Origin of the sequence: Caryophanon tenue (genome assembly GCF_001700315.1) — a bacterium.
GTDB classification, from domain to species: Bacteria; Bacillota; Bacilli; order Bacillales_A; family Planococcaceae; genus Caryophanon; species Caryophanon tenue.
Map to the genome: position 1 here is coordinate 288,358 of NZ_MASJ01000001.1, position 115,343 is coordinate 403,700.

At 39.7% G+C, this 115,343-nt stretch carries 115 protein-coding genes, 2 pseudogenes, 2 riboswitches and 1 other annotated feature (1 of these 120 running past the window's edge); of the genes and pseudogenes, 95 read left to right on the forward strand and 22 right to left on the reverse strand.

Annotated features, from left to right (window positions below; genetic code table 11):
- Nucleotides 1-341: 341 nt before the first annotated feature.
- The gene (gene lepA, locus A6M13_RS01310; protein ID WP_066542306.1) at nt 342-2,168 is read left to right on the forward strand and encodes a translation elongation factor 4; all 1,827 of its coding nucleotides are present in this window, start codon (nt 342-344) and stop codon (nt 2,166-2,168) included.
- A gap of 41 nt (nt 2,169-2,209) precedes the next feature.
- Here the strand turns inward: lepA and A6M13_RS01315 are convergent, their stop codons facing one another.
- Nucleotides 2,210-3,646, reverse strand: a complete 1,437-nt coding sequence (locus tag A6M13_RS01315) for a tetratricopeptide repeat-containing diguanylate cyclase (RefSeq protein WP_066542307.1) — start codon at nt 3,644-3,646, stop codon at nt 2,210-2,212.
- A gap of 288 nt (nt 3,647-3,934) precedes the next feature.
- On the opposite strand from A6M13_RS01315, the gene hemW reads away from it, so the two are divergent.
- From hemW to A6M13_RS01445, 27 genes and pseudogenes are all read left to right on the forward strand, one after another.
- Nucleotides 3,935-5,074 carry a radical SAM family heme chaperone HemW gene (gene hemW / locus A6M13_RS01320; RefSeq protein WP_066542639.1) on the forward strand — a complete coding sequence of 380 codons (1,140 nt, stop codon included), beginning with the start codon at nt 3,935-3,937 and terminating at the stop codon, nt 5,072-5,074.
- 97 nt (nt 5,075-5,171) lie between these two features.
- Nucleotides 5,172-6,197: a heat-inducible transcriptional repressor HrcA gene (hrcA, locus tag A6M13_RS01325; protein WP_066542308.1), complete on the forward strand. Its 1,026-nt coding sequence runs from the start codon at nt 5,172-5,174 to the stop codon at nt 6,195-6,197.
- Nucleotides 6,198-6,223: 26 nt separating this feature from the next.
- Nucleotides 6,224-6,793: a nucleotide exchange factor GrpE gene (gene grpE / locus A6M13_RS01330; protein WP_066542640.1), complete on the forward strand. Its 570-nt coding sequence runs from the start codon at nt 6,224-6,226 to the stop codon at nt 6,791-6,793.
- Nucleotides 6,794-6,826: 33 nt separating this feature from the next.
- On the forward strand, nt 6,827-8,671 hold the full coding sequence (gene dnaK, locus A6M13_RS01335) for a molecular chaperone DnaK (protein WP_066542309.1): 1,845 nt from the start codon (nt 6,827-6,829) through the stop codon (nt 8,669-8,671).
- Nucleotides 8,672-8,827: 156 nt separating this feature from the next.
- The gene (gene dnaJ, locus A6M13_RS01340) at nt 8,828-9,934 is read left to right on the forward strand and encodes a molecular chaperone DnaJ (protein ID WP_066542310.1); all 1,107 of its coding nucleotides are present in this window, start codon (nt 8,828-8,830) and stop codon (nt 9,932-9,934) included.
- Nucleotides 9,935-10,004: 70 nt separating this feature from the next.
- Nucleotides 10,005-10,418, forward strand: a pseudogene (locus A6M13_RS16685) (DnaJ domain-containing protein); the annotation flags it as partial.
- A 3-nt stretch (nt 10,419-10,421) separates the two neighbouring features.
- A pseudogene (locus A6M13_RS16690) lies at nt 10,422-10,901 on the forward strand (J domain-containing protein); the annotation flags it as partial.
- Nucleotides 10,902-10,929: 28 nt separating this feature from the next.
- Nucleotides 10,930-11,871 (forward strand): 50S ribosomal protein L11 methyltransferase, encoded by a 942-nt coding sequence (gene prmA / locus A6M13_RS01350; RefSeq protein ID WP_066542312.1) that lies wholly within the window; start codon nt 10,930-10,932, stop codon nt 11,869-11,871.
- An 89-nt stretch (nt 11,872-11,960) separates the two neighbouring features.
- Nucleotides 11,961-12,701 (forward strand): 16S rRNA (uracil(1498)-N(3))-methyltransferase, encoded by a 741-nt coding sequence (locus tag A6M13_RS01355; protein ID WP_066542313.1) that lies wholly within the window; start codon nt 11,961-11,963, stop codon nt 12,699-12,701.
- Between the two features lie 16 nt (nt 12,702-12,717).
- On the forward strand, nt 12,718-14,070 hold the full coding sequence (gene mtaB, locus A6M13_RS01360) for a tRNA (N(6)-L-threonylcarbamoyladenosine(37)-C(2))-methylthiotransferase MtaB (protein ID WP_066542314.1): 1,353 nt from the start codon (nt 12,718-12,720) through the stop codon (nt 14,068-14,070).
- A 349-nt stretch (nt 14,071-14,419) separates the two neighbouring features.
- On the forward strand, nt 14,420-15,085 hold the full coding sequence (gene deoC / locus A6M13_RS01365; RefSeq protein WP_066542315.1) for a deoxyribose-phosphate aldolase: 666 nt from the start codon (nt 14,420-14,422) through the stop codon (nt 15,083-15,085).
- 116 nt (nt 15,086-15,201) lie between these two features.
- Complete coding sequence (gene rpsU, locus A6M13_RS01370) at nt 15,202-15,375, forward strand: 30S ribosomal protein S21 (RefSeq protein ID WP_004227078.1); 174 nt, start codon at nt 15,202-15,204, stop codon at nt 15,373-15,375.
- A gap of 218 nt (nt 15,376-15,593) precedes the next feature.
- Nucleotides 15,594-16,754, forward strand: a complete 1,161-nt coding sequence (trpB, locus tag A6M13_RS01375) for a tryptophan synthase subunit beta (protein ID WP_066542316.1) — start codon at nt 15,594-15,596, stop codon at nt 16,752-16,754.
- A 203-nt stretch (nt 16,755-16,957) separates the two neighbouring features.
- A complete protein-coding gene (locus tag A6M13_RS01380; RefSeq protein ID WP_066542317.1) occupies nt 16,958-18,280 on the forward strand; it encodes an NfeD family protein in 1,323 nt (440 codons plus the stop codon).
- A gap of 12 nt (nt 18,281-18,292) precedes the next feature.
- Nucleotides 18,293-19,276, forward strand: coding sequence for a flotillin-like protein FloA (floA, locus tag A6M13_RS01385; RefSeq protein ID WP_169817406.1), 984 nt, complete (start codon nt 18,293-18,295; stop codon nt 19,274-19,276).
- A 30-nt stretch (nt 19,277-19,306) separates the two neighbouring features.
- Nucleotides 19,307-19,798 (forward strand): hypothetical protein, encoded by a 492-nt coding sequence (locus A6M13_RS01390; RefSeq protein WP_066542319.1) that lies wholly within the window; start codon nt 19,307-19,309, stop codon nt 19,796-19,798.
- A gap of 283 nt (nt 19,799-20,081) precedes the next feature.
- A complete protein-coding gene (locus A6M13_RS01395; protein WP_066542320.1) occupies nt 20,082-21,041 on the forward strand; it encodes a PhoH family protein in 960 nt (319 codons plus the stop codon).
- Between the two features lie 283 nt (nt 21,042-21,324).
- Nucleotides 21,325-23,427, forward strand: coding sequence for an HD family phosphohydrolase (locus A6M13_RS01400; RefSeq protein ID WP_066542321.1), 2,103 nt, complete (start codon nt 21,325-21,327; stop codon nt 23,425-23,427).
- A 14-nt stretch (nt 23,428-23,441) separates the two neighbouring features.
- The gene (ybeY, locus tag A6M13_RS01405) at nt 23,442-23,927 is read left to right on the forward strand and encodes an rRNA maturation RNase YbeY (RefSeq protein WP_066542322.1); all 486 of its coding nucleotides are present in this window, start codon (nt 23,442-23,444) and stop codon (nt 23,925-23,927) included.
- On the forward strand, nt 23,914-24,258 hold the full coding sequence (locus A6M13_RS01410; RefSeq protein ID WP_066542323.1) for a diacylglycerol kinase family protein: 345 nt from the start codon (nt 23,914-23,916) through the stop codon (nt 24,256-24,258). Before ybeY ends, A6M13_RS01410 begins: the two co-directional genes overlap by 14 nt.
- 30 nt (nt 24,259-24,288) lie before the next feature.
- Complete coding sequence (locus tag A6M13_RS01415) at nt 24,289-24,684, forward strand: cytidine deaminase (RefSeq protein WP_066542324.1); 396 nt, start codon at nt 24,289-24,291, stop codon at nt 24,682-24,684.
- Nucleotides 24,684-25,601 carry a GTPase Era gene (gene era / locus A6M13_RS01420; RefSeq protein ID WP_066542325.1) on the forward strand — a complete coding sequence of 306 codons (918 nt, stop codon included), beginning with the start codon at nt 24,684-24,686 and terminating at the stop codon, nt 25,599-25,601. Before A6M13_RS01415 ends, era begins: the two co-directional genes overlap by 1 nt.
- An 86-nt stretch (nt 25,602-25,687) precedes the next feature.
- Entirely contained in the window at nt 25,688-26,473 is a 786-nt protein-coding gene (recO, locus tag A6M13_RS01425; RefSeq protein WP_066542326.1) for a DNA repair protein RecO, read from the forward strand.
- A 169-nt stretch (nt 26,474-26,642) separates the two neighbouring features.
- Entirely contained in the window at nt 26,643-28,037 is a 1,395-nt protein-coding gene (locus A6M13_RS01430) for a CAP domain-containing protein (protein ID WP_066542327.1), read from the forward strand.
- Between the two features lie 54 nt (nt 28,038-28,091).
- Nucleotides 28,092-28,295 (forward strand) — a binding site (T-box leader).
- A 66-nt stretch (nt 28,296-28,361) separates the two neighbouring features.
- A complete protein-coding gene (gene trpE, locus A6M13_RS01435; protein ID WP_066542328.1) occupies nt 28,362-29,744 on the forward strand; it encodes an anthranilate synthase component I in 1,383 nt (460 codons plus the stop codon).
- A complete protein-coding gene (locus tag A6M13_RS01440; RefSeq protein WP_066542329.1) occupies nt 29,741-30,340 on the forward strand; it encodes an anthranilate synthase component II in 600 nt (199 codons plus the stop codon). The genes trpE and A6M13_RS01440 overlap by 4 nt, the downstream gene beginning before the upstream one ends.
- A gap of 363 nt (nt 30,341-30,703) precedes the next feature.
- Nucleotides 30,704-31,474 (forward strand): IclR family transcriptional regulator, encoded by a 771-nt coding sequence (locus tag A6M13_RS01445; RefSeq protein WP_066542330.1) that lies wholly within the window; start codon nt 30,704-30,706, stop codon nt 31,472-31,474.
- 241 nt (nt 31,475-31,715) lie between these two features.
- On the opposite strand, the gene A6M13_RS01450 is transcribed toward A6M13_RS01445, so the two are convergent.
- Nucleotides 31,716-32,060, reverse strand: a complete 345-nt coding sequence (locus A6M13_RS01450; protein ID WP_066542331.1) for a P-loop NTPase family protein — start codon at nt 32,058-32,060, stop codon at nt 31,716-31,718.
- 161 nt (nt 32,061-32,221) lie between these two features.
- Between A6M13_RS01450 and A6M13_RS01455 the strand changes: the two genes are divergently transcribed.
- Nucleotides 32,222-34,267 (forward strand): choice-of-anchor I family protein, encoded by a 2,046-nt coding sequence (locus A6M13_RS01455; RefSeq protein WP_066542332.1) that lies wholly within the window; start codon nt 32,222-32,224, stop codon nt 34,265-34,267.
- Between the two features lie 107 nt (nt 34,268-34,374).
- Complete coding sequence (gene trhO / locus A6M13_RS01460) at nt 34,375-35,334, forward strand: oxygen-dependent tRNA uridine(34) hydroxylase TrhO (RefSeq protein ID WP_066542333.1); 960 nt, start codon at nt 34,375-34,377, stop codon at nt 35,332-35,334.
- A gap of 155 nt (nt 35,335-35,489) precedes the next feature.
- Here trhO and A6M13_RS01465 read toward each other — a convergent pair whose 3' ends face one another.
- The gene (locus tag A6M13_RS01465) at nt 35,490-36,875 is read right to left on the reverse strand and encodes a glycine--tRNA ligase (RefSeq protein WP_066542334.1); all 1,386 of its coding nucleotides are present in this window, start codon (nt 36,873-36,875) and stop codon (nt 35,490-35,492) included.
- Between the two features lie 428 nt (nt 36,876-37,303).
- On the opposite strand from A6M13_RS01465, the gene ccpN reads away from it, so the two are divergent.
- The 8 genes from ccpN to A6M13_RS01505 all read left to right on the forward strand — a co-directional run bounded on the left by ccpN (nt 37,304) and on the right by A6M13_RS01505 (nt 45,387).
- Nucleotides 37,304-37,942, forward strand: a complete 639-nt coding sequence (gene ccpN, locus A6M13_RS01470; RefSeq protein WP_066542335.1) for a transcriptional regulator CcpN — start codon at nt 37,304-37,306, stop codon at nt 37,940-37,942.
- A 12-nt stretch (nt 37,943-37,954) separates the two neighbouring features.
- Nucleotides 37,955-38,767 (forward strand): pyruvate, water dikinase regulatory protein, encoded by an 813-nt coding sequence (locus A6M13_RS01475; protein WP_066542336.1) that lies wholly within the window; start codon nt 37,955-37,957, stop codon nt 38,765-38,767.
- 319 nt (nt 38,768-39,086) lie between these two features.
- The gene (dnaG, locus tag A6M13_RS01480; protein WP_245669188.1) at nt 39,087-40,937 is read left to right on the forward strand and encodes a DNA primase; all 1,851 of its coding nucleotides are present in this window, start codon (nt 39,087-39,089) and stop codon (nt 40,935-40,937) included.
- A 30-nt stretch (nt 40,938-40,967) separates the two neighbouring features.
- Nucleotides 40,968-42,095, forward strand: a complete 1,128-nt coding sequence (rpoD, locus tag A6M13_RS01485) for an RNA polymerase sigma factor RpoD (RefSeq protein ID WP_066542337.1) — start codon at nt 40,968-40,970, stop codon at nt 42,093-42,095.
- A 192-nt stretch (nt 42,096-42,287) separates the two neighbouring features.
- Entirely contained in the window at nt 42,288-42,842 is a 555-nt protein-coding gene (locus tag A6M13_RS01490; protein WP_066542338.1) for a hypothetical protein, read from the forward strand.
- Nucleotides 42,843-42,998: 156 nt separating this feature from the next.
- Nucleotides 42,999-43,352, forward strand: a complete 354-nt coding sequence (gene cccA / locus A6M13_RS01495; protein ID WP_066542339.1) for a cytochrome c550 — start codon at nt 42,999-43,001, stop codon at nt 43,350-43,352.
- A 225-nt stretch (nt 43,353-43,577) separates the two neighbouring features.
- The gene (locus A6M13_RS01500; protein ID WP_066542340.1) at nt 43,578-44,273 is read left to right on the forward strand and encodes a tRNA (adenine(22)-N(1))-methyltransferase; all 696 of its coding nucleotides are present in this window, start codon (nt 43,578-43,580) and stop codon (nt 44,271-44,273) included.
- Between the two features lies 1 nt (nt 44,274).
- A complete protein-coding gene (locus tag A6M13_RS01505; RefSeq protein ID WP_066542341.1) occupies nt 44,275-45,387 on the forward strand; it encodes a Nif3-like dinuclear metal center hexameric protein in 1,113 nt (370 codons plus the stop codon).
- A gap of 190 nt (nt 45,388-45,577) precedes the next feature.
- Here A6M13_RS01505 and dctA read toward each other — a convergent pair whose 3' ends face one another.
- Together dctA and A6M13_RS01515 are read right to left on the reverse strand one after the other, a co-directional pair.
- Nucleotides 45,578-46,837 carry a C4-dicarboxylate transporter DctA gene (dctA, locus tag A6M13_RS01510; RefSeq protein ID WP_066542342.1) on the reverse strand — a complete coding sequence of 420 codons (1,260 nt, stop codon included), beginning with the start codon at nt 46,835-46,837 and terminating at the stop codon, nt 45,578-45,580.
- A 245-nt stretch (nt 46,838-47,082) separates the two neighbouring features.
- Nucleotides 47,083-48,099, reverse strand: a complete 1,017-nt coding sequence (locus A6M13_RS01515) for a DctP family TRAP transporter solute-binding subunit (protein ID WP_083998150.1) — start codon at nt 48,097-48,099, stop codon at nt 47,083-47,085.
- Nucleotides 48,100-48,162: 63 nt separating this feature from the next.
- Here A6M13_RS01515 and A6M13_RS01520 point away from each other — a divergent pair, with 63 nt between their 5' ends.
- Nucleotides 48,163-49,743: an ATP-binding protein gene (locus A6M13_RS01520; protein WP_066542343.1), complete on the forward strand. Its 1,581-nt coding sequence runs from the start codon at nt 48,163-48,165 to the stop codon at nt 49,741-49,743.
- Nucleotides 49,744-49,756: 13 nt separating this feature from the next.
- Nucleotides 49,757-50,461 (forward strand): response regulator, encoded by a 705-nt coding sequence (locus A6M13_RS01525; protein ID WP_066542344.1) that lies wholly within the window; start codon nt 49,757-49,759, stop codon nt 50,459-50,461.
- Nucleotides 50,462-50,468: 7 nt separating this feature from the next.
- On the opposite strand, the gene A6M13_RS01530 is transcribed toward A6M13_RS01525, so the two are convergent.
- Nucleotides 50,469-51,620 (reverse strand): GGDEF domain-containing protein, encoded by a 1,152-nt coding sequence (locus A6M13_RS01530; protein ID WP_066542345.1) that lies wholly within the window; start codon nt 51,618-51,620, stop codon nt 50,469-50,471.
- A gap of 95 nt (nt 51,621-51,715) precedes the next feature.
- On the opposite strand from A6M13_RS01530, the gene A6M13_RS01535 reads away from it, so the two are divergent.
- Entirely contained in the window at nt 51,716-52,036 is a 321-nt protein-coding gene (locus tag A6M13_RS01535; RefSeq protein ID WP_066542346.1) for a hypothetical protein, read from the forward strand.
- Nucleotides 52,037-52,067: 31 nt separating this feature from the next.
- On the opposite strand, the gene A6M13_RS01540 is transcribed toward A6M13_RS01535, so the two are convergent.
- Nucleotides 52,068-53,039 (reverse strand): 4-hydroxy-3-methylbut-2-enyl diphosphate reductase, encoded by a 972-nt coding sequence (locus A6M13_RS01540; RefSeq protein WP_066542347.1) that lies wholly within the window; start codon nt 53,037-53,039, stop codon nt 52,068-52,070.
- 336 nt (nt 53,040-53,375) lie between these two features.
- Here A6M13_RS01540 and A6M13_RS01545 point away from each other — a divergent pair, with 336 nt between their 5' ends.
- From A6M13_RS01545 to A6M13_RS01615, 15 genes are all read left to right on the forward strand, one after another.
- Entirely contained in the window at nt 53,376-54,701 is a 1,326-nt protein-coding gene (locus A6M13_RS01545; protein ID WP_066542348.1) for a DEAD/DEAH box helicase, read from the forward strand.
- A gap of 13 nt (nt 54,702-54,714) precedes the next feature.
- Nucleotides 54,715-55,599 carry a deoxyribonuclease IV gene (locus A6M13_RS01550; protein WP_066542349.1) on the forward strand — a complete coding sequence of 295 codons (885 nt, stop codon included), beginning with the start codon at nt 54,715-54,717 and terminating at the stop codon, nt 55,597-55,599.
- A gap of 276 nt (nt 55,600-55,875) precedes the next feature.
- Complete coding sequence (locus tag A6M13_RS01555) at nt 55,876-56,622, forward strand: metal ABC transporter ATP-binding protein (protein WP_066542350.1); 747 nt, start codon at nt 55,876-55,878, stop codon at nt 56,620-56,622.
- A gap of 9 nt (nt 56,623-56,631) precedes the next feature.
- Nucleotides 56,632-57,492 carry a metal ABC transporter permease gene (locus A6M13_RS01560; protein WP_066542351.1) on the forward strand — a complete coding sequence of 287 codons (861 nt, stop codon included), beginning with the start codon at nt 56,632-56,634 and terminating at the stop codon, nt 57,490-57,492.
- Nucleotides 57,489-57,905 (forward strand): Fur family transcriptional regulator, encoded by a 417-nt coding sequence (locus A6M13_RS01565; protein WP_066542352.1) that lies wholly within the window; start codon nt 57,489-57,491, stop codon nt 57,903-57,905. The genes A6M13_RS01560 and A6M13_RS01565 overlap by 4 nt, the downstream gene beginning before the upstream one ends.
- Nucleotides 57,906-58,342: 437 nt before the next feature.
- Entirely contained in the window at nt 58,343-59,236 is an 894-nt protein-coding gene (gene isdE / locus A6M13_RS01570; RefSeq protein ID WP_066542353.1) for a heme ABC transporter substrate-binding protein IsdE, read from the forward strand.
- 3 nt (nt 59,237-59,239) lie between these two features.
- The gene (locus A6M13_RS01575) at nt 59,240-60,208 is read left to right on the forward strand and encodes a FecCD family ABC transporter permease (protein WP_066542354.1); all 969 of its coding nucleotides are present in this window, start codon (nt 59,240-59,242) and stop codon (nt 60,206-60,208) included.
- Between the two features lies 1 nt (nt 60,209).
- Nucleotides 60,210-60,980: an ABC transporter ATP-binding protein gene (locus tag A6M13_RS01580; RefSeq protein ID WP_066542355.1), complete on the forward strand. Its 771-nt coding sequence runs from the start codon at nt 60,210-60,212 to the stop codon at nt 60,978-60,980.
- 235 nt (nt 60,981-61,215) lie between these two features.
- On the forward strand, nt 61,216-62,676 hold the full coding sequence (cls, locus tag A6M13_RS01585) for a cardiolipin synthase (RefSeq protein WP_066542356.1): 1,461 nt from the start codon (nt 61,216-61,218) through the stop codon (nt 62,674-62,676).
- Between the two features lie 557 nt (nt 62,677-63,233).
- Nucleotides 63,234-63,446, forward strand: coding sequence for a hypothetical protein (locus A6M13_RS01590; protein WP_066542357.1), 213 nt, complete (start codon nt 63,234-63,236; stop codon nt 63,444-63,446).
- Between the two features lie 19 nt (nt 63,447-63,465).
- Nucleotides 63,466-64,158 carry an O-linked GlcNAc transferase gene (locus A6M13_RS01595; protein WP_245669189.1) on the forward strand — a complete coding sequence of 231 codons (693 nt, stop codon included), beginning with the start codon at nt 63,466-63,468 and terminating at the stop codon, nt 64,156-64,158.
- Between the two features lie 131 nt (nt 64,159-64,289).
- On the forward strand, nt 64,290-64,853 hold the full coding sequence (locus tag A6M13_RS01600) for a hypothetical protein (protein ID WP_066542359.1): 564 nt from the start codon (nt 64,290-64,292) through the stop codon (nt 64,851-64,853).
- 98 nt (nt 64,854-64,951) lie between these two features.
- Nucleotides 64,952-65,587, forward strand: coding sequence for an alpha/beta hydrolase (locus A6M13_RS01605; protein WP_066542360.1), 636 nt, complete (start codon nt 64,952-64,954; stop codon nt 65,585-65,587).
- A 16-nt stretch (nt 65,588-65,603) separates the two neighbouring features.
- Nucleotides 65,604-66,134: a hypothetical protein gene (locus A6M13_RS01610; protein WP_066542361.1), complete on the forward strand. Its 531-nt coding sequence runs from the start codon at nt 65,604-65,606 to the stop codon at nt 66,132-66,134.
- Nucleotides 66,135-66,265: 131 nt separating this feature from the next.
- A complete protein-coding gene (locus A6M13_RS01615; protein ID WP_066542362.1) occupies nt 66,266-66,487 on the forward strand; it encodes a phosphate-starvation-inducible protein PsiE in 222 nt (73 codons plus the stop codon).
- A 54-nt stretch (nt 66,488-66,541) separates the two neighbouring features.
- On the opposite strand, the gene A6M13_RS01620 is transcribed toward A6M13_RS01615, so the two are convergent.
- On the reverse strand, nt 66,542-67,507 hold the full coding sequence (locus A6M13_RS01620) for a YdcF family protein (RefSeq protein ID WP_169817407.1): 966 nt from the start codon (nt 67,505-67,507) through the stop codon (nt 66,542-66,544).
- 152 nt (nt 67,508-67,659) lie between these two features.
- On the reverse strand, nt 67,660-67,965 hold the full coding sequence (locus tag A6M13_RS01625) for a hypothetical protein (RefSeq protein WP_066542364.1): 306 nt from the start codon (nt 67,963-67,965) through the stop codon (nt 67,660-67,662).
- 233 nt (nt 67,966-68,198) lie between these two features.
- Here A6M13_RS01625 and A6M13_RS16205 point away from each other — a divergent pair, with 233 nt between their 5' ends.
- A complete protein-coding gene (locus tag A6M13_RS16205) occupies nt 68,199-68,342 on the forward strand; it encodes a hypothetical protein (RefSeq protein WP_169817397.1) in 144 nt (47 codons plus the stop codon).
- A 436-nt stretch (nt 68,343-68,778) separates the two neighbouring features.
- On the opposite strand, the gene A6M13_RS01630 is transcribed toward A6M13_RS16205, so the two are convergent.
- The 3 genes from A6M13_RS01630 to A6M13_RS01640 form a co-directional block, all read right to left on the reverse strand.
- A complete protein-coding gene (locus A6M13_RS01630; RefSeq protein WP_066542365.1) occupies nt 68,779-69,354 on the reverse strand; it encodes a hypothetical protein in 576 nt (191 codons plus the stop codon).
- Nucleotides 69,347-70,459, reverse strand: coding sequence for a flavodoxin-dependent (E)-4-hydroxy-3-methylbut-2-enyl-diphosphate synthase (gene ispG / locus A6M13_RS01635; RefSeq protein WP_066542366.1), 1,113 nt, complete (start codon nt 70,457-70,459; stop codon nt 69,347-69,349). The genes A6M13_RS01630 and ispG overlap by 8 nt, the downstream gene beginning before the upstream one ends.
- Before the next feature lie 183 nt (nt 70,460-70,642).
- Nucleotides 70,643-71,191 carry a DUF1189 family protein gene (locus A6M13_RS01640; RefSeq protein ID WP_066542367.1) on the reverse strand — a complete coding sequence of 183 codons (549 nt, stop codon included), beginning with the start codon at nt 71,189-71,191 and terminating at the stop codon, nt 70,643-70,645.
- A 193-nt stretch (nt 71,192-71,384) separates the two neighbouring features.
- On the opposite strand from A6M13_RS01640, the gene A6M13_RS01645 reads away from it, so the two are divergent.
- The 10 genes from A6M13_RS01645 (at nt 71,385) to phoU (ending at nt 82,018) form a co-directional block, all read left to right on the forward strand.
- Nucleotides 71,385-73,010 (forward strand): Na/Pi cotransporter family protein, encoded by a 1,626-nt coding sequence (locus A6M13_RS01645; RefSeq protein WP_066542368.1) that lies wholly within the window; start codon nt 71,385-71,387, stop codon nt 73,008-73,010.
- A 65-nt stretch (nt 73,011-73,075) separates the two neighbouring features.
- Nucleotides 73,076-73,561, forward strand: coding sequence for a DUF456 domain-containing protein (locus tag A6M13_RS01650; RefSeq protein ID WP_066542369.1), 486 nt, complete (start codon nt 73,076-73,078; stop codon nt 73,559-73,561).
- A 213-nt stretch (nt 73,562-73,774) separates the two neighbouring features.
- Nucleotides 73,775-74,380, forward strand: coding sequence for a superoxide dismutase (locus tag A6M13_RS01655; RefSeq protein ID WP_066542370.1), 606 nt, complete (start codon nt 73,775-73,777; stop codon nt 74,378-74,380).
- 188 nt (nt 74,381-74,568) lie between these two features.
- Nucleotides 74,569-76,782 carry a penicillin-binding transpeptidase domain-containing protein gene (locus A6M13_RS01660; protein WP_066542371.1) on the forward strand — a complete coding sequence of 738 codons (2,214 nt, stop codon included), beginning with the start codon at nt 74,569-74,571 and terminating at the stop codon, nt 76,780-76,782.
- Between the two features lie 282 nt (nt 76,783-77,064).
- Entirely contained in the window at nt 77,065-77,412 is a 348-nt protein-coding gene (locus tag A6M13_RS01665; protein ID WP_066542372.1) for a hypothetical protein, read from the forward strand.
- Nucleotides 77,413-77,648: 236 nt separating this feature from the next.
- A complete protein-coding gene (locus tag A6M13_RS01670) occupies nt 77,649-78,617 on the forward strand; it encodes a PstS family phosphate ABC transporter substrate-binding protein (RefSeq protein ID WP_066542373.1) in 969 nt (322 codons plus the stop codon).
- 68 nt (nt 78,618-78,685) lie between these two features.
- Complete coding sequence (pstC, locus tag A6M13_RS01675; protein ID WP_066542374.1) at nt 78,686-79,621, forward strand: phosphate ABC transporter permease subunit PstC; 936 nt, start codon at nt 78,686-78,688, stop codon at nt 79,619-79,621.
- 1 nt (nt 79,622) lies between these two features.
- The gene (pstA, locus tag A6M13_RS01680) at nt 79,623-80,501 is read left to right on the forward strand and encodes a phosphate ABC transporter permease PstA (RefSeq protein ID WP_066542375.1); all 879 of its coding nucleotides are present in this window, start codon (nt 79,623-79,625) and stop codon (nt 80,499-80,501) included.
- Nucleotides 80,502-80,514: 13 nt separating this feature from the next.
- Nucleotides 80,515-81,345, forward strand: coding sequence for a phosphate ABC transporter ATP-binding protein PstB (gene pstB / locus A6M13_RS01685; protein ID WP_083998152.1), 831 nt, complete (start codon nt 80,515-80,517; stop codon nt 81,343-81,345).
- Between the two features lie 13 nt (nt 81,346-81,358).
- Nucleotides 81,359-82,018, forward strand: coding sequence for a phosphate signaling complex protein PhoU (phoU, locus tag A6M13_RS01690; protein ID WP_066542376.1), 660 nt, complete (start codon nt 81,359-81,361; stop codon nt 82,016-82,018).
- Nucleotides 82,019-82,057: 39 nt separating this feature from the next.
- Here phoU and hmpA read toward each other — a convergent pair whose 3' ends face one another.
- Nucleotides 82,058-83,203 carry an NO-inducible flavohemoprotein gene (gene hmpA / locus A6M13_RS01695; RefSeq protein WP_066542377.1) on the reverse strand — a complete coding sequence of 382 codons (1,146 nt, stop codon included), beginning with the start codon at nt 83,201-83,203 and terminating at the stop codon, nt 82,058-82,060.
- A 280-nt stretch (nt 83,204-83,483) separates the two neighbouring features.
- Between hmpA and A6M13_RS01700 the strand changes: the two genes are divergently transcribed.
- A complete protein-coding gene (locus A6M13_RS01700) occupies nt 83,484-84,542 on the forward strand; it encodes an S-layer homology domain-containing protein (protein ID WP_066542378.1) in 1,059 nt (352 codons plus the stop codon).
- Between the two features lie 359 nt (nt 84,543-84,901).
- A complete protein-coding gene (locus A6M13_RS01705) occupies nt 84,902-86,149 on the forward strand; it encodes a VWA domain-containing protein (protein WP_141680883.1) in 1,248 nt (415 codons plus the stop codon).
- A gap of 41 nt (nt 86,150-86,190) precedes the next feature.
- Here the strand turns inward: A6M13_RS01705 and A6M13_RS01710 are convergent, their stop codons facing one another.
- Both A6M13_RS01710 and A6M13_RS01715 read right to left on the reverse strand, forming a co-directional pair.
- Nucleotides 86,191-86,658, reverse strand: a complete 468-nt coding sequence (locus A6M13_RS01710; protein ID WP_066542380.1) for a hypothetical protein — start codon at nt 86,656-86,658, stop codon at nt 86,191-86,193.
- Nucleotides 86,655-87,053 (reverse strand): hypothetical protein, encoded by a 399-nt coding sequence (locus A6M13_RS01715; protein ID WP_066542381.1) that lies wholly within the window; start codon nt 87,051-87,053, stop codon nt 86,655-86,657. Before A6M13_RS01715 ends, A6M13_RS01710 begins: the two co-directional genes overlap by 4 nt.
- A 200-nt stretch (nt 87,054-87,253) precedes the next feature.
- On the opposite strand from A6M13_RS01715, the gene rpmG reads away from it, so the two are divergent.
- The 5 genes from rpmG (at nt 87,254) to A6M13_RS01735 (ending at nt 91,480) form a co-directional block, all read left to right on the forward strand.
- The gene (gene rpmG / locus A6M13_RS15955) at nt 87,254-87,403 is read left to right on the forward strand and encodes a 50S ribosomal protein L33 (RefSeq protein WP_083998154.1); all 150 of its coding nucleotides are present in this window, start codon (nt 87,254-87,256) and stop codon (nt 87,401-87,403) included.
- A gap of 67 nt (nt 87,404-87,470) precedes the next feature.
- The gene (locus A6M13_RS01720) at nt 87,471-88,034 is read left to right on the forward strand and encodes a 5-formyltetrahydrofolate cyclo-ligase (RefSeq protein ID WP_066542382.1); all 564 of its coding nucleotides are present in this window, start codon (nt 87,471-87,473) and stop codon (nt 88,032-88,034) included.
- Nucleotides 88,035-88,048: 14 nt separating this feature from the next.
- Nucleotides 88,049-88,252 (forward strand): YqgQ family protein, encoded by a 204-nt coding sequence (locus A6M13_RS01725; protein WP_066542383.1) that lies wholly within the window; start codon nt 88,049-88,051, stop codon nt 88,250-88,252.
- Nucleotides 88,253-88,494: 242 nt separating this feature from the next.
- A complete protein-coding gene (locus A6M13_RS01730) occupies nt 88,495-90,405 on the forward strand; it encodes an LTA synthase family protein (RefSeq protein WP_066542384.1) in 1,911 nt (636 codons plus the stop codon).
- Between the two features lie 124 nt (nt 90,406-90,529).
- Nucleotides 90,530-91,480: a YqgU-like beta propeller domain-containing protein gene (locus A6M13_RS01735; protein WP_066542385.1), complete on the forward strand. Its 951-nt coding sequence runs from the start codon at nt 90,530-90,532 to the stop codon at nt 91,478-91,480.
- A 132-nt stretch (nt 91,481-91,612) separates the two neighbouring features.
- On the opposite strand, the gene A6M13_RS01740 is transcribed toward A6M13_RS01735, so the two are convergent.
- Nucleotides 91,613-91,792, reverse strand: coding sequence for a DUF2759 domain-containing protein (locus A6M13_RS01740; RefSeq protein WP_066542386.1), 180 nt, complete (start codon nt 91,790-91,792; stop codon nt 91,613-91,615).
- Nucleotides 91,793-91,983: 191 nt separating this feature from the next.
- Here A6M13_RS01740 and A6M13_RS01745 point away from each other — a divergent pair, with 191 nt between their 5' ends.
- A complete protein-coding gene (locus A6M13_RS01745) occupies nt 91,984-92,628 on the forward strand; it encodes an MBL fold metallo-hydrolase (protein ID WP_066542387.1) in 645 nt (214 codons plus the stop codon).
- Between the two features lie 173 nt (nt 92,629-92,801).
- On the opposite strand, the gene A6M13_RS01750 is transcribed toward A6M13_RS01745, so the two are convergent.
- Together A6M13_RS01750 and A6M13_RS01755 are read right to left on the reverse strand one after the other, a co-directional pair.
- Nucleotides 92,802-93,044, reverse strand: a complete 243-nt coding sequence (locus A6M13_RS01750; protein WP_066542388.1) for a DUF2626 domain-containing protein — start codon at nt 93,042-93,044, stop codon at nt 92,802-92,804.
- Nucleotides 93,045-93,121: 77 nt separating this feature from the next.
- Nucleotides 93,122-93,817 (reverse strand): helix-turn-helix transcriptional regulator, encoded by a 696-nt coding sequence (locus tag A6M13_RS01755; protein WP_245669190.1) that lies wholly within the window; start codon nt 93,815-93,817, stop codon nt 93,122-93,124.
- A gap of 239 nt (nt 93,818-94,056) precedes the next feature.
- Between A6M13_RS01755 and comGA the strand changes: the two genes are divergently transcribed.
- From comGA to gcvPB, 10 genes are all read left to right on the forward strand, one after another.
- A complete protein-coding gene (comGA, locus tag A6M13_RS01760; protein ID WP_066542389.1) occupies nt 94,057-95,085 on the forward strand; it encodes a competence type IV pilus ATPase ComGA in 1,029 nt (342 codons plus the stop codon).
- A complete protein-coding gene (comGB, locus tag A6M13_RS01765; RefSeq protein WP_066542390.1) occupies nt 95,042-96,073 on the forward strand; it encodes a competence type IV pilus assembly protein ComGB in 1,032 nt (343 codons plus the stop codon). The genes comGA and comGB overlap by 44 nt, the downstream gene beginning before the upstream one ends.
- A gap of 15 nt (nt 96,074-96,088) precedes the next feature.
- A complete protein-coding gene (gene comGC, locus A6M13_RS01770; RefSeq protein WP_066542391.1) occupies nt 96,089-96,442 on the forward strand; it encodes a competence type IV pilus major pilin ComGC in 354 nt (117 codons plus the stop codon).
- Nucleotides 96,439-96,855, forward strand: coding sequence for a type II secretion system protein (locus A6M13_RS01775; protein WP_066542392.1), 417 nt, complete (start codon nt 96,439-96,441; stop codon nt 96,853-96,855). Before comGC ends, A6M13_RS01775 begins: the two co-directional genes overlap by 4 nt.
- A complete protein-coding gene (locus tag A6M13_RS01780; protein WP_066542393.1) occupies nt 96,848-97,171 on the forward strand; it encodes a hypothetical protein in 324 nt (107 codons plus the stop codon). The genes A6M13_RS01775 and A6M13_RS01780 overlap by 8 nt, the downstream gene beginning before the upstream one ends.
- The gene (gene comGF / locus A6M13_RS01785; RefSeq protein ID WP_066542394.1) at nt 97,135-97,578 is read left to right on the forward strand and encodes a competence type IV pilus minor pilin ComGF; all 444 of its coding nucleotides are present in this window, start codon (nt 97,135-97,137) and stop codon (nt 97,576-97,578) included. The genes A6M13_RS01780 and comGF overlap by 37 nt, the downstream gene beginning before the upstream one ends.
- 197 nt (nt 97,579-97,775) lie before the next feature.
- On the forward strand, nt 97,776-98,300 hold the full coding sequence (locus tag A6M13_RS01790; RefSeq protein WP_066542395.1) for a shikimate kinase: 525 nt from the start codon (nt 97,776-97,778) through the stop codon (nt 98,298-98,300).
- Between the two features lie 106 nt (nt 98,301-98,406).
- Nucleotides 98,407-98,500, forward strand: a riboswitch (glycine riboswitch).
- A gap of 3 nt (nt 98,501-98,503) precedes the next feature.
- A riboswitch (glycine riboswitch) is annotated at nt 98,504-98,597 on the forward strand.
- A 119-nt stretch (nt 98,598-98,716) separates the two neighbouring features.
- A complete protein-coding gene (gene gcvT, locus A6M13_RS01795) occupies nt 98,717-99,811 on the forward strand; it encodes a glycine cleavage system aminomethyltransferase GcvT (RefSeq protein ID WP_066542396.1) in 1,095 nt (364 codons plus the stop codon).
- Between the two features lie 28 nt (nt 99,812-99,839).
- The gene (gcvPA, locus tag A6M13_RS01800) at nt 99,840-101,183 is read left to right on the forward strand and encodes an aminomethyl-transferring glycine dehydrogenase subunit GcvPA (RefSeq protein ID WP_066542397.1); all 1,344 of its coding nucleotides are present in this window, start codon (nt 99,840-99,842) and stop codon (nt 101,181-101,183) included.
- The gene (gcvPB, locus tag A6M13_RS01805; RefSeq protein WP_066542398.1) at nt 101,176-102,660 is read left to right on the forward strand and encodes an aminomethyl-transferring glycine dehydrogenase subunit GcvPB; all 1,485 of its coding nucleotides are present in this window, start codon (nt 101,176-101,178) and stop codon (nt 102,658-102,660) included. The genes gcvPA and gcvPB overlap by 8 nt, the downstream gene beginning before the upstream one ends.
- A gap of 45 nt (nt 102,661-102,705) precedes the next feature.
- On the opposite strand, the gene A6M13_RS01810 is transcribed toward gcvPB, so the two are convergent.
- Nucleotides 102,706-103,068 carry a rhodanese-like domain-containing protein gene (locus tag A6M13_RS01810; protein ID WP_425393901.1) on the reverse strand — a complete coding sequence of 121 codons (363 nt, stop codon included), beginning with the start codon at nt 103,066-103,068 and terminating at the stop codon, nt 102,706-102,708.
- Between the two features lie 184 nt (nt 103,069-103,252).
- On the opposite strand from A6M13_RS01810, the gene A6M13_RS01815 reads away from it, so the two are divergent.
- Nucleotides 103,253-104,083, forward strand: coding sequence for a lipoate--protein ligase family protein (locus A6M13_RS01815; protein ID WP_066542400.1), 831 nt, complete (start codon nt 103,253-103,255; stop codon nt 104,081-104,083).
- A gap of 78 nt (nt 104,084-104,161) precedes the next feature.
- Nucleotides 104,162-104,536 (forward strand): hypothetical protein, encoded by a 375-nt coding sequence (locus tag A6M13_RS01820; RefSeq protein WP_066542401.1) that lies wholly within the window; start codon nt 104,162-104,164, stop codon nt 104,534-104,536.
- A gap of 47 nt (nt 104,537-104,583) precedes the next feature.
- Here the strand turns inward: A6M13_RS01820 and A6M13_RS01825 are convergent, their stop codons facing one another.
- Nucleotides 104,584-105,468, reverse strand: a complete 885-nt coding sequence (locus A6M13_RS01825) for a DUF1385 domain-containing protein (protein ID WP_425393902.1) — start codon at nt 105,466-105,468, stop codon at nt 104,584-104,586.
- A gap of 252 nt (nt 105,469-105,720) precedes the next feature.
- Here A6M13_RS01825 and aroQ point away from each other — a divergent pair, with 252 nt between their 5' ends.
- The 4 genes from aroQ (at nt 105,721) to A6M13_RS01845 (ending at nt 108,977) form a co-directional block, all read left to right on the forward strand.
- Complete coding sequence (gene aroQ, locus A6M13_RS01830; protein WP_066542403.1) at nt 105,721-106,149, forward strand: type II 3-dehydroquinate dehydratase; 429 nt, start codon at nt 105,721-105,723, stop codon at nt 106,147-106,149.
- A gap of 13 nt (nt 106,150-106,162) precedes the next feature.
- On the forward strand, nt 106,163-107,224 hold the full coding sequence (locus A6M13_RS01835; protein ID WP_066542649.1) for a M24 family metallopeptidase: 1,062 nt from the start codon (nt 106,163-106,165) through the stop codon (nt 107,222-107,224).
- A gap of 21 nt (nt 107,225-107,245) precedes the next feature.
- A complete protein-coding gene (gene efp / locus A6M13_RS01840) occupies nt 107,246-107,803 on the forward strand; it encodes an elongation factor P (RefSeq protein ID WP_066542404.1) in 558 nt (185 codons plus the stop codon).
- Between the two features lie 181 nt (nt 107,804-107,984).
- Complete coding sequence (locus A6M13_RS01845) at nt 107,985-108,977, forward strand: NAD(P)H-dependent flavin oxidoreductase (RefSeq protein WP_083998156.1); 993 nt, start codon at nt 107,985-107,987, stop codon at nt 108,975-108,977.
- 45 nt (nt 108,978-109,022) lie between these two features.
- Here A6M13_RS01845 and A6M13_RS01850 read toward each other — a convergent pair whose 3' ends face one another.
- Nucleotides 109,023-109,469, reverse strand: a complete 447-nt coding sequence (locus tag A6M13_RS01850; RefSeq protein WP_066542406.1) for a hypothetical protein — start codon at nt 109,467-109,469, stop codon at nt 109,023-109,025.
- A gap of 402 nt (nt 109,470-109,871) precedes the next feature.
- Here A6M13_RS01850 and accB point away from each other — a divergent pair, with 402 nt between their 5' ends.
- Nucleotides 109,872-110,372 carry an acetyl-CoA carboxylase biotin carboxyl carrier protein gene (gene accB, locus A6M13_RS01855; protein WP_066542407.1) on the forward strand — a complete coding sequence of 167 codons (501 nt, stop codon included), beginning with the start codon at nt 109,872-109,874 and terminating at the stop codon, nt 110,370-110,372.
- A 19-nt stretch (nt 110,373-110,391) separates the two neighbouring features.
- Nucleotides 110,392-111,762 (forward strand): acetyl-CoA carboxylase biotin carboxylase subunit, encoded by a 1,371-nt coding sequence (accC, locus tag A6M13_RS01860; RefSeq protein WP_066542408.1) that lies wholly within the window; start codon nt 110,392-110,394, stop codon nt 111,760-111,762.
- A 282-nt stretch (nt 111,763-112,044) separates the two neighbouring features.
- Here accC and A6M13_RS01865 read toward each other — a convergent pair whose 3' ends face one another.
- Nucleotides 112,045-113,202 (reverse strand): S8 family peptidase, encoded by a 1,158-nt coding sequence (locus A6M13_RS01865; RefSeq protein WP_083998158.1) that lies wholly within the window; start codon nt 113,200-113,202, stop codon nt 112,045-112,047.
- A gap of 132 nt (nt 113,203-113,334) precedes the next feature.
- Here A6M13_RS01865 and A6M13_RS01870 point away from each other — a divergent pair, with 132 nt between their 5' ends.
- On the forward strand, nt 113,335-113,736 hold the full coding sequence (locus tag A6M13_RS01870) for an Asp23/Gls24 family envelope stress response protein (RefSeq protein ID WP_066542410.1): 402 nt from the start codon (nt 113,335-113,337) through the stop codon (nt 113,734-113,736).
- A gap of 110 nt (nt 113,737-113,846) precedes the next feature.
- Nucleotides 113,847-115,343: the 5' portion of a glycerol-3-phosphate dehydrogenase/oxidase gene (locus tag A6M13_RS01875; protein ID WP_066542411.1), read on the forward strand. The gene runs 123 nt beyond the window's last position; the window shows 1,497 of its 1,620 coding nt (coding positions 1-1,497); its start codon is at nt 113,847-113,849; its stop codon lies beyond the right edge, outside the window.

Consider the following 115,343-nt stretch of genomic DNA (forward strand, 5'->3'; position numbering starts at 1 on the left):
TCATTCTACCAAACGTAGAAGGGAATTGCAATAGATAAATGCAAAGAATATTTACTTGACACGTAGAACGCCGTAAAACGAACGGATATCGCTTATTTCATAGGCTGAATTCCATTTTAACAAGAAACAGAAGTATTAGGCTATATAATTTTTTCAGAAATGCTATTGTTTTATATATGGGAATTTTCTTTCTATTTCAGCGTTTGCAGAAATGTGTCACTAAATCACGGCATTTGCCATAGCTTTTCAGCATATTTCAACATTTATGTACATCGCTTGTTGTCGTTTGAGCAAATTTCATAGTATAATTCAGTATAGTTTAGAGCAGGAGTGAAAAATAAATGAATCGACAAGATCGCTTAAAGCGCCAAGAGAACATCCGTAACTTCTCTATTATCGCGCATATTGACCACGGAAAGTCGACATTAGCTGACCGTATTTTAGAAAGAACGCAAACAGTTACGCAGCGTGAAATGAAGTCACAGTTACTAGATTCAATGGATTTAGAACGTGAGCGCGGCATTACGATTAAATTAAATGCTGTACAATTGAAATATGTAGCAAAAGATGGCGAAACATATACATTACATTTAATCGACACACCAGGACACGTCGATTTCACGTATGAAGTATCTCGTTCATTAGCTGCATGTGAAGGTGCAATTTTAGTTGTCGATGCAGCACAAGGTATCGAAGCCCAAACGTTAGCAAACGTTTATTTAGCATTAGATAATGATTTAGAAATTTTACCGGTTATTAATAAAATTGATTTACCAGCAGCAGATCCAGAGCGCGTACGTGGAGAAGTGGAAGATGTTATCGGTTTAGATGCATCAGAAGCAGTACTTGCGTCTGCGAAAGCAGGTATCGGTATTGAAGATATTTTAGAACAAATCGTTGAAAAAGTGCCAGCACCACAAGGCGATCCAGATGCGCCATTACAAGCGTTAATTTTTGACTCTGTCTATGATGCCTATAAAGGGGTTATTATTTCAATTCGTATTATGGAAGGTACTGTAAAAGCTGGCGACAAAATTCGCATGATGGCAACAGGTGCTGAATTTGAAGTAATCGAAGTAGGGATTCACACGCCAAAAGCAGTGCCACAATCGGAGTTAACAGTAGGGGATGTTGGTTACTTAACAGCATCTATTAAAAACGTTGGTGATACACGCGTTGGTGATACAGTAACATCTGTCAATAATCCCGCAGAAGCACCATTAGACGGTTACCGTAAATTAAATCCAATGGTATATTGCGGTCTGTATCCAATTGATACATCAAAATATAATGACTTACGTGAAGCGTTAGAAAAGTTAGAGTTAAATGACTCTGCTCTTCAATACGAAGCAGAAACGTCTCAAGCACTTGGTTTCGGTTTCCGTTGTGGTTTCTTAGGTTTATTACACATGGAAATTATTCAAGAACGTATTGAGCGTGAGTTTAATATCGATTTAATTACAACAGCACCATCTGTAATTTACAAAGTAACGCAAACAGACGGCACAGAGTTAAACGTCGACAACCCGTCGATGATGCCAGATCCACAAAAAATCGAGAAAATCGAAGAGCCATATGTAAAAGCAACAATTATGGTACCGAACGATTATGTAGGTGCGGTAATGGAGCTTTGCCAAAAGAAACGCGGTAACTTCGTTGGGATGGATTACATCGATGAAACACGTGTGAAAATTGTATACGATATGCCATTAGCAGAAATCGTGTATGATTTCTTCGACTTCTTAAAGTCAAATACAAAAGGTTATGCATCATTTGACTATGAGTTAAATGGTTACCAACCATCTAAATTAAACAAGATGGATATTTTATTAAATGGCGAGCAAGTCGATGCACTAAGCTTTATCGTACACCGTGATTTCGCATATGAGCGCGGAAAAGTAATCGTTGAGAAATTAAAAGAATTAATTCCACGTCAACAATTCGAAGTGCCTGTTCAAGCGGCAATCGGTCAAAAAATTGTGGCACGTTCAACAATTAAATCAATGGGTAAAAACGTACTTGCAAAATGTTACGGTGGTGACATTTCTCGTAAGCGTAAGTTACTTGATAAGCAAAAAGCAGGTAAGAAACGTATGAAGCAAGTTGGTTCTGTAGAAGTGCCACAAGAAGCATTCATGGCTGTACTAAAAATGGACGACACAAAATAAAGAGCATGAAAAAAGGTGAAGCGTTAATCGCTTCACCTTTTTTATGTGGCTACTGTTAAGCGACCACGTCCATTTTCTTTTGACGCATAAAGCGCATTGTCCGCTTGTTCAAAAATATGTTTAAAGCTAGTTGCGGTATCCGTCGTATGGGCAACCCCCATACTAATTGAAATATCGATAACAATATCTTGGTATGTCACTTGTAATCCACAGAGTTGTTGAAACAATATTTGTGCCTGTTCAACAGCTTCATCCGGTGTACGGCGCTGAAAAACAACGACAAATTCATCTCCGCCGTAGCGCGCGACAAGCGTTGTTTCCGCAATGACGTTTTGGCTACATTTTTTCGCGAGTGCTTGAATAGTCGCATCGCCGGCTAAATGTCCATACGTGTCGTTAATCCTTTTAAACTTATCAATATCAAACACCGCCACCGTAATCGTCTTGTTGCTGTTGACAGCTTGCTGTGCCCACTGTTCCGCCACCTCTTCTAAATAGCGTCGATTGTACACACCCGTTAAATAATCACGTTCTGCTTGTTGTTTAATTTCCGCCATTTGTTGTGTTGCGGTTGCACGTGCAAATTCTTCATTTGCATTATAGTCGAGCAGCGCCTGCAATGTACTCACATATTCTTCATAGGTCGCTAAAATTTTAGTCGGCTGTGCGAGCTTTTTGGCGAGCTGAAGCTGATGTTCGAGTAAATTTGCAGCAAACTCATAATCTTTCATATGGCTTTCACGCACTAAGCGCACCGCTTGTTTTTGCATGCGAAATGCTTGCTCATATTCTTTTAGCTGTTCGTAATACATACTATACAAATTATACGTAATCGCAAGTTGCTTCGTCGCTGAGTGATAAAAGTCGCGTCCGTTAATCGATTCGAAAATTGTTTTGGCATTTGCAAGTGCACCTTGTGCTAAATATGCGCGAATTTTAATGTTTTTGGCACTACATAAATCGACCGGTAATGACACTGGGCAACGTTTACTGCATTCAATCGCTAAATCGGTTGCAGCGAGTGTTTCGTGAAATTGTTCATCAGCGAGTGATAAATCGGCGTATAAATTTAAACAGTACGCGGCGGTTGCGTAGTCATATTGCTTGAGTGCCAATAAATACGCTTCACGGAAATAATTTTTCGCCTTTTTAAAATCTTGGCGATGTCTATATAGCAAGCCGAGCATTGGAAAAAGTTTTGTTAAGTCTGGATTGACTTGATGTCTCGTACAAAGTGATTCGTATTCATTTACAAGTTGAAATGCAGTTTTTAAGTCACCAATATTAAAGAAATCTTTCGCTAATAAAATGTGGCTGTTCAGCATGGCGTCATATGCGCCTAAATTATGAAAATCATTTTTCGCAATACGCAACATCGTAATGCTTTCTTCATATCGGCCCTCTGTTGAGCGTAAGTATGCTTCGTGCACAAGTTCCTGGGCTTGTTGATAATGAATTGAATGTGAATATTTTTCCATGTCACACCTCCAAATGAAAATAGCGAAATTCGTGAAAGAAATGATATATACGCTGTCTTATATTGTATCTAAAGTATCACTTTTTCGTGAATCATTCGATAGTATAAAGCTTTTTCGTTATGAAATAGGTATTAAGTCTTTTATTTTGCGGAGGTGAATAGTATAGAAAAATGTTTATAGCATGTTAAAATGAATAACATATTTCATAAATGAAGCATTGTTATATGTATCATATCGCAAGAAGCGCATAAGATGAAAGTAAGTTACTTAGAGAAAGTAGGGAACATTATGATACGTGGCGTCTATATCCACATACCGTTTTGTCATCAAATTTGCAATTACTGCGATTTTAATAAAGTTTTTTTCAAAAACCAGCCGGTAGATGAATACATCGAGAGCGTAGGCGAAGAGTTGCGCATGTACGCTGCTGAGCAACCAGGTCGCTTTGATGCGGTGGAAACGATTTTTTTAGGTGGGGGTACACCAACGGCATTAAGCGCTTCGCAAATTACGCGCTTGCTGGAATTGATTCGTATGTACATTCCACAGCAGCAAGTCGTTGAATTTACATCTGAAGCCAATCCTGACGAACTATCGCGTGAAAAATTAGAAGCGCTTTTAGCAGGAGGCGTTAATCGTTTAAGTATGGGTGTTCAATCATTTGACCAAGGCTTGCTGCAAAAAATCGGCCGTACACATAGTAATGAGCATGTGTATGACACGGTGCGCCTAGCAAAGGAAGTAGGCTTTACAAACATTAGTATTGATTTAATGTACGGCTTACCTGGGCAAACGATGGCACAGTGGGAAGATACGTTGGAAAAAGCATTTGCACTTAACTTGCCACATGTGTCGGCGTACTCGTTAATTGTTGAGCCGAAAACGATTTTTTATATTCAATACAATAAAGGAAAGTTACATTTGCCAACAGAAGATTTGGAGGCAGACATGTACGGACGCTTAATGGATGAAATGGAACGTCATGGACTGCATCAATATGAGATTAGTAATTTCGCTCAACCAGGTTATGATTCGATTCATAATAAAATTTATTGGGATAACGATGAATACGCTGGTTTTGGTGCAGGCGCGCACGGCTATGTCGATGGCGTACGTTATTCAAATCACGGGCCGATTAAAAAATATATGGAAGCAGTCGCAGCTGGTGAGAAGCCACTTGTGCATGAGCATACTGTCACGCGTGAGGAACGTATCGAGGAGCAAATGTTTTTAGGACTGCGTAAAACAGCTGGTGTCACACATACAGAATTTACGCGTAAATTTAACGAGCCGATGAGCGAGTTGTTTGCCGATATCATCGCAGAAGAAGTGAAAAATGGACGTTTAGAAGCGGATGCAGATGGTGTTCGATTAACGCGTAGAGGACGCTTTGTTGGTAATGAAGTATTTCAGCAATTTTTATTCTAGAATTTCGAGCGATATCGTTGACAGGTTTCGCTCCCTTTGGTAAATTAATAACAGTATTAGCACTCTTCTTCAATGAGTGCTAACAGAGGTGATGAACATGCTATCAAATCGACAGTTACAAATTTTACGAGTAATTGTAGATGATTTTATTACGTCAGCTCAGCCAGTTGGTTCTCGACAAATTTCGAAGCGCGAGGATATTTCATTTAGCCCCGCAACAATTCGAAATGAAATGGCAGACTTAGAAGAGCTTGGTTTTTTAGAAAAAACGCATACCTCTTCAGGTCGTGTCCCTTCTCAAAAAGGGTATCGTTTTTATGTCGACCATCTGCTTAAGCCTCAAGTAATTACAGCAGAAGATATTCGCCAAATCCAATCCGTCTTTTCAGACCAGATTATGGAGATGGAGCAGGTCATTCGAAAAACTGCCACGATTCTATCGGAGTTGACGTCGTATACATCGATATTGCTTGGCCCGTCTAGTAGTTCGCATAAGGTGAAGAAATTTTCACTTGTGCCTTTAACTGAAGGCAATGCGGTAGCTATTATTGTGACGGACAACGGTCATGTTGAAAATCGACTTGTTTCTGTACCCGCGCATTTAGCGCCACAGGAAATGGAGAAGATGGTCAATATTTTAAATGATCGTCTCGTAGGTGTTTCACTTGCAGATGTGCATTTGAAAATTGAATCAGAAGTCATTCAGTTAATGCATCGTCATGTTGGGCAAGTGGATGAATTTATTCGTGGGTTCTTTAACGTGCCGGATGATACAACTAATGGTAAAGTAGTATATGGTGGAAAGTTAAACATTTTAAATCAGCCTGAGTTTCATAATTTGGATAAAATCCGTTCGTTAATGGACATGATGGATGAAACGAACAATAAAGTAACATCTATTATTCGTCCAGCTAATCGGAATATTGAAATTCGTATCGGTACTGAAAATAACCATTTTGCGATGGAAGATTGCAGTATCATTACCGCTTCATTTACAACGAATGAACAGGATGAAGGGGCGATTGCGATTATCGGTCCAACGCGTATGGATTACCAGCGTGTTGTGGCATTACTTGATTTCATGAGGCAAGAATTGTCTCGGAATTATTTAAGACCGAATTAAGAGGAGGATGAACTGTGTCAGAGGAAATGAAAAAGGACGCGCCACAAACAGAAGCGGAAACGACAGAAACAGAAGCGACTGTGGCGGAACAAGCAGCTGAAGAAACAGTTGAAGAAGTGATTGAACTTACAGAAGAACAAAAACTTCAAGCTGAAATTGATGCATTAAAAGCAAAAGTAGAAGAAGAGGAAAATCGCTACTTACGTTTACGCGCAGACTTTGATAACCAACGTCGTCGTGTCGCGCAAGATCGTCAAGCAGCAGAGAAGTATCGCGCACAAGCGTTACTGACAGAGCTTCTTCCCGTATTAGATAACTTTGAACGTGCAATGCAGGTGGAAGTAACATCTGAAGAGGCACAATCTTTATATAAAGGTGTCGAAATGGTTTATAAAACATTATTAGCTGCTACTGAAAAGGAAGGCTTAACAGTCATTCCAGCAGTTGGTGCTGAATTTGACCCAAATGTACACCAAGCAGTGATGCAAGAAAATGACCCTGAACAAGCATCAGGTATCGTTTTAAAAGAATTACAAAAAGGTTACCAATTGAAAGACCGCGTATTACGCCCATCAATGGTATCTGTAAACGAATAATTCCCATTTAAATTTTAGGAGGCATTTTGAATTATGAGCAAAATTATCGGTATTGACTTAGGAACAACTAACTCATGTGTATCAGTATTAGAAGGCGGCGAGCCAGTCGTTATTCCAAACCCAGAAGGTAACCGTACAACACCATCTGTAGTTGCATTCAAAAACGGTGAAAAACAAGTTGGTGAAGTGGCGAAACGTCAAGCAGTAACAAACCCAAACACAATCATCTCTGTTAAATCATTAATGGGTACAAGCGAAAAAGTAACAGTTGAAGATAAAGACTATACACCACAAGAAGTATCAGCAATGATTTTACAATACTTAAAAGGCTATGCTGAAGACTACTTAGGCGAAAAAGTAACGAAAGCGGTAATTACAGTACCGGCTTACTTCAACGATGCACAACGCCAAGCGACAAAAGACGCTGGTAAAATTGCAGGTCTTGAAGTTGAACGTATCATTAACGAGCCAACTGCAGCAGCACTTGCATACGGTTTAGATAAACAAGATGTTGACCAAAAAATCTTAGTATTTGACTTAGGTGGCGGTACGTTCGACGTATCAATTCTTGAGTTAGGTGACGGTGTATTCGAAGTATTAGCAACAGCAGGTGACAACAAACTTGGTGGTGACGACTTCGACCAAAAAATTATTGATTTCTTAGTAGAAGAATTCAAAAAAGAAAACGGCATTGACTTATCAAAAGATAAAATGGCAATGCAGCGTTTAAAAGATGCAGCTGAAAAAGCGAAAAAAGACTTATCAGGTGTAACATCTACACAAATTTCATTACCATTCATCACAGCTGGTGAAGCAGGTCCATTACACTTAGAAACTTCTTTATCTCGTGCGAAATTCGATGACATTACACGCGACCTTGTAGAGCGTACAATCGTACCAACTCGCCAAGCGTTAAAAGATGCTGGTCTTTCAGCTTCTGACTTAGATAAAGTCATTTTAGTTGGTGGTTCTACGCGTATCCCAGCAGTACAAGATGCTATCAAGAAAGAAACAAACCAAGACCCACACCGTGGCGTAAACCCAGACGAAGTAGTAGCAATGGGGGCAGCCGTACAAGGTGGCGTATTAACAGGTGACGTAGAAGGCGTTGTATTACTTGACGTAACACCATTATCACTTGGTATTGAAACGATGGGTGGCGTGATGACGAAGTTAATCGAGCGTAACACAACGATTCCAACATCTAAATCACAAGTGTTCTCAACTGCAGCAGATAACCAACCAGCAGTAGACATTCACGTATTACAAGGTGAGCGTCCAATGTCAGCAGACAACAAAACATTAGGTCGTTTCCAATTAGCGGATATCCCACCAGCACCACGTGGCGTACCTCAAATCGAAGTAACATTTGATATCGACAAAAACGGTATCGTATCAGTTAAAGCGAAAGACTTAGGTACAAATAAAGAGCAAACAATCGTAATTCAATCTGATTCTGGTTTAACAGAAGAAGAGATTGAAAAAATGGTAAAAGACGCAGAAGCAAATGCAGAAGCAGATGCGAAGCGTAAAGAAGAAGCAGAAGTACGTAACGAAGCTGACCAACTTGCATTCCAAGTGGACAAAACAGTGACAGACTTAGGCGAAAACATTAACGAAGATGAAAAGAAATCAGTTGAAGATGCACGCGATGAGCTGAAAAAAGCATTAGAAGGCGACGATATCGAAGCAATCAAAGCTGGTAAAGAAAAATTAGAAGGTATTTTACAACCTCTAATCATGAAAATGTATGAGCAAGCAGCAGCGGCTCAACAAGCAGCACAAGGCGGCGAAGGTTTTGACGGTGCACAAGACGCTGGCAAAAAAGATGACGGCATTGTAGATGCAGACTTTGAAGAAGTAAAAGACGATAAATAATTCGTAATATACGTACGCACACGAAAAGCCAAAGACCGGTACAAACGGCTTTGGCTTTTTCGTGGTAATTGGTACGTGAAATGTTATAAAATGCATGTTGTAATTGAACGAGGCGTGTTACAATAAGCCTTATGTAAAAAGAGCGGAGAGTGAACCATGAGTAAACGTGATTACTACGAAGTGCTAGGCGTGGCTAAATCAGCGTCAGCAGATGAAATTAAAAAAGCATACCGTAAATTATCAAAACAATACCATCCAGACATTAATAAAGAAGAAGGCGCAGATGCGAAGTTCAAAGAAATCGCAGAAGCCTATGAAGTATTATCAGACCCACAAAAGAAATCGCGCTATGACCAATTCGGACACCAAGACCCAGGTGCAGGCTTTGGTGGCGGAGGCGGTTTCGGCGGCTTCGATGATATTTTTAGCTCATTCTTCGGTGGTGGCGGTCGTCGTGACCCGAATGCGCCACGTAAAGGGGATGACTTACAGTACCGCATGAACATTAATTTCGAGGAAGCTGTTTTTGGTAAGGAAACAGAAATCGAAATTCCAAAAGAAGAAAACTGTGGTACATGTAATGGCTCAGGTGCTAAGCCTGGCTCAGATGTGAAAACATGTTCAACGTGTGGCGGCGCTGGTGAAGTAAACCAAGCTGTTGATACACCATTTGGTCGTATGATGAACCGTACAACATGTCGCACATGTCGCGGTGAAGGGAAAATTATCGCAGACAAATGTGGTACATGTCACGGTAACGGTAAAGTAAAAGTAACGAAGAAAATTAAAGTAACGATTCCTGCAGGTGTAGACGATGGTCAACAGCTACGTGTATCGGGTCAAGGTGAACCAGGTATTAACGGTGGTCCAGCGGGTGACTTGTATATCGTATTCCGCGTACGTCAGCACGAACAATTCGAGCGTGACGGCGATGATATTTACTACGAGTTAAAATTAACATTTGCGCAAGCAGCACTTGGTGATGAAATTGAAGTGCCAACTGTACATGGTAAAGTCAAATTACGCATTCCAGCTGGTACACAAACAGGCACACAAATGCGCTTAAAAGGCAAAGGTGTTAAAAACGTCCATGGCTACGGGCAAGGTGACCAACATGTTATTATTCGTGTACAAACGCCACAAGACTTAAGCGAACGCCAAAAAGAATTACTACGTGAGTTTGCAGAAATTAGTGGTGACATTCCAGAAGAGCAAAGCAGCTCATTATTTGACCGTCTGAAAAAGCGTTTTACAGAAAAGTAACATCAAGCAATTGACACATCATGCAAGTAAAACGACTAGCACGATTCCGATATAAAGTGAGGCGTATGCAATGGCGAAAAATTATTATGATGTATTAGGTGTCAGTAAAACAGCGACAGCAGATGATATAAAAAAAGCATTTCGAAAGCTGTCAAAACAATATCATCCCGATATTAATAAAGCGGCAGATGCAAATGAAAAATTTAAAGAAATCAATGAAGCGTACGAAACATTAAGTGACCCGAAAAAACGTCAAGACTATGATAGGTTGCAAGACTCGCCATTTGGGCGTGGGGGTTATACAGGTGGTGGTAGTCGCACATATACTGGCGGCTCTCCGTTCGGGGATGCAACAGCAGACGATTTCGGTGGTTTTGGCGGTTTTGGTGACTTTAGTGATATTTTCAGCGATTTCTTTGGTGGTGCTGGCGGTGGCTTTTCACAGCAAGCAACGCGCCCAAGAAAAGGTGACGACATTGAATACCGCGTAACGCTGGACTTTTTAGAAGCGGCACTTGGCAAAACGATGTCGTTGACACTTAACGGTAAAACGTTAAGTGTCAACATTCCAGCAGGGATTGACGAAGGGCAAAAGGTGCGCTTAGCTGGCCAAGGACACCCAGGTAATAACGGCGGTCCTGCTGGAGATGTGATTATTAGCTGTCATATTCGTCCGTCTGCTACGTTTAGACGTGACGGTTTAAATATCGAAAGTGATGTGACGATTCGTTTTTCAGAAGCGGCACTTGGAACGAAGGCGACCGTCAAAACATTAACGAGTCAAGTAAGTTTAAATATCCCAGCAGGTACACAAAGCGGAGCAAAACTGCGTCTACGTGGTAAAGGGATTCAAAAGAAAAATGGTGAACAAGGCGATCATTTTGTCGTTGTGCGCGTGAAAACGCCACAACAATTAACAGATAGAGAAAAAGAGCTGTTTGAAGAGTTGTCGCGCCTAGAGAAATAAACATAATGATTGAGGAGTTGAGCGAATCGTGAAATGGACAGAAGTATCAATCCACACGACAAATGAGGCAGTTGAGGCTGTATCAAATATTTTACATGAAGCAGGAGCAAGTGGGGTTGTTATTGAGGACTCAGTAGACTTCGATAAAGAGCGCGCAGACCAATTTGGTGAAATTTATGCACTAAAGCAAGAGGATTTCCCGACAGATGGTGTGATTGTAAAAGCATATTTACCAGAATCAAGCTTTATTGCAGAAACGGTAGAAGGTATCCGTTTATCAATCGAAACGTTAAAAGATTTCAATATTGATATTGGACATAATGTCGTGACGATGTGCGAAGTAAATGAAGAAGATTGGGCAACTGCGTGGAAACAATATTACCACCCTGTGAAAATTTCGAAGCGCTTTACGGTTGTACCAACATGGGAAGATTATCAGCCGGTAGCAACGGATGAATTAATTATTGAGTTAGACCCAGGTATGGCCTTTGGTACAGGGACACATCCAACAACGGTGATGTGTTTACAGGCGCTTGAAAAAGTTGTACAGTCAGAGCAAACAGTTGTCGATGTTGGTACAGGTTCAGGTGTCTTATCAATCGGTGCAGCATTACTTGGCGCTAAAGCGGTACATGCACTTGATTTAGATGAAGTAGCGGTTCGTTCAGCTCGTGAAAATATCGCGTTAAATAAAGTGGACCATATTGTGGAAGTATTCCACGGCAACTTACTAGATACGGTAAAAGAGCCAGCAGATGTGGTTGTTGCGAATATTTTAGCGGAAATTATTATGACATTTACCGATGATGCGTATTCAATCGTCAAAGACGGCGGTGTTTTCGTCACATCGGGTATTATTGGGGCGAAGCGTGATGCGGTGAAAGCAGCGTTACAAGCGTCAGGCTTTACAATTGAAGAAGTTTTAGAGATGGAAGATTGGGTCGCGATTATTGCGCGTAAGCCAGCGTAAGCAATCGGAAATAAACGGCACTAACATAGGTAACGAAAAAGGTGTTCAGCAAATTGGACACCTTTTTTTGTTGAAACGGAGGAATAGAGATGCAACGCTATTTTATTGAGCAAGCTTTTGACGGGAAAAGCGCAACATTGGCAGGCGATAGTGCAAAACATATCGCGAAAGTCATGCGTATGACAGCGGGCGACGAAATTATCGTTGTGAGCAATGGAGAAGCACATATTTGTGTGATTACACATGTTGATACAGCGATTACTGTTGAGCAAACAGGGCGTACAGTACCATCTCCTGAAATGCCGGTGCAAGTAACGATTGCTTGCGGGTTACCAAAAGGTGATAAGCTAGAGTTAATTACACAAAAAGGCACGGAACTTGGTATGTTTTCACTACTGCCATTTAAGGCGGAGCGTTCGATTGTCAAATGGGACGATAAAAAGGGCGAAAAGAAAACGGAGCGCTTGCAAAAAATTGCACTAGAAGCGGCGGAGCAATCGCATCGCACACATGTACCAGTCGTTGAAAATCCAGTGAGCTTTAAAGAGCTTTTGGCAAAAGTGAAGGACTATGATGCGGTGTTTATTGCGGATGAAGAAGATGCGAAATTAGCGGAGCGCACAAAGTTTGCGGAGAAGCTAAAAAACGTGTATGATAAAGAATCGAAATCGATTTTATGTATTTTTGGTCCTGAGGGGGGCATAGCTCGTTCTGAATCAGAGCAGCTAATACAAGCAGGCGCGCAAACGATGTCTTTAGGACCTCGCATTTTACGTGCTGAAACTGCACCGCTTTATGCGCTTGCAGCAATCTCATACGAATTTGAATGAAAGAGGTGTCTAAGCCTTGTCTAAAGTGGCTTTTCACACATTAGGATGTAAAGTAAATCATTATGAAACAGAAGCAATTTGGCAGCTGTTTAAAGAGGATGGCTATGAGCGCACAGATTTTGAGCATCAAGCCGATGTATATGTCATTAACACATGTACAGTAACGAACACTGGAGATAAAAAGTCACGTCAAGTGATTCGTCGTGCTGTTCGTCAAAACCCAGATGCTGTTATTTGTGTAACAGGTTGTTACGCACAAACATCACCAGCAGAAATTATGGCGATTCCTGGCGTTGATATTGTTGTTGGTACACAGGACCGTACAAAATTACTAGGGTTAATAGAACAATATAAAGAAGAGCGTCAACCAATTAATGCGGTACGTAATATTATGAAAAACCGTGTGTATGAAGAGTTAGATGTACCTGCGTTTACAGACCGTACACGCGCGTCACTCAAAATTCAAGAAGGTTGTAACAACTTCTGTACGTTCTGTATTATTCCTTGGGCACGTGGCTTAATGCGCTCTCGTGATCCACAAGAAGTAATTCGCCAAGCACAACAATTAGTTGATGCTGGCTATCTTGAAATTGTCTTAACAGGGATTCACACAGGTGGATATGGTCAAGACTTTAAAGATTACAATTTAGCGCAGTTATTACGTGACTTAGAAGCACAAGTAACAGGGTTAAAGCGTTTGCGTATTTCATCGATTGAAGCATCTCAATTAACGGATGAAGTGATTGAAGTGTTAAAAGAATCAAAAATTGTCGTGAACCATTTACACATCCCGATTCAATCTGGTTCAGATACGGTATTAAAGCGTATGCGTCGTAAATATACGATGGCATTCTTCTCAGAGCGTTTACGCAAACTAGAAGACGCGTTACCAGATTTAGCGGTAACATCGGATGTTATCGTTGGTTTCCCAGGTGAGACTGAAGAAGAGTTTATGGAAACATACAACTTTATTAAAGACCACCAATTCTCAGAATTACATGTATTCCCATTCTCACCACGTACAGGTACACCAGCTGCACGTATGGAAGATATGTTTGTTGATGAAGATGTGAAAAATGAGCGCGTACACCGTTTAATTTCATTAAATGACCAATTAGCGAAGCAATACGCATCTCGCTTTGAAGAAGAAGTGCTAGATGTTATTCCAGAAGAACGCTTTAAAGATAGCGAAGGCAGCAATTTATATGTAGGCTACACAGCGAACTACTTAAAAATTGTCTTTGAAGGCTCAGAAGATATGATTGGTAAACTTGTGAAAGTAAAAATTACAAAAGCAGGTTATCCATACAATGAAGGTCAATTTGTGCGTATGTTAGAAGACGATGTACAAATTGAGCAAGCAATGTAAGGATGTAGGACATCAAAATACGTTGGTGCTTCCGCATATGTAAAGTAGCAACCAAATGCAGAAAAATATCCTTCAGCAACGATAATTGCTGAAGGATATTTTTTTGTCCCAGTCACTTTATTTGATTCCAACTGCTTTTTAGGTAGGACGCTTGTTGTAAAAAAGATGTGCAATGCCTTAGAAAAGTGGGTATAGAGAACATATAAACATAAAAATTACCTCTCAGGTTGTGAATAGGATGCGTAATGACGAAAATAAGTTTGTTTTTTCAGACAGTGGTATAACATATAAAAAAATGGTATGATACATTAGAGGTACGGACAACTAAAATGTAAAGGAAGATTTAAACATGACAAACTATGCAGCAATGATTGACCATACATTATTAAAGCAAGATGCAACGAAAGCTCAAATTGAACAAATTTGTGCAGAAGCAAAAGAATACAAATTTGCATCAGTATGTGTAAATCCTACGTGGATTGAAACAGCAGCAGCATTATTAAACGGTACAGGCGTTGACGTTTGTACAGTAATTGGTTTCCCATTAGGCGCATCAACAACAGCGGTTAAAGCGTTCGAAACGCGTGACGCGATTGAAAAAGGTGCAACGGAAATTGATATGGTTATCAATGTTGGCGAACTAAAAGACGGTAACTTTGACTATGTACACCAAGATATTAAAGCGGTTGTTGACGCTGCTAACGGTACATTAGTAAAAGTAATTATCGAAACATGTTTATTAACAGATGAAGAGAAAGTGAAAGCTTGTGAATTATCAGTAGCAGCAGGCGCGAACTTCGTGAAAACATCTACAGGTTTCTCAACGGGTGGCGCTACACCAGAAGATATCGCATTAATGCGTAAAACTGTAGGTCCAGACTTAGGTGTAAAAGCATCTGGTGGCGTACGTAGTTTAGAAGATATGAAGGCAATGATTGCAAACGGTGCAACACGTATTGGTGCTTCTTCAGGCGTTGCAATTATGAACGGTTTAACGTCAGAATCTAATTATTAATTTTTCACACGATATTGTTGACCTATACAAATGTATGAGTTATAATATTTCAGTACCCCACATTAGAAACGCTAATGTGTGAGTACTGACGTGTGTTCGGAGGGAGGGAAAGAGAGATGTCAAAAACTGTTGTTCGCAAAAACGAATCGCTTGAAGATGCTCTTCGCCGCTTCAAACGTACTGTATCAAAATCAGGTACAATTCAAGAAGTTAGAAAGCGCGAGTTCTACGAAAAACCTAGCGTAAAACGTAAGAAGAAATCAGAAGCTGCACGTAAACGTAAGTGGTAATTTCCTAAAAAATCCCTACGTTCAAACCACGCAATTCTATGATTCACTGAACAGACAAATGAACACAAGGCTAGCAAGCAATTGCTAGCCTTGTTTTTGTTTTGTCTGCTTTTTTGCGTTTTATGTCGCAGTCATTGTCTCCCTTTTCAAAACATAGTACACTTAATTTACTGTTTATTATGAATAGTCGTAATAAAAGAGGTGGAGGAGAGATTGAGATGAGTACAGCGCAACAAGGTTATTTTGGACAATTTGGCGGGAGCTTTGTGCCACCTGCATTACAGCAAGTATTACAGCATTTAGATGATAATTTTCAACGTTTAAAGGATGATGAGGCGTTTCAACAAGAGCTTGCGTATTATCACGAAGAATATATCGGACGCACATCGCCACTATATTTTGCCGAAAACTTAACAAAGCAAGCAGGTGGTGCGAAAATTTATTTGAAACGTGAAGATTTAAACCATACAGGCTCACATAAAATTAATAATGTATTAGGTCAAATTTTACTCGCTAAACATATGGGTGCAAAACGTGTCATTGCCGAAACAGGCGCAGGTCAGCACGGCGTTGCAACGGCAACGGCATGTGCGATGTTTGGCATGGAATGTGTCATTTATATGGGCGCAGAAGATACGAAACGCCAAGCGCTGAATGTTTTCCGTATGGAGTTATTAGGTGCGAAAGTTGTTGCCGTACATAAAGGGCAAGGGCGTTTAAAAGATGCTGTTGACGAAGCATTTGCGGATTTAGTGGAAAACTATGAGCATACATTTTATTTATTAGGTTCAGCAGTAGGACCGCATCCATTTCCATCAATCGTGAAGCATTTCCAACAAGTGATTAGCGTTGAAAGTCGCCAGCAAGTGTTAGCGAAGGAGCAAAAACTACCAACAGCAGTCATTGCGTGTATTGGTGGCGGAAGTAATGCGATTGGGTCGTTTGCAGCGTATTTAGATGACCCGGAAGTGCGTTTAATTGGTGTAGAGCCGTCAGAAGCGGCAACGATGGCACACGGCGTGCCAGCTGAGTTACACGGTTTTAAATGCTATGTGTTACTGGATGAAGACGGCAATCCACAGCCTACGTATTCGATTGCAGCAGGTTTAGATTACCCAGGTGTTGGACCAGAACACAGCTATTTAAAAGAAAATGGTCGCGCGGAATATGTCAATGTTTCGGGACAAGAAGCATTAGAAGCGTTCCAATTATTAAGCCGTGCAGAAGGGATTATTCCAGCACTTGAAAGTTCACATGCCGTTGCTTATGCGATGAAACTCGCGCCAACGTTAGCGCCAGAGGATGTGCTCGTTGTGACAGTTTCAGGACGCGGCGACAAAGATGTCGAGCAAGTGTTTAACATGCTAAAAACACAATAATGTATGCAAAAACTGCATAGAGTGATTCGCAAAACAGTGCTGAGCATGAAAAATGCTCGCGCTGTTTTTGTATTTGCTCGTCTATGTTTTGGAATGCTCGCATATTTATATGCATTTTTTTAAAAGAAATTTATAAAAAGTGAAACTTTCAACGAAATAATACGTAGAAAAGTTATACAATAGAATAAGGAAGGAGGAAGACTATGCGAAACATACGGATTGCTAGTTATTTGTGTGTCCTAATGATGTCTTGCTTGCTCATTGTCCCTTCTTTTACGACAGCGAAAACGCAGGAAGTGGTGTATACCGTTCCGATTCATGATAATGTGGAACGTGGTTTATATGCGTTTTTGGAGCGTTCTTTTGATGAGGCAATGGCGCAGGAAGCTGATTTGATTGTACTCGATGTGCATACACCGGGTGGAGAAGTAGCGGCAGCGGCGGATATTGCGAAGTTGATTGATACAATTCCAATTGATACTGTAGCATACGTCAATACGAAAGCGCATTCAGCGGGTGCATTTATTGCGTTACATGCGGATGAAATTTATATGACACCGGATGGTACGATGGGTGCAGCTGCAGTCATTGATAGCCAAGGAAATGCCGCGTCTCAAAAGGCGAATAGCGCATGGATTGCACAAATGCGTAGCGCTGCAGAGTTACACGGACGCGACCCACAATTTGCGCAAGCGATGGCAGATGTTACGGTAGATTTACCACAATATCGTGCAGGAGAAGGTGCATTACTCACTTTTTCAGCATCTGAAGCGATTGATGAAGGCTATGCGAATGGTATCGCAGAAACAATCGATGAGTTACTGGCTCAAAAAGATTATGAAGGTGCAGAAGTGATCGCGATGGAAACGACATTTGCTGAGGATTTAGCACGTTTTATTACGAATCCAATTATCGTACCCATTTTATTGTCGTTAGCAAGTCTTGGATTGGTACTTGAGCTTTATTCTCCAGGTTTTGGTGTGCCAGGTGCAATTGGTTTATCCGCACTTATTTTATTTTTCTTTGGGCATACAGTGGCTGGCTTTGCCGGTTACGAATCGATTTTATTATTCGTAATTGGTTTCGGTCTCCTCATTGCTGAAATCTTCTTGCCTGGAGGAGTTGTAGGTATAGTAGGTGGAGGGCTTATGATTGCAGGTTTGCTCGGTGCAGGAGCAAGTGTCACTCATATGGCGTATTCTATTTTAGTTGCAATGGTTGTTGCAGCGATTGGAATGGTGGTTGTCATGAAATTCTTTGGTAAAAAACTGCATATGTTAAACAAGCTCGTGTTGCGCGATGCAACAACAACAGAAGAGGGCTATGTGTCCAATGTGAATCGCATTGATTTAATTGGACGTCAAGGCATTACGCAAACGCAATTACGTCCAGCAGGTGTCATGGACATCGAAAAGGAACGACTAGATGTCGTATCGGACGGTCGCTTTATTGAAAAAGGTAAAACTGTCGAAGTAGTAAAAGTAGAAGGTTCTCGTATTGTTGTACGAGAAGTAGATCATGTATAGGAGGGAATCGATGTGGAAATTGCTTCATTAGGATTAATTTTTACAATTGTTGTTGTATTTATTTTATTAGCGATTTTCTTTACGTTCGTACCGGTCGCACTATGGATTAGTGCAATTGCTGCAGGTGTAAAGGTAAGTATTATGACATTAATCGGTATGCGCTTACGTCGTGTAACGCCAAGCCGTATCGTCAATCCATTAATTAAGGCACATAAGGCAGGACTTGATGTGAAAATCAATCACTTAGAGTCTCACTATTTAGCCGGTGGTAACGTAGACCGCGTTGTTAACGCATTAATTGCTGCGCACCGTGCCAATATCGAATTAACGTTTGAACGTGCAGCTGCGATTGACTTAGCAGGGCGTGACGTATTAGAAGCGGTACAAATGTCGGTAAACCCGAAAGTTATCGAAACGCCATTTATCGCCGGTGTTGCAATGAACGGTATTGAAGTAAAAGCAAAAGCGCGTATTACAGTACGTGCAAACTTAGACCGTTTAGTCGGTGGTGCAGGGGAAGAAACAATTGTTGCCCGTGTAGGTGAAGGGATTGTCTCGACGATTGGTTCGGTAGACTCACATGCAAAAGTATTAGAAAATCCAGATATGATTTCACAAACAGTACTTGCAAAAGGTTTAGATTCAGGTACAGCGTTTGAAATCTTATCCATTGATATTGCCGACGTAGATGTTGGTAAAAACATCGGTGCCGAGCTACAAATCGAGCAAGCGCAAGCGGACAAAAACATCGCCCAAGCGAAAGCGGAAGAGCGTCGTGCAATGGCCGTAGCACAAGAGCAAGAGATGATTGCGAAAGTACAAGAGATGAAAGCAAAAGTAGTTGAAGCAGAAGCAGAAGTACCAATGGCGATGGCAGAAGCACTACGTACCGGTAACCTTGGCATTATGGATTATATGAACTACCGTAATGTAGAAGCGGATACATCAATGCGTGATTCAATTGCCAATGTGTCATTAGAAAAAGACGGCAAGTAAGGTATCGCGTAGAAAGGATGTGACCTTTACGTGGAAGGACTGATTATTGCCCTTATTATTGGGATTGTCTCGTCGATTTTAAATGGGAAAAGCAAAAAAGATACGTCGAAAAAACCATCGCCAGTGAAGCCGTTTATGCCACAAAAAAGCATGGACACAACCGTTTCACCAACAATACCACCTGCCACGCCAAGTCGTTCGCAGCGCCCGAAATTGGATGCCCAAATTAAATCGTTAGAAGATTTTACACGGGAAGTATTAGGGCAGTTATCGGCACAACAGCCAAAGGAACAAGCGCGCCCACAAGAGATTGTGGAGGCGGTTGTGGACAAGGTTGAAGAAGCTGTGCCGTATGTGCGTGAAGCAATGACACGAGATGACGAAGTGGTAATGCGTATTGAGCAAACCCAGCCGACGAAGCCGGCGTTTCAAATGGCATCTAGTAAGCAGGAATTACGCCGTGCTATTATTATGGCGGAAGTGTTAGGGAAACCAAAGGCGAAACGTCGTTCATCAATTTAATGAAGTAGACATGTAAACAGTGTCATAAAAAGGCCCTTTAGCAATTCATACTGCTGAAGGGCTTTATGTGTACCTCAAATGTTTTATTGTGCTATACGATTGGCGGGTTCGTATCCATAGCAGATATGATGCATGCTTATTTTTTGATTGTTATGAAAAAGTGGGCGTTTTTTGTGACAGCAACATGTGTGAAAAGGTAAAATAACATTACAAAGTGTAAGAAAGCTATGATAGAGTGAGAATAGATAGACTATTTTGTCACAACATAAGGGAGATTGAATGAATGACAGAAAATATTTCGCCATTATTATTAGATAACCCAGCTGAAGCGGTGATGCTACTTGGGATGTCTGATCAAAACTTAAAGCTGATTGAAGAAGCGTTTCATGTGCATATTATTACACGTGGAGAGACGATTCATCTTGTAGGAGAGGATGAGGCGCGCGAGCAAGTAACGCAGCTTTTAATGGCATTACTGCAAGTTGTGCGTAAAAATATTAATATTGATACGCGCGATGTGGCAACAGCAATTGAAATGACCAATAAAGGAACGATTGAATATTTTGCGGAGTTGTATGATGTTGAAATCGGTCGTACAACAAAGGGTAAGCCGATTCGTGCGAAAACGATGGGACAACGTGCGTATATTAATGCCATTCGTCATAATGATCTTGTATTCGGCATTGGCCCGGCTGGTACCGGCAAAACGTATTTAGCAGTTGTAATGGCTACACAAGCACTGAAAAACGGTCTTGTGAAGCGTATTGTTTTAACGCGTCCAGCAGTAGAGGCTGGGGAGTCATTAGGATTCTTACCAGGGGACTTAAAGGAAAAGGTAGACCCGTATTTACGTCCGCTGTATGACGCATTACACGACATGTACGGAGCAGAACAAACACAACGTTTAATTGAGCGTGGTACGATTGAAATTGCGCCGCTTGCGTATATGCGTGGGCGTACGCTAGATGATGCTTTCGTTATTTTAGATGAAGCACAAAATACGACGCACCATCAGATGAAAATGTTTTTAACACGTCTTGGCTTCGGTTCGAAAATGGTGATTACGGGCGACAAAACACAAATCGACTTACCGCGTAATACTGAAAGTGGCTTAATTGTCGCAGAGCGAACATTGAAGAAAGTACCTGATATTAAATTCCAGTTTTTAGAGCAAGGGGATGTTGTGCGTCACCCACTCGTTGCCAAGGTGATTGAGGCGTACGCAGAAGATGACGCACGATAACAACGTTGACGATAAATACAACGAGTAGCATATAGCGCTCGTAATCTGTTAGAAGCACCCATGGAAAAGCAAACCTTTCATGGGTGCTTCCTTTTTTTGTTTCATCGGCGTAAAAAACGTGAAAAAGAAATTGTACAATAGTGATACGATTTTATGACGACTTGTTGACAAATTTTTGGAGCGAAACGGCAGAAAATGATAATTTTTAAAAAATAGCAACGATACACTGTGAATTTACAAGAAGTTGTTGTTATGATAGTAACGGAGATGTGGAGGTGTAGACGTGCAACGAAAAGTAAAAAAAATTAGCGACTATATTGGCTTTCGTGCATTTTTAGTAGTTGTATTAGCGCTAATTGGCATTGTACAGTTTCTTTTTATGGAAAGCAGTGTACGAGAAGATACATATGAAATTCGTGAATTACAACTAGCAACCGAGACAATTCGTTCACCGAAGACGGTAATTGACGAACAAAAAACCGAGCAAGATCGGGCGCTCGCCGCTGAACAAGTGCAACCTGTCTATACATTAGATGAAAGCATTGCTAAAAATCAGGCAGCACGTGTGGATTCATTTTTTGGTTATATTATTGAAACGATTACAAACAGTGATGATGAAGCAACCGAAGAAGAAAAATTAGTGGCATTACGTGAACGTTTAACGCAAGTTGATGAGGCAAATTTAACGTTTCGTTTTACAGACGAACAGTTAAAGTTATTTTTACGCCAGTCGATTGTTGAGTTGGAATCGTCACGCGCATTATTATCATCAATGGTGACCGAGCTATTATCAGAGCCTATTCGTGAACAGCAAATTGCGTCATATCAAAGTCGCATTGAACAAAATGTACGCGCACAGGCGATGTTCCCAGCAGACATGCTGAATGTATTAGTGGTTATGGCACGTACGGCGATTATTGAAACAGAAGTTTATAATGAAGAAATGACAAAGGCGCGTCGTCAACAGGCGAAAAACTTAGTCGAAGAGACGCGTATTTTACAAGGGCAAGTAATTGTACAAGAAGGGGAGCGCATTACTGCTGAAATGTACCGTCAATTAACATTGCTTGGTTTAACAGAGCATCAATCGAATGTACGTGTTTTTATCGGTGTGATTACGTTAACACTCATTCAATTAATGATTTTATTCGTGATGTTTGGACGTTGGCAAGCGCCAAATGCGAAAAAACAAAATGCTATTGTCATTGTGTTTTTAGTGTACACATTAGCGTTAACGCTTTTGAAAATATTAAGCATATTAGATGACCAATTTACACTGCAACTAGCCTTTTTATTCCCGACTGCGTTAGTAGCAATGTTACTGCGCCTTTTAATTAATGAAAAGGTCGGCTTTATTGTAAGCGTGTTAATCGCTGCATCAGCAGGCTTAATGTTTAACGCGCAATTAGGGGCGATTGTGTATGTGGAAATCGTCTTATATATTTTATTTAGCAGTATCGTATCATTGCTTATTTTACGTGCTACCGAAAAATCATCGCATATTTTACGTGCGTGTATTACGGTCAGTGCGATGAATATCATTTATGTATTCTTTTATTTAGTAATGACACAGTCGAGCTATGGCATGAAGGAGCTTATTTTTTATGCGACAGCAGCGATTGTTTCGGGTGTAGGTTCAGGTGCATTAACGATTGGGCTATTACCATTCTTTGAATCCGCATTTGGTATTTTATCAACGATGCGTTTAATTGAATTATCAAATCCGAATCACCCGTTACTTAAGAAAATTTTAACGGAAGCACCGGGCACCTATCATCATAGTCTCATGGTGGCGAATTTAGCGGATGCTGCTTGTGAAGCAATTGGTGCCGACGGTTTACTTGCTCGTGTCGGCTGTTATTACCATGATATTGGTAAAACACAGCGCCCGAATTATTTTATTGAAAATCAAATGGGAAAAAATCCACATGATGACTTGCCACCAGACGAAAGTGCTCGTATTATTATTGAGCATACTACTTATGGTGCGGAGCTATTAGCAGAACATAAAATGCCAAAAGAGATTATTGATATTGCGTTACAGCATCATGGAACGAGTGAATTAAAGTTTTTTGTCTATAAAGCCAAAGAATTGGGAATAGATGTAGCAGATGCACAATTCCGTTATCCAGGGCCGAAGCCTCAGACGAAAGAAGCGGCGGTAATTAGCATTGCGGATAGCGTCGAAGCAGCTGTGCGTTCAATGAAAGAGCCGACACCTGAGAAAATTCGTGACCTTGTTCAGTCGATTATTCGTGATCGCTTAACAGACCATCAATTTGATGAATGTGATATTTCATTAAAAGAATTGAAAATGATGACCGAAGTGTTTTGTGAAACATTAAATGGTATTTTTCATTCGCGTATTGAATATCCAAAAGGATGAAAGTAGGGACAACTATGTTACACATTGACTTTTTAGATGAAACAAATGACGTACAAGAAGCACATATTGCGCTTGTATCATCATTATTACAACATGCCGCAACGATCGAACAAGTAGAAGACGGTACAGAAGTATCGGTAACGTTTGTGACGAATGATGCGATTCAAGAAATTAATCGTGATTACCGTGATAAAGACCAGCCGACAGATGTAATTTCATTTGCAATGGAAGAGCTAGGGGACGGCGAAATGGAAGTCGTGATTGAAGGCATGCCACGTATGTTAGGGGACATTATTATTTCAACAGACCGTACACGTGAGCAGGCGGCAGATTTTGGGCATTCATTTGAACGTGAGCTTGGTTTTTTAGCAGTACATGGCTTTTTACATTTACTTGGTTATGACCATATGAATGAAGCGGATGAAAAGAAAATGTTCGGCAAACAAGATGAAATTTTAGAGTCATACGGTTTAGGTCGAGACCGCAATGAACGCGCGTAAATTTTTTCGCTCATTTCGCTATGCGTTTGCCGGAATCAAAGAAGCGATGCGAGAACAAAATTTTATATTTCACATAGTAGCAACAGTTAGTGTGATACTAGCGGGATTTTATAAAGGGCTGACGATTACGCAGTGGTGCATACTGTTACTTGTAATCGGTGGAATGCTTTGTTTAGAAATGGTCAACAGTGCGCTTGAGCGCGTTGTTGACCTTGCTTCACCTTCTTTGCATCCATTGGCAAAGGCAGCGAAAGATTTAGCGGCAGGAGCAGTGCTTCTTTTTGCGCTTGTAAGTGTTATAATAGGCGTACTGATTTTTTTTGTCGCATAAAAAAGACCACATGTTAAAGGAGACGTCAGCATGAATAAACTAGAATTAATGGAACAATCAAAGGTCGCTCGCCAAAATGCGTACGTACCATATTCAAAATTTCCAGTAGGTGCGGCCTTACTTGCAAAAGATGGTACAGTATTTGAAGGCTGTAACATCGAAAATGCGAGCTTCGGTTTAACGAACTGTGCAGAGCGTACAGCTATTTTTAAAGCGGTGTCGCAAGGCGTAAAAGAGTTTGAAGCAATCGCAATCGTAGCGGATACAGAAGGACCATGTTCACCATGTGGCGCATGTCGTCAAGTAATCGCAGAATTTTGTGCACCAACAATGCCAGTATATTTAACAAATTTAAAAGGTGATGTGTTAGAAACGACTGTTGAAGCGTTACTACCAGGTGCCTTTACACCGGAGGATTTACAATAATGTTAGAACAAAAACAAGGCTATAAATCAGGGTTTATTTCAATTATCGGTCGCCCAAATGTTGGGAAATCGACGTTTTTAAACCGTGTAATTGGGCAAAAAATTGCCATTATGTCTGATAAGCCACAAACGACACGTAATAAAGTACAAGGCGTATTAACAAACACAGACAGCCAAATGATTTTCATTGATACACCAGGTATTCATAAACCAAAACATAAGCTTGGCGAATTTATGCTGAAAACAGCGAAAAATACGTTACGTGAAGTCGATTTAATTATGTTTATGGTCAATGCTGAGCAAGTGCTTGGTAAAGGTGACGAGTTCATTATGGAGCTATTAGAAGGCACAAAAACGCCGGTATTTTTAGTCATTAATAAAATTGACCAAGTGCATCCAGATGCGCTAAGTGGCATTATTGAAGGCTATAAAGAGCGTTTCGACTTTGCTGAGATTGTGCCGATTTCTGCACTACAAGGCAATAATGTCGAAAACTTATTAGCAACGATTGAATCGTATTTACCAGAAGGTCCTCAGTACTACCCTGCTGACCAAGTAACGGACCATCCAGAACGCTTTATCATTTCGGAATTAGTTCGTGAAAAGGTACTGCACTTAACACGCGAAGAAATTCCACATTCAATTGCTGTTGTTATTGATAAAATTAAGCCGGACGATGAAAAGGAAAATATGATTCGTGTACAGGCGACCATTATGGTGGAGCGTGATTCACAAAAAGGGATTGTTATCGGTAAACGCGGCGCATTATTAAAAGAAATTGGTACACGCGCGCGTAAAGATATCGAAATGCTACTTGGCTCAAAAGTATACTTAGAGCTATGGGTAAAAGTACAAAAAGACTGGCGCAATAAATCAACGCAATTACGCGATTTCGGATTCCGTGAAGACGAGTATTAATATGGTATAATAAGAAGGGGATGTCCTAGTGAATATATGGACATGCCCTTTCTTTCTGAAATTTATGCGAGAGGATGTGCGTGCCTTTGCTTCACAAATGGGAAGGCATTGTCATAAAAACAAGAGATTACGGTGAATCCAATAAAATTGTCACATTAATGACGCGAGAAGCGGGCAAAGTTGCAGTGATGGCACGTGGTGCAAAAAAGACAAAAAGTCGTTTAGCATCGGTCACACAGCCCTTTACAGTCGGCAGTTATATGGTGATGCATACATCGGGGATGGGGACGCTACAACAAGGCGAGTATTTGCATACACTACGTCATATACGTGAAGATATTGTCGCAACGGCATATGCTAGTTTTATTGTAGAGCTAGTCGAGCGTGTTGTGGAAGAAGGGTCACCACAGCCATATGCGTATGAAGTATTGCTGCAAGCATTGCAAGCGATAGAAGAAGAATACGACCCGGAAGCGATTAGCTTATTTGTTGAGTGGAAGATGTTACCGTTTATCGGTGTGCAACCAATTTTACATCAATGTGCAGGATGTGGGGCAACGGATGGTGAATTCGCGTTTTCATTTTCACAAGGTGGATTTTTATGCCATCGCTGCTTTTCATTAGATCCTTATATTATTCGCTTAACGCCAACACAGCTTAAATTAATTCGCATGTTTTATCAATTGCCAATTGAACAAGTAGGGAAATTGACGCTCAAGAAGGAAACGAAATATTTCATCCGTAAAATTGTGTCAACAATCTATGAGGAACAGGGTGGTTTGCGATTAAAAACACGTAACTTTATTGAGCAATTAGAACGAACACCACAATTGCATAGAACAAAAACAGCGACAGATGAGGAGAAACGATGATGTTTCTCCTTTTTTTATGTGGAATTACCCCTTTTTGTGTGGAAGGTTGAAATAGATGGACTTTCGGTTGATAATGAAAAAAATAAAAGTTCGAAAATCCTATCTTTTTGAAAAGTTAGGACAAATGACTTTTTATTTAAAAGCTATTCAACTAAAGGAGAGTATAACAATGAAAAAATGGTTAGCCATACCGCTCGCCGCAGCGTTACTAATAGCACCGACACAAACAGAAGCAAAAGTAGATATTTCATCGATTAGTGCAACAAACTCACACTATGAGGGTATTCATTATTTTAATCAGCTAAATGTATTTGATTATATGGGCAATAAATTTTACGCAGCCGCAAATGCCAAACGTGCAGAGGTTGCACAAGTACTGTATATGCTGTACCGTGACGAACTAAAGCCAGTACGTGCGTATAAAGGGTTTAGCGATGTACCAGGAAATCACGCGATGTATAATGCCATTAAGTGGTCGTATGAGGTAGGTATTTTTGATGGCTCGAACGGTCAATATAGCCCGAATGCCAATATTCGTCGTGACCAGTTAGCGAAGGTGCTCGTGAATGCCTTTGATTTAACGTTAAATAAAAATAATGCTTTAACATTCCGTGATGTCCCTGCGACAGATGGCTATTATGATGTTGTACGTATTTTAGCGTCACATCGCATTACAGTCGGTGACAATGGCTACTATAAGCCGAAGCAAAATGTCACAAACAGTCAGCTTTCGACCTTTGTGTATCGTTTATATAAAGCATCACAAGGAACATCAGCATCAACGGCAACCGCAACAACGTATGATACAGAGTACACATTTGATTGGACTGTCCAAACAGCAGGCGCAAATTTACGTTTACGTGGTGTTGACGGAGCGAAAAATGTTGCGAGTTATACCGCGGCAAAAGGCGATAGTATCGGGGATATTGTAGTCGGTACATCAACAAAGGCACATGTCGATAAGCGTTACACAAAGAAAGTAACATCTATTCTAAAAGGCAATGTGAACTATAAATTACCCGCATCGTCAGAATATGCAGTTGTCGATGTAGATGGACAATATATGTATTTCTTTTATGATGTGCACGCAGGAAATAAAGTGCGCGCTATTTATACGGTGAATAAAGCGTATGAGCAAGCAAAAGCAGGTTTTTATGGCAAGCCAACAGCGGATACATTGCGTGATTACGACGCGATTATGTATATGCTTGTGAACCAAACGCGTCAAGCACAAGGACTAGCAGCGCTTCAAATTTCAAGTGGCAATGAAGCCGTTGCCCAAAATCATAGTAAAGATATGGCAACGAATAAGTTCTTCAGCCATACAAATAAAAAAGGTGAAAGTCCACTACAGCGCTATAACCGAAGCGGCACAGGTAGCTTTAAAGCAGTCGGTGAAAATATCGCAATGGGACAGTTTAATGCGATTTTTGCGTTTGAAAGCTTGCATAACTCAAAAGGGCATCGTGATAATATGCTGAACAAAATATGGACGCACATGGCAATAGGTTCAGCAGTAAATAGCCAAACGCAACCGTATTATACACAGCTATTTTTCCGTTAAATGCGAAATAAAGTATTGAATATTCGAATAATTTAACGTATACTTTGGACATATATTGAAGCTGTGAAAAAGAGTAGTAGCAATTGTTTGGCACTTCAGAGAGCTAGCGGCTGGTGAGAGCTAGTGTGACGCATTGTGAATGGACTTTTGAGCTCCTTAGCGGATAATGCTAAGGCGGAGTAGCGGACGTTACATGCGCTAGTAGAGGATTACAATTTGTAATCAATAAAGGTGGCACCACGGTCTCTCGTCCTTTTTGTGACGAGGGGCCTTTTTTGTGTGGTACAAGACGAGTAGAGATGAGTAGAGAAAGAGGGAGAGCTTATGACAGTAAAGACGAGAGCCTATGTGACGAAGCAATTAGCAGGTGACACATTAACACCGATTTCATTATATAGCGCGTTAGAAGGCAAGCACAAAATGTTATTTGAATCATCAGCAAAGCATGAGGAAAGTGGACGCTATTCATTTATTGCGCTAAACCCAGTTGCAGAATTAGTCGGTACAGGAAATCAGTGTACATTTACAAAAGGCGAGGTAACAGAACAAGTCGATGAAAATGCAATTACGTATTTACGTACCGTGATGCCAACCGTTGATGAAGCTTTACCGTTTAGCTTTTTCGGTGGTGTAATTGGACATTTTGGCTATGATACCGCCTTTTATTTTGAACAGATTGGCGATGCGTTACCAGACCCGCTTGATATGCCGGATGTACACGCCTATTTTTACGATACATTTATTATATTTGACCATTTGCAACAACATGTCACACTGGCATCGATTGATATTTTCGGCGAATCGACACATGAGCAGCTAACACAAAATGTTGCTGTGATGGAGCAACATATTTATGCAGGGAAAGTATTTACAGAAGAAGAAGCGGCGACTGTGCATTTTGAGCCAACTGTACGAAAAGCGCGCTTTATTGAAATGGTAGAAACAGCAAAGGAACATATTCGTAACGGCGATATTTTCCAAGTGGTACTGTCACAGCGCTTTACATCGGCGTTTAGCGGCAATCCATTTTCACTATACCGCAAATTACGAACATCGAATGCATCGCCGTATATGTTTTATATGGACTTTGACGATTATACGATTTTAGGGACATCTCCTGAAAGTTTAATTAAAGTAAAGGATGGCTTTGTGACGACAAATCCGATTGCCGGTACGAAACCTCGCGGGAAAACAAAAGCGGAGGATGAAGCGCTTGCGAAAAGCTTATTAGCTGACGACAAGGAAATTGCCGAGCACCGCATGCTTGTCGATTTAGGGCGAAATGATATCGGGAAAATTTCTGAAATTGGTTCGGTGCATGTTGGTAAGTATATGACGATTGAATACTATAAACATGTGATGCATATTGTGTCTGAAGTAACAGGGAAACTGCGCCGTGATTATACCGCGATTGATGCGTTAATTTCAGCATTACCTGCAGGCACGGTATCAGGTGCGCCGAAAATTCGTGCGATGCAAATTATTAATGAGCAAGAAGACGTAAAGCGCGGTGTGTATGCCGGAGCAGTTGGTTATATTTCACTGAGCGGTGATATGGATTTAGCACTTGCAATTCGCACGATGGTTGTCAAGGACGGCAAAGCACATGTGCAAGCCGGAGCAGGCATTGTGTATGATTCTATACCAGAAAGCGAATATGAAGAAACATTAAATAAAGCAAAAGCATTGCTGGAGGTGCGCGCATGATTTTACTCATTGATAATTATGATTCATTTACGTATAACTTATACCAACAAGTAAGTGCTCTTTATAACGATGTACGTGTTGTGCGTAACGATGCGCTCACAATTGACGAAATTGATGCACTGCAGCCAACAGCGATTATTTTATCACCAGGACCAGGACATCCACGTGATGCTGGGCGTACCGTTGAGATTATTCAAAAGCTCCATACGAAATACCCGATTTTAGGTATTTGCTTAGGGCATCAAGCAATTGGCGAAGCATTTGGGGCATCTGTTATTCGCGCTGAACATATTATGCACGGGAAAATGTCATATATTACGCATGGTGGGCAGGATTTATTTGAAGGGCTAGCAGCGGAAGTGGAAGTAATGCGTTATCATTCACTAATTATTGCACCTGAGACGTTACCAACGCAATTACACGTTCAAGCGAAAACAACGGATGACGGTGAAATTATGGCGATTCGCCATGAACAATATCCATTATTTGGTTTGCAGTTCCATCCTGAATCGATTGGCACAGCAACAGGCGCGAAAATGGTTGAGAATTTCTTAACGCAAGTGACAAACTATTATCGTAGTGTAGAAAAAGTTTAAGAGCAACCCCCTTTTTATTACTAATACAGTTTTGAAACAGCAAAAAGATGAAAAAAAGCAATGCGATGAAGACCAAAAGAATAATCATAAAAAAATCGCATCCTATACAGAAGCCATATGTGCTCACCAAAGAAACAGTTTAGAGAACCATTTCTAAACTGTTTCTTTTCATTATAGCTGTTGCTTTAGCACATGTTTCATTTAATGAAATACAATTTTATAGTACAGTTATAAAACATAAAAATACTCGTTTTTGTTTTATATTTTATCGAAAATGCGTATTATTTATGCTTTAGGCGTTGATTTTATGCAATTTAGTGATTACAATGGACATATCAAAGGGGAAAATAGGTGGTGAATATCGTGGATGAAATAACATTTCAAAAAAATTACACGATGCAATCCGTACATAAAGTAGGGGTTATTTTACGAGCCTTTAGCGATGAAGAACCACGTTTGACATTGACGAAATTGCATAAAAAAACGGGCATTGGTATTTCAAGCTTGCAAAGGTTTTTATCCACACTTGTATATGAAGGGTTTTTGCATCGAGATGAGCAAACAAAGCAGTATGAACTTGGTTTATCCGTACTATTTCTAGGCAGATTAGTTGATAAACAGTCAAGTATTTTGAAGCATGTGAAGCCTATTTTAAAGGAGCTTAACCAATTTTCAGGGGAAAGTGTGAGCTACAATATTATTGACGGCTATGAGAGACGCTGTGTCCTTAGTTATGAAAGTGTATACTTAAATAGCCGGAAAAGCTCGGTTGGTAACACAGCACCGCTTTATATGGGCGCAACGTCAAAAAGTATTTTAGCATTTTTACACGATGAAGAATTAGAGCTTTATTTAGCACAAGTGGAAATTGAGCCACGTACAGAACAAACGGTACGAACAGTGGCGCAATTACGTGAACAACTAGTGGATGTACGCAAAAATGGCTACGCCGTGAGCTATGGTGAACGCGTCAATCATACATGTTCAATTAGTGTGCCGATTATATTAGTAGAGCGCCCAATTGGTTCCATTACAATGGCGATTCCAAAAGAGCGCTTTGACCAGTACGATTTGGATAAATTAGCGAAGCATTTACGCATCGCTGCCGAAAAGATTGAGCAAAAGATTCAATAGTGGTTGTAGATGGAAGTAGAATGTAAACCAACGCAACGAAGATTTTATAATAAAAATTGGCTACGCCGTCGTGACAAGAAGAGCGGACTTCTAGCGGACCAGTACGAGTGGAAAATTGTATGCTTATCTCTGTATGCAAAGAATTACTTGTTCGCAGGAAACGACGACGAAAATAGAAAAGTGGTAGAAGAAATGACGTCATTTCTTCTACCACTTTTTTGTCTTAGTATCAGCGTCTACGCTATACCGATAATAATTGTTGTTTATGCAATAAAGTATTAATTTTTTGGAAGGCGTGTCCAATTTGTAATGTAAAGCAATCAGGACAAGAGGTTTTAATCATTTGTAAAAATTGCCGTACAATATGTAATTGTATCGGTGATAATTGCTGTAAAACGTCACAATGTTTACATTTTCCGTGCGCATTTGTTGAAAAGTCTTGCATAAAATCGACGAACGTAATATTGCGAAAGCTTGGGTCTTCTAAGCTTTTAACCATGCGCATCGCAAACGATAAATGCTCATGCTGGAACGCTTGTTGGACAGAGCGACTAAATGCCGCTACTGAAGGTGTCAGTAATTGCATTGATAGGTCTCTCCTTTATTTTAAAATGCATGTATTATCATATACCCTTTTTCCAAAATAATAAACGTAGTGCTTTTTACAAATATTTTACATGTTCTTTAAATGAATCATATACATGTTCGTTACACTGACAAAAGATGATTAGAGGAGGCTATGTACAAATGAAAAAGGGTATTTGGGCATTTGGTGTTATGACGGCATTAACAACAACTTGGGGGGCAACACAAACAGAGGCTATGATGTTAGTAGAACAAGAAAGATACAACTCAGGTGTACAAAATGAAGATGGTGGTACGACGGAAATTGTGTCGTACAATACACATAACGACATGATTTATGTTGTGAATGGTACAACGAAAAAGGTAGAAGCGTTGCAACGTGGTGCGATGGATAAGCCGGTATTATCGATTGATTTAGCACAGGCGTTACGCGATGTGAAACCAGACTTTACATACGGTGATTTATCGAGTGTGAGTGTATCCCCAACAACGAATATGATTGCGGTTGCTGTACAAGCAGCAAGCTATGATGAAGCTGGCTTAGCGGTGATTTTAGATGCAGAAGGTAATATTTTACACGCAATTGAAGCGGGTATTCAACCTGATAATATTACATTTACACCAGACGGTACAAAAATTTTAGTGGCAAATGAAGGCGAACCGCGTGAAGGCTATGACGCACCTGCAGTTGACCCACAAGGTACAATTACAGTTATCGACGTAACGAATGATATGACGGCACAGCATTTAACATTCGAAGCATTCGATACGGAAACGGCGCGTCAACAATTAGCAGATGCAGGTGTCATTATGAAAGAACATACAGCACCTTCTGTTGATTTAGAGCCAGAATACATTGCTGTTGCAGAGACAAGCGATGTTGCATATGTGGCATTACAAGAAAATAATGCGGTCGCAACGATTGACTTAAAAGCTGGCAAAATTATTGATGTCAAAGGGCTTGGTGAAAAAGATCATTCACAGCCGGAGAATGCACTTGATATTCACAAAGACGATGTTATTAACATTGCACCAGCACCGTATAAAGGGTTATATATGCCAGACGGGATGGCTGTTTACACAGTTGCGGGGAAAAACTATATCGTGACAGCAAATGAAGGCGATGCACGTGAATGGGGTACACATATTAATGAGCGAGAAATCGAAATTGATGGCAACGAAATTGTGTTTTTTGACCCGACAGAATATGACGGTGTGAATAAAGAAGCGCAATATATTTTTGGCGGACGTTCATTCTCGATTTTTGATGCAGCGACAATGGAATTAGTATTTGATAGCGGCAGCGACTTTGAACGTATTACAGCGCAACGTTTCCCACAACATTTCAATGCCAATAACACAAATGTTAAGCTTGATAATCGCAGTGGCAAAAAAGGGCCGGAACCAGAAGATGTGAAACTTGGCGAAGTGAACGGCAAAATTTATGCCTTTATCGGACTAGAGCGTATTGGTGGGGTCATGATGTATGATATTACAACACCAGCGCAAAGTAAGTTTGTTGATTATATTAGTACACGTGATGTAAGTGAGGATATAGCAGGTGATGTATCACCAGAAGGCTTAGCATTTATTGGTGGGGATAAGCCGACACTTGTTGTCGGACATGAGGTGAGTGGTACGGTAACAACATTTGCAATTACCGATAAACCAGCAATGCCAGCACCGACATTTACAGATATCAGCAATAACTGGGCGAAAGCATCGATTGAGCGTGTGTACGAGGCAGGCTTAATGAAAGGCGTATCATCCGCGAAGTTTGCGCCGCAACAAGTGATGACACGCGCACAAGTCGCTGTAACATTACAGCGCTATACGAAAGGCATGGTTACACAGACGCCTGAAGTGAAGGATATTCCTGATAATGCGCATTATGCGTCTGCTGTACAATGGGCACTTTATACGCGTGTACTAACAGCAACGAATGAGCAAGTACAGCCAGGAAAAGCGATTACACGTGCAGATTTTGCGGTTGCTTTATATGAAGTGTTACAAATGCAAGGCAAGCGATTTACAAATGAAGCGGCAAGTTATACGGATATCGAAGCCGTAACCCTGCAACAACGCACAGCGATTGCGGCATTACAACAAGCGGGCATTATGCAAGGCAATGGCGATACATTCCGTCCGAACGGCACAATGACGCGCGCGCACGTAGCGACGGTGTTAGCGCGTTTAATTGAAAAATAGTGCTGGAAAAATTCCATCTATTTATGGTATGCTGAAGTGTATGCGAAATCCGCATAAAAGGCTATCAGTGATATCCTGCAAATATACATGATAGGTGGAAGACAGAAATGGAATACCAAGTACTATTATATTATCATTACACAAAAATCGAAGACCCAGAAGCATTTGCAGCAAAGCATTTAGCGGACTGTAAAGAAATCGGCTTATTAGGGCGAATTTTAGTTGCGCACGAAGGGATTAACGGTACAGTATCGGGCACAATTGAACAAACAGAAAAATACGCAGAAATGATGCAAAACGATCCTGTATTTGAAGGAATTGTTTTCAAAATTGACTCAGCGGAGCACCACGCATTCAAAAAGATGCACGTGCGCCCACGTCCAGAGCTTGTAAACTTAAGCTTAGAAAACGATATTAACCCACATGAAATTACAGGTGATTATTTATCACCGGCTGAATTTATGGAAGAAATGCAAAAAGAAGATACAATCATTTTAGATGTGCGTAATAACTATGAGTATGAAGTAGGTCACTTCCGTGGCGCAATTATGCCAGATGTTGAAACTTTCCGTGACACGCCGCAATGGGTGCTTGAAAATAAGCATTTATTTGAAGGTAAACGCGTTTTAACATATTGTACAGGTGGTATTCGCTGTGAAAAATTCTCAGGCTGGTTAAAGCGTGAAGGTATCGGTGAATCTGTCGGACAATTACACGGCGGTGTGGCGACATATGCCAAAGATGAAGAAACAAAAGGTCAATTATGGGACGGTCAAATGTACGTTTTTGATGAGCGTTTAACAGTGCCGATTAACCAAGTTGAACATGTAATCGTTGGTAAGGACCACTTTGATGGTACACCTTGTGAGCGTTGCATGAACTGTTCGAACCCACAATGTAATAAAAAGATTATTGCCTCTGAGGAAAACGAACATAAACATTTAGGTGGCTGTACGATTGAATGTACATTAAGCCCAAATAACCGTTATGTAGCAAAGCATGGTTTAACACAAGAAGAAGTGGCAGAACGTGTAGCGGCATTACAACAAGAATACGCACAAGTGTAATAAAAAAGCGAGCAGTGAAGAGGAACATTACCTTTTCACTGCTCGTTTTTATTGACGCAATAACAAAAGAGCATGTGTATAATTTGTGTAGAGCAAGAAAACACCCTTTCGAAAATTTTCGAAAGGGTGTTTGTGCTTACGTAAATAATCGTGGATTAAAATTGTAAGTGAGACTCGATATACGCTTTTACGTCTGCGATTGGCATACGTACTTGCTCCATTGAATCGCGGTGACGTACTGTTACTTGACCGTCTTCTTTAGAATCGAAATCGTATGTGATACAGAATGGTGTACCGATTTCGTCTTGACGACGGTAACGTTTACCGATTGATTGAGACTCATCGAAGTCTACTGGGAATGATTTGCGTAGGTCAGCCCATACGTCACCAGCTTCTTCTGATAATTTTTTTGATAATGGTAATACAGCTGCTTTAAATGGTGCTAAAGCAGGGTGGAAGCGTAATACTGTACGTACATCGCCGCCTTCTAGCTCTTCTTCATCAAATGCATCGCAAAGGAAGGCAAGTGTTACACGGTCAGCACCTAAAGATGGCTCGATGCAGTATGGCACGTAACGCTCGTTTGTCGTTTGGTCGATGTATGTGAAGTCTTCACCAGAATGCTCCATATGTTGTTTTAAGTCGAAGTCTGTACGGTCAGCGATACCCCAAAGCTCGCCCCAACCGAATGGGAAGCGGAATTCGATATCTGTTGTTGCGTTAGAGTAGTGTGATAACTCATCGTCTTCGTGGTCACGTAAACGCATAGACTCTTCTTTCATGCCTAAGTTTAATAACCAGTTTTTACAAAATTCTTTCCAATATGCATGCCACTCAAGGTCTTCACCTGGTTTACAGAAGAATTCAAGTTCCATTTGTTCGAATTCACGTGTACGGAATGTGAAGTTACCTGGTGTAATTTCGTTACGGAATGATTTACCAACTTGCGCAATACCAAATGGCATCTTTTTACGCATTGAGCGTTGTACGTTTTTAAAGTTTACAAAGATCCCTTGTGCTGTTTCAGGACGTAAGAAAATTTCGTTTGTAGAAGATTCTGTTACACCTTGGAATGTTTTGAACATTAAGTTGAATTGACGAATATCTGTCCAGTCAGCTTTGTCACACTCTGGGCATGTTACTGATAGCTCTTCCATTTTTGCTTTCATTTGGTCGAATGTCATACCGTCAACGATAATTTCTTCGCCCGTTTGTGCAAGGTTTGCATCTTCAATTAATTTGTCAGCACGGTGACGCGCTTTACATGCTTTACAGTCGATCATTGGGTCGTTGAAGTTACCAACATGACCTGATGCAACCCATGCTTTTGGATTCATTAAAATAGCAGCGTCTAAACCTACGTTGTGCTCAGACTCCTGTACGAATTTTTGCCACCATGCTTTTTTTACGTTGTTTTTAAGTTCAACACCTAGTGGACCGTAATCCCATGTGTTAGCTAAACCACCATAAATTTCAGAACCTGGGAAGACGAAACCACGTTGTTTTGCGATTGATACGATTGTTTCCATTGTTTTTGCCATGAAAATGACCTCCTCTAAAATTGTGTGAAAAAACTGAAAAGCACCCGTCTCTGGGCACTTAACATGCCCAGGGACGAGTGCTATGACCCGCGGTTCCACCCTGATTGATATAAACGTCTAATCCGAATCAAAAATGATTGGTTCATATACATTGAATTGTTTGAATATTCATGTATGTTGTTTATATCCTCTTTTATAAAAATTGGCTCTGGGGTGCCTTTTCACTTATGATACAGGCTTTCACCATCCCTGCTCGCTTCGCTTATAAGTTACTTATTAAAATCCCTTCATCGCCTCATATGCAATTTGTATACAAAAAACTTTGTAACATGGTATCATTGTAACACGGTAAACTTTTCTTCGCAATACGTGAAGAATTAGTATATACTAAATGAGAAAAGTATAACACATTATAATAGATTGAGGCGGTGAGTCCAATAGAACTCAATAAACGTCAAGAAGACATTTTACAAATCGTGAAAGAAAACGGCCCTATCACAGGCGAACAAATTGCAGATCGTCTCGGATTAACGCGCGCAACATTGCGCCCAGACTTAGCAATTTTGACGATGGCAGGCTTTTTGGATGCCCGTCCACGTGTTGGGTATTTTTATGCTGGCAAAAAAACAACAGGTGCATTAACAGAAAATATGTTAAGCCTAAAGGTGAAAGATTTTATGTCGATGCCGATTGTTGTTTCTGAAAATATGACGGTGTATGACGCGATTTGTCATATGTTTTTAGAAGATGTCGGAACATTATTTGTCGTGGATAAACAGATGCGTCTAGCAGGTGTATTATCACGAAAAGACCTATTGCGTACAAGCATTGGGTCACAAGATTTAAATAGCATTCCGGTGCATATCATCATGACACGTATGCCGAATATTGCATACTGTACAAAAGGTGATCCACTAATTGCGACGGCGAAAAAATTAATTGAACGTGAAGTAGACTCTTTACCGGTAATTGTTGAGCAAGAAGATGGTTTAGAGATTATTGGTCGTTTAACAAAAACAAGTATTACACGAGCGTTCATTTCACTTGCAGAAACACATGAACTGTAAGGAGGACGATGTATGGAGAAGCAGTTAAAGGTATTTATTGTCTCAGATTCTGTTGGTGAAACAGGCGAACACGTTGCGAAGGCGGCGATTAGTCAATTTCGACCAATGTTGCAAGATGTAGATTTTCGGAAGTTTGCGCACATTTATACGATGGAGCATATTCATCATATTGTGAAGCTTGCACAACAACAACAAGCCATTATTATTTACACACTCGTACACGAAAAAATGCGTCAATATATGCACGAAGAAGCGGAAAAAGCGGCACTAGATGCGATTGATGTGCTTGGTCCTATTATATCGACTGTCGGGAAAACATTAGATGAAAAGCCGGCTGAAGAACCAGGGCTTGTATACCAGCTAGATGATGGTTATTTTAAAAAAATTGAAGCCATTGAATTTGCAGTAAAGTACGATGATGGCAAAGACCCGCGTGGTATTTTAAAAGCGGATATTGTGTTAGTCGGGGTATCGCGTACGTCGAAAACACCATTATCACAATATTTAGCGCATAAAAAAATTAAAGTAGCAAACATTCCACTTGTGCCGGAAGTTGAACCACCAGAAGAATTGTATATGGTCGATCCGAAAAAATGTTTCGGCTTAGTGATTTCGTCAGAGAAATTACATTCGATTCGGAAGGAACGTCTTCTTGCACTTGGTTTACGTGACGATGCGATTTATGCAACGGATAATCGCATCGAGTCAGAAATTGCGCACTTTTATCATGTTGTTGACCGTATTGGCTGTGATGTCATTGATGTCACGAATAAAGCGGTGGAAGAAACAGCGAATGATATTTTACAGCGTTTAAAATTAATATAGCTTCGCGAACAGCTGCTCACGACGTATAACGGAATGGGCAGCGTTTTGTTGCGGGTTTTGTAACGATAATTTGTCCGTAAGATACATCGTGGGCAAATTTTTCTTTTTGTCACATATGTTTCATTTTAGAGCATATGGGAATCAATACAGCAAGCAAGAAACTTAATAAAAACGCCATAAAAATAATAAAGCAAAAGTATGGCACAAAAATAACCATTGTTTTATAATAAGAGAATTGTGGGTAAAAAATAATAAGCTATTCATCAATGTTTTTTTGAAATTTAGCAGGAAATTGCGAAATCATATCGAATAAGTATTGATGTTAGAAATTGACGGTGATGAAATGACACAAAAGATAGATGAACAAAAGATTGAAGAAATTCGTTCAAGTTCGGATATTGTCGACGTCATCAGTGATTATATGCATTTAACGAAGCGCGGGCGAAATTGGTTTGGATTATGTCCATTCCATCATGAGCAAAGCCCTTCGTTTTCAGTGTCGACGGACAAGCAAATATTTCACTGTTTTGGATGTGGAGCCGGTGGAAATGTTATTACATTTGTAATGGATATCGAGCAAATCGCATTTCCAGACGCAGTAGCCAAATTAGGTGACCGTGTCGGTGTTCAAGTTGAGGTTGCGCCAAAGCGAGAGGATGAAGAAGTTCAATCGCCAGAAGGTCAGCGCCATCGCCGTATGAAAGAAGCTCATCAAATTGCTGCAGAATATTATCATCATATGTTACTGCATACAGAAGATGGGGAGGAGGCACTTCAATATTTAGAAGACCGAGGTTTTAGTCAAACTTTAATTGAGGATTATCAAATAGGATATGCCTTACCAACATGGGATGGATTAACGAATTTGCTAACAGCACGTGGCTTTGATTTAGCGGAAGTTGCAGAAAGTGGTTTGTTAATACAACGTGAGCAAGACGGTTCTTGCTTTGACCGTTTCCGGGGACGTATTATGTTTCCGATTCGTGATGAAAGTGGAAAGACGATTGCTTTTTCAGGTCGTATAATAGAAGCTTCTACATCAGAGGCGAAATATATGAATAGCCCTGAATCACCAATTTTCCATAAAAGCCAAGTGTTTTTCAACTTAGATAAGGCACGTGCGTCGATTCGTAAGCAGCATAAGGCCATTATTATGGAGGGATTCATTGATGTATTAGCGGCTGTTCGAGCAGGGATTCCAAATGTTATCGCGACGATGGGTACTGCCTTAACACCCCAGCATGTCACAAAGCTCAAACGCTTAGTGGAGCAAGTAATTATTTGCTATGATGGTGACGGAGCTGGGTGGGAAGCAGCGAAGCGAGCGGGGGAGTTATTGCAACAATCACGTATTAAAGCGGAAGTTGCGGTACTACCAGAAAAATTGGACCCTGATGATTATGTGAAACAACACGGCGCTACATCTTTTAAAGAGGACATCATTGACAAGCCGCATACGTATATTGCATTTGTAAAAATGCATGCACGTCGTGGCAAAAACTTTCAATTTGACAATGATAAGATGCAGTATGTACAAGAGGTTGTCGACTTACTTGTGCACAATACGTCGCCATTAGAACGAGATTTATACATTCGCCAATTAGCGGATGAAACGAATTTATCAGAAGAAGCGATTTTAGCAACATTGCGTCAAAAAGAGTCAGACGAGGCACAGCGCTCGAAGCGACAGCAACAAAAGGAACAATTTACACCGGTTGTTGTGACGCATCAAGTGAAGTTAAACGCGACAGACCGAGCAGAACGTCGATTGCTAAGTCATATGCTTCATAATGTCAGCGTTGTGGATCGTGTACAACGGAGCACGATTCAAAGTCCATTTATACATGATGTATTTACAGCTGTTTATATTCGGTTAATTGGGTTTTATGAGCAACATGATCGTGCCGACTACCAACGATTTATCGAGCAGCTAGAAGATATCGAGCTGCGTAAAATTGCATTGGAGTCTGCGATTGTAGAGCGAGACCCAGATCATGGGGAACAAGAAGTAACAGACTGCTTACATTACTTGAATAAAGAACGACTGCGTCAAGAAATTGAGCAAAAACAACAGCTTGCGATTGAAGCAGAAAAAATGAATGATATTATGAAAGCTGTTACGCTAGCAGAAGAAGTAAGGAAATTAAGAATTACGTATACTTCAATGTAATGTGTAGAAGTGTCAGAAGGAGGAAGGTTTATGGCGGATAAGTCTGAACGTTCAAAAGAATTAGAAAATGAGTTAACTTTAGAAGAAGCGAAGAAAATTTTAACGGCTAAAGCAAAGAAAGAACATGAAATGTCAATGAAGGAAATCGAAGAGGTATTAACAGGCTTCGACATTGAAAATGAAGAAATCTTCCACTTTGCTGAAGATTTAGAGAAAACGTTAAATATTTCAATCGAGGGCAAGGAAGAGTTTGAAGAGCAAAGTCTCATGAAAACAGAAGCGACTGAAGAAACGTTCGACTTAAACGATTTAAGCGTACCACCTGGCGTGAAAATTAACGACCCTGTCCGCATGTATTTAAAAGAAATCGGACGCGTAGACTTATTATCTGCTGCAGAAGAGGTTCGTTTAGCAGAACGCATTGAGCAAGGTGACGACGAAGCACGTAAACGTTTAGCAGAAGCAAACTTACGTCTTGTTGTATCGATTGCAAAGCGCTATGTTGGACGTGGCATGTTATTCTTAGACTTAATTCAAGAAGGAAATATGGGGCTAATTAAAGCGGTTGAGAAGTTCGATCACCGCAAAGGATTTAAATTCTCGACGTATGCAACATGGTGGATTCGCCAAGCGATTACACGTGCGATTGCTGACCAAGCACGTACAATTCGTATCCCAGTGCATATGGTTGAAACAATCAACAAATTAATTCGTGTACAACGTCAATTATTACAAGATTTAGGTCGTGAGCCATCACCAGAAGAAATCGGTGAAGAAATGGATTTAACGCCTGAAAAAGTACGCGAAATTTTAAAAATCGCACAAGAGCCAGTATCTCTTGAAACGCCAATTGGTGAAGAAGATGATTCACATTTAGGAGACTTCATTGAAGACTCAGAAGCGCAATCACCATCTGACCATGCTGCATATGAGTTATTAAAAGAGCAATTAGAAGATGTGTTAGATACGTTAACAGACCGTGAAGAAAATGTATTACGTTTACGTTTCGGTTTAGATGATGGTCGTACACGTACGTTAGAAGAAGTAGGGAAAGTATTCGGTGTTACGCGCGAGCGTATTCGTCAAATCGAAGCGAAAGCGTTACGCAAATTACGCCACCCATCTCGTTCGAAGCGTTTGAAAGACTTCTTAGAATAGAATGAAAGTAACGGGCATACAGTTCTTTAGTAGAACTTTATGCCCTTTTTTTGTCAATTTACTCAATGAACCTCATTTATGAGCCGATAGTTACAGTAGACTTAGTTGAGAAGGTGTGCTTTTTTGGTAGTGATACACAAAAAGTACACGTATAGAACTACAGTGAAATTGCGTATAATGGGGTCGAATTTTATGTCAAATCAGCGCAAACAAATCATTATTAATGAAATCACGTTTTGGAAACAAAATAAACTATTACCAGAACAGTATTGTGATTTTTTAATGACGCTGTATACCGAAGGGCAACAACTAGAGGAGCCAGCACATCAAAAGGCTGTATTACAACGAGCGACAACGAACAAGAATCATCTTTGGTTGCTTTTTGCAACAATTGTCAGCGCATTATTGTTATACAGTTTATTTGAATTTACAACAGTATCTTGGTTGATGCCTGCTATTGGAGCGGTCGTAGCGATTGTTTTTATGGTAAGTGCCTTTTTATTAGTCAAAAAACAGCGCAATATGGCGGCAGTGTTGCAAGTATTAGCTGCGTTATTGTTGTTTGCAGTATCCATTCAAGTGAGCCAGACATTTTTCCCAAATGATGAAAGTATGTTATATATTTTCATTTTAATGAACTGTGGACTATGGTTAGTTAGTGGGTTTTTATTAAAAGCGGTGTATTTTATTTTATCGGGTAGTATCGGTTTAGTGTTTGTGATTGCCCATTTCTTCTTTACGATGTGAAATTATATCACTATTATAATGAGGTTTTTTAGAGAAAAATCATGCATAAAATAGAAAACTTTGTTATAACTCTTTTCGTTTGCAAATGAATTTAGTACAATGAAAGTGTTGAAGCTTTTTTGTAAGAGACAAGGCAAGCTGAGGAGGGGAAACCGTATGAAAAACAATCCAATCATTCCGTACATCTTGATTATGGCATTTGGTATTGGTTTAATTTTCTTCTTATCTTTGGAAGGTGTCGGGAATCAGGAAGAGAAAGCAGAAGAAGAGCAAACAGAAGAAGGCGGCGAAACGACTGAGGCAGATGGAGAAGCAGTTGCACAAGCCAATTGTATCGGCTGTCACGGTGGCGATTTATCAGGTAGCGTCGGCCCAAGTTTAGTCGGTTTAAGTGATGAAGAACATATTCGTGATGTAATTGCGAATGGTCAAGGGACAATGCCAGGTGGTTTAGTGTCAGACCCAGCGCAAGTAGATGCACTTGTGGAGTATATTTTAACATTAGAATAAATACGGCTTACATATGGAGTGACGTGTGTGCTTCTATGGACTAAGCAAGTATGATTCTAAGCGTAACAGGTAAAAAAAGCGATTGTTGCAGAGGGATTTCTGCGACAGTCGCTTTTTGTTGCTTGAATATTCACGCTTTCTTTGAAAGCACGCAAATGCCTTTTCTTTGCTAAAGGAAGTACGGTATACTAAATTTAATTTGAAACACAAGAAAGTAGGGATTTTGTGAACGCACAAAAATTATCGAAGCGTTTAGAAACAGTGGCATCATTCGTGCCAACAGGAGCCGTTGTGGCAGATATCGGGAGCGACCACGCATATTTACCGTGCTATTTAGTGCATCGTGGTGTGGCGTCACGTGCTATCGCAGGTGAAGTTGTACAAGGGCCATATGAATCAGCGGAGCGTCAAGTGCGCACAGAAGGTTTAGCAGATAAAATTACGGTGCGTTTAGCAAACGGTTTAGCGGCGGTAACACCACAAGACCAGGTTGATACAGTAACAATTGCTGGTATGGGTGGCCCATTAATCGTCTCGATTTTAGAAAAGCATCCAGAAAGTTTAGAAACGGTGACACGCTTAATTTTACAACCAAATATTCATGCAAAAGTCATTCGTGAGTGGGCGTTGCAACATGGCTGGGCATTAATAGATGAAGTGATTTTAGAAGAAGATGAAAAGATTTACGAAGTGCTAGTGCTTCAGCGCGGTGAGATGACATTAACTGAGCAAGAAATTTTATTAGGTAAGTTTTTACCAGCACGTAAAGCACCAGCATTCGTTAAAAAATGGACGCGTGAATATGACAACTGGAAGCGTGTATATGGTGCGATTGAACGCGCAGAAGCAACGCTAGAAAATGAAGCGAAAAAGCAAGAGCTTACACAATATATGACATGGATAGAGGGAGTGTTACGTTAACATGGCAGTGAATGGACAAGAAATTATCCGTTTATTTGAAACGTGGTCACCAAAAAAACTAGCATGCATGGACAATGACCCAATTGGTTTAGCGATTGGTACATTAAATAAGCCGGTGTCGAAAGTGCTCGTTACATTAGACGTTAATGATGCAGTGGCAAATGAAGCGATTGCACAAGGCTGTGAGTTAATTATTGCGCATCATCCACCTATTTTCCGCAAACTGGCGAATATTCGTACAGATAATCCAGCAGGTGCGTTGTATGAAAAGCTTATTAAACACGATGTTGCGGTATATGCAGCGCATACGAATTTAGATGTGGCAACAGGTGGTGTCAATGATTTACTAGCAGAGGCACTACAATTAACTGATTGCGAAGTGCTAGAAAAAACATATCGTGAGCAATTAATGAAGCTAGCTGTATTTGAGCAACAAAGTAATGCAGATGCTTTACGCGAAGCACTTGCAAAAGCAGGTGCAGGCAATATTGGCGATTATACAGGGTGTAGCTTTACAACACACGGAGAAGGTCGTTATACGGCGCAAGCGGGAGCGAATCCAACAAAAGGGGAAGTTGGTACGCCACATATTGAGCAAGAGGTACGTATCGAAGTAGTATTCCCACAATCAATTAAAAATCGCGTATTAAAAGCGATGCTCACAACGCATTCCTATGAAGAGCCAGCATATGATTTATTTACGATGGCGATTGATGTGAATGAAATGGGCTTAGGACGTGTAGGGCGCTTAGCGCAACCGATGACAATGCGTGACTTTGTCAGTCATGTAAAAGAAGCACTACAAGTACCAGCTGTGCGTATTGTTGGTGACCCTGATTCAATCGTATCAAAAGTTGCGGTTGTTGGTGGCGACGGCAATAAATATATTTATGCAGCGAAACGAGCAGGTGCTGACGTTTTTGTTACAGGAGATATGTATTTCCATGTGGCACAAGATGCACAAACAATGGGCTTACAAATTGTTGACCCAGGACATCATGTCGAAAAAGTAATGATTCCAGGTGTAGCGAAAAAAATGACCGAGCTATGTGCGAAATTAGATGTTGAATTTATCGAATCAACAGTCAATACGGAACCATTTTTATTTATGTAATAACGTGTCCGGTGTAGCGCAAAGCGTAAAAAAAGAAGCTGGAACTGATGAGCTTGAGACTACAGGCTCAAGCTCATGCCTGCGAAACGCGTCCGATATGTAGAGTAGCACCCAACGCACAAAAATATCCTTCAGCAGTTGTCGTTGCTGAAGGATGTTTTTGTTTGTTTCAATTCTTTTTTACTGTAAATTAAACAGAAGGTGTTGTTTTGGACGATAATGCAATTTGCTCTTGCTCTACATCAAATTCGTTTTCCATTTTCGATACAACAACTGTTGCCACACCATTACCGATTAAATTTGTCACAGCACGTGCTTCAGACATGAAGCGGTCGACACCAATTAATAGTGCAATCCCTTCAACCGGAATCATTGGGAAGGCGGCTAGTGTTGCAGCCAGTGTGATAAAGCCAGAGCCGGTAACACCTGCAGCCCCTTTAGATGTAATCATTAATACACCTAGTAACGTAAGCATTTGGATAATTGATAGTTCAATGCCGTATGCTTGCGCGATGAAAATCGCAGCCATTGATAAGTAAATCGATGTGCCATCTAAGTTGAACGAGTAGCCGGTTGGTACAACAAGCCCGACAACTTGTTTCGAACAGCCGTAGTTTTCGAGCTTGCGCATCATGGCTGGTAACGCCGATTCAGATGATGACGTTCCAATAACTAAGAAAATTTCGTCTTTCATATACGCAATGAATTTAAAGATGCTAAATTTATAGTAACGTGCAATGCCCCCAAGTACTAATATAACAAAGAAGAACATTGTTGCGTACACCGACACCATTAATAAACCAAGTGATGTGAGTGAACTTAAACCAAATTTACCGATTGTGTACGCCATTGCACCGAATGCACCGATTGGCGAAATTTTCATTACGATACCAACGATTTTAAAGAAGATTTCTGATACTTGTTCAAAGAAGCGAATAACAGGACGTGATTCCTCACCGATAGCTGCAGCAGCAACCCCGAATAATACCGCACATAATAATGTTGGTAATAGCTCACCATTTGCAAGTGAACCAATAAAGTTTTCAGGAATAATACTCATTAAAAAGTCTACTGTGCCACCTGACTGCTCAGCAGCGTCTGTGTATTGTGAAACGTCAGCACTTACATTTGACGTATCTAGACCTTGACCTGGTTTAATAATATTGACAACGATTAAACCGATTGCAAGAGAAATTGTTGACACGACTTCAAAGTATAGCAATGCTTTCCCGCCAATTTTCCCTACTTTTTTCATATCGCCCATACTACCGATCCCAACAACAACTGTTAAGAAAATAATCGGGGCAATTAACATTTTAATTAAATTAATAAAGACATCTGCAAGAATTTTCAGCTCTGCTCCAAAACTAGGGAACAATGCACCCACGATAATACCAAGAATAATGGCGATAATCACTTGTACCGTCAAGTTTTTTAAATTAAGACGCATGTTATCAAACTCCTTTTTTTTCAGAATTGTTTTTTTGTTAACGTTTTCATCACTTTACAGCAATGCTTTCAAAAAATGCTTTTTTGGTGATAAAGTTTTTAAAAATGTTTCTGAAAATGAGGTACGTACAACATGTGAAACGTTGAGTAATCTACTGTTATAAACAGTTTTTTGTTTTTATTTCTGTATTAGTACAATGTTTTCGGTCATAAAAATAGCTATTTTGACCAATAAGACCAAAATAGCTACTGTGCAAATGTATCAATAATTTGTTTATAGTGTGTATTTGCGTAGGCTTCATAAATAGGCGCCATACGCTGCTGGAAGCGTCTTTTTTCTATGTCAGAAAGTGTTGAGATTTCGGCACGCTGTTGTAAAGTAGCATACGCTTGCTTATTTAACTGTGCAGATTGAGCGAAATGCCACGCAGTTGTTTCGTGCAATGCTTCATCAATAATTTGTTGAACGTCTGGTGGTAATTGCGTATAAAAATCCTCGTTTATTAACACGACATAGCTTAAAAGTCCATGGGCTGATACGGTTACATACGGCTGAAAACCATCGATATTTTTCGATGCGATGTTTGAAAATGTATTTTCTTGAATGGTATATGTTTGCGCCTTCGCATTTGAGAAAATATCTTGAAAGGCAAGTGTAATCGGTGTTGCGTCTAATAATGTGAATTGTTCTTTCAAAATATGACTATCCATAATACGGACGTATTGTTGCTGAAAGTCATCAATTTTCGTAATCGGCAGTTCCGATAAAAAATGTTTAAAGCCATTTGCCCAAAATGCGCGGGGTATGACGTTATCTACGGAGGACATCGCGAGCAATTGCTGTGCTTCTTCACTTGTGAAAAAGCGTTCGACATGCTGTGCATCATGAAATAAATACGGAATATCTAATACCGCCCATGCCGGCACTTCTGTTGTCATCTTTGAAACGGTTGGCATAATCATTTGTACATCGTTATGTTGTAGCGCGGCTAGCTCCGTTTCATCATTGTATAAAACGGCATTGGCAAATACTTGTACATCAATATGACCGTTGGATTTTTGTTCGACTAAGTTTGCAAAGTGCTGTGCAGCAAGCCCTTTTGGTGTATTTTGTGCCACGACATGACTAATTTTTATCGTGATTTGTTCATCCAGTGCTTGCTGTTCATCATCATATGGTAACGTTTGTGTAGTGGATGGCCACAGAAGAAAGCCAAAAAACATGCATAGGCAAAGGCCGATGACTATGATAAAATAACGCACAAACTAGCTCCTTTCTGGCAAGATTAGTTGCAGTATATCATTTGTTTGACTGAGGAGGGCTATATGTCTTTTAAAAATGTGCCAATGAATGGCAAAATATTACTGTTTATGTGTTGCATTTTAGCGGTGTCATTTACGATTGCTGGCACATTTTCACTGAAAATATGGTTGGATGAGCGACAAAGTTTATTGACCGAGCAAGCGATGTTAATGGCACGTACCGTAAGCGAAATTCCATTGATTCAAGATGTGATGACATTGCCACCAGAGCAAGCATCGACAAGTATGGAAAGTACGATTGACGAATTACGGGCTATTAATAATGCATCGTATATTGTCGTCATGAATATGGAACGCGTGCGGCTTACACACCCAAGTAAGCAAATGGTTGGTACAGCATCACATTCAGAGGATTTAAGTCCAGCTTTTGCTGAACATTATTATACGACGGTGGCAGCTGGCGAACAAGGAAAGATGATACGAGCGTTTGCACCGATTGTCAATACGTCCCATGAACAAGTAGGTGTTGTCGTTGTTGGTTATTTATTACCAAATGTGTGGCAACTCATTCAAGAAACACAAGTACTTATTTGGATAACGCTTATTATTTCTATCGCATGTAGCATCGGTGGTGCGACATTGTTAAGCCGCCATATGAAGCAACAAATGTACGGTCTAGAGCCACACGAAATCGCGAAGTTATATCATGAACGTACCGAAACCTTTAATGCGATGCAAGAAGGAGTTATCGCGATTGATACAGACCATCGCATTACGATTTTTAATCCGAAAGCATGTGATATATTGGGTGTTCAAGGCGACTTTATTGGTCAGCGCATTGAACGTGTGTTAATTGATACACGATTGCCTGAAATTATCGTGTCAGGCAAGGCAGTACATAACCAAGAAATTTACATTCAACAAACGCCGATTATTTCAAACCGTGTACCTATTCATGTGAACGGAGAGACGGTAGGGGCGATTGCTATTTTCCGTGACCGTACGGAAGTGAAGGCATTAGCCGAAGAGCTTACAGGAGTAAAAGCATTCGTGGAAGGGTTGCGCGTACAAACACATGAATATAAAAATAAATTGCATACGATTGCAGGATTGTTGCAGCTCAATAAACCACAAGAGGCGTTACATTATATTACAGAAGTAAAAGAAGCACACGAAGAATTAACAACGATGCTTGAGCAACGCATTGCACATGAACAAATTGCCGGTCTGCTCTTAAGTAAAGTACAGGCAGGCAATGAACTAGGCATTCATGTGCAGTTAGATCGCCAAATGCAAGTAACAGCCTTACCGCCTCGTTTAGATCAGCATGATGTTGTCATTATGCTGGGCAATTTAATCGAAAATGCATTTGATGCGTTGCGTGATAGTCCGGGGCCAAAAGAAGTCGAAATTAGCATTGAAGGAGATGCGACATGTTTAGCGTTATCGGTGAGCGATAATGGTACCGGCATGACGGCATCGACACAACAACAATTATTGACACGAGGATTTTCGACAAAAGGAAGTGAAAATCGTGGCATTGGTATGTATTTAGTGGGGCAAATTGTTGAGCGTGCAGACGGAATATTAACGGTTGAAAGTGAATTAGGATACGGAACAACGATGACGATTACGTTTGAGTGAATGGAGGAGCACTATGTATAAAGTATTATGTATTGAAGATGACCCAATGGTGCGCGAAGTGAATCGCCAATTTATTGAGCGTGTCGAAGGTTTTACAGTCATTGATTTTGCAAAAGATGGACAGGAAGGCTTGCAGAAAATTGAACAGCTCCGTCCACATTTAGTATTTATGGATGTCTATATGCCACAGCTAGATGGTTTAGAGACACTTGCGTTGCTTCGCGCGCAAGACACAGAAACGGATGTAATTATGGTGACAGCAGCGACGAATGTCGAAGCAATTAATCGCGCGATGCATTTAGGTATTTTTGATTATATTTTAAAGCCATTTTCAATGGAGCGCGTAGCACAAGCATTGGAGAAATATAAACCATATAAAGCGTTATTAACAACGCAGCGTGATTTTACGCAGCAACAGCTTGACCGTTTATTACATACAACAGAGACGCCCGTAAAAGTGGAAAATATTGCGTTAACGGAAGCGTTGCCAAAAGGATTAAATAAAGCGACGCTCGATAAAATTTTGCAACATTTGCATGGCTTACAGGTAGCAACATCAGCGGAGCAGCTTGCTTCTCAGCTTGGCATCGCGCGTGTGACCGCAAGACGTTATTTAGATTTTTTAGAGAAACAGCAAATTGTGTCAGTCGATATTCAATACGGTCAAATTGGAAGGCCGATGAATTTATACGCCATTACAGCACATAAAAAAGAGTAGCGATTTGCTACTCTTTTTTATATCGTTGAATTTGATTACGCCCCGCTTGTTTTGATCCGTACAATGCGTCATCAGCCTCTTTAATTAAGGATTCCAATGTTGCCTGATTTTCAATCGTGCCGAGCGTATAGCCTAGACTAATGGATACTTCAGAATGGCATACTGATTTTTCATGTGGAATATGCAACTGCGCGACGGTATTGAATATGCATGTAGCAATTTCTTGAGCAGTGTGTTCATCAACTTGGAGTGCAACGACAACGAACTCTTCACCGCCAAAACGCGCGCTAAAATAGCCTTTTTCCTGCATACATGTATCAATGGCCTGTGCTACTTGTTTTAGCACTTGGTCACCGGCTAAATGTCCATAAAAATCGTTGTATGTTTTAAACGAATCAATATCTAGCACATAGATAGCTGCGCTTTGAGGCGTTGTCGTATGTGTTTGAATATATTCATATAAACCACGCCGATTTGGAATACGTGTTAGTTCATCACGCAGCACGAGCTGATGGAGGTGGCGATTTAATGTAGCCATTTCTTGATTGGCTTCTTGTAAAAGTACCTTTTGTGAAAACGTACGTACACGGTTATTGTATAACACTCGTGAGCCAAGTGTCGCGAAAATAAAAAATATCGTAATATTAATAAAGTGACCTGTTAAAATTTTCGTGTTTTCTTGCCAAATAAACATGCCGACAATGAGTAAAATTGTAGGGAAGAAATGCAACAAAATAAACGAGCGTCGGCTTACGATAAATAACACGGTTGCAACAAGAAAATTGGTTAAGTACGCCGTCACATGCCCATAGGAGGATTGGTCAATTAATGTGACAACGACACCCCAAAATAATGTGAAGCTATAAAAAGCCATTAAGTAATAATGCTGTAAGCGCGCCCGCTGATGAATATGTGCGATGCGCTCACTTGTGTGTAAAAACACTAGTGTTAAAATGGCGACCGCTAAAAAGGATAAATATAAAATTACATAATAGTGTAAGGACACACCATATGTATAAAAATTGCGTAAAAGCATTAAAATTTCAAGAACAATGACAAAACGAACATATAGTTTCGCACGATATACATTTTCAGTTGTCATTTGTTGTAATAGATGATTTTGTTGTCCGGTAGCAACAGAAGGAGCTTGTTTAAACATCTATGTATACCGCCTTTTTTATAATTTACAAACATCTATTACTATAGCTCACATGGCGGGCGGAAACAAATAATAATCGAAGGATGTACGGTTTTTTGACAAAAAATTATGAGGACATCCAGATACGCGTGATCGATGCGTATGGCCGTTCTGTGGTGTGCACGAAAAGCAGAAAAATACGGCTGGGACAGAAACCTATTTCTGATGATAAAATGTGCTGGTGCGTTCCGACGAAAACGGCGACTTCAGCAGGACAAGTCATGTTTTTTTGCAACGAGGTATCGCAGGAGCATGGGCTTTTAAGCGGAACATCGTCTTTGCCTCAAGCCATGCCTGCGAAACGCGTCAACTATGTGAAATGGCACCAAAGGCAGAAAAATATCCTTCAGCAGTTATCGTTGCTGAAGGATATTTAGTGTATACTCAATCGTTTTGAAAATAGCTGTTTTAGTACGGCATAATTTTTTCAACTGGTTTTGGTGCTTTAATTTTCGGTAAAATTTTATCGAGTGTTACAGAACGAACGATTTCATGTGTACTTGGGTCATTTTTATCGAACTTTTCGATAAATGCCATTACTTCTTTTACGATAGGTGTCGGTGTAGAAGCACCCGCTGTTACAGCAACCGTTTCAATATTCATTAACCACTCTACATTCAGCTCAGAAAGGTCTGAAATGCGGTACGAAGGTGTACCGGCGATTTCAACTGATACTTGTGTTAGGCGGTTTGAGTTGTTTGATTTTGGGTCACCAACAACGATTAATAATTCAGCAGCACCTGCTTGCTCAGCAACAGCTTCTTGACGTACTTGTGTCGCTAAACAAATTTCTTTATGCACTTCTACATGTGGGAAACGTTCTTCAATGCTTTCCATTAAGAATGCAACATCCCACTGTGACATCGTTGTTTGGTTCGTTACTAAAATACGTTGGTCGCTTGAGAAGTTTAACGCATCCATATCTTTCATTGACTGTACTAAGTGTACTTTATCAGGTGCTACACCAATCGCGCCCTCAGGTTCTGGATGACCCTTTTTCCCGATGTAAATGATTTCGTAGCCTTCTGCCGTTTTTTCACGAATTAAATCATGTGTAACTGTTACGTCTGGACACGTAGCATCAATCGCAACTAAGCCTTTACGACGCGCGATTTCGCGAATTTCCGGTGATACGCCGTGTGCCGTATAAATAACGGTACCTGTTTCTACTTTTTCAATAATATCTTTACGGTTTTCGCCGTCTAATGTAATAATGCCATCTTGTTCGAATGCATCCGTTACGTGTTTATTATGCACAATCATTCCTAAAATATAAATTGGACGTGGTAATGATTTATCTAATGCAGCGTTACGTGCAATGACCATTGCATCGACAACACCATAGCAATATCCTCGCGGTGTAATTTTTATAACTTTCATAGTTTGGAGACCCCTTTCAAAACTTACAGTACCTTCATTATAACGGACGTAGCAAACGAATACAAAGTTTCTGAATCTTTCTCCTGTGTTCTTTTTACCAATTGAAAAAGTTGTTTACAAAGCTACCGAAAGAGGGCATTAACAAATGGATTGGGTAACTGCCGATGTTTTTTGTCTATTGTGCGTCAACAACGTTTGTTTTTGAGGAAAAATTTCTAGAAGTATGACAACTTCATTGACTTATGACACTTGAACAGGATAAGATTGTGTGATGTTCGTCTTATTGTAAGGAAACGTCATACAATAAGAATTTGTCAGGAGGTACGGAAAAAAGTTATGAGTAAATATACAGATTATCAATTTAAGCCGTTTTTACAAGAGGCTATTGCAGAGTTAGGATTTACAGAACCAACACCGATTCAAAAGGAAATAATTCCGTTAGTATTAAAAGGAAAAAGTGCAATCGGTCAAGCGCATACAGGTACAGGGAAAACACATAGTTTCTTATTACCAATCGTGCAACGTATTGTAGAGGAAAAACAAGAAGTACAAGCCGTGATTACATCACCAACACGTGAGCTTGCACAACAAATTTTCGATGCATTACAACAATTAATCGCACATTCAGATATTTCAGCGAAACTATTTATTGGTGGTACAGATAAACAGCGTTCAATCGATAAATTAAAAACACAACCACAAATCGTCGTAGGTACACCAGGTCGTATTAAAGACTTAGTAAAAGAAGGTGCGTTATCTGTTCATACAGCACCGATTTTAGTAGTCGATGAAGCGGATTTAGCATTCGACATGGGCTTCATTGAAGATATCGACGGTTTCGCAAGCCACATGCCAGAAAAGTTAGAAATGTTCGTGTTCTCAGCAACGATCCCTGAGAAATTACAACCATTCTTAAAAAAATATATGGATTCACCAGCACACATCCATATGAACGATAAACGTCCAGTAGCTGAAAATATCGACTTCTACTTATTACCAGTACGTTCAAAATCAAAAAATAAACGTCTAATGGAAGTGATTGAGTCGATCAATCCATACTTAGCGGTTATTTTCTGTAACACACGTAAAAATGCAGAAGCGGTTGCAGGCTTTTTAGCAGAGCAAGGCATTCGCGTTGGACAAATTCACGGGGACTTAGCACCACGTGAACGTACACGTATGATGAAACAAGTACGTGATTTAGAATACCAATACATCGTGGCAACAGATTTAGCTGCACGTGGTATTGATATTCAAGGGATTTCACACGTTATTAACTACGAAATTCCATCTGATTTAGAATTTTTCATTCACCGTGTAGGTCGTACAGCGCGTGCTGGTAACAAAGGTGTTGCCATTACATTATTCGAGCCATCTGATGAAGATGCATTAGTACGTGTTGAAAAAATGGGTATTCCATTTGAACAAAAAGACTTAAAGAACGGTGAATGGATTGACTTAAAAGACCGTCATGCCCGTGCAAACCGTAAAGGCGAGCGTAAAGAAGACGAAATCGATGCAAAAGCAAAATCAATGGTCCGCAAGCCGAAAAAAGTAAAACCAGGCTACAAACGTAATATGCGTTGGGAAATGGATAAAATTAAAAAGCGTGAGCGTCGTATTAAAAACCGTAGTACAGCAAAAACAAACAAGAAAAAGTAAGGGGTAAGACAGAATGTTAATTGGTTCACACGTTTCAATGAGCGGTAAGGGCATGTTGTTATCGGCTAGCCAAGAAGCAGCCTCTTACGGCGCAAATACATTTATGATTTATACAGGTGCACCGCAAAATACGCGTCGCAAACCGATTAGTGATTTAAATATTCCAGCAGGGCTTGTGCATATGCAGGAAAACGGGATGTCAAACGTCGTTGTGCACGCACCATATATTATTAATTTAGCAAACACAACAAAACCAGAAGTATTCGAGTTAGGTGTCAGCTTCTTACAACAAGAAATTGAGCGCACAGCAGCACTAGATGTAACACAAATTGTGTTACACCCAGGTGCTCACGTTGGCGCAGGTGTAGATACCGGCATTGACCGGATTATTGAAGGGTTAAATGAAGTGTTAACGCAGGAGTTCCCAGTACAAATTGCACTGGAAACAATGGCGGGTAAAGGCACTGAAATTGGTCGTAACTTTGAAGAACTAGCGCGTATTTTTGATGGTGTGACACATAATCACCGTTTATCGGTATGTTTTGATACATGTCACGTGCATGATGCGGGGTATGATATCGTGAACGACTTTGATGGTGTATTAGAGGAGTTTGACCGTTTAATCGGCTTAGACCGTTTAAAAGTGCTACACATTAATGATTCAAAAAATGTGCGTGGTGCGGGGAAAGACCGTCACGAAAATATTGGCTTTGGTGAAATTGGCTTTGATGCATTATGCCATATTGTGCATCATGAAAAGTTGATGCACGTGCCGAAAATTTTAGAAACGCCATTTGTTGGTCCAGATGCGAAAAATAAAAAAGCACCGTATGCATATGAAATTGAGATGCTACGTACAAAAACATTTAAACCTGAGCTGATTGACGCAATGCGTTAAACGAAATTCGCAAGGGAACTGAAGTGAATATTGGACGAAGCTCCTTTTTAAGATGAACGTGTACGATGAATACAGAAAAATATCCTTCAGCCGTTGCTGAAGGGTATTTCTTTTTGTCTCACGTTCATTTCATGCTGTTTTAAGTTTGTTGATATTTACATAAGCTGTCTGATTATTATGAGAAAAAGCATCTATCTTTACAAATCGTAACAGTTTCGGTATAGTAAGAAGTTGTTAAATCGTAATGATTTTGAATTAGAAAGAAGAGATGAAGACGTGTCAGACGTACAAATTGATATTCGTAACGTATCATTTCAATATGAATATACGAATGTATTAAATGATATTTCACTGCAAGTATGCCAAGGTGATTTTTTAGCATTACTTGGTCCAAATGGTTCAGGGAAATCAACATTATTAAAATTAATTTTAGGGTTATTAAAACCAATGGGCGGGTCTGTCGAGTTATTTGGTGAGAATGCCGATAAATTTAAACAACGTGAATGGATTGGCTATGTATCGCAAAAGTCGAATGCGTTTAACTCAGGCTTCCCAGCAACGGTGCGTGAAGTAGTGCGCAGCGGTCTAGCGAAAAAGACTGGATTGTTTAAGCGTTTGCCACGCGATGCAAATCAACGCGCTGAAGAAGCATTGAAGCTTGTTGGCATGGAGCGCTTTATTGACCGTAATATCGGCGCTTTATCGGGTGGACAGCAGCAACGTGTTTTTATTGCACGTGCGCTGATTAGCGAGCCGAAGCTACTCATTTTAGATGAGCCGACAGTTGGGATTGACCATGAAAATGTACAAGCCTTTTATGATTTATTAGTGAAGCTAAACGAGGAGCAAGGCATTACGATGGTGCTTGTGACACACGATGTCAATACAGTGTCAAATCGTATATCACATGTCGCGTGTTTAAACCAAACGATTCACTTCCACGGATATCGCCGTGAATTTGATACGTTACCAGAAGAAAAATTAAGTGCATGGTACGGACATGCAGTGCGAAAAGTGCATTAGGAGGACGTTATGATTTCAGCTATTTTTAACTATGAGTTTTTACAAAATGCGTTCTTCTCCGGTTTAATTATCGGCGTTATTGCACCATTACTCGGCGTGTTTATCGTTGTGCGTCGTTTATCGCTCATTGCAGATGCACTGTCGCACGTCACACTTGCAGGGATTGCTGGGAGTTTGTATTTAAGCCAAACTGTACCAGCGTTCGCACTGCTTAATCCGATTTATTTAGGGATTGTGGCATCGGTATCGGGGTCGATTTTAATCGAGCGCTTACGCAGTTTATATAAGCACTATGAAGAGTTAGCTATACCGATTATTATGTCGGGTGGTATTGGGATTAGTGCCATTCTTATTTCGATGGCACAAGGCTTTAACCAAGATTTAATGAGTTATTTATTTGGCTCGGTATCAGCGGTATCACGTCAAGATTTATATGTTGTCATTGGCATTGCACTTGTTGTGATTGTCTTTTTATTCTTTATGTTTAAAGAATTATTTTTATTATCGTTTGATGAAGAGTTTGCCAAAGCAAGTGGCTTACCAGCGAAATGGGTGCACTTAACGTTTATGGTCGTTGTCGCACTTGTTATTGCCGCATCAATGCGAATTGTCGGTATTTTATTAGTGTCGTCATTAATGACATTGCCAGTTGCCGCAGCGATGCGTGTTGCAAAAGGCTTTAAGCAAGCGATTATTTATTCGATTGTATTTGGTGAATTATCGGTCATTGTCGGTTTAGTGGCAGCCTTTTATTTAGATTTAGCACCAGGTGGCACAATTGTTGTGACATCGATCATTATTTTATTACTTGTCATTATTGGAAAACGCATGATGCTTGCATTTGCCGCGAAGGGAGATTCAACTGTATGAACGTAGACCGTGCAAGGGAAATTTTAAAAGAGAATGGGTATAAAAAAACAGATAAACGTGAAATGTTATTAAACATGTTTGCAGAAACACCAAAGTATTTAACGGCTCGCGATTTACTAAACGTATTAAAGCCAGATTATCCAGGTATGAGTTTTGACACTATTTACCGTAACTTGGCGACATTTGTTGAACTGGATATTTTAGAAGAAACCGAGCTGTCAGGCGAGCGTAATTTCCGCATGCAATGTGAATCCGACCATCACCATCACCATTTTATTTGCATGGACTGTGGTCATATTACAGAGGTGCATTTATGTCCAATGGATGTAGTCGAAACGAAATTACCAGGATACGTGATTGAAAAACATAAATTTGAAATTTACGGCAAATGTCCAACTTGCAAAGCTTCTTAAACGAGATGCATCCAAAAGGGTGCATCTCGTTTGTTTTTTGTGTCTTGACACTGTTTATATTCATCGTTATGATAAGTGGCAGGATATAAATGATAGTAATTCTCAATGAGTGATTAGTGCGCTAATCTCTTTTCTTTTGTTATCAATTGAGAATGATAATCGTTTAGTGAAAATGACACCAATGTCGCAATATCGTAGCGGTACAAAGCTAGAAAAAATAGCAACACATCATAGACTGAACATACTGCTTGTACCAGCGCTAGCCATCGACAAAATAGTGATGTCCTATTTATTTTTTTTATGAAAATAAATGGCATACTTGAATTCGGCACATTTCCAAATTTATAGCTGTTTCGTTTCATGTTGGCATATCAATAAGAGTAGCGCGTAACGATTAAGACATGCGAAGTTACATTATTTAATGGAGGCGTTTATGTATGAAGAAGTGGTACATATTTTGTGTACTCAGTGTAATGATATTCGCGTTAGCAGCCTGCTCAAGTGAAGTAGTTGTCGATGAACAAGACGTTCCTGCAGCACAAACAGGAGAACAACGTGTTGTTGCGGCGACATCGGTCGTAGCGAATATTTTGGATTTATTAGAGATGGACAATGTCATTGCAGTGCCGGAAACGTCTGTGCCATTACCAGCGCGTTATGAAAGCTTACCGACGATTGGCAATGCAATGAACCCTGATATGGAAACACTTGCTGCGATGAAGCCGACAGATGTTATATCGGTGACAACGCTTCAAAATGATTTAGAAGGACCATTCAAAGCGATTAACGCACCAGCGACATTTATGAACTTACAAAGCATTGAAGCGATGAAGCGTGATATTTTAATGTTAGGCGATAAATATGACCGTTTAACACAAGCGAAAAAGGTCACAGATGCACTACAAGCAGAAATTGATGCGGCTGTGGCAACAGTACCAGCAGACGCTGTAAAACCAAAAATATTGATTTTACTTGGTGTGCCAGGTTCTTATTTAGTGGCAACAGACCAATCTTATATCGGGAACATTACTGAGCTTGCGGGTGGCGAAAATGTGATGGGGGATTTCAATCAAGAGTATTTAGCCTCGAATACAGAATATTTACATGAGGCAAACCCTGATATTATTTTACGTTTAGCACACGGGATGCCTGATGAAGTCATTGCGATGTTTGATGAAGAATTCCAAACTAATGATATTTGGAAGCATTTTAATGCGGTAAAAAATGACCGTGTTTATGATTTAGAAGAACCGCTCTTTGCCACAACCGCGAATTTAGATGTCGCAGAAGCGATTGCACATTTAGTGAATATTTTCTATGAAGAGGAATAAAAGATGAAAAAAATAATAAGCTTTGTTGTGGTCATTATTGCACTGATCGCGATGACGATTTATGCAACAATGACGGGCAGTATTCAAGTCGATACATTGTCGTTCATCAAGACTGTATTTGACCCAAATGATGAAACAATGCAAGTCATTCGCGATTTACGTTTCCCACGTATTATTGTGGCGATTTTTGCCGGTGCTGCGTTATCGGTTGCGGGTGTACTGTTACAAGCGATTATGCGTAACCCATTAGCGGATGCAGGGGTTATTGGTATTTCAGCAGGTTCTGCATTTGTAACGACGTTTTTATTAACGATGTTCCCAGCTTACTTTATGTATGGACCATTATTCTCGTTTATTGGGGGAGCTATTGCTTGCTTCTTAGTCTTTTCGTTATCGTTTAAATCGGGCTTAAACCCATTAAAAATTATTTTAGTCGGTATTGCGATTGCTGCAATGTTTACCGGCTTACGTGAAGCATTTGTTACCATCTGTGGCTATATGGGTGTCATGGTAGATGGTACGGTATCATCTAATTTATCCATGCGTACATGGAATGAAGTTGAAATTATCGTCTTTTATGGCGTTATCGGTTTAATCGTAGCGACACTATTAGCAAAATGGTGTAATTTACTTATTTTACAAGATAAAACAGCAAAAAGCTTAGGCTTTAACGTTACGCGCGCGCGTGTGATTATTGCAGCGGTTGCCGTATTACTTGCGGGAGTAGCTACTGCGACAGTTGGCGTTATTTCATTTGTTGGATTATTAATTCCGCATATTGCCCGTCGCTTAGTCGGACATGACCATAAAGTATTAATTCCGTTTTCTGCACTAGCAGGGGGCTTACTCATTTTAATGGCTGATACATTAGGTCGTACATTATTAGCACCACAGGAAATTCCTGCGTCAACAATTATGGCGATTATCGGCGGACCATTTTTAATTTTCTTATTGAGAAGGGAGAAAAACTAATATGCACATTCACAACGTAGTTTTCTCACACGATGGCACACGTAATCAGCTAGATGGTGTTAGTGCATCGGTTCAAACAGGAAAAATTACAACGATTATTGGCCCCAATGGCTGTGGCAAGTCAACGCTGTTAAGTTTAGTGTCACGCAATAATAAGCCGGTAACAGGTACTGTTCAATTAGAACAAAAAGATGTGATTGATTATAAGCCAAAAGAATTTGCGAAAAAGCTTGCGATTGTGTACCAACAAAATGACATTCCACCGCAAATTACAGTAGAGCAGTTAGTCAGCTACGGTCGTTTACCGCATCAAACGTTTATGAAGCGTAACGATACAGAGGATAACGAAGCGGTAACATGGGCACTTACATGCACCAATTTATTACATAAGCGCGCCAATGACGTGTCGGCATTATCCGGTGGTGAGCGCCAGCGTGTATGGATTGCGATGGCGTTAGCACAACGTTCTGAAATTTTATGTTTAGATGAGCCGACAACCTATTTAGATATTTATTATCAAATTGAATTGTTAGAGCTGGTGAAACAATTAAATGCAGACTACGGGTTAACGATTGTGATGGTATTACATGATATTAACCAAGCGATGCAATATAGCGATGATATTATTTTAATGAAAGACGGGAAAATGGTTGCACAGGGACATCCGAAAGACGTAATCACAACGGATATGATGCAACAAGTATATGATGTGCGTGTGGCATTTACCGAAGATGCCGAAATCGGACGTTATATGATTCCATTAAGTATATAGTGTAGGACAATAGCCGAAAAATGAGATTGAGACAAAAAGAATTATCCTTCAGCAACGACAACTGCTGAAGGATATTTTTGTGCTTTTGATGCTACGCCACATAGTACCACGAGCACGCAGTGTTGTCTCAACCTGTGTTGTTTTGAACGACAACGGTGGTAAAAGCGCGATTTTTAGTCGCCATGTAAGGTACACTAGAAAAGGACTGTATTTTGGAGAAGAAGGAGTGACATAGATGGGACAGCTGATTCAATCACTCGATTTACCAGGGCTTATTTTACTCATATCGAATATGTTTTTTGTCCTAGCGGTTGTGTTCATTGAACGGAAGCACCCAAGTTCAGCATGGGCATGGATGTTTGTGTTAATTTTTGCGCCGTTTATTGGTTTTATTGGCTATTTATTATTAGGGCGTCGTTTACGCAAAAAACATTTATATCGTTTTAGTGGCGATAAATATATGGGGTTAAATCAATTAATGACGTATCAAGTAGCAGCGTTAAAGGATAATACATATGATTTTCATGATGTGGCGGCAGCTAAACATAGAGATTTAATCTATATGCATTTAACGCATGATGAAGCGGTATTAACACAAGATAATGATGTGACACTTTACACTGACGGACATGAAAAGTTTGCACAATTACTGCGCGATATTGAACAAGCAAAGCATCATATACATATGCAATATTATATTTTCCGACATGATGATTTAGGGCAACAAATATTACGTGCACTAGAGAAGAAAGCAAAGCAAGGTGTCGAAGTGCGCTTTTTATATGACGCCATTGGTTCAAATAAATTATTTAAACGTCATTTGCGAGCATTGCGAGAAGCGGGCGGCTTTACCGAAGTATTTTTCCCGTCCGTATTACCGCTATTTAATCCGCGCTTAAATTTCCGCAATCACCGTAAAATCGTCATTATTGATGGTACCATCAGCTATGTAGGCGGTTTTAATGTCGGCAACGAATATTTAGGTATTGACCCGACATATGGCTATTGGCGCGACACACATAGCCGTATTGAAGGCAGTGCCACACATGAGCTACAGACACGTTTTTTAATTGATTGGAATATGGCGGCAAAACATGCGCGCGTAGCCTACGATGAAGCGTATTATCCTGCGATTCCACGTCGCGGTACAACCGCTGTACAAATCGTTTCAAGCGGGCCAGATAGCGACTGGGATAGCATTAAAAATAGTTACATTAAAATGATTTTATCGGCGAAGAAGTACGTCTACATACAGACGCCTTATTTTGTACCAGATGATGCGGTAATGGAGGCAATTCGTATTGCTAGTTTAACAGGTGTCGATGTTCGTATTATGATTCCGGCAGTACCAGATCATAAAATTGTATATTGGGCAACAATGAGTTATATGGACGATCTTTTACGCGCTGGTGCGAAAGTCGATTTATACGAGAAAGGCTTTATTCACGCGAAAACAGTTGTCATTGATGATGAGGTCGCAACATGTGGCACAACAAATTTTGATGTGCGTAGTTTTTCGTTAAATTTTGAGGTAAATGCCTTTTTCTTAAGTGGCGAGAAAGCATACGAAATGCGTAAAATTTATGAGCGTGATTTAGGGCATAGTCGTGCGTTAACATTAGCGGATTATGAAAACCGCTCACTAAAGAAACGTTTCCAAGAATCAATTGCGCGATTAATTTCACCAATTTTATAGCATATAAAAAGCTGCTAGCTCATCTATTTGCGTGAGTAGCAGCTTTTTAGTGCATCGGTTCGGATTGTAGTTGAATCATTTTTTTCCTACTTTCAAAAACTTGCATTTGGTGTTGCTTGTTTGTACATTTGTTTGTTGCTTAGGGTAGTGCTTGAACTTATTTTTTGTGAAACGGCTAAATGTTTGGATGAAAGATAATCGTTCTTCATAGCACGTTCAACATATAAAGCAAAGTCTCGTCATTCTTTATCATATTAAAAGTAATATGAATTTTGTGAGTTTGAATGCGGTAACAAACTGCATTACCAGTGTAAACTATATGAAGTTGTAAATCCTCCGATGCACAAATGAACGAGTGTTTATACGTGAAAGAGCTGGTCGTTCGATTACGTTTAACCCAACTGAGAGATTTTCATCTCTACACTTTGAAGTATACAGTAGTCAGAATTTTTTGTCAACTGAAATAAATAGAAAATTTAAAAGCGATACACTTTCTTAAAAAGTCATGTTACAATAATAAAAAGTTTTGTTGATTTTACTTAAGGGGGCGAGCTGTTATGATGACCGCGAGTAAATATTCATTTGAACAATTAGCCGCAAGCTATATTGAGTGCTTGCAACGCGTTGGCAATAATGATGCTTGTTGCGAAGAGTTATTAGCGACACTACATTGGCCGACAGATGAACGTGAGTACGCATATGCACCAATCGATACAGGCTTTGAATCCTTTGATATCGATTTCAATTTAACATTTTATCAACAACTTTAACATGTAAAAGGATGGATAGATGATGAATCAAGTAGAACAATATTTTTTTAATGGCCAATTTCGTGCTTGCTATGCCGAAATTTTAACACAGCCAGAGACAGCGCATAGCGAAAAATACAAACAATTACTTGAGGATTATGATATCCACCTTTTGCCTACATATACAAAAGGTCATCATACAGTTGAACGCGCAGACGAAACATATCCGCAAATGGATGAATATGCACGTTTAAAAGAGCTTCACGACGAACAACAGTTTCAACAACAAATTGCAGCACTCGAAAAAGCTGCAAGCGAAGGGACAGCAGAAGAAAAAGCAGCCTCTTTCTTTACACAAGGTATGCTGTTTTTAAATGCGCATCATTACAATGAAAGTGCGCATTGCTTTATGCAAGCGGTCAAACATGAGCCGTCTAATGCTGTGTATTGGGGCATTGCCGGGCAGACGATGAGTCGCTTCGGTTGGACGCCATTTGAATCGTTAGCATATATCGAATCTGCTATTGCACTAGACGCGCATAATGCACGTTGGCACTGGAACCATTCACTAGTGCTATTACAACTTTATAAAGACTTACAACAAGAAGCCTTTTTAGAGAATGCTTTAATCGCACTGGATACGGCACAACAAGTATGCCGTGAAGACCAGACATCGCTGCGTAGTGCTTTACTAAACACAGTTGAGACAACACGTGAGTACATTTTTGCGTAAAACAACAAAAGAACGGACAATAAAAAGTGGTAGAAGAAACGATAATGTTTCTTCTACCACTTTTTTATTTTCTGAACGAACGTCCCCGTGATATGATAGGCAAGTGAATGAATAAAGAAGGAAGTGTCAACATGTCAAGTGCACAACAAGTAGTTAATAAAATGATTGAAGCAACATTGTTTCAATTAACGGCACAAGTAAATGTCGAGCAATTTGAACAAGTAATTCAACAAAACCTTGCTGCCAAAGAACAAGCAACGACATCAACAACGCAATTTTACGATGCGTTAATGTTAAATATTGTGTATTTCTTTGAAAATAAAAAAAGCTGGCAAGTACTTGTGGAGAGCATGTTTACAGGCAAAGAAGTTTTAGCAGTTGAATCGTTTGAGCAGGAAATGTTAACGCAACAAATGATGATTCGTCAAGATTTAGACGAGAAGCAACAAGCGTATACGGAGCAGTTTCATCCGCAATATAAAAATCCTGAATTTACGCGTGAGTCGATTTGTTATGAATATGCATTTGAATCATTAGCGCACTCATTACGTACCGATTTTACCACACAGTTTATTCGTAAATTTGCAAATTCACCCGTGTTATTAGAGGTTGATGTAGCAGAAACAATTCGTGTGATGGACGGGACAATTGAATATCATGTCAGCAATATCGTCAACAATATGAATTTCGCTTAAAATCGCGCGTATCAGCTCTTGAAAACAGAGGTGATACGTTTTTATGCGTATAAATATGCTAAAATAGCAGTAATCTGTTGTAGAAGGGAAAGAACTTTATGAAATCACCATACGATTTTAAACATATCGCACCAACATATGCGAACGAAAAACAACCAGCAATCTTTTTATTACACGGCATGGGCAGTAACGAGGATGATTTATTCCAGTTAACGACAGCCATTGATGGCGCATGCCATATTTTTAGCTTACGTGGACCGATTGAAGCAAGACCAGGCTATGCATTTTATGTCGAGCAAGAAGGCGAGCCAGTACGCCAAATTTTTGACCAAGTTGTCATGCACACGCAAAACTTTATTTTTGAAGCGATTCAAGAATATGATTTAGATTTAGAGCGTATTTACATTATGGGCTTCAACCAAGGCGCAGTGATTGCACAAACATTAGCAGTAACAATGGGTAGCGTACTTGCAGGCGTTATCGCATTAAGTGGCTTTTTACCGAAGTTTGTTATTGATGAATATGCAAAAACAGACGCAGCACGTACAAAAGTATTTATGTCACACGGTACATACGATTATGTCGTGCCGTTTGAATGGGCAGAAAAATCACGTGAAGTATTAGAAGAACGTGGTGCGACTGTGACATTTAAAGCGTATGAAGATGGACACGGTGTAAATCCACAAAATGTCGCGGATTTAGCGGAGTTTTTAAAAGCACAATTACTGAATTAGTAAAGGGGCGAGTTGTATGAAAAGATGGCTAGGGGTTACGGTATTAAGTAGTTTATTGTTAGCAGGCTGTGGTGAAGCAGAGCAAGCATTACAAAGCGTGTATACAGCAAATGATGCATATGAACATACAATGGAGCAAGTCGTTGTGACGATGGACCATTATGAGGTGCAGCGTATAAACGAGCCGACAGACGAACAACAAGCACTCAATATCGCAGCAGGAAGCTATATCGTTGAAGCGGCGTTACATGTGACCAATACAGGCAACACAGCGGTGTATTATACACCTGATGTTTTCCTGCAAATTGGCGACAAGCAGTTTGTAAATGAAACAGCACGCTTAGTTGGCGAAGGGAGTAACCAGTCTGTGGAAATTCTTTCTGAGCAAGACAAAAGTTTTGTTGTAAGCTTTCTTATTCCAGCTGCTGTATATGAAGACGCAGAGCAGGCAATGATGCAAATTCCTGTACCGTATACACAGCCACATACAACGTCGTCCGGTGACGCACTTGGTGACAATGGTTTTTGGGAAATTGCATTAAAATAGCAGGAATTGACGCGATTTTGTAGCGAGAAATCACGCTTGCGACAAAACTTGCTGAAACCTAAAATTATGTTACACAAAAGTTCAATGATTATGCTAAAATGAAAGTGCATACATACAAGGAGGGTTATTTCATGGCAAAGAAAATTAACATGGGTAAAATTACTGAATCACGCGTTGAAGAGGGGTTAGCAATTCGTGACCGTTTAGTAATCGAGTTACTTGTGCACGTATTAGATGAGCAATTAGTTGTAGAGCGCCACATTTTACAAGAACGTTTAAACAACTTAGTTGATTTATCTTCTTATGATGAAGAGTTAAAAGATACAGTTCGTGCATTAATTATGAAACTGTAATTGTATACAGCATATAAAAAAGGAGGTTGCTTACACGCAGCCTCCTTTTTTGTATTAACGAAATAGCATATAAAGCCCAATAAAAGCGACTGTATAGAGTGCTAAAAATGCACTATGCCACTTTACATACATTTGCAGCATGCCAATATATTCTCGTGTAAAGGCATTTGGCACATAGTAAAAGGTTGTTTTTGCTGCAACACCCTTTGCCTGTAAGCCGACTTTCCGTGTGTAAATACTAGCGCGAAGTACGTGGAAGTCATTTGTGACAACAGCGCCGAAACCATTTGCTGTGCCAAGCTTGTCGTGAATGATTTTTTTCGAAAACACTAAGTTTTCATAGGTCGTTGTCGATTGGTCTTCGACGATAACTTGATCATCACGTAGTCCGTGTTGTTCAAGCATATATTGTTTCATTGCTACCGCTTCAGCAACAAGTTCGTCATGCCCTTGTCCACCAGATGTAATGAGTAGCGGTTGTTCATTATAGCTTTTAAACAGCTTTACAGCGCGGTCTAAGCGACTTGCTAATAACGGTGGTACCTTGTCTCCGATTAAGCCAGAACCAAGCACAATAATGTATTGAGGCTTTTTAAAGAGTGGTGTCGCATTGTATAGGACAGCATAGAGCGCGAGCGTAAAGAAAAACCATAAAAAATAGCACAGTAAGCCCATGATATACACATAAAGGAACGAGCTTGTAAGTGATACCCCTTGTAACGAGGCAACAAAGAAATAAACGGAGTAGCCAAGTATAAATAGTAACGCTACTGCAATGACGGCACTAAATAAATTACGAATGCGGCGACCCTCTTTTTGCATTAATGTTTTATTGTTTGCGAAGAGTAACACACTAATTGCTAAAAGCGTGCCAGGAATTGAAATTGCAACAAATACAAGATAGACGTTATTAATCGTATAATAATCTTCCACTTGATATGTGGCTAACCCGAGCTGATACGTGAAGTAATAAAGCGCTACTAGAAAGAGTACAACGCCAAATAACATCACTGTAAACATACGCCGTGGCTCTTTTATATAAAAAACACAAAATAATAGAATGAAAAATAATAAAAATGACATTGTGTGCTCCTTTCAAGAGAGATACGCAAATAAAAAGAGCTGCCTGAGAATAAATATCTGAGGTAGCTCTCCTTTTAAGTATATATAGCTTATTTTTTCGCCATATATTCAGCCATTGCTTTTTGTACAAATTCGGTCATTGTTGAGAATGTCGAATTGTTATCAATAAAAGCATCTGCTTCTTCTGTACGTTGACCTTGAACAAACGCTAATAAGTCTTGTACAGAAAATCCACTTTTTGTAATGAATTCTTCAATCGATTGAAAATCCGTGAACTTTTGGAAAAACTCATTGTTTAAAATCTCTTGAACCGGTAAACTTTTCAGTGCATCGCTGTTTAATAAGTCGCTGATGTTTTGTACATCACCAAGGTTTTTGAATAAGTCATTTAGCATAGGATACATCTCCTTTAAACATAATATGTATGTTGTTTATCATACATAAATTTAGCTACGATTGACAAGTGTTAAGTGACACAATGTGAAAAAAGGGAGCGCAATTATTTATCATCTAATAGAAGTCATGATGAAAAAGTTGAAAAACAAGGATTGATAAAAAGAAGAGTGGGTATAAACAAATATGCAGTATGCTTTGTCAGCGATTGAATAGTAGCAGAGGGGGCTTTAATATGGCGAAATCACTAATTGCGTATACAGATGAAACAATTGATATTTTAGGGAATTATTTTGTGCGATATAATATTCATCAAGAGTATGGGCTGACATTCGAGAGGTTTGTAGATCGTTGGGCACGTGGGATTATTGAATTATAAATGAATGCAGGAATAACACTGACAAAGCATGCGCATAAACGTATGCTTCTTTTTTATGGTCGATAAAATAAATTCGACCAGATGATAAAAATTTGATGATATAAAGTGCAGAAGTGACGCATGTGAAAAAGCCTATTTAAGTGAAAAACATGACAACAGAAAAAAGTGAATGGGACAGATGTATAATTCAAATAAATGCCAACGATGTTCGGTGGTAAACAGATGATACGTCGTGTTAAACGAAGAGCGGACTTTTGGCGAAATAATACGAGCGAGAGACTACATGGAACAGCTGCTTTACCTTCGTACCGAAAGAATTGCCTGCTCGAAAATGTACGACGAAAAAAGTGTTAGGAGAAATTTTGTCATTTCTCCTAACACTTTATTTTGTCTCAAGCTCTTATGTCTTTATTGCCACACGATGACATCATTCGTCTTAACGTAATTGGAAATGTGCATTAATCCAAGCTTGTGCTTCATACCAATTGTTGATGCGAATAACATTATTCGGCACCGCTAAACGATTATACGGGGTGTCAAATAAAATTACAGGAATTTGTAGCTCTTCAGCTAGCATAACAGCATTATCATGTTTATCTTCAAAGAATGCCTCAACTTGTTGCTCTTTCGCAATAGCGAGTTTATCATGCTTTCCGATACATGTAATGCGGTCATATGGAACGTTGTGCTCATTAAACCATTCATTGGTTAATGTCAGCACATTTTCACCGCGCGCGGAAATATATAATAGCTCAGCTTGGTGCTGCCAAGCGGTTAACACTTCTTTTGCGCCAGATGCTAATGTCGAAACACGGTACATTGCCGGTTCGTTTTCTTTAAACCATTGTTGGAAATGCTGCTTATCGACATCAAATGCACAGGTGAAATCATATTCTGTTATATCATCTAATGTTAAGTTGACGTTATACTGGGCATTAATATGTGGAATCAGTGTCGATGGACATGTAACTGTTCCATCAATATCAATGCCGAAACGAACTTTTTTAGACATTTGTTTCAGCTGCCTCTGCTTCACGTTTTGCAACCATTTCAGCAGCTAGTTTATCAATTTCTTTTTTCAGCTCTTCTACCATTGTTTCTTCAGGCACTTTACGAACTGTTTTACCTTTCATAAATAACAGACCTTCACCACGTGCACCAGCGATACCGATATCTGCTTCACGCGCTTCACCAGGACCGTTTACAGCACAGCCAAGTACTGCAACTTTTAATGGTACATTTAGTTTTGAAATATATTCTTCTACTTCGTTGGCAATTGAAATTAAGTCAATTTCAATACGTCCACATGTTGGGCAAGATATTAATGTTGCCATATTTGATGCTAAACCAAATGATTTTAATAATTCACGTGCAACTTTAATTTCTTCCACTGGGTCAGCTGATAGTGAAATACGTAATGTATTACCGATACCTTTTGATAAAATAGCCCCAAGACCTGCTGCAGATTTTACAGTACCTGCAAATAATGTGCCGGATTCTGTAATACCTAAGTGTAGAGGGTAGCTAAATGCTTTCGACGCTTTTTCATATGCTTCGATTGCTAAGTTAACATCTGATGCTTTCATCGATACGATAATATCGTGGAAGTCTAGGTCTTCTAAAATTTTAATATGATGTAAGGCAGATTCAACCATACCGTCAGCAGTAGGGTAGCCGTATTTTTCTAAAATATGACGCTCAAGTGACCCTGCGTTTACGCCGATACGAATTGGAATACCTTTTGCTTTTGCAGCGTTTACAACCGCTTCAACTTTTTCACGACGACCGATGTTTCCTGGATTAATACGTACTTTATCAATGCCATTTTCAATTGCTTTTAATGCTAGTTTATAGTCAAAGTGAATATCCGCTACTAATGGAATATTGATTTGTTTTTTTATATCAGCAATTGCATTTGCTGCGCGCTCGTCTGGTACAGCTACACGTACGATTTGACAACCAGCCTCTTCTAAACGCTTAATTTCAGCAACCGTTGCCTCAACATCGTGTGTTTTTGTTGTACACATACTTTGGATGACAACTTCATTGTTCCCACCAATTGTTAGGTTACCAACACGAACAGGGCGTGTTTTTGTACGGTGAACGATTTCACTCATTATAAATTTCTCTCCTTTTCAGGCTTTCATTTCTAGTATGTAGCCATCACTAAAATTATTTTAGCAGTGTGTGTAAGTGTCGGCAAGGAAGAAACAATAAGTTTCCACTATTTCGGTGTTTTTTTCTTGCGCGGAACAAATTAACCTTTGCCTGGCAAAGTCTATTTTCTCATGTTTAGACGCTTATTGCGAAGAAAAAGATTCCTTCTTTTTTGCAGGAAGCGGTTTTTTCGGATATTTTCTTAACGCGATCAGTATGTACGTGATGGTAATGGCGATACCAACCAGCTGTAGCATATTCGAATAAGACGTTGTTAAAAATGGGCTAATCAGGTGCAGTATATAATAAATCGTCATCGCAAAGGCTGCAGTGCGCCACAAATGTCTGTACTCGATGCGGTAATGAAAGTAGCCAATACCATACCCAATTGCCGCATAGAGCGAAATTTGGCACATAATTAATAATGTATTCGAGACAAATAGCGCGATAAATGCAAACGGATATAAAATCCATGTCATTTGCTGCGCATCAATATAGGATAAAACTGCTTCGAATTGGTTGGAGCCATGTTGGAGCGTCAACACAAAATGAAGAAATGTAGCAATCGTAATGAACGTAATAAAGAAAAAGACATATTGCATCGTTTTACCAATCGTTAACATTCGAAAAGCAGCAAGCCGTTTCGGATAGAAAATGCTATACTTACATAATTGTGACAACGATAACTGCATAGATTAGTCCTCCTTTTTAACAATATATTACCATATTGTAAATGGAAATATGTTATAAAAAGGGTCATTATTTATGATAGAATCGTAGGTGTTTGTAAACTTTTTATTACATTCCTTCAGAATAACTTTACAATGCATAGGAGTTTAGATATGTTCAAAGACAGAAGGAAAGAGTTAGACTGGAGATGAATATATGGAGATTGATTGGCAGTCGCTGCTGTTCCACTTTCTTGGCGGATTAGGTTTATTTCTATTTTCAATTCAATATATGGGGGAAGGTTTTCAAAAATTAGCGGGAACACGTTTACGCGACATGTTAGACCGTTATACGTCCACACCATTACGCGCAGTATTAGTCGGTATGCTTGTCACGATGATTATTCAGTCAAGCTCAGGAACAACAGTGCTGACAGTTGGTCTTGTCAGTGCAAGATTAATGACATTACGCCAAGCGATTGCGGTCATTATGGGCGCGAATATTGGTACGACAATAACAGCCTTTATTATTGGGTTTAATTTCGAGGAATATAGCTATCCGTTTTTAGCAGTCGGAGCATTTATTTTATTTTTCTTTAAAAAGCATAAATATGATAATTTAGGGCGGGTTTTATTTGGTTTCGGTGGTATTTTTGCAGGCTTACAGTTAATGAGTGAAAGCTTAGAGCCATTACGATTATCAGGAGGCTTTAATGATCTGATGTTGTCGATGGCTGATGCACCGATTTTAGGTGTGATAGCGGGTATTGCATTAACGCTCATTATGCAAAGTTCTTCGGCGACCATTGCCATTTTACAAGAAATGTATGCCAATGATTTAATTGGCTTATATGCAGCTTTACCAATTGTGTTTGGTGATAACATTGGTACGACGGTAACGGCTATTTTAGCATCACTGGGTGCGACCATTTATGCAAAACGTGCAGCATTAGCCCATTTACTCTTTAATGTATTCGGGGCGTGTTTATTTATGCTGTTATTACCATTATTTTATAGTTACGTAGAGGCGATGGGGCAATGGCTAGATTTAGGGCCGAAAATGCAAATTGCTGTTGCGCACGGGACATTTAATATTGTGAATACATGTATACAGTTACCGTTTATTGGCGGTTTGATTTGGCTTGTGACAAAAATTTTACCATCTGGCAATGATAAGTTACCAGACGAGGCGATGGAGTTAGATGATGCTTTTTTAACACAAGCACCGTCTATTGCGATTGGACAGGCAAAAGAAGAAGTACTGCGTATGGGCGTATATGCAATGCGTGGTCTTGAAGAAACGCGTGCCTTTTTCTTGACGCATGACCATCGACATGAAGTGGCCGTCATTCAATTTGAGGATGCCATTAACCATGTGGATGAGAAAACAACCGCATATTTAATGCGGTTATCAAAACAAACATTAACCGATATCGATATTCGACGCTATCATACATTGCTCGACCAAATGAAAGATTTCGAGCGTATCGGCGACCATTTTAAAAATTTACTAGAACTGATTCATTATCGAGAGCAATGGCAAATTGAGTTGCCTGAATCTGCGTTAAATGATGTGAAAACGATGTTTACATTAACAATTGAAAATATTCAAATGGCGATTGAAATTGTCAACACAAATGACCGTCATTTAGCCGAAAAGTTATTTAAACAAGAACGTAAAATTGATGAATGGGAAAATCGCATTCGTCATTTATATGTAGAATCACTCGATCAGCAAGCGATTTCACCGACAGGCAGTGTATTGTTAACGGATATTGCGAGCCATTTAGAGCGTATTAGTGACCGTACGGCAAGTATTGCAAACTCTGTACTTGATTTATAAAATGAAACTTTTTTCGATATTTCGCCGTATAAAAACTAATTAAGTAGGAGAAAGAAGGGATACGCATGACAGGAGCGGTACTTACATGGATCGTTATAGGGGTCTTATTTGTGATTGCGTTTGTCGGATTAATTTATCCAATTATTCCATCGGTGTTATTTATTTTAGCTGGTTTTTTAGTGTACGGCTTTGTGTATTCATTTAGTGACTTGCCATGGTGGTTCTGGCTCGGACAAAGTTTATTTGTTATTTTATTATTTAGTGCGGATACATTATCGAATTTAGTCGGTGTTAAAAAGTTTGGTGGCAGTAAAGCAGCGATGTGGGGAAGTACAATCGGTTTATTAATTGGTCCGTTTGTAATTCCATTTGCCGGTATTTTAATCGGTCCATTTTTAGGTGCAGTTATTGCAGAACTAGTTGTTCACCGGACAGATATGCAACAATCGATGAAAGTGGGCGTTGGCTCACTTGTTGGATTTTTAACATCGGTCGTGACAAAAGGGATTATCCAAGCAATTATGATTATCGTGTTTTTCATGGTCATTTAATGTAGCGGACGTTCTCTCGTTAACATGAGAGGCGCCCGTTTTTAATGTTTAGAACAAGAAAATAATGGGAAGTAGTAAAAAGCATTGCTAGATTAGGCTTTCCGCCGAAAGTATGAAATGAAAATTTATAAGCTTTTTTCGTTGAATGGTGTGACTATTTTTGTTAATCTAGTTATGCAATCACATATATTTAACTTTAGGAGGAATTTTATCATGGCATTTGAAGTAAAACCATTATCATACGCATATGATGCATTAGAGCCACATATTGATGCAAAAACAATGGAGATTCACCACTCTAAACACCACGCTACATACGTAACAAACTTAAACGGTGCTGTAGAAGGCACTGAATTCGCTGACAAAGACATCAACGAATTAATCGCTAACTTAGACGCTTTACCAGCTGACAAGCAAACAGCGGTACGTAACAACGGTGGCGGTCACGCTAACCACACATTATTCTGGGAAGTAATCGCTCCAGGCGGTTCTAACACACCAGTAGGCGAAGTAGCAGCTGCTATCGACGCTAAATTCGGTTCTTTCGACGCTTTCAAAGAAGAGTTCGCAAAAGCTGCAACAACTCGTTTCGGTTCAGGTTGGGCTTGGTTAATCGTTGACGGTGACGGCGTTGCTGTAACTTCAACTCCAAACCAAGACTCTCCAGTAATGGAAGGCAAAACACCTGTTTTAGGTTTAGACGTATGGGAGCACGCTTACTACTTAAACTACCAAAACCGTCGTCCTGATTACATCGGCGCGTTCTGGAACGTAGTAAACTGGGATGTAGTAGAAGCTAAATTCCAAGCTGCGAAATAATTAGTTCACAGTATAAATAAGGAAACGGTGCTGTTTACAGCATCGTTTCTTTTTTTATGGCAGAAATGAGCAACTAAATGGCGTAAAAGACGTTCACAATAAAAGAAGTGAAAACATTTTGTTATCATTTTTTTCTTACACATACAGTGGTATACTAGCATGTAGATTGTTTTTTGGAGGTGGGGGGTTTGCGCAAGCAACAACCGACAAAGCGAGCCGCAAAAACGAAGCAACGTTCGAATTTAACGTTTCGAATGAACGTACTTTTTTTCGCCATCTTTTTAATATTCTCCGCGTTAATTTTTCGTTTAGGATATTTGCAAATTGTTAAAGGGGAAGATTACGTACGCGAGCTAGAGCGGACCGAGGAAATAGCAGTAAATACAAGTGTGGCACGTGGGCGTATTTATGATAGCATGGGGCGTATTTTAGTCGATAACCAGCCTGAAAATGCCATTACATACACGAAAATGCCATCAACAAAACAAGCTGAAATGTTAGATGTAGCAGGAAAGCTAGCGGTGTTAATTGATATGCCAATTGACCGTGTAACGTATCGCGACAAGCAAGATTTTTGGATTTTGCAAAATAAAGAAGAAGCATATAGTCGTGTGTCAAAGGAAGAGCAAGACGCTATTCGAGCGAGCGATGAAGAAATGACGGAGTCGCAGTTTAATGGAAAGCTGGATGCATTAGTGCGTGAACGCATTACCGAACAAGAGTTAAATGCCATTCCGAACGAGCAATTGGAAATTTTAGCGATTTACCGTGAAATGTCATCTGGTTATGCATTGTCACCACAAATTATTAAAAGTGAAAATGTGACAGATGAAGAATTTGCCCGTGTATCAGAACGTTTAACCGAGCTGACAGGCGTTAACACAACGACGGATTGGAAGCGTGTGAAATTATCGTCGCTTGCGATTTTAGGGCGAACTTCTGTGCCGAGTAAAGGGGTACCGAAATCGAAGTTGTATTATTATTTAGCGCGTGACTACTCACGAAATGACCGGGTCGGTGAATCGTATATTGAAGCGCAATATGAAGAATTATTGCAAGGGCAAAAAGCAGTTGTCAAAAATATTACGAATAAAGCCGGACAAATTGTTGACACTGTGACGACATTTGAAGGAGAGCCAGGGAAGGAATTAGTGTTATCGATTGATTCTGAACTGAATGAAGCAGCAGACCAAATTTTAGAGAAGCACTTACTTCAATTGAAATCTTATCGTGCATCTAGTTTATTAGACCGAGCATTTTATGTCATGATGAATCCAAATACGGGTGAGATTTTATCAATGGTCGGCAAAAAAATTGAAGTGGACGAAGAAACAGGCGAGCGTTATATTGTCGATTACTCATATGGTACATTTACAACCTCTTATGAAGTAGGCTCGACGGTGAAAGGTGCAACAATTTTAGCAGGGTATGCAGAAGATGTGATTTCACCAGGAACACGTATGATTGACGAACCGATTTATTTAGCAGGTACGCCTGTAAAACGTTCGTTATTCAACCAAGGTGGTCGTGTATCAATTGATGACGTAACAGCGCTAGAACGCTCTTCTAACGTATACATGTTTAAAATAGCGATGGCAATGGCTGGGCGAACATATTACCGTGGCATGGGCTTCTCGATTGATCCAGTAGCCTTCCAAGTGCTACGTAATCAATATGCAAAATTCGGTTTAGGCGTTCGTACAGGGATTGATTTACCAAACGAAGCATCTGGTGTTATTGGTCCAACGCGTGAGGGCGGTAAACTACTCGATTTAGCGATTGGACAGTTTGATACGTATTCACCAATGCAGTTAGCGCAATATATTTCAACAATTGCAAATGGTGGTTACCGTGTGAAGCCACATGTCGTAAAAGAGATTCGTGAGCCGTCTCCAGATGGCGAAACATTAGGACCGTTAATTAGCGAAGTGGAAACACAAGTACTGAATCGTATTGATAATACGGAAGCGGAAGTTAACCGCGTAAAAGAAGGTATGCGTCGCGTATACCAAGGATCACAAGGTTCAGCACGCCGAGCGTTTGCGGACGCACCGTATGAAGCGGGTGGTAAAACAGGTACAGCTGAGGTTGTTTATTTCGGACCGAAACGAGATGCGTGGGCAACAAGTGCGATTTCGATTGCACATGTCGGCTTCTCGCCAGTCGAAAATCCAGAAGTAGCATATGCTGTATTAATTCCGTGGGCAACAACGGTGTATAACCCATCGATGACAAACGCGAGCGATATTGCGCGTGAAATTTTAGATAAGTATTATGAAATTAAAGAAAAAAATATGCAAATTGATCCGACAATTGACGGTGCGCAACAAAAAATTCTTCCAGCATATTCTGAAGAGAAAATTCAAGAAGAAGAACAGGAGCAAACAGTCACATCGGAATAAGAGAAGCGTTTTGGATAAACCCTTCTCTATAATTGAAAAAGCTCCGGCGAATAGTATATTCGTCGGAGCTTTTTTTATCTATAGGTAGCTGATACGTCACTTGTCGCCAAAGCAAAGGTGAATTCATACAAAATGATGTAGGAGAAACGGAAGGAATTTGATAAAACTACATTACATCACTACATGAAAAAGCGAGCTGCTGTGGCAGTTCCTTTTTTATGTAATGGCGTTTTGCAATTTAGCCAAAATCTCGTTACACTTATAGGTAAAGGAGGGGGTAAGGTGAACCGTGCAACTGCACCGGCAAGGCATTTGTTAGTAACGCATCGTAATTGGTGGCTGCTTCATGTTGCCTATATTATAGTTTTAATCGTAACGTTCGTTATGTGGGGCGTCATTGGGGCAATGTATTTTGCGACAACGATTGAGACGCCGTGGTTAGCTGATTTATTATTCCTTTTATATGCAGGCTTTATTATTTCTTTACCTGGTTGGTGGATTCATGTGAGGGCAGCTAAAACATATCCGAAGCCGTGGCGATGGATTTGGTCGGCTAGCGCCCAACTTCTTTACTACGTAATCGCGATTGTGGTTATGCTAATCGTCATGCTTTGTATATCTTATGTATAAATTGTAAATTTAAATTTACAATTGATAGGTGGTTGTAGCCGCCTGAAAAGTAGGAGTTGTGCGACATTTACACGTTTTTGACGTGTAGATGTCTTTTTTTGTTAAAGTATTTTTCTTCATGTAGTCTTTACATTTTGTTTATTTGTGCTCAATACAGGCTGTTTATAGTGTAGATAGTAACAACAAGCAAATAACAACAAAGTAAAACTTAACTGAGAATGTGGAGGCTATTACAAATGAAAAAGTGGAAGTATTTATCAATGACAGCAACATTAAGTGCAGCGTTATTTTTAGCAGCGTGTGGAGATGACACAGAAAACACAGATGCTGGCGCAGAAACAGAAGAAGGCACAGATGCTGGCACAGAAGAAGCAGCACTATCAGGTGAAGTAATTGGTGATGGTTCTTCAACAGTAGCGCCAATTACAGAAGGTTTAGTAGAGGAATATAGCGCTGCACAACCGGATGTACGAGTATCAGTAGGTGTATCAGGTACAGGTGGAGGATTTGAGAAATTTATCAACGGTGAAACAGATTTCTCAAATGCATCACGTGACATTAAGGACGAAGAAATTGCTGAGCTTGAAGCAGCGGGCATTGAATATACAGGTCTTGAGCTAGCGTATGACGGGTTATCAGTTGTTGTAAACCCTGAAAATACATGGGCGGAGAACTTAACATTAGAACAATTAAAAGCAATTTGGGTAGAAGATGGCACAACGAAAAAATGGTCTGATATCGACCCATCATGGCCAGACGAAGAAATCGTATTCTACTCACCAGGTGCTGACTCAGGTACATTCGATTACTTCAATGAAGTAGTACTGGAAGAAGAAGAGTTAGTAAACTCAGCAACATTATCAGAAGATGATAACGTATTAGTACAAGGTGTACGTGGCGATAAAAATGCAATCGGATTCTTTGGTTATGCATATTACATCGCAAACGAAGATTCATTAAAACCAGTATCGATTAACGGTGTTGAGCCATCAGGTGAAACAATTGCTTCTGGCGACTACACGCCATTATCACGTTCATTATACGTCTATGTAAACAACGAAGCAGTGAAAACGGACGACGCTGTATATGATTTCATGAAATTCACGTTAGAAAATGCCGGTGAAATGTCAGAATTAGTTGGTTATGTGCCGCTAAATGATGATGAATACCAAGCAGGTTTAGACCTTCTAGAAGGATTACGCTAATTGCAAAAGCGGTGTGGTGCTCATATTGAAGCGTCACACCGCTTTTATTATCGAAAGGAGTATCATTTATGAGCGCAAGTAATGGACAATCAGTTCAAGCGATGATTGAAGCATCGAAAAACAAAAAAGGCAAAGTACTATTAGAAAAAACAATGCCAAAACTTTTATTGCTTACTGCACTTATCTCAGTTTTAACTACATTTGGAATTGTTTTTACACTGATTTTTGAAACGTACGAGTTCTTTACGCGCATTCCATTTATGGAGTTTATTACAGGAACACAATGGCTGCCATTCGCAGGGGATGCAAAGTATGGTATTTTACCCTTAATTTTAGGGACCTTGAAAATTACCGCAATTGCCGTTGTTGTAGCGGTACCATTAGGTTTAGCAGCGGCGATTTACTTAAGTGAATACGCGTCAGATAGCGCGCGTCGCATTATTAAGCCAGTTTTAGAAGTACTAGCTGGTATTCCGACAATCGTTTACGGTTTCTTTGCTTTAACGTTTGTAACGCCAGTTTTACAAATGGTGATGCCAGACGTGAAGATTTTCAACGCATTAAGCCCAGGGATTGTTGTTGGTATTATGATTTTACCAATGATTACATCGTTATCAGAAGATGCGATGACATCCGTACCAAAATCAATTCGTGAAGGTGCCTTAGGATTAGGTGCTACAAAGTTTGAAGTGGCGATTAGAGTGGTGCTACCGGCTGCGTTATCAGGAATTGTTGCGTCAATCGTATTAGCGATTTCACGTGCTATTGGTGAGACGATGATTGTATCACTTGCAGGTGGTTCGACACCAACATTTGATGCCAATATTACTGGTTCAATTCAAACGATGACTGCATATATTGTACAAGTATCAACAGGTGATGCTGGATACGGTACAACGATTTACTACTCAATTTATGCAGTTGGTTTCACATTATTTGTTTTCACATTAATTATGAATTTACTAGCACAGTACATTTCAAAACGCTTCAGAGAGGAGTACTAAAATGCGCTATATTGAAGAAGAAAGCGTTATGCGCAATATGGGCAAGCGCTTAACGAAAAATAAGCTATGGAAATACTTGTTTATGTTAGCGGTAGGTATTGCATTAGCATCGCTTGTTGTGTTACTTTTCCGAATTATTACACAAGGTACAGAATATTTAACATGGGATTTCTTAACGAGTTTTGCTTCTCGATTCCCAGAGCAAGCAGGGGTTAAAGCGGCATTAATAGGTTCTCTTTGGTTAATGTTAGTTGTAGCACCCGTATCGATGACTTTAGGCATCGGCACAGCGATTTATTTAGAAGAGTATGCAAAGAAAAATAAATTAAATGATTTTATTCGCATGAATATTTCAAACTTAGCAGGTGTACCATCAATCGTATTCGGTTTATTAGGTTTAACGATTTTCGTACGTATGCTTGATTTAGGAAAATCTGTATTAGCAGCCGGCTTAACGATGAGTTTATTAATTTTACCGGTTATTATTGTAGCCTCACAAGAAGCGATTCGTGCAGTGCCAAATGAGCAACGTGAAGCAAGTTTTGGCATGGGTGCAACGAAATGGCAAACCATTGTCCGCGTTGTATTACCAGCGGCAATTCCAGGTATTTTAACAGGTAGTATTTTAGCTCTATCACGTGCAATTGGTGAAACAGCACCACTTGTCGTTATCGGTATTCCAGTTATTTTACAGTTCTTGCCGGATGGATTACTAAGTTCGTTCACGGTTTTACCAATGCAAATTTTCGACTGGGCAAAACGTCCACAAGAAGAATTTATGTTTGTCGCATCAGCCGGCATTATTGTCTTAATGGTGCTATTAATTATTATGAACTCAATTGCAATCTTTATTCGAAATAAATTCCAAAAACGTTATTAAGGAGTAGATACGTATGGTACAGTTAGCCACAAACGAAGTGAAAAAAGGCAAAATTCTTGAGGTTAATGGCGCACCAGCTTTAGGCCCAAAAAAGAATGTGTTTGATACAGTAGGATTAGATTTATGGTATGGAGAGCACCATGCGTTAAAAAATATTAATTTAGGTATTCAAGAAAATGAAGTAACGGCAATCATTGGACCTTCAGGTTGTGGTAAATCAACGTACTTAAAAACATTGAATCGTATGGTAGAGCTTGTGCCAATCGTTCGTACATCAGGTGTCATTAACTACCGTGACCGTAATATTTTAGATCGTAACTACACAGTGGAAGAATTACGTACGAAAGTGGGCATGGTTTTCCAAAAGCCAAATCCATTCCCAAAATCAATTTACGATAATATTGCATATGGTCCACGTATTCATGGGATTAAAAATAAACAAATTTTAGATGAAATTGTTGAAAAATCACTGCGCGGTGCAGCGATTTGGGATGAAGTAAAAGACCGTTTACATGAAAATGCATACGGCTTATCAGGTGGTCAGCAGCAACGTATTTGTATCGCACGTTGTTTAGCGATTGAGCCGGACGTTATTTTAATGGACGAGCCAACATCAGCACTTGATCCTATTTCAACATTAAAAGTAGAAGAGCTTGTGCAAGAGCTAAAAGATAATTACTCAATCATTATCGTAACGCACAATATGCAACAAGCAGCACGAATTTCAGACAAAACTGCTTTCTTCTTGAACGGAGAAGTAGTAGAATTTGATGAAACGAATAAAATTTTCTCAACGCCAAGTGATAAGCGTACAGAAGATTATATTTCAGGACGATTTGGTTAAGGAGCGATGGAGAGTGAATGTAAGAGAGCGTTTTGAACTCGCATTGATGGGGATTCAACATCAATTGACAGAGTTAAGTGAATTAAGTATTTCTGCGTTAGAAATGGCATGTCAGGCATTACGTACACGTGATTTAAACTTAGCATTAAGTGTAATTGAAGAAGATATGCATATTAATCGTTTAGAAGAAATGATTAATGACCAAGCCATCCTATTAATTACGAAGCAACAACCTGTTTCAAAAGATTTACGTCAGCTAATGGTGATTATTAAAGCGGCTTCTGATATGGAGCGCGTGGCTGATTATGCAGTTGATATTGCAAAGGAAACAATTCGTATTGGTGAAAATTCGCCACATATTGACTTGAAAAATATCGAAGAAATGTGTCATAAAACAATTCAAATGTTACGTTCTTCGATGAATGCTTTCGTAGCGCGCGATATGATTAAAGCGAAGGAAGTAGCAGAGCTAGACGACCAAGTCGATGAGTTATATGGAAAAACGGTACGTGAATTACTACAGCAAAGTGTGAATGAATCATCACATATTAAAGTGGTATCGCATTTAATGTTCATTGCTCGTTTCTTAGAGCGCTGTGCAGACCACTCAACGAATATTTGTGAACATCTATTTTACTTAGTAAAAGGTGAGCACTACGAATTAAATAGTTAACTAAAAAAGTTGCCCGCAATTTGCAGGCAACTTTTTTGTTTATGCGAACGCAATCGCTGGACCGAAAAATTCGAAATGAATGTGTGAAGGATCGACATGTAATGAACGTAAATGTTGTAACGTCGCTTCCATAAATGGTGTTGGTCCACAAACATAAACATGTGTATGAGCTGTTAATAGTGGCGCAATTTGACTTGCTTCGATATGACCTGACTCATCTGAATAAACGATCTCATATGTACCGTTTAATGTGTCTACATGCGCGCTAATTTGTTGTGTAAATGCAGCAACTTGAGCGTTACGGGCATATTGTAGGAACGATACTGAACGGTTTTCTATAGTTTGAAGCATGGCGTATAGTGGTGTTACACCGATACCACCACTAATAAATAGGATAGGTGCATCTTCATTTGTTAAAACAAAATCACCTGCAGGAACACTTACATCTACAGTTGTGCCGATTGGTGCATTGTGTAAATAATTCGACATAGTACCATGTGCATCTGCTGCATCTTCACGCTTGACAGTAATTTCATAGGCGTTTGCTGTTGATTTTGTTACGGTGTATTGACGGTTAAATAAAAATTCTTCGCCAGGAATGGCTGTACGTAATGAAATATATTGCCCTGCAGTTGCTTGAGGCACCTCTCCACCGTCTGCACGCTGCAATGTAAATGTTGTCGCTACATCGCTTTGTACCTGCTTATTTGTAATGACAAATTCTTTAAAGAAGCGCCAACCATCATTTGCCTCTGCTTGTACATATAAATCTTCCTCAACGGAAATGAAAATATCAGCAATCACGCCATAAGCTTGTCCCCATGCTTCTAAAATGGCTGGAGTAGCAGCATCTCCTAATACCTCTTTAATCGCTGCTAGTAAAAATTCACCAACGATTGGATAGTGCTCTGGTAAAATACCTAAACTGCGATGTTTATGCGCAATTTTTAACACAGCAGGTAAAATGGCTTCTAAGTTTTCGATATGTACGGCTGCAGCATACACCGTATTTGCTAATGCACCTTGTTGACGTCCTTTACGTTGATTCGTCTGATTGAAAATATTTAATAATTGTGGATGTGCATCGAATAAATTTTTGTAAAAGGTTTTCGTAATCGCTGTACCATGCTCGGCTAATACGGGTACAGTGGCTTTAATCGTTTCAATTGTTTGTTGTTGTAACATGTTATGAACACGTCCTTTCTTCTATGCCTTTCAATATACGCGCATATTATTGTTAAAGCAATATTATAAATACATCTTTAACAAAACTGTCACAAAACATATATTTTAAATGAATGTTTTGTGTCATTGTCGAATATAAGTCGATTGTTTGACACTATTTCATGAATCCAACTGAAAATACAAAAAAACAAATGTTTTGTCGTATTGTATTTCAAAATGTTCTTTGATACGTTACATATACGTCGATACATACGAGATAGAAAAGACAGGAGACTTGTTAATGAAACGGATATCATGTTTAGTCATCGTGCTGTTGCTTAGTAGTGTATTGCCACCGATGACAGCGAAGGCACAATTTAGCGATGTAGAACAAGGACGTTCTTTATATGAAGAAATACATTTTCTTGTAGATGAAGGGATTATTCGTGGCTATGAAGATGGCACATTCCGTCCGAACGAACCAATCAGTAAAAAGCATATAGCAGCCATGCTCGTAAAAGCGTTGAATTTACCATTAACGAATATAAAAAACCCTGGCTATGCTGACGTGCCAGTGACACATGCCTATTATAAAGAAATTGCAGCAGGGTATACGGCAGGTATTTTCTCAAAAGCACAAAATTTCAAACCAGATAGCAGCATTTCACGTGCATTTATGGCGAAAATTATCGCAAAAGCATATGACCTAGAAGTGGTTATCGGCTCCTTTAATACGTCATTTCGCGATGTACCAGCGACAAATGAATTTTTTACACCGATTTCAAAAGTCGCATCGAACCAAATTGCAGGTGGTTATGAAGATGGCACATTTTTACCGGAGCGTTTAATTACACGCGCTCATTTTGCAGCATTTTTAGCGCGCGCGATGTCACGTGCGACAACATCTGTACTAAAAAATACTGCGTATACGTATTATTATGAGCAAGATGGCAAAACGTATCGTTATGAATACAGCAATACGAAGCAGGGGATGGATTATTGGGATATATATAATGAACAGACAAATATATATTTGTACACAGATGCCTATAAACAAGATGCAACCTTTTATGGGGAAACGACTGTAGGCTATGGGGGCTATTTATTAGAAGTGCCAGCACCTTTCCGTATTGGGCAAGTACAAGTACATTATCCATCGAATACAGCTGTGACGATTTTGAACACACGTGGTTTTTTAAGTGTACGCGGGACGAGTTATACAAATGTACTTGTTGTGAAGCAAGTGCGTCCGTCACAAGGCGTACTCATTTCTTATTATGCGACTGATGTCGGTTTATTATTAACGACAACTGGCGATGGGAACGAGTTGATTGTGTTATCGAACCGAGTGAAAAAGTAAAATGAGAGTAAGCAAAAAGAAGTATCCTTCTGCAACGACAATTGCTGAAGGATATTTTTTTGCATTTGGTGCTACGCCACATAGCGGACGCGTTTTCGCAGACATGGCTTGGGGCAAACACGATATTTATCACATCTCGTTCTTTGTAGATGTTCCTTTGTAATCTCTCGCGTGTACTGTTCTGTCAGAAGTCCGCGCTTCGTTTAACGGCGACATATGAATTTTTATCATCGAACATCATTGGCCTTTATTTGAATTATACGTTTGTCGCCGAACGCATTTTTTTGTTGGTGGAAACGCTTGTATAATTTCACAAATGGGTATAGAAAAGTATGGGAAAGAGGTAGGGGGTGCAAGAGATGCAGAGAATGATTGAACATGCTTTACAAAAAACAGACAGTGCACTGCGTTGTCCAGAAGAAAGTTTAGTGCGGTTTTATGAAGCGGTCTCGTACTCGAAAAAAACACAATTATTTATTGAAGAAACGATGCAAGAGGAAGATTTTTTATTCTTTTTCCGTGATATATGGGTGGCGCTTTATGAAGAGATGAGTTATCACATTCAAGAGATTGAACAACCATACCATCGTTTATTAGCAAAGGTGCTCGATACCAATGCTTATGTGATGTGCCGAAGAATGACCGTGAAAGAATCGTTGCCAGCGCTTGTTGGAGCGTATCATATTACGGAATATTGTTATCCACTTGTACATGATGACTATTTAGAAACGTCAACCGTGGAAGAACAGGTAGAGCGTGCCTATGAAATGATGCGCATGGTCATACAAGGTGTTGACGAATTAGTTGACTTTAATATAGGGATGTATGAATTTCGGGAACAAATTGTCATTGCTGAATTAATTGCTGATACGCAAGAAGCAAAAGAAATTGCGAAGTATAGTCGTATTTTCCAGCAAATTATTGATGAAGTCGGTGCAATGGCGACTGACACGTACACGACAGAGTTTGAATTAATGCAACATAGATTTTTTATTGAAGGCTCACCAGAAACAGTGACGGAATATTTGAAGAAGAAAAAAGCAGCAGAGACGATGCTCCAGTCACATTATCGAAATAATGTCATTTATGTGCCATTTCAGAACGCACAACAAGGGGACGGACCGTATATTATTTGTTTGGAGCAAACAGCCCGTACCAAACGCTTTGATATTCAAACAAAAGCGCTTGTACTTTTAATCAGCCGTTTAGCCAAACAATACGGACGTGATTTATGTATCATTCCATACGCAAATGACGTTAAGGGTCATTATTACTTTGAAAAAGGAAATATACCGGTGGACGAGTTGAGTCAATTTGTACGTCATTATGAAGACGGAGAAGCGAATATTTTGCCAGCGCTAAGCTTTGCATTAACCATTCTGCGGCAAAACGACGAGCAACAACGGAGCGATATTATCTTTATTACAGAAGGCGGTATGATTCGTGAACAGCGTCTTTTAGACAGTACGTATAAACAAGCGGTAGAAAGCTTTTTAACGATGCGTAATGTAGATGTATCGGCACTGGTGTTAAATGAGCGCCTATTTGATGAGCAACAGTACTGGTTTATTAATGATGTGTACTTTGCTGAGGAATTGTTTGAATAAAAAAGGTTGCGAAAAGGCGTATCCTTTTAGCAACCTGTTTTTTATGGCGTTGTGATAATCTCAGCAATACGTTCATAGCTCATGTCGGAGTTTAAACGATATTCACCGACTTGTAGGCGTTTATGATAACCGCCATTAACGAGAAACATTTCAAATTCAATGGCATTTGTAATAATATTGGCATCCATTAATTTTTTACTAATATCATAGCTCGTAATGCCGCGGTAAATAATGAGTTTTGATTCATAAAGTGTTTTTTCGTTATCCTCTGCAGCTACAGTTGGCTGTTCGGTAGATGTGTCAGCTGTTTGTTTGCTTTGTAAGTCGTCAATCGTTTGTTGTGCTTCGGCAAGTTGTGCAGTTAAAGCATCGACTTGTTTTTCAGCGACTGTAGACTGTTCGATTGTTGTGACACCTGGTAACGCAATATTGAGCGTTTGTGCACCGTAAAATAACCCACCGATTAAGAACGTTGCGATGCCAAAGCTGCGTACGGAATGTTTATTCATACCGCTTTTCCTCCGTGCTCTGTAATAACTGCAATCACTTCCGCCTCTGATAAGTTTGAGCGAGTGCCAATCTCCGTAATCGATAAACCTTGCTTATTTAAAGCGAGTACTTGACTGAGGATGATGGGATTAATATGTTTCGTCGCTTGTGGTGCGTATGCTTTTTTCGCAGCTGTTACAGGAGATGTCATGCTCTTTTTAAAAGCGACAGCTGTGTCGACCATCATTTCTTCTTCCAACGCTTTAATTCGTTTGTTTAGCTGATTTGTTTCTTGGTAAATGCTCATCGATAAATTTTCGACATCTTTTGCGACCTTTTTTGATGGGTCTTTCAAAAAGAATGAAAGGATGATAATGACAAGTCCAACTGCCATTAAGAGTAAACCAACATCCATATATGTCACCTCATTGTTTCGTACATTTTACAAAGAACTGTAAAACGCCTAATTCTTTTTTCATTGTAACATACGAAAGTTTAAAAGTTTATATGAATTAGGTGTAGATTTTTTATGAAACATATATTATAATGGAAAAGTCGTATAAATCAGCTCAAAATTTATAAAACGATTCTTGATTTAGAGTGGGAGGGTTAATGATGCGCGTAAACATTACTTTAGCTTGCACAGAATGCGGCGAACGTAACTACATTTCTAAAAAGAACAAGCGTAACAATCCAGAGCGTCTTGAACTTAAAAAATATTGCTCTCGCGAAAAGAAGAGCACTCTTCACCGCGAAACTAAGTAATTGCACATTAGCCAAAGCCACTTGTGGTTTTGGCTTTTTTCAATTTATACATAAGTGAGGGATTGACATGGACAAAAAGCAACTGCGAAATGAAACATTACACACATTACGTATGATGAACCAGCAGCAATATATAGAACGTTCGCATCAGCTAACGACACAATTGTTACAAATGCCAGCGATTCAAGAAGCGAGCGTAATTGCAGTTACAATCTCGGCTTTTCCAGAGGTCGCCTTACAGCCATTTATTGAAGCGCTGTGGCAACAGCAAAAGACGGTTGTCGCGCCAAAATGTGACGCTAAAACCCGCCAAATGGACTTTTATCAATTCACATCGTTTGATGAACTTGAGCAAGTGTATTTACATTTATATGAACCAAAGCGTATCCAGACGAATTATGTGTCACCACGACAATTAGATGTTATGATTGTGCCGGGTGTTGTATTTAGTACGGATGGCTATCGAATTGGCTTCGGTGGTGGCTATTATGACCGATATTTACCAACAACAACAGCGACACGTATTTCTGTCGCATTTGAGGAGCAAATACGGTCTGCTATTCCACATGAAGCACATGACTGTCCGGTACAATACATTGTGACCGAACAAGGAATTATTGTTAGTTCGTAAAGGAGAAAAGTGCAATGCAAAATTTATATGATATTATGCAGTTATTAAAACAATATGGTACGTTTATTTACACAACGGACTTTTTAGGCGACCTTCATTTAATGGAAGATGAAGTGAAGGAGCTATATAAATCAGGTATTATGGATATTAAAGATTACCAGATGGCGATGCTTATTTTGCGTCAAGAAGCAACGAAATACGAAATGAAAAAACGATAAACTAGCGCATGCTGTGCAGAGACAATCTGTAAAGCATGCGTATTTTTTTAGTTTAGTGATATAAAAAGAATTATCTTATTTTTGTTGGATTGAAACCTTTTTTCGGCATTTTCGTATACAATAATATTATATGCAATTTATGACAGCGTTTAAAATTGCATAAAAGGGTAAAAAGAATTAATATGAATAATATGTTTTTTACGAATTTTTACAAAAAGAAAATACGAGGGGATGTACGTGCTATGAAAGATAGAAAATGGCCAATACATTCGATATTAGCAGTCGCGATTGTCGCGACATGGTTAAAAACAGCGATTACGTATGAAATTAGCTTTGACCTCAATATTGAGAATGCGATGCAGCATTTTATTTTATGGTTAAATCCATTGAGTTTCTTACTCTTTATTTATGGTTTTGCATTGTTCTTTAAAAAGGCGAAAGCACGTAATCGATATATTTTAACGACGAGCGTTATTTTAGGGCTCGTATTATATGGGAATGTGGCCTTCTACCGATTCTATAATGATTTTGTAACGTTACCAGTGTTATTTCAAACGAGTAATTTTGGCGATTTAGGCACATCGGCTGCGGAAATTGTATCGATTTTTGACTTACTGTACTTTTTAGATATCGTCATTATTATTTTGGCAATGAAATGGATGAAGACAACGGATATGGAGACGGTTCGTGTAGATTCACAAGTGCGTCGTATGTACTTTACATTAAGTGCTGCGACACTCGTGTTAAACTTAGGGCTTGCTGAAACGGAGCGTCCACAATTATTAACGCGTAGTTTTGATCGTGAATTATTAGTGAAAAATATCGGGACATATAACTATCATTTATACGATATTTATATTCAGTCAAAATCATCTGCGCAGCGTGCGTTAGCAGATGGCAGTGAATTAGTTGAAGTGAGCAACTATGTAAAAGCCAATCAAGTGGATGTCAATGAGAACATGTTTGGTGAATTTGCAGGACGTAATGTCATTTTCATATCGATGGAGTCACTACAAAGCTTTGTCATTAATGAAGACATGAACGGGCATGAAATTACACCGTTTTTAAATGAGTTAACGAATAGCCCTGACACATTTTATTTCAATAATATGTATCACCAAACAGGGTTAGGGAAAACGTCTGATTCAGAGTTTATTGTTGAAAACTCATTATTCGGCTTAGGACGTGGTGCGGTATTCTTTACGCATGGTGGGAATACGTATAATTCAATGAGCGAAAAGCTAGGGGAAAACGGATATTATACAAACGTTATGCATGCGAATAGTCGTTCATTCTGGAACCGTGATATGATTTATCAATCGTTTAATATTGAGTCATTTGATGATGTAGAATCATATGACGTAAATGACGAAAACTCCGTGAACTGGGGCTTAAAAGATAAGCCGTTCTTTGAGCAATCTGTGGAATTAATGGAGAACATGCCACAGCCGTTTGCTACGCGTATGATTACGCTAACAAACCATTTCCCATTCACATTAGATGTAACGGACCAATCGATTCCAGAATATACATCAACGTCTGGTACACTGAACCGTTATTTCCAAACGGTGCGTTATATGGATGAGTCATTAGAACTTTTCTTTGAGCAGCTAAAGGAAACGGACATTTATGATAATTCAATTATTGTGATGTACGGAGACCATTACGGCATTTCTGAAAACCATAATAAAGCGATGGCACAGTTTTTAAATAAGGAAGAATTAACAGCATATGATGTTGCAAAATTACAATCTGTGCCAATGTTCATTCATATTCCAGGCTATACAGAAGCACAGCCAATCGACAAAATTGCAGGGCAAGTGGATATTCGTCCAACTGTTCTTCACTTATTAGGCATTGAAACAGATAAAGATATGCAGCTTGGCTCAGATGTTTTCTCGGAAGAACATGAAAACTTTGTGATTTTCCGTGATGGTCGATTCATTACAGATGAGGTCGTATACGCTGGGGAAGTTTGTTACGATGCGACAACGGGTGAGCCAGTAGATATCGCAGCATGTCAGCCGTATATTGAACGTGCGAATACAGAATTAGAGTATTCAGACCAAATTATTAATGGCGATTTACTACGTTTTTATGACCATACAACTGGTCAATTAACGGGTGAAGTGCTAACGGCTGAAGACGAATAAGTCATAAAAAAGTTATTTTCAACAGAAATATTGAAAATAGCTTTTTTTTATGCAAAAAACGTGTATAATGATGGTTGTTTCTGACAAGTAACAATAAAAACGTGTGGGAAAGGAGGTTGTCGACATGTACACTCGTTTTTATATAGTATGCATAACAACTGCGCTATTATTAGTAGGCTGTTCTTCTACAAATGCTGATCCAACTGTTCCTCTAGCAGTGCCGGAAATGACAGCGATTGAACCTCAACAAACAGCCATTTCTTCAGAAACAACATTAATCTCTGCATTAGCCGACCATACATTCCTATTTCAAACGAATGACGAGCAATACGAACTGTATACATACAATATGCTAACGGGTGAGCAAAAAACGGTACATACACAACAAATGCCAATTCGTGATGTGAAAGTCCATCCGTCTGGTGAGACATTTTTAGTGGTGTCAGCACCGTCTGCAACACTTGCGAACATTACGTTATATTCATTAACATTTGAAGCAATGTATGAAGTAGAAATACCATCATATGAAGTACTGACAACATTTGATACAGTACATCCACAACAGTTTGCAGTCACAGCTTTTAATGACCAATTTGATGCGACTGTCTATCAGTTTACAGCGGGCACATTGCAACAAGTTGCTGTGCCATATCCATTTGTATCAATGCGTGATAATGTATTATATACAGTAACAGAAGGCAAACTACAGCAAACAAAAGATGGCCTAACAGAAGTACTAGCAAATGATGTCACGTATGCGAAGATTACAACGACAGGCGTTTATTATGTAACGCAACAAACGCCGAACACACTGATAACGAGTGAGGGTGCGATTACACTTTTACAACCGATCGTGTCACTAGAGGAACAGCATGGAGACATGTATGTATGGACACAACAGCAACAACATTATGAATTAACGACTTTAAACGATATGATGCCACTTTTAACGGTAGCAAAACCGGTCCCTTTTTATCATCATGCTGAACAACATATTCTTGTTTACGGTGACTTTTATGAATGGGTAATTACTGGGAATGACATGCCGTTACAATGGCTTACAATAAATCAATAAAACAGCGTATAGGTTGTCAGAGGCTATGATGTGTATCATCGCATGAGCTCAGACAAACTGACGCGTCTATAAATGCAATAAAGCCACGGCGAATGATACATTCGCTGTGGCTTTATCTCCTATAGAGGAGGACTAATGTAGTTTCGGTGGGAAACCTTGGCTCACAAGCGTCATAATAACAAACCAACCGAAAATGGCTGCCGCTCCTGCATTGAATACTAACGCTAAAATATTCTTTTCTCGAATCGATTGGAAAATACCTAACACGCCACAAATTGCAATTAAACCGAAAATAACCATTAATAAGTTCATGACTACAGACACTCCTTTCGAGAACGATAGTAATAATAAAGTTCTCTTTTAATTGTATAAGGCTATGTTGGATTTGTCGAGAAATATTCAAAAAATTGCTACAAAATACAATAATTTTGTTGTTTTCGTATATTTGAATGAAACATAGGCAAAAAACAAGTCATTGCGTATAATGAAAGGGAGGTGAAGACATGCTAAATATTCGAGCATACGGTTTAGGACCGATTCAAACAAATTGTTATATCGTATCAACGAAGCAAAAAGATTGTTTAATTTTTGACCCAGGTGAAGAAGCGGCATTCTTAGTAAAGGAAATACGCAAACAACAACTAAAGCCATTAGCGATTTTCTTAACACATGCGCATTTTGACCATATTGGCGCTGTAGACGAACTACGTGAAACATTCAATATTCCAGTATACATTCATAAGGAAGAAACATCTTGGCTTATAGATCCGATGAAAAATGGCTCTGCCAAATATGCAGAACTGCCAAACTACATATTAAAGCCGGTAGCACCTGAACATGTATTAACGGAGGAGCAAACATTCGAAATTGGTGATTTCACATTCCGTATCGTACATACGCCAGGGCATTCTCCAGGAAGTGTGTCATATATTTTTGATGATGAGCATTTTGCGATTGTTGGCGATACTCTTTTTGAAGGAAGTGTAGGACGTACAGATTTAATTGGTGGATCGATGAAGGTGTTATTAAATGCCATTCATACAAAGCTTTTAACATTGCCAGAAGATACAATTATTTATCCAGGTCATGGATCTTATACGACACCGGGAGAAGAAATGGTACGTAATCCATTTTTAAACGGCTTTTAAGTTTTTTAGCAAACAATATGCTAGCAAGGGGAATGACAGGGGCGACTCCTGCGGGAAGCGTTCGTCGAAAAGAACGTTGCCATTATCAAAAAAGCGCAAACCGACATCTGTCAGTTTGCGCTTTTTCGCCTTCTTTTTCAAGCTCTAATTGCTTTTGTTATCGCTACATATATTTAATGTCCAGCGCCAGGTGTGTGCATAAATGTTGTGTAATACGTAAACCCAGCGAAGAATACCGTTAAATATGCGCCGAAAACATATAAATACATACGTTCTGAAAGATTCATAAAACCAAGTAATAAAAAGAGACCTGTATTTGCTAAAAAGATAAGTGCAACTTCGTTCATACCACCAAGATAAAACATTACGGTAAAGATTGCTGTCCAAAATGCCATTACTTTGAACATATTATCCATGAAAAATACCTCCTTTTACTCGAAATTACTTATATTTCTTATTATAAGTGATTTCGCAAGCGGAGTAAACTGACAAATTAATCACGTACTTTAATGGCGTATAAACAGTTTTCGCAATTTCGTTGCATACTGCTAATTTGTGTAAAGTCCGAAACGTCAAACAAAGCTTCTAATTGTCCTTGTAAATAAGCTTCGTGAAGCGCACAAATAAGAGGTCCTTCTTCAGCAAGCATCGAGCGATATGGACAATTATAATAGGAGAAGTAAAGTGTACGACCTTGTTCAGTCGTTTCAATATTGACTGCATAACCAATTAATGATGCACTATCTGTTAAAATTTCAACACGTTGTTCAAATGTCGTAACGCGTAATGATAAAGAGAGCATTTTTTCAATATTTTCTTTTCCGTTGGCATATGCGATTTCCTTACATGCTTCAACAGCTTCAGGTCCGAGCTTTTTTAATAATGCAAAAAGCCATGTGACAAGGTGATGGAAATCTTGACGCGGGAAGCTAAGTGATACACCGGTATCAGAAGCGGAGTAAATACGTCCAGGACGCCCACCTTTTCCGGTTTTTTCAAATTCCGCTTTAATAACGGCGATTTCAGTTAATTTTGTTAAGTGTAAACGAGCTACATTTGGATGAATATGGAACGTGTCTGCAATGTGCTGGACGGTTACCGGTTTCTGATGTTGTAAAATATATTCATAAATCGAGTAGCGCGTTTCATCTGCTAATGTACTTGTGATTTTTAAGGGATGGATAATCATAGATAGCTCCTTTATTGAAAACGGACAAGTGAGACAAGCTGTCACGATTCGCTAATATAGTTTGATTATAGACTATTTAACAAACTGATTCACGCATTTTCAATAGATATAGAGGTGGAATTACAAAAAATAACTAAAAAGTATGGTGTAAATTTTAAGTTTTGATAGATTCGCACGATAACGCGTCATTTCACGTATACTATACATGAACAGAAAACACTAAAGAAGGGGGACAATGTATGGAACAACAAATGCAGCAACATGTGTATCAGCTATTAAGAGAAGCTTGTATGCAGCAAGTTTCTGATATTCATTTTATCCCGACTGAAACCGCATATGACATTGCGTTTCGCCAGCAAGGCATATTACAAAGGCGACATATATACGAACATACACGAACGGAACGCATCGTCACTTATTTAAAATATTTAGCGAATCTTGATATTGCAGAACGTCGCAAACCACAAAGTGGCGCATTTTTTTTAACGATTGACCAACAGCCTTATCACTTTCGTCTTTCTACATTACCTTCTGTGCGAAATAAAGAAAGTATTGTTATTCGCATTCATCTTCAATATGCTACGTTACCATTGAGTGAACTCGCATATTTCCCTACGACGACCGAACACTTCGAACAACTTCTCTCAAAATCACAAGGTATTATTTTTATTACCGGCGCTACAAACTCTGGGAAAACAACCACTCTCTACGCTTTTATCCACCATATTGCCACCGAATTACACAAACATGTCATTTCATTAGAAGACCCCGTAGAATCCATTCAATCACATGTCCTACAAATACAAGTTAATGAGCGAGCAGGTGTAAGTTATGCAAGCGGTTTACGTGCGATTTTGCGTCATACACCCGATGTTATTATGGTCGGAGAAATACGTGATGAAGCGACAGCGAAGCTCGCAATTACCGCGGCACTTACTGGACATCTTGTGCTCGCGACAATTCATGCAAAAGATACAGTAGGCTGTATTCATCGATTAATCGATTTAGGGGTGCCGTTAGAGGATTTACACCAAACATTACTTGCCGTTATTGCGCAAAGTCTTGTGATGCTACAAGAAGAGGGAAGCATATGTCAACGGGCCATTTTTGAACTGCTAATACAGGAAGAATTACAAGCAGCACTTCATTGTATCAGTGAGAAAAATACGTATGAGCTGCCGATGCAGAAGCGCTTAGAATATCAACGAGAGGCGGTGAAGCTACTTGAAATGGCGGCAACGCAAACGACCACTCTTAAAAAAGCATGATATTTTTTTGCAAAAATTAAGCGATTTATTAGAGGATGGCTATACATTTGCAGAAGCACTATATGTGTTACTGCCACATTATACGACCGATGTAGTGGAAGCGGAACGTGTGGTACGCCAAAGTTTTGAGGATGGTAAAGCAATCCATGAGATTTTTGAGCAGTTAGGTATTGCTCCGCAACATTTACTGCTGTTAGAGCTTGCTGCCGAACATAGTGATATGGAGCGTGTATTTCGAGTGAGCGCAAATCAAATTGCTACGCGTATCGCGTTAGAAAAGCAAACTCAGCGTAAATTGATGTATCCGGTGGCGTTATTTATTGGGCTATTTGTAAGTTTACTATTGTTTCGTCAATATTTTTTACCGAACATGACAACGTTATTTATGTCACGTGGTGAACAGCAACAATTATGGAGCACGACGTTATTTTTGAAGTTGCCTGATATCTTATTTTTACTTGCAATTAGTGCGGTGTTCATCGGTTACGCTGCAAAGGTCTATATTCAGAGACAACCGGTGGCACGCCAATTGCAACTGCTTTATTCCGTGCCAGGGATACGTCAACATTTAGCGACGATGCATACATTAAATCTTGCGCATATTATTAGTGGTTTTTTGCAAAGTGGCGTCTCTTTGCAACGAGCGTTAACGCACATAGAACAACAAACAAAGTCGCCGCATCTTGGCTTTATCGCGCATGAACTCAAGCATCTTGTTTTAAACGGCGCGACATTATCACAGGCTACGAGGCAAACGTCTTTTTTCCGTAAAGATTTTTCATCTTATATTGCGCATGGCGAATTTCACGGACATATCGGTATTGAGTTACAGCTTTATGCCAAAATTATTGAACAGCAACAACAGGAACGCCAAAAATTATATGTTAGTTTAATTCAACCCATTGTATTTTCGATTGTCGCACTTTGTATTGTAGGTGCGTATTTAGCCATTTTACTGCCGATGTACGAAATGATTGAGATTATGTAAAGGAGCGAATGAACGATGAAAATTTATCAAAAACAGCAAGGCTTTACACTCGTTGAAATGTTAATTGTTTTATTAATTATTTCGATTTTAGTCATTGTGACGATTCCAAACGTAACGAAACACTTCGCAACAATTGATGAAAAAGGCTGCGATGCCTATGTCAGAATGGTTCAGGCACAAATTGATTCCTATCATTTGGAAAATCCAGGTGTACAGGAGGTAGCGCTAGAAGAATTAAAGAATGACTATTTTGCGGATGGAAAAGGATTAAACAGTCAAGGAGAATTCGCATGTCCAGATGGTACCAAAGTGGAGATTAATGGTCTAGTAGCGAAGCAAGTAGCGTCGACACCATCTGCAAACCAATGACAAAACAGCACGGTTTTACATTGAGTGAAACATTAGCTGTGTTAGCCATTATTGCGGTCATTGGTAGTGTTAGCATGTTAGCGGTGAAGCATGTGAGCGACCGTTTCATTGACGAGCGTACAATTTTTCAATTTGAACTAGATGTATTGGCGGTGCAAACCGCTGCACAGCAACAACGAAGTACGAAAAGTATTTTCCTGCGACAACATGAATATGTAGTCAATACGTCTGGTCGCTATATTCACCGTGTATTTCCGACAGGCACTATGTTAAGGAGTCATAATCTAGGTGCTGATTTGCAATATACGGAAGTAGGAAGTGTACGAAAAGCAGGGGTAATTAAGTATGAAGGGTTGTCACGACAATATAGTTTAACGATTTTACCGATCAATGGGCGTGTTCGAATTGAATAAAGAAAATGGATTTTCAATGGCAGATGTATTGTTAAGTTTACTTATTTGGAGCTTATGTGGTCTTTTCTTTGTACCACTGTATAGTGATTTACGACAGTCATTAGTTGAAGCGAAGCAACAAGTACATGTCGTAGAAGCGATGCAATATGGTGCACGCAATTTAGTAGTGACGGGTGCAATCAGTGGCAGTGTAAAAATCGATACAATGATGTATCATTATCGCATTATGGATACACACGTTTGTGTGCACTATTCTATGGAGTATGAGGAGTACGAACGATGCGAAAACATCGACATGACGACGGCTTTACGCTAATTGAAACATTGTTTCAATTAGTCGTAATGGCCATCATCGTACAATTACTATTGACGTATATACAGGTGTTCTTTTCGTTCCAACAAACATTTTATGCGCGTGATACGGCATGGGAGTTATTTATTTTTGAAATGGATGAATTAATATATGTGTCAGAGGAGCCACTAACCATTCGTGTAAATCGTCAACTCACACGTAGCTATTTAGGTGAAGATGGTAAAGTCGTGACCGAGGAATTTGAAGTGGTCAATCAATCTTTTCGCTACTCTAAAAATGGTGGGAATGAATTTTTATTGTTTCACGTGCGTGATATTTATTTTACACAACAGCAGCATTCTTTATATATGGAAGTGACATTTTTAGATGGTTCTAAAAAGGAGCGTACCTTTATTGTACCGACGTCGTGAAGCTGGTTTTATCTTTATCATATCATTGTTCTTACTGTGGTTTACGACGATGCACGGCATGTACTTTTTATCTGCTTATGAAGCGAAACTACAAACGTATAAGTCATTGGAATTCATGAAACTTCGTGTTACGATGGAGATAATCAATAATTATCGAAATAAGTAGGCAGTTAGGAAGTCATGAAGAAGGTGAAAGAATGCGTAAGATTTATTTAGTGGGCTTTATGGGCTGCGGTAAAAGTGCAATCGGTCGTCGTTTAAGTTATTATTTAAAATTACCTTATTACGATATGGACACAGAAATTGTACGTCAGCAAGGAATGAGTATACCAGAAATTTTTGAGGCATACGGAGAAGAACGTTTTCGAGAAATCGAAACAGAATTTCTTGAAAATTTCCGCGATGAGCGTTGTATTATTGCAACAGGTGGCGGTGTCGCAATGAAAGAGGAAAATCGACGGATTATGCGTAGAACGGGGTTAGTATTCTTCTTAGATGCTGCATTTAACGACATTTACATGCGCATTCGTAATGATAAAAACCGTCCGATTGTGCGTCGCTCGACACGCGAAGAATTAGAGGAACTTTATTTATCACGTCGTAAATATTACCATGAAAGCGCGCAAATCCAAGTGCTAACAGAGGGGCGTTCGTTACGTCAAATTGTCGAATATATCGGATTTCAAGTGAATCGCTTAAAAGGTGACGACGTTAAAAAATAAACGTGCTAATTTTCTATGAATTATAAAAAATGAATTGCCTGAATAGTCTTTCGATGTTACTATATACGCAAGTACGGTATATGTTTCGTCAAGAATAGCAAGGCGGATGATGATACGGGGAGAGTGCGCAACCAGCGTCGCCGAAGGAGCAAGTAGTCGATTACTATGAATCTCTCAGGCAAAAGGACTCGTATTGGACGCAACTCTGGAGAGCGTTGCCTTTTAGTGCAACCACCAACGGGGCAAGCTTCTTAGCGTGTTTGTGTAGAAGTGATACTTTCAGGTGCAAGGACAGAGAATCTCGCAATGGGATTCTTCTGTCCTTTTTTCATGACAATTGAAGCTTGTATTATGAAAAAATGTATTTTTTTAGTATCTAAACATGTAACGACTTATTCATAAAGGAGGCCAATACTATGACAACAGCGTTAAAGCGCACACCATTATTTGAGGCTTACGCGCAATATGGTGCAAAAACAATTGATTTTGGCGGTTGGGAATTACCTGTACAGTTTTCTTCAATTAAGGAAGAACATGAAGCGGTACGTACGAAAGCTGGTTTATTTGATGTGTCACACATGGGCGAGATTTTTGTAGAAGGGCCAGATGCACTACCTTATTTGCAGAATCTTTTAAGTAATGACATTTCGAAGATTGCCATCAATCAAGCGCAGTATAATGCGATGTTATATGAAACAGGTGGCATTGTAGATGATTTACTTGTTTACAAATTAGCGGATGAACGTTTCTTACTATGTGTGAATGCTGCGAATATTGAAAAAGACTTCGCGTGGATGCAAGAACAAGTACGTAGCTTTACGGTGACGATTACAAATGCGTCAGACGATTATGCACAAATTGCATTGCAAGGTCCATTAGCACAAGAAGTATTACAGCGTTTTACGAAGACAGATTTAGCAACGATTAAATATTTCCGCTTCGAAGACAACGTAGATGTAGCCGGACATTCAGTACTTGTATCACGTTCAGGTTATACAGGGGAAGATGGCTTTGAATTATACGGTACACCTACAGCCATTGAAGCATTATGGCATACATTATTAGCTGAAGAAGAAGTAAGTGCAACAGGTTTAGGTGCGCGTGATACATTACGCTTTGAAGCATGCTTACCACTTTATGGACAAGAATTATCACAAACGATTTCACCACTAGAAGCAGGTATTGGCTTCGCCGTGAAGTTAAATAAAGAGCAATTTATCGGCAAAGAGCCATTAGTTGCACAAAAAGAGCAAGGTTTACAACGCAAATCAGTCGGTATTGAAATGATTGATAAAGGGATTCCACGCCACGGTTATAAAGTATTTGTTGGCGATGAAGAAATTGGCGAAGTCACAACGGGTACACAATTACCACTGACAAAACGCAATATTGGGCTAGCGTTATTAAATACAACATATACAGCAGTTGGTACTGAGGTAGAAGTAGAGATTCGTAACAAGCGTGTGAAAGCGCAAGTAGTAGAAATACCATTTTATAAACGCACAAAATAATTTATGTTGAGAAAGAGGGCTTATAAGCATGAAGCATCGTTATTTACCAATGACGGAACAAGATAAGCAAGAAATGTTACAAGTAATTGGCGTTGAGTCAGTGGATGCATTATTTGCAGACATTCCAGAGAGCGTACGTTTCCAAGGCGATTATGCCATTAAACCAGCAAAATCAGAAGCAGCTTTAATGAAAGAGCTTGCGCAGCTTGCAGCGAAAAACAAAGATACACAAAGTAATGTGTCATTCCTTGGCGCAGGTGTTTATAACCACTACAAACCAGTAATTGTAGACCATGTTATTTCTCGTTCTGAGTTTTATACAGCATATACACCATATCAACCAGAAATTTCGCAAGGGGAATTACAAGCTATTTTTGAATTCCAAACGATGATTGCAGAATTAACAGGTATGGACGTAGCAAACTCATCGATGTATGACGGTGGTACATCACTTGCTGAAGCAGCAATGCTTGCAGCAGGACATACGAAACGTAAAAAAATTGTCATTTCATCAACGGTTCATCCAGAATACCGTGATGTTGTAAAAATGTATGCATACGGTCAGTCAGTGGATGTTGTAGAAGTGCCAGCAAAAGACGGTCATACGGATTTAGAGGCATTACAAGAGTTAGCGGTAGATGCAGCAGCAGTTATCGTGCAATATCCAAACTTTTTCGGGCAAGTGGAAGATATTCAAGCGGCTGGAGACATTATTCACGACTTAAAAGGCTTATTAGTTGTATCGTCAAACCCGTTAGCACTTGGCGTGTTAACACCTCCAGGTAAATTAGGTGCAGACATTACAGTAGGTGACGCACAACCATTTGGGATTGCAGAAGCATTTGGTGGTCCACACTGTGGCTATTTTGCTGTAACCAATAAATTAGTGCGTAAAGTACCAGGACGTTTAGTTGGTGAAACGGTTGACCAAGAAGGACGTCGCGGTTACGTATTAACATTACAAGCACGTGAGCAACATATTCGTCGTGACAAAGCGACATCAAATATTTGTTCAAACCAAGCCTTACTGGCGCTTGCCGCATCTGTTGCGATGACAGCACTGGGGAAACAAGGCATTCAAGAAATGGCGAAGCAAAACATTGTGAAAACACGCTATGCGAAAAATGCTTTCGAGCGTGCAGGTTTTGAAGTAGTTTACCAAGGCCCACACTTTAACGAAATCGTTGTGAAAACAAATGGTTCTGTTAAAGAAATTAATAAAGCATTAATTGAAAAAGGGATCATCGGTGGCTTTGATTTAGGACGCGCGTACCCAGAGCTTGAAAATCACGCATTAATCGCAGTAACTGAAATTCGTACAAAAGAAGAAATTGATGCACTAGTTGCAGAGATGGGGGCTATTTATGCATAACGAAAACCAACCACTCATTTTTGAATTAACGCGTGAAGGTCGCGTAGGCTATAACTTAGAGCCATTAGACGTAGAAGACTATGACTTAGCCGATTTATTACCACAAGGCTATGTGCGTGAAGAAGCAGCGGAATTACCAGAAGTGTCAGAATTAGACATTATGCGTCACTATACGGCATTATCTCGTCGTAATCACGGTGTAGACTCAGGCTTCTATCCACTTGGCTCTTGTACGATGAAGTACAACCCAAAAGTTAACGAAGCGGTAGCACGCTATGCAGGCTTTGCAAGTGTCCATCCATTACAAGATGAAGATACGGTGCAAGGTGCTATGGAGTTACTATACGATTTACAAACATCACTTGTTGAAATTACAGGGATGGACGAAGTAACGTTACAACCTGCAGCTGGCGCACATGGGGAGTGGACAGCCCTGATGATGATTCGTGCATTCCACGAAGCAAATGGCGAAGGACATCGTAATAAAGTAATCGTACCAGACTCAGCGCACGGTACGAACCCAGCTTCTGCAACAGTAGCGGGCTACGACACAATTACAGTAAAATCAAATGAAGACGGCTTAGTCGATTTAGAAGACTTAAAGCGCGTATTAGGTGATGATACAGCAGCATTAATGCTAACAAATCCGAACACGCTTGGCTTATTTGAAGAAAACATTTTAGAAATGGCCGCACTTGTGCATGAAGTAGGCGGTAAAGTGTATTATGACGGAGCGAACTTAAACGCGGTTATGGCAAAAGCACGTCCTGGCGACATGGGCTTTGACTGTGTTCACTTAAACTTACACAAAACATTTACAGGTCCACACGGTGGCGGTGGTCCAGGTTCAGGTCCAGTTGGCGTGAAGAAGGAATTAATTCCGTTCTTACCGAAGCCAGTGCTTGTGAAAACAGAAGAAGGTCGTTTCCACTTCGATTACAACCGTCCACAATCAATCGGACGTGTAAAACCGTATTACGGCAACTTCGGCATTAATGTGCGTGCCTACACGTATATCCGCTCAATGGGTCCAGATGGCTTAAAGGCAGTAACAGAATATGCGGTGTTAAATGCAAACTACATGATGCGTCGTTTAGAAGAGCATTATGATTTACCATTTAACCGTCATTGTAAGCATGAGTTTGTATTATCAGGGCGTCGTCAAAAGAAATTAGGCGTACGTACACTTGATATTGCAAAACGTCTGTTAGATTTCGGCTACCATCCACCAACAGTCTACTTCCCGCTAAACGTGGAGGAATCTATTATGATTGAGCCAACGGAAACAGAATCTAAAGAAACATTAGATGCTTTCTGTGACGCGATGATTCAAATCGCAAAAGAAGCACAAGAAACACCAGAAAAAGTACAAGATGCACCACATACAACAGTTGTGACGCGTTTAGATGAAACACGCGCAGCACGTAACCCGGTATTACGTTATGTAAAGCCAACTGTTGAAACAGTAGAAGCATAAAAAAAAGACTGCTTGAGAAGCAATTCTCAGCAGTCTTTTTTCATGTTATTTTTTTGATTTGATTTTGCCTGTCCATTTACGGAAGCCACCATCAAGCTGATAAATTTGGTCATAGCCACGCTTTTTTAAGTAAAGAGCAGCACGAGCACTACGGCTTGAGTTTTGGCAGTATAAGTATACTGGTAAATCAGGGCGAATTTCTTTGTGGCGTTGACGCATTTGTGTCATAGGAATGTTACGAGCACCTAAAATATGACCGCCATCGAATTCTTTTGGCTCACGTAAGTCGATTAGTTGTGCTTTACGGTAGCCTTCTTTAAATTGTTCTTCTGTTAATGGTGTAACAGCTTTTTTAAGTTTGCTGGCGTTATAAAAAATGTATAAGGCAACTGCAACGATTACACCGATTAAAACGTATACAAATGTCACGGAAACATGACCCCTTTCTATTTACCTTCTTATTATAAAAGATACGTATGCGTTCGTCCAATAGCGAAAAATAAAAAATTGAAAAAAAGTAGATTTTCGATGAGTTCCGCAAATATTCGGAGAAATATGTTAAAATGAGGGCGTACTAAAGGAGGGGCAAGTAATGGAGAAATGGTATTTTATTCATTCAGGGAAATGTAGTGGTTCATTCAATATGGCAATGGATGAAGCATTATTAACATTACATAGTAAAGGGGAAATCCCACCAGTTATTCGCTTTTATGAATGGGCGCCAGCAACATTATCAATTGGTTATTTCCAGCAAGCAGCGCGTGATATTAATTTAGAAGCGGTGCATGAGCAAGGGTTAGGCTTTGTACGTAGACCAACTGGGGGACGCGCTGTATTACATGAGCATGAGTTAACATATAGCGTGATTGTGTCGGAGGCGTATCCAAACATGCCAACAACGGTGACCGAAGCGTATCGTGTCATTAGTGAAGGGATTTTAAAGGGATTCCATCATTTAGGCTTAGATGCGTATTTTAGCGTGCCTGATACCGATGAAAAGCGCGCGGATTTAAAGCAGCCGAAGAGCGCTGTATGCTTCGATGCGCCAAGCTGGTATGAGTTGGTTGTCGAAGGTAAGAAGGTTGCAGGGAGCGCACAAACACGTCAGCAAGGAGTTATTTTACAGCACGGGGCTATCTTATTAGATGTAGATATTGAAAAGCTCTTATCTGTATTTAATTTCTCAACAGAGGCACAAAAAGAGCGTATGCGTAAAAAGCTACCAGAAAAAGCGGTAGCAATTAATGATTTGACGGATAAACCGATTACAATTGCGCAAAGCGTTGAAGCGTTTAAACGTGGTTTTGAGGAGAGTCTACAAATCGAGCTTGTACCGTATACATTAACGGATGAGCAGTTAGCGTTTGTCAAGCAAATTGAGCAAGAGAAATACGCAACAGATGAATGGAATTTTAAAAAGTAAGCATAGAAGGGTAGACAGTTGCAGGAAGATTCATTCAATCGGTATAATAAAGCGACTTGAACGAAAAGGAACGATGATATGGAACTGTTTATCATTTTAGCAATTGTAGCACTTTACCAGTGGGTGTTTATTCCAATTTTAAAGCGCAAAATTGGTTATGAGCGTCCAGAAGAGCCAAAGATTTGGTATGACTATAAAACGAAGTGGCAATTGCCGGCGGAATGTGCAGTTATTGTACTCGCAATACTGCTTGTTTTTATCACGACACCAGCATTAGGTATTTGGTCTGTCGCATTTATTCCAATCGCGATGAGTGCTATTTTACTGATGCGCGGTATACTAGAGAAAAAGTATGTTGGTTATATGAATCATCATATCATTTCATTTATCCAAGCATTTGCGTTATTAATTGCGTTTGGCTTTGTCTTTTTATATGCAGTCTTTTTTGCATAACAGTATAATAGAAAACCCCATCCGACATTGGTTCGGATGGGGTTTTCTTATGCTTGATACAGCTCTTTTGCAGACTCTGGCTGTTTTTCCACTTCACGTAGTTTATTAAATGAAGCGATAGCTACTTCTACTTGGTCATCTTTTGGTTCTTTTGTTGTTAAAAGTTGTAACCATAAACCTGGGTAACCTAAGTAGCGTAATACGGGCACATTGCGCACTGCATTTGTTGCTTGGAGCACTTCAAATGATACACCAATGACAACTGGAATTAATAAAATACGATTGACGATACGTAGCCATAACGGGTCAGTTGGTACAAGGAAGTAAATAAACATACCAACGATAACTGTGAATAAAATAAAGCTTGAACCACAGCGGTAATGTAAGCGTGATTGCGCTTGTACATTACGTACAGTAATCGGTAAGCCAGCTTCGTAGCAGTTGATTACTTTATGTTCCGCGCCGTGATACTGGAAGACGCGGCGAATAAGGGGTGTTAATGAAATTAAGTATAAATACGTCAGTAGTAGAATGAGCTTAAAGAAGCTTTCTAATAAAATTTGCTCTGTTTTTCCAGGAAACACGGGAGAGAACGCTTCTGCAATAAACATCGGTACAAGTGTGAAAATAAATTTACTAAAAATAAATGAGATTACGCCAATAACTGCTACACCGAGCACCATTTGCATTTTCGTCATCGTTTCCTCGCCACTTGCTTCTTCACCAGGCTCTACATCATAGCGGTCGCTTGCGAATTGCATATGACGTGATCCCATACCTGCAGATTCTACAAGTGCTACGATACCGCGAATAAAGGGAATTTTTTTTAGTTTTTGGAAAATGGGTTTTGATTGTTTTTTATGATAACAATATTCAATCGAATCGTCTTTACGACGAATGGCTGTGACTGTATGCTCTTTACCGCCAAACATGACCCCTTCAATTTGAGCTTGTCCACCATATTTTGGGCCTTCGTTACTCAAGTCATCACTTTCTTTCCGCTAAAATTCAATTATGTAGTCTATTATACTGAAAAACTGTTAAAACCTCTACCATTGACGCATACACAATGGAACAAGTTGCAAGGAAGCGCAAAAAATAGCGAGTATTCAAAATATTGAGGGATACGAAATAGTTTGTTTTATGGTAAAATAAGCGTAAATGGAATGAAGGGAAGAGTCGTCGTGAAGATTATGTGTTTAAATGGCCCGAACTTAAATCGTTTAGGAAAGCGTGAGCCAGAAATTTATGGATCAGAAACGTTAGAAGATGTGAAGCAATCTTTAATTGCAGTTGGAAAAGAGTTAGGCGCAGAGGTTGATTTTCGTCAGTCAAATCATGAAGGAGAGCTTGTAGACTGGATTCATGAAGCAGAGGACGAGCGCTATGATGCTATTATTATAAACCCTGCAGCCTACACACATACATCGGTTGCGTTACGTGATGCGTTAGCAGGAATTACAGTGCCGGCAATTGAAGTACATATTTCAAACATTCATAAGCGAGAGACTTTCCGACATCATTCGTATTTAGCTCCAGTTTGTGTAGGACAAATTTGTGGTCTTGGCACAAAAGGGTATGAATTAGCGCTACGTTCATTTGTACAAGCATAGAAAGAGGGAATTTATAGTGAAATTAGAGAAACTACGTGCAGAATTAACAGCACACAATATTGATGCGTTATTAATTACAAGTGATTATAACCGTCGCTATATGACAGATTTTACAGGAACAGCGGGCGTAGCTATCGTATCGCAAAACGACGCGGTATTTATTACAGATTTCCGTTATACAGAGCAAGCTGCAGAGCAAATTAAAGACTTCCGCATTGTGCAACATACAGCGTTGATTCATGAAGAAGTTGCGGCACAAGTTGCAGCAATGGGCATTCAAGCATTAGGCTTTGAGAAAAATGCGATGCAATTTGGCGTGTACGAAGTGTACAAACAAGCCGTGAAAGCAGATTTTGTGCCAGTTTCAGGCTTAATCGAAAAAATTCGCTTGATTAAGACGCCACAAGAGCTTAATATTATTAAGGTTGCATGTGAAATTGCCGATAGCGCATTTACACATATTCTTGACTTTATCAAGCCAGGTAAAACTGAACTTGACGTGTCGAATGAACTAGAATTTTTCATGCGTAAACAAGGTGCTACATCATCTTCGTTTGACATTATTGTAGCAAGTGGATTACGTTCAGCGTTACCACATGGTGTTGCTACCGATAAAGTAATCGAAAAAGGTGAACTTGTAACATTAGATTTCGGTGCATTATATAACGGTTATATTTCTGACATTACACGTACAGTTGCTGTAGGTGACGTTTCAGAGAAGTTACGTGATATTTATGATGCAGTGTTACAGTCTCAATTATTAGGTGTCGAAAAAATCGGCCCAAATATGACGGGAATTGAAGCAGATGCGGTATGTCGTGACTATTTAACATCACGTGGCTACGGAGAGGCTTTCGGGCATTCTACAGGACACGGTATTGGTTTAGAAGTACATGAGCAACCAGGGCTGTCATTCCGTTCTGACACTATTCTTGTACCGGGTATGTGTGTTACAGTAGAACCAGGCGTTTACATCTCAGGTGTAGGTGGATGTCGTATTGAAGATGATATTTATATCACTGAAACGGGTAATGAAGTTTTAACACATTCGCCAAAAGAGTTAATCATTTTATAATTAAATTGGAGGATTTTTTCAATGATCTCAGTAAACGATTTCCGTACAGGTTTAACAATTATCGTTGACGGTAACTTATTCCGCGTATTAGAGTTCCAACACGTAAAACCAGGTAAAGGTGCAGCATTCGTACGTTCAAAATTACGTAACCTACGTAACGGTAACGTAACAGAAAAAACATTCCGTGCTGGTGAAAAAGTAGAAAAAGCAATGATCGACAACCGCAAAATGCAATATTTATATGCACAAGGTGACGAGCATGTATTCATGGATATGGAGTCTTATGACCAAACAACATTAGCGGCTACTCAAATTGAAGACGAGTTAATGTATCTATTAGAAAACATGGAGCTTTCTATGCAATCTTACCAAGGTGAGTTAATCGGTGTTGAATTACCGAATACAGTAACATTAGAAGTTGCTGAAACAGAGCCAGGTATTAAAGGTGATACAGCTTCAGGCGGTACAAAACCAGCGAAAATGGAAACAGGTTTATACGTAAACGTACCATTCTTCGTAAACCAAGGTGACAAATTAATCATTAACACAACTGACGGTTCTTACGTTTCTCGTGGTTAATTGTTAAATAACAAAGATTAAAGTTTCATAAATTGTAACGAAAAAGTCACATCCGAAGAGTTCTTCGGGTGTGACTTTTTTTAGTTATTTTAGTCTAGTTAGTTTTTTTATTGTTTAAATCAGTCGTGTTTTTAGAATATACTTAAGAAGCATGTATGATGAAAAGAAAGGTAGTGAAGTTATGCAATTGGAAAAACCGATTATTCAAGCACCAATGGCAGGAGTAACAACGCCTAAATTAGTAGCGGCTTGTAGTAATGCAGGAATGTTAGGGTCTATTGGAGCAGGGTATTTAAATGGACAACAAACACGAGCATTTATTCAACAAGTGAAACAGCTAACGACTAAACCGTTTCAAGTAAATCTTTTTATTCAAGATGAACCACGTATTGATATTTCTATATTACAGCAAGCAAAAGAAGCACTATTGCCTGCTTATGAAGAACTTGGTGTAGATCCTGTACAACGTGTATGTGCGACAAATGTATTTGATGAACAGCTTGAGGCAGTGTTAGATGAAAGAGTACCAATTGTATCTTTTACATTTGGTTTACCAAATAAAGATGTAATTACGCGCTTAAAGGAAGCTGGTGTCACATTAATTGGCACGGCGACTTCAGTAGCAGAGGCACGAGCAGTAGAGGAAGCAGGTTGTCATTATGTAGTCGCACAAGGACAACAAGCTGGTGGACATCGCGGTACATTTTTGGAGCCACTTGAATTTCATACAACGCGTGACCTTATTCGTCTGATGAAGACACATATTACAATTCCGATTATTGCAGCAGGTGGGATTATTGATGCGGATGATATTAAAGAATTAGAAGCTGAAGGTGCTGCCTATTTTCAGGTAGGATCGGCGTTTTTAATAACAGATGAATGCGATGTACCGGCCATTTCAAAACAGTTGATTATGCATTCTAGTTCTAATAACACTGTTATGACGACTGCTTTTACAGGTAAGCTTGCTCGTGTTATCAATAATAAGTTTGTTGAAAAGATGGTTGGGCAAGTCATCGCACCATATCCATTACAGCATCACTTAACGATTGGGATTCGTCAAAAAGCTGTCGAGCAACAGCATAAACCGTCAATTGCTATTTTAATTGGTGAACGTGGGTATTTATGTGAAGAAACAACAGTTGCGGGCGTATTAAAAAAATTAGGTGTGTAACAAATAAAAAGCAATCCGAAGACATTGTCTTGGATTGCTTTTTATTTATTCTGTCCAAATATCAAACGGGATTTCTTCGTCGTTTTCATAAACCATGATTTTGTCATAAGCTTGTGCAAATGATAACTCATAAATCGTTTGCTCGATGTCGTCAGGCGTATCATCTTCTGTATGCGTTACACGAATATTTAAAATGTTTTCTGTATCGTCTAATGTAATATCAACAGTGCCAGGTGCATTTAAAATTAAATAACTCTCGGCATACATACTGTAAATAACCGATGCAAATGTTGTGTCCTCTGTCATATCTAATACAACTTGTACATCTTCATTTGGCTCCTCGACAACCGTCCATGTAAGCTCACCATTTACGCCTTCAGTTGTGCCTGTATCAGAAACCGTTGTGTCGGTTAATTGTTCTTTTGTGTCATCATCGCCACATGCTGCTAATAGAGCAACAAGGCTTAAAGATAGTAACCAGCGTTTTTTCATTTTGTTCATCCTCTCTAGCGGAATCGCTGTTATATAGTATAAAAGAAGAGTCGGCAAAGCACAAAAATTCTAACTCGCACATAAGCGAGTACTATGAGTATAGTTTGTGTGAATCAGTTGAAGTAACGGCTATATGTAAAAAGGGAAGTTGTTAGTACAACATGTATCAGTACAATTTAAAAGTTGTAGTTGTTGAAAGATGCTTTATGAAATCGTTTTCACGCTCGCTAGTATGTATTGGTACAATGCTGTTATATATCAGTCGAAATCATGTCCTTTATGTTTTTATCACTCTACTTTGTGTTGAGTTTTACTACAATTTCACATAACTATTTCAAATTTTGAGAAAACAATGTACAATTGAAAACGTAATCATTTTTCATTTATAAGGAGAGTTCGCACATGTTCAAAATTCAAGAAATTCGTGAAATCATCAAATTAGTAGATGCATCTTCAGTAGACGAGTTTGTGTACGAAGTTGAAGGGGCAAAATTAAAGGTTAAGAAAAATGGCGTAGCAGTTGAGGCTCCAGTAGCAGCACCGAAAGCAGCGGCACCTGCAGCGGTAGCAGCTCCAGCAGTGGAAGCACCAAAAGCACCAGAAGCTCCAAAGGCAGTGGAAGCAGCTCCAGCACCAAAAGCAGAAGTAGCAGCTGACGCAGAATTACATAAAGTAACATCTCCAATGGTAGGTACTTTCTACGCTGCTCCATCTCCAGATGCTCCAGCATACGTACAAGTTGGCGACAAAGTTGGTAACGAAACAATCGTATGTATCGTAGAAGCAATGAAGTTATTCAATGAAATCGAAGCAGAAATCGAAGGCGAAATCGTTGAAATTCTAGTAAAAGATGGCGAATTAGTAGAATTCGGTCAACCATTATTCCTAGTAAAAGCTAACTAATAAGGGAGTTGCGAGAAGCATGAAAAAGGTTTTAATTGCCAACCGCGGTGAAATTGCAGTACGTATTATTCGTGCTTGTAAAGAATTAGGAATCAAAACTGTAGCAGTATACTCGACAGCTGATGCAGATGCATTACACGTAAAATTAGCGGACGAAGCATATTGCATCGGACCACATTTATCAAAAGACTCATACTTAAGCTTCCCAGCAGTGCTTGGTGTAGCGCAAAAAACTGGTGCTGAAGGAATTCACCCAGGTTACGGTTTCTTAGCAGAAAACGCAGCGTTCGCAGAAGCATGTGAGAATGCAGGTATTAAATTTATCGGTCCATCATCTGATGCGATCAAAATCATGGGTATTAAAGACGTAGCGCGCGACACAATGGAAGCAGCTAACGTACCTTTAGTTCCAGGTACAGGTATTGTTCCTGATATCGAAACAGGTAAAGAGTGGGCAGCTAACATTGGCTACCCAGTAATCATTAAAGCAACAGCAGGCGGCGGCGGTAAAGGTATCCGTGTAGCACGTACTGAAGAAGATCTTGTAAAAGGCATCGAAATTACTCAAAAAGAAGCTGCGGCAGCTTTCGGTAACCCAGGTGTTTACTTAGAGAAATTCATCGAGTACTTCCGTCACTGTGAAATTCAAGTATTAGCAGACGGTCATGGCAATGTTGTTCACTTAGGTGAGCGTGATTGCACAGTGCAACGTCGTATGCAAAAGCTTGTTGAAGAAGCGCCATCTCCAGCATTATCTGAAGAGCGTCGTGCTGAAATGGGTGAAGCTGCAGTGAAAGCTGCAAAAGCTTGTAACTATGAAGGTGCGGGTACAATCGAGTTCATTTACGATTACCAAGCAGATAAATTCTACTTCATGGAAATGAACACACGTATTCAAGTAGAACACCCAGTAACAGAAATGATTACAGGTGTAGACCTTGTTCAACAACAATTAAAAATCGCATCTGGTGAGAAATTACCATTCGCACAAGAAGATATTAAAATTAACGGTTGGGCAATTGAGTGCCGTATCAACGCTGAAAATGCATACAAAAACTTCATGCCTTCAGCAGGTACAGTAGCAACTTATGTAGCACCAGGTGGTTATGGCGTTCGTATCGATTCAGCTGTATACCCAGGTTACACAATCCCACCATATTACGATTCAATGGTAGCGAAACTAATCGTGCATGCAGATACACGTGAAGAAGCAATCGCGAAAATGGATCGTGCATTATCAGAGTTCGATATCGCAGGACCTGGCATCAACACGACGATTCCATTCCACCAAGCGTTAATGAACAACGATGTGTTCAAATCAGCGAAATTCAACACGAAATTCCTTGAAGAGAACGACATTTTAAACACGAAAAAACCAGAGAATGTTTAATCGTCTTTAAATAAAAAATTCAGATTTTTTACCTCTTAACGTGTATTTGTTAGGAGGTTTTTTGTATAACATAAAAGCCATCCAGCGATTTTCGAGCGTGGATGGCTTTTTCGATAAGCTCCTTTTAGTTAACAGGTGAATGGAATTTTACCGGTTGATAGACTGCTTCTGTTAAACGTAAATCATTAACAGAATGCAATGATCGGTCAATCTTTAACCAATAAATTTCATCGGTCTGTATAGCATCAAGTGGTGTAATATGTAAGGTGTTATCAATAATATCTACAGATATGTTGATTTTTTTATGCCATTATAAAGTGTTACTGTGTTATATGGTAACGTCTTAAGTGATTGCGAGAATGTTACGTGAACTGTATTTGATGTTACATGGATAATATCACGTGTTACAGAACGAATATATTGTAACGCTTCTTTACCTTGTATAAAGCCGTAACCGGTTTCGTTATCATAACCTTTTGTGTGAAGGTCACGTGCAGTCACTTCGATTGCTTCCTTTAATAATACGGGTGACAACTGTGTATATTGTTGCATCATTGCAAGTGTTCCGGCAACAAACGGGGCGGCAAATGATGTGCCATTTGCATAGCGTGTTAAATAGTCGTTACGTATAAGTAACATATTAGTACCTGGTGCGACAACGCTGACACGGTCATTATACGTTGAAAAAGATGCACGTTGTAGTTTTTCTGTTACAGCTCCAACAGAAATAACACCGTCATACCCAGCAGGATATTCGATACGGTTACGTCCATCGCCTCCATTTCCAGCAGCTGCGACAATCGTGATACCAGCAGCAAGTGCTTGTTCAATAGCATGTTGTTCGGCGGTTTGTTTTCCTGGGCCACCTAAACTTAAATTAATAATATCCGCACCATTTTCAATGGCATAATTAATACCACGGACAATATTAGATGTCGGAAGCGCGCCGTTACGGTCTGCTTTAATAAGCATTAAATTTGTAGGTGCTTCGTGCATAGCGATCATTGCGGCTGTAGCCACTAATGTACCATGCTCTCGACCGCGTATATCGGGAATGTCGGTTGTATTCGTTTCAACATTATAGGTTGATGTAATATATTTGGATAACCAAGGATTCGTACTGGAAAAACCAGTGTCGATGATGGCTAAAGTCAGAGTGGCAAGTTGGGGATAGGACGGCTGTTGTAAATGATATTGAAAAGGCCAATCTTGTGTAATGGCAGGTACTTGAGCGTCCTTTAAATAATGAAATTCGCGGGGCGGATCTTCGTGTGGTACTGCATTTTGACAAGCAGATGCAATGGTTATATCTACGGCTTCTAAATATTCGATGTCATTACAATGGGGAGCTTCGTGCTCACCGATAAAAATATGTTCCTGTGCATAGCTTGTTGTCGTAAAGCTGATGCAAAAAAGAAGTGTAATCAAAAATCTCTTCATGACTGACTGCTACCCTCGTTCTATTTGGAATGTGAAATTAGTCGCATTCATTGAAAGGAAGTGGTTTTCACTCAATAAATTGACCGTTTTATAGTATACTACAAATAATGCAAATAGAAAGGATGAATTTATATGGCTGAAAAGCTTCCACAATCTTTCAAACAACCAACACCAGTAGGGAAAGAAGAACTAGGGCAAATTGAAGTAGCTCCTGAAGTAATTGAAGTAATCGCTGGAATTGCTGTTACTGAAGTTGAGGGTGTAGCTGCAACGCGTGGTAACTTTGCATCAGGTGTTGTTGAACGCTTTGGTAAAAAGGTACATAGCAAAGGTGTTAAGACGAATATTTCAGAAGATGGTAAAATTATTGTCGATGTGTACTGCACAGTGAAATACGGCGCAACAATTCCAAAAGTGGCAAAGGAAATTCAAACGAATATTCGTCAAACGATTTTTAATATGACAGCAATTGAAACTGCCGAAGTAAATGTTCACATTACGGGTATTCAATTTGACCAAGAAGACGTAAAATAAAAAAACGCTTGTTGCCATTTGGTAACAGGCGTTTTTTTATTGGAACTGTTTAATGGCGCTAAAAAAGGGAACAAAAAGGAAGAACGATAACGATGGGAGGAAGTGAGCCAATGTTTTCGAATAAAGAACGAACACACTATTTACAAACGATGCATGAGGAGCTTTACGATTTAGTTATTATTGGAGGTGGTATTACAGGTGTGGGCGTGGCACTTGACGCTGTCACACGCGGATTAAAGGTGGCATTAGTTGAGATGCAAGACTTTGCAGAGGGAACGTCAAGCCGCTCGACAAAGCTTGTACATGGCGGTTTACGTTATTTAAAACAGGCGCAAGTAAAGGAAGTAGCAGAGCTTGGTCGAGAACGTGCGATTGTGTATGAAAATGCGCCGCATGTGACGACGCCTTTATGGATGTTATTGCCTTTTTATGAAGGTGGTACATTCCAAAAGACGACAACAGCGCTTGGCCTAACAGTTTATGATTTGCTCGCTGGTGTTAAACGTTCAGAGCGCCGTACGATGTTGTCAAAGGAAGATGTGCTAACACGTGTGCCGATGCTACGTGAACAAGGTTTATTAGGCGGTGGAATGTATGTGGAATACCGTACGGATGATGCACGCCTAACGATTGAAGTCGCAAAAGCGGCAGCAGAGCGCGGAGCAAAACTAATAAACTATGCGAAAGCTGTAAGAATCGACGAGAGAAATGTAGCGTTTACGTCGGTATATGTTCAGGACACATTACATGGCAATGAATATCAGCTAAAGGCGAAAAGTGTGGTCAATGCAGCTGGTCCGTGGGTAGATGAAGTGCGTCAACTTGTAGAGCCGGTTGAAGGAAAACATTTAGTGCTAACAAAAGGGGTACATATTGTTGTAAGCCACGATGCGTTTCCACTTGACCAACCGGTGTATTTTGACAATGCAGATGGTCGTATGATTTTTGCGATTCCGCGTGAAGGAAAAGTGTATATTGGCACAACTGATACGTTTTACGAAGAAGCAGCCGAGCGTGTGCAAGCAACGGATGAAGATGTGATGTATTTATTGCAAGCAGTTGCGTATATGTTCCCAAGTGTTGGTTTGACAAAAGACCAAATTGAATCGACATGGGCAGGTGTGCGCCCGCTCGTCCATAAAGAAGGGAAAGACCCATCTGAAATTTCTCGTAAAGATGAAATTTGGCATACAGGTCAGCGTGTCATTACCATTGCAGGTGGGAAACTTACAGGTTACCGTAAAATGGCGCAAAGTGTTGTCGATGAAGTCGTGAAGTCGATGCATTTAACGGCAGGAAAATGTATCACGAAACATTTACCGTTATCAGGCGGCGATTTAAATGGCTCGAAGTTTTTTGAGCAATATGTAGATACATGGACGAAGCGTGGTGTAACGCATGGGTTTACAGAGGAAGAAAGCGAAGCGCTTGTCAGATGGTACGGCACAAATGTTGCGCAAGTGATGTCGTATGAGCACGAGACGAGTGATTTACCAGCACCTTTATACGCATCGTTACGTTATAGTATTGATTATGAAATGGCGGCGACACCAGTAGATTTCTTTGTGCGACGTCGTGGAATGATTTATTTTGATATTGCGTCAGTC

Excerpts from the sequence above, each read along its gene's own strand:
- lepA (WP_066542306.1), top strand. The coding sequence starts at position 342 with ATGAATCGACAAGATCGCTTAAAGCGCCAAGAGAACATCCGTAACTTC.
- A6M13_RS01315 (WP_066542307.1), bottom strand. The coding sequence starts at position 3,646 with ATGGAAAAATATTCACATTCAATTCATTATCAACAAGCCCAGGAACTT.
- hemW (WP_066542639.1), top strand. The coding sequence starts at position 3,935 with ATGATACGTGGCGTCTATATCCACATACCGTTTTGTCATCAAATTTGC.
- hrcA (WP_066542308.1), top strand. The coding sequence starts at position 5,172 with ATGCTATCAAATCGACAGTTACAAATTTTACGAGTAATTGTAGATGAT.
- grpE (WP_066542640.1), top strand. The coding sequence starts at position 6,224 with ATGAAAAAGGACGCGCCACAAACAGAAGCGGAAACGACAGAAACAGAA.
- dnaK (WP_066542309.1), top strand. The coding sequence starts at position 6,827 with ATGAGCAAAATTATCGGTATTGACTTAGGAACAACTAACTCATGTGTA.
- dnaJ (WP_066542310.1), top strand. The coding sequence starts at position 8,828 with ATGAGTAAACGTGATTACTACGAAGTGCTAGGCGTGGCTAAATCAGCG.
- A6M13_RS01355 (WP_066542313.1), top strand. The coding sequence starts at position 11,961 with ATGCAACGCTATTTTATTGAGCAAGCTTTTGACGGGAAAAGCGCAACA.
- deoC (WP_066542315.1), top strand. The coding sequence starts at position 14,420 with ATGACAAACTATGCAGCAATGATTGACCATACATTATTAAAGCAAGAT.
- rpsU (WP_004227078.1), top strand. The coding sequence starts at position 15,202 with ATGTCAAAAACTGTTGTTCGCAAAAACGAATCGCTTGAAGATGCTCTT.
- trpB (WP_066542316.1), top strand. The coding sequence starts at position 15,594 with ATGAGTACAGCGCAACAAGGTTATTTTGGACAATTTGGCGGGAGCTTT.
- A6M13_RS01380 (WP_066542317.1), top strand. The coding sequence starts at position 16,958 with ATGCGAAACATACGGATTGCTAGTTATTTGTGTGTCCTAATGATGTCT.
- A6M13_RS01395 (WP_066542320.1), top strand. The coding sequence starts at position 20,082 with ATGACAGAAAATATTTCGCCATTATTATTAGATAACCCAGCTGAAGCG.
- ybeY (WP_066542322.1), top strand. The coding sequence starts at position 23,442 with ATGTTACACATTGACTTTTTAGATGAAACAAATGACGTACAAGAAGCA.
- A6M13_RS01410 (WP_066542323.1), top strand. The coding sequence starts at position 23,914 with ATGAACGCGCGTAAATTTTTTCGCTCATTTCGCTATGCGTTTGCCGGA.
- A6M13_RS01415 (WP_066542324.1), top strand. The coding sequence starts at position 24,289 with ATGAATAAACTAGAATTAATGGAACAATCAAAGGTCGCTCGCCAAAAT.
- era (WP_066542325.1), top strand. The coding sequence starts at position 24,684 with ATGTTAGAACAAAAACAAGGCTATAAATCAGGGTTTATTTCAATTATC.
- A6M13_RS01430 (WP_066542327.1), top strand. The coding sequence starts at position 26,643 with ATGAAAAAATGGTTAGCCATACCGCTCGCCGCAGCGTTACTAATAGCA.
- trpE (WP_066542328.1), top strand. The coding sequence starts at position 28,362 with ATGACAGTAAAGACGAGAGCCTATGTGACGAAGCAATTAGCAGGTGAC.
- A6M13_RS01440 (WP_066542329.1), top strand. The coding sequence starts at position 29,741 with ATGATTTTACTCATTGATAATTATGATTCATTTACGTATAACTTATAC.
- A6M13_RS01450 (WP_066542331.1), bottom strand. The coding sequence starts at position 32,060 with ATGCAATTACTGACACCTTCAGTAGCGGCATTTAGTCGCTCTGTCCAA.
- A6M13_RS01455 (WP_066542332.1), top strand. The coding sequence starts at position 32,222 with ATGAAAAAGGGTATTTGGGCATTTGGTGTTATGACGGCATTAACAACA.
- trhO (WP_066542333.1), top strand. The coding sequence starts at position 34,375 with ATGGAATACCAAGTACTATTATATTATCATTACACAAAAATCGAAGAC.
- A6M13_RS01465 (WP_066542334.1), bottom strand. The coding sequence starts at position 36,875 with ATGGCAAAAACAATGGAAACAATCGTATCAATCGCAAAACAACGTGGT.
- A6M13_RS01475 (WP_066542336.1), top strand. The coding sequence starts at position 37,955 with ATGGAGAAGCAGTTAAAGGTATTTATTGTCTCAGATTCTGTTGGTGAA.
- dnaG (WP_245669188.1), top strand. The coding sequence starts at position 39,087 with ATGTTAGAAATTGACGGTGATGAAATGACACAAAAGATAGATGAACAA.
- rpoD (WP_066542337.1), top strand. The coding sequence starts at position 40,968 with ATGGCGGATAAGTCTGAACGTTCAAAAGAATTAGAAAATGAGTTAACT.
- A6M13_RS01490 (WP_066542338.1), top strand. The coding sequence starts at position 42,288 with ATGTCAAATCAGCGCAAACAAATCATTATTAATGAAATCACGTTTTGG.
- cccA (WP_066542339.1), top strand. The coding sequence starts at position 42,999 with ATGAAAAACAATCCAATCATTCCGTACATCTTGATTATGGCATTTGGT.
- A6M13_RS01505 (WP_066542341.1), top strand. The coding sequence starts at position 44,275 with ATGGCAGTGAATGGACAAGAAATTATCCGTTTATTTGAAACGTGGTCA.
- dctA (WP_066542342.1), bottom strand. The coding sequence starts at position 46,837 with ATGCGTCTTAATTTAAAAAACTTGACGGTACAAGTGATTATCGCCATT.
- A6M13_RS01520 (WP_066542343.1), top strand. The coding sequence starts at position 48,163 with ATGTCTTTTAAAAATGTGCCAATGAATGGCAAAATATTACTGTTTATG.
- A6M13_RS01525 (WP_066542344.1), top strand. The coding sequence starts at position 49,757 with ATGTATAAAGTATTATGTATTGAAGATGACCCAATGGTGCGCGAAGTG.
- A6M13_RS01530 (WP_066542345.1), bottom strand. The coding sequence starts at position 51,620 with ATGTTTAAACAAGCTCCTTCTGTTGCTACCGGACAACAAAATCATCTA.
- A6M13_RS01540 (WP_066542347.1), bottom strand. The coding sequence starts at position 53,039 with ATGAAAGTTATAAAAATTACACCGCGAGGATATTGCTATGGTGTTGTC.
- A6M13_RS01545 (WP_066542348.1), top strand. The coding sequence starts at position 53,376 with ATGAGTAAATATACAGATTATCAATTTAAGCCGTTTTTACAAGAGGCT.
- A6M13_RS01550 (WP_066542349.1), top strand. The coding sequence starts at position 54,715 with ATGTTAATTGGTTCACACGTTTCAATGAGCGGTAAGGGCATGTTGTTA.
- A6M13_RS01560 (WP_066542351.1), top strand. The coding sequence starts at position 56,632 with ATGATTTCAGCTATTTTTAACTATGAGTTTTTACAAAATGCGTTCTTC.
- A6M13_RS01565 (WP_066542352.1), top strand. The coding sequence starts at position 57,489 with ATGAACGTAGACCGTGCAAGGGAAATTTTAAAAGAGAATGGGTATAAA.
- isdE (WP_066542353.1), top strand. The coding sequence starts at position 58,343 with ATGAAGAAGTGGTACATATTTTGTGTACTCAGTGTAATGATATTCGCG.
- A6M13_RS01575 (WP_066542354.1), top strand. The coding sequence starts at position 59,240 with ATGAAAAAAATAATAAGCTTTGTTGTGGTCATTATTGCACTGATCGCG.
- A6M13_RS01580 (WP_066542355.1), top strand. The coding sequence starts at position 60,210 with ATGCACATTCACAACGTAGTTTTCTCACACGATGGCACACGTAATCAG.
- cls (WP_066542356.1), top strand. The coding sequence starts at position 61,216 with ATGGGACAGCTGATTCAATCACTCGATTTACCAGGGCTTATTTTACTC.
- A6M13_RS01590 (WP_066542357.1), top strand. The coding sequence starts at position 63,234 with ATGATGACCGCGAGTAAATATTCATTTGAACAATTAGCCGCAAGCTAT.
- A6M13_RS01595 (WP_245669189.1), top strand. The coding sequence starts at position 63,466 with ATGATGAATCAAGTAGAACAATATTTTTTTAATGGCCAATTTCGTGCT.
- A6M13_RS01600 (WP_066542359.1), top strand. The coding sequence starts at position 64,290 with ATGTCAAGTGCACAACAAGTAGTTAATAAAATGATTGAAGCAACATTG.
- A6M13_RS01605 (WP_066542360.1), top strand. The coding sequence starts at position 64,952 with ATGAAATCACCATACGATTTTAAACATATCGCACCAACATATGCGAAC.
- A6M13_RS01610 (WP_066542361.1), top strand. The coding sequence starts at position 65,604 with ATGAAAAGATGGCTAGGGGTTACGGTATTAAGTAGTTTATTGTTAGCA.
- A6M13_RS01615 (WP_066542362.1), top strand. The coding sequence starts at position 66,266 with ATGGCAAAGAAAATTAACATGGGTAAAATTACTGAATCACGCGTTGAA.
- A6M13_RS01620 (WP_169817407.1), bottom strand. The coding sequence starts at position 67,507 with ATGTTTACAGTGATGTTATTTGGCGTTGTACTCTTTCTAGTAGCGCTT.
- A6M13_RS01625 (WP_066542364.1), bottom strand. The coding sequence starts at position 67,965 with ATGCTAAATGACTTATTCAAAAACCTTGGTGATGTACAAAACATCAGC.
- A6M13_RS16205 (WP_169817397.1), top strand. The coding sequence starts at position 68,199 with ATGGCGAAATCACTAATTGCGTATACAGATGAAACAATTGATATTTTA.
- A6M13_RS01630 (WP_066542365.1), bottom strand. The coding sequence starts at position 69,354 with ATGTCTAAAAAAGTTCGTTTCGGCATTGATATTGATGGAACAGTTACA.
- ispG (WP_066542366.1), bottom strand. The coding sequence starts at position 70,459 with ATGAGTGAAATCGTTCACCGTACAAAAACACGCCCTGTTCGTGTTGGT.
- A6M13_RS01640 (WP_066542367.1), bottom strand. The coding sequence starts at position 71,191 with ATGCAGTTATCGTTGTCACAATTATGTAAGTATAGCATTTTCTATCCG.
- A6M13_RS01645 (WP_066542368.1), top strand. The coding sequence starts at position 71,385 with ATGGAGATTGATTGGCAGTCGCTGCTGTTCCACTTTCTTGGCGGATTA.
- A6M13_RS01650 (WP_066542369.1), top strand. The coding sequence starts at position 73,076 with ATGACAGGAGCGGTACTTACATGGATCGTTATAGGGGTCTTATTTGTG.
- A6M13_RS01655 (WP_066542370.1), top strand. The coding sequence starts at position 73,775 with ATGGCATTTGAAGTAAAACCATTATCATACGCATATGATGCATTAGAG.
- A6M13_RS01670 (WP_066542373.1), top strand. The coding sequence starts at position 77,649 with ATGAAAAAGTGGAAGTATTTATCAATGACAGCAACATTAAGTGCAGCG.
- pstC (WP_066542374.1), top strand. The coding sequence starts at position 78,686 with ATGAGCGCAAGTAATGGACAATCAGTTCAAGCGATGATTGAAGCATCG.
- pstA (WP_066542375.1), top strand. The coding sequence starts at position 79,623 with ATGCGCTATATTGAAGAAGAAAGCGTTATGCGCAATATGGGCAAGCGC.
- pstB (WP_083998152.1), top strand. The coding sequence starts at position 80,515 with ATGGTACAGTTAGCCACAAACGAAGTGAAAAAAGGCAAAATTCTTGAG.
- hmpA (WP_066542377.1), bottom strand. The coding sequence starts at position 83,203 with ATGTTACAACAACAAACAATTGAAACGATTAAAGCCACTGTACCCGTA.
- A6M13_RS01700 (WP_066542378.1), top strand. The coding sequence starts at position 83,484 with ATGAAACGGATATCATGTTTAGTCATCGTGCTGTTGCTTAGTAGTGTA.
- A6M13_RS01705 (WP_141680883.1), top strand. The coding sequence starts at position 84,902 with ATGCAGAGAATGATTGAACATGCTTTACAAAAAACAGACAGTGCACTG.
- A6M13_RS01710 (WP_066542380.1), bottom strand. The coding sequence starts at position 86,658 with ATGAATAAACATTCCGTACGCAGCTTTGGCATCGCAACGTTCTTAATC.
- A6M13_RS01715 (WP_066542381.1), bottom strand. The coding sequence starts at position 87,053 with ATGGATGTTGGTTTACTCTTAATGGCAGTTGGACTTGTCATTATCATC.
- rpmG (WP_083998154.1), top strand. The coding sequence starts at position 87,254 with ATGCGCGTAAACATTACTTTAGCTTGCACAGAATGCGGCGAACGTAAC.
- A6M13_RS01720 (WP_066542382.1), top strand. The coding sequence starts at position 87,471 with ATGGACAAAAAGCAACTGCGAAATGAAACATTACACACATTACGTATG.
- A6M13_RS01725 (WP_066542383.1), top strand. The coding sequence starts at position 88,049 with ATGCAAAATTTATATGATATTATGCAGTTATTAAAACAATATGGTACG.
- A6M13_RS01730 (WP_066542384.1), top strand. The coding sequence starts at position 88,495 with ATGAAAGATAGAAAATGGCCAATACATTCGATATTAGCAGTCGCGATT.
- A6M13_RS01735 (WP_066542385.1), top strand. The coding sequence starts at position 90,530 with ATGTACACTCGTTTTTATATAGTATGCATAACAACTGCGCTATTATTA.
- A6M13_RS01740 (WP_066542386.1), bottom strand. The coding sequence starts at position 91,792 with ATGAACTTATTAATGGTTATTTTCGGTTTAATTGCAATTTGTGGCGTG.
- A6M13_RS01745 (WP_066542387.1), top strand. The coding sequence starts at position 91,984 with ATGCTAAATATTCGAGCATACGGTTTAGGACCGATTCAAACAAATTGT.
- A6M13_RS01750 (WP_066542388.1), bottom strand. The coding sequence starts at position 93,044 with ATGGATAATATGTTCAAAGTAATGGCATTTTGGACAGCAATCTTTACC.
- A6M13_RS01755 (WP_245669190.1), bottom strand. The coding sequence starts at position 93,817 with ATGATTATCCATCCCTTAAAAATCACAAGTACATTAGCAGATGAAACG.
- comGA (WP_066542389.1), top strand. The coding sequence starts at position 94,057 with ATGGAACAACAAATGCAGCAACATGTGTATCAGCTATTAAGAGAAGCT.
- comGC (WP_066542391.1), top strand. The coding sequence starts at position 96,089 with ATGAAAATTTATCAAAAACAGCAAGGCTTTACACTCGTTGAAATGTTA.
- A6M13_RS01775 (WP_066542392.1), top strand. The coding sequence starts at position 96,439 with ATGACAAAACAGCACGGTTTTACATTGAGTGAAACATTAGCTGTGTTA.
- comGF (WP_066542394.1), top strand. The coding sequence starts at position 97,135 with ATGCGAAAACATCGACATGACGACGGCTTTACGCTAATTGAAACATTG.
- A6M13_RS01790 (WP_066542395.1), top strand. The coding sequence starts at position 97,776 with ATGCGTAAGATTTATTTAGTGGGCTTTATGGGCTGCGGTAAAAGTGCA.
- gcvT (WP_066542396.1), top strand. The coding sequence starts at position 98,717 with ATGACAACAGCGTTAAAGCGCACACCATTATTTGAGGCTTACGCGCAA.
- gcvPA (WP_066542397.1), top strand. The coding sequence starts at position 99,840 with ATGAAGCATCGTTATTTACCAATGACGGAACAAGATAAGCAAGAAATG.
- gcvPB (WP_066542398.1), top strand. The coding sequence starts at position 101,176 with ATGCATAACGAAAACCAACCACTCATTTTTGAATTAACGCGTGAAGGT.
- A6M13_RS01815 (WP_066542400.1), top strand. The coding sequence starts at position 103,253 with ATGGAGAAATGGTATTTTATTCATTCAGGGAAATGTAGTGGTTCATTC.
- A6M13_RS01820 (WP_066542401.1), top strand. The coding sequence starts at position 104,162 with ATGGAACTGTTTATCATTTTAGCAATTGTAGCACTTTACCAGTGGGTG.
- A6M13_RS01825 (WP_425393902.1), bottom strand. The coding sequence starts at position 105,468 with ATGTTTGGCGGTAAAGAGCATACAGTCACAGCCATTCGTCGTAAAGAC.
- efp (WP_066542404.1), top strand. The coding sequence starts at position 107,246 with ATGATCTCAGTAAACGATTTCCGTACAGGTTTAACAATTATCGTTGAC.
- A6M13_RS01845 (WP_083998156.1), top strand. The coding sequence starts at position 107,985 with ATGCAATTGGAAAAACCGATTATTCAAGCACCAATGGCAGGAGTAACA.
- A6M13_RS01850 (WP_066542406.1), bottom strand. The coding sequence starts at position 109,469 with ATGAAAAAACGCTGGTTACTATCTTTAAGCCTTGTTGCTCTATTAGCA.
- accB (WP_066542407.1), top strand. The coding sequence starts at position 109,872 with ATGTTCAAAATTCAAGAAATTCGTGAAATCATCAAATTAGTAGATGCA.
- accC (WP_066542408.1), top strand. The coding sequence starts at position 110,392 with ATGAAAAAGGTTTTAATTGCCAACCGCGGTGAAATTGCAGTACGTATT.
- A6M13_RS01865 (WP_083998158.1), bottom strand. The coding sequence starts at position 113,202 with ATGAAGAGATTTTTGATTACACTTCTTTTTTGCATCAGCTTTACGACA.
- A6M13_RS01870 (WP_066542410.1), top strand. The coding sequence starts at position 113,335 with ATGGCTGAAAAGCTTCCACAATCTTTCAAACAACCAACACCAGTAGGG.